Origin of the sequence: Microvirga makkahensis, assembly GCF_009830105.1 — a bacterium.
In the GTDB taxonomy this organism is placed as follows: Bacteria; Pseudomonadota; Alphaproteobacteria; order Rhizobiales; family Beijerinckiaceae; genus Microvirga; species Microvirga makkahensis.
In genome coordinates this window covers 1-106,867 of record NZ_WURB01000015.1, presented here as the reverse complement: position 1 = coordinate 106,867, position 106,867 = coordinate 1, and the positions used below count along the sequence as shown (strand labels likewise).

The following is a 106,867-nucleotide window of genomic DNA, read 5'->3' as shown; positions in this document are numbered from 1 at the left end:
ATCCGGCGCCGCGTCATCTAGATCAAGCCGGCGGAACCATCGATAGGCCAGATGACGCGAGACCTCCTCGCACAGCTTGCGCTCCGAGCGGATGCCGTAGCAGTAGCCGACGATCAGCATGCGCATCGGCCGTTTCTTCTTTGAGAAACTCACAACGCAGAGGTCCTGTGGAAGGGCATCTCCCATCTTGGATGATCGATGCGCATGGTTCGCCTTGCAGGAATGACCCGACTTGAAGACTTATCCGGTCAGCTTCACGGGTTTTGTAGCGAACATGAGGCGGAACAATTGTAGGATAGCGCTCACGAGCGGGATGCTCCACAGCAGCAATACGAACACGCCAAGGATGCCGGCAATCGGACGCTCAAAGAACGCGATCACGCTGCCGTCCGCAATCGTCATCGAGGTAAGGAAGTTCTGCTCCAGGAGCGGTCCGAGGACGATACCGAGGATGATGGGCGCGATGGGAATGCCGGCTTTGGACAGGGCGAAGGCGAGAACCCCGAAGACCAGCATGACGCCGATGTCGAAGACCGTGTTGTTGATCGCGAAAGAGCCGACGATGCAGAACAGCAGGAGGACTGCCATGAGTTGAGGGCGTGGAACGCTGAGGATCTTGCTGGCTGCGCGGATCGCGAACCAGCCGATCGGCAGCAGCGCGATATTGGCAATGAGGAAGATCATGAAGACTGCATAGAGCATCGCTCCCTGCGTCTCGAACAGGCGCGGACCGGGATTGATGCCCTTCATAAACAGCACGCCGACGGCGATGGCAGTTACCGCGTCTCCGGGGACCCCGAAGACCAGCGCCGGCACCCAGGCGCCGCTCAGGCCCGCATTGTTCGCCGCGCCTGCCTCGATGACGCCTTCGGGATGTCCCGTGCCGAATTTCTGCGGCTCCTTCGAGAACCGGCGCGCCGTGGTATAGGTGATCCAGGCCGCGATATCACCGCCTGCTCCCGGCAGAATGCCGATGATGGTCCCGATGATGGACCCACGGGCCACGTTCCTGCGGTATTTCGAGATGAGCGGAAGGATACCATGAAAAATGCCAGTGATCTTCTGGGGCTTCGCAAAACGCTGCCGAGCCGTTCCGTTCAGAAGGCTGTCAAGAAGCTCAGAGATGGCGAACATGCCGATCATGGCCGGCACGAAGCTAACGCCGCCCATGAGTTGCACGGACCCGAACGTGAAGCGGGGCGAGCCGCTGATCACATCCATGCCGACGCATGCGATCAGAAGGCCGATGAGCAAGGACAGCAATCCGGCGACAAGGCCCGACGCACTCACAAGCGCCGCGCAGGAAAGGCCTATGCATGCGAGCCAGAAATATTCGAAGCTCGAGAAGTTCAAGGCGACACGCGCCAGCGAGGGCGCTGCGACCATCAGGACGACGGCTCCGAACAGACCGCCAATGACGGAGGACACGAGACTGGAGCCCAGAGCCTGCGCGCCGAGCCCTTTCTTCGTCATCATGAACGTCTCGTCCGTATACGCCGCGGAAGCGGGCGTGCCGGGAATGCGCAGCAGACAGCCAGGAATATCGCCTGCGGTGATGGCCGTGGCGGTGCAGGCGACGATGGCGGCAATCGACGACAGCGGATCCATGAAAAAGGTCATCGGCACGAGAAGCGCCGTCGCCATGGTGGCTGTCAGCCCGGGAATGGCGCCGACGAAGAGCCCGAAAATGGAAGCCAGCAGGACGGTGACGACGACCTGAGGATCCGCGATGAGTCCGAAGGCCTCAAGAAGCGTTTGCATGTCTGCCTCACAAACCCAGCGGCGCGAGCAGGCCGGACGGAAGAGGAACCGTCAGGATTCTGATGAAGATCGCATAGACCATGATCGTGGACGCGACGGCGACGAGACCCGCAAGCCAGAGTCGCACGCCCAGCAGGATCATGAAGACCATCAGAACCACCGACATCAGCAGAACGAAGCCTGCGGTCTCCCACAGAAGGATCGTTCCCGCGAGCCCGGCAATGAGCCATGCAAGCGCCCCATAGAAGGGGCGCTCCGGAGCGCTCCCCTCCTCCGCGTCGGGCGCAGCCCACTCAGCTTCCGGAACGATCGCCGGCTCCGTCGGGCGCCGCGCGTTCAGGGCGTAGACGGCACCGAAAACCAGCAGCCCGATGCCGATCACCGTGGGGAAAAGACCCGGCCCATAGGTCTGGCCGGGGATCACCGGAAGGCGCATTGCTTCCATGATGACGCCTGCTCCCGCAAGAGACAGGATCACGCCTGCCAGAAACGGAGCTTTGCTCATGACGGACAGCTTCCGTTCGCGGTTTACTTCGCAAGTCCAGCGGCCTTGATGGCCGTACCGAAACGCTCGTCCGCATCCGCTAAAAATTTCGCGAATTTCTGTGCGTCCGCGTAGTCCATGCCGAACTTCCGGGCAGACATGAACGACTTGAACTCAGGTTTCTCAACGACTTTCGCCATGGCGTCCGAGAGCCGCTTCGCCACGTCGGCCGGCAGATCCTTCGGGCCCGCGATGCCGCGCCAGGACGACAGGTACCAGTCGACGCCAGCAGCCTCCTTGACGGTCGGCACATTCGGGAAGGAGGGATCGCGCTCCGCGCGCATGATGGCAAGCGTCCTCACTTCGCCTGCGTCGACCATCGCCTGCACTTCGGGAATCGTGGTTCCCACCACGGCGATTGCATTCGACGTGAGCAGCTGCAGCGCAGGCGTGATGCCGTCCGTTGGAACCCACGGAACCGTATCGACGGGCATCTGCGAGGCATTGAGAAGACCCGCCATCGCGAGATGAGGCGCGCCGCCGCGATTGGCGCCGGAAGCCTTCAGGGAGCCGGGCTTTTCCTTTGCCCTGGCCAGCAGCTCCTTCAGGTCCTTGGGCCCGTCGGGGCGCACGTTGATGCTCTGTGCGTCTGTATTATAGAGAGCGATCGGCGTGTAGTTCTTGTAGTCCAGCGGCGATGTCCCCAGCCAGTGATAAAGGGAGAGCTCGGTCGTGATCACGCCCAGGGTGTAGCCGTCAGGCTTTGCATTGGCGATTTCGGTATGCCCAATGATGCCGCCCCCGCCCGTGCGGTTGACCACGTTGATCGGTTTTCCAAGCTCCTGTTCGAGGAGCGACGCCACTGTGCGGGCCGTCGCGTCCGTTCCGCCGCCCGCCGCCCAGGGCACGATTAGCGTGATGGGCCGTTCGGGATATTGCGCCAGCACCGGAGTGCTGAGGGTGAACACCGCGGCAGCGGCAAGAACGAGGCGGCGGGTTAGCTTCATGGGATCCTCCAGTGACGTCGTTCGCCTTGCCACATTCGGTGGGAAGCGACCTCTTTAGTTTTCTGTCGGCCCGGTGCGCTGGGTTACAGCACCGGTTTGCTTATTGGCGCTTCGGCGCCATATATTCGGATCACCGTTCCGTATTTCGGACCGTACAAGTAAATAGCCACCGAATGGCGTTGTCAATTCCGCTGCGTCAGCCCTGGGAACAACACAGCCACGACTTTTGGATGAGATCACTTTAGGCTCGGGGCAATGAAGTTTCTCAATTCAGGGGTTTGCGGGTTGGCAAACAGCTCCTCCGAGGGTCCCTGCTCCCATACTTTTCCCTTGTGCATGAAGACGGTGCGGTCAGCGACTTGGCGGGCAAAGCCCATTTCATGTGTCACCAGCACCATGGTCATGCCCGCATCCGCGAGCTCTTCCATCGTCTTCAGAACCTCGCCGGTCAGTTCGGGATCGAGAGCGGACGTTACCTCGTCAAAGAGCATAACCTTGGGCTGCATGGCCAGGGAACGGGCAATAGCGACGCGCTGCTGTTGCCCTCCCGAGAGTTCGTCCGCATAGGCCCCGCTCTTCTCGGCCAGCCCGACGCGACGCAGCACGTCGTGTGCGATCGCCTCTGCCTCCTTGCGGTCGACTCCTTTGACCACCTTGGGCGCAAGGGTCACGTTTTCCATGACGGTGAGGTGCGGAAAGAGGTTGTAGCTTTGGAACACCATTCCGACTTCCTTGCGCAGACTGCGCAGGTCGCCGCCTTGCGGGCCGATCCGGTGTCCAGCCACTTCGATCAAGCCAGCCTGAATTTTCTCCAGACCGTTGATGCAGCGGAGCATGGTGCTCTTGCCCGATCCGCTGCGTCCGATCACCGCCACCACTTCGCTCGGTTCGATGTCGAGCGACACCCCGTCGAGAACCAGAAGCGCGCCGAAATATTTCTTGATTTCGCTAATGTGCAGGGCGGGCATGACGGTTCCCCTTCAAACGTTCGCTCAGGAAGGACAGCGGATAACAGATGGCGAAGTAAATCGCGGCAACCGTCAGGAAGACGTGGAAGGGCTGGAACGTCATGTTGTTGAGAAGTTGTCCGGCACGGGTGAGTTCCACGAAACCGATCAGTGCGACCACGGATGTATTCTTGACGATCTGCACCATGAAGCCGACTGTTGGGCCGAGCGAGATCTTGAACGCCTGCGGAAGAATGACGTAGCGCAGTTGCTGCGTTCGTGTCAGCGCAAGAGCGTCGGCCGCTTCCCATTGCTGTTTCGGAATCGCCTCGATGCAGCCGCGCCAGATATCGGCCAGAAAAGCCGTCGTATAAACCGCCAGCGAGACACCCGCTGCCACCATGGGCGGGAAATGAAGCCCCACGAAGCTCAGGCCATAGAAGGCCAGGAACACGATGATCAGCAGCGGCGTCGCCTGCACCAGCTGTATGAAGCCGGCGATCGCAAGACGCACGGGCCTGGGTCCCAACGTCCGCAGAAGCGCGAAGATCAGCGCGAAGAATCCGCCTATGACGAACGTCATGAGCGACAGAAGCAAGGTCCAGCCTGCGCCACGGATCAGGAACTCGACGCTCTCCCAACCGAATGATCTGATCATGCGCCAGCCCTCGAAACCTCGATGGCATCGGCAATAAGCGACGGCTTGGGCGGCGCCTTGCGCCGGAACAGCCACATGCCGATGCGCCAGTAGACGAACCTGAACGCGAAAGTCATTGCGATATAGATCACAGCGACGCACAGGAAGGTTTCGAGACTGCGAAACGTTGTCGACTCGATCCTGGCTCCTGCAGCCGTAAGCTCGGTGGCAGAGATTGCCGAGGCGATCGAGCTGCCCAACAGGGTAAGCGTGAGCTGCCCTGTCAGTGCGGGATAGATGATCTGGAGGGCAGGAATGATCACAACATAGCGCACCACCTGAAGGCGCGACAGGCCGAGCGCCAGACCGGCCTCGATCTGAGTTCGCGGAATGGCCTGCAAACCCGCCCGCAGAATCTCGGTTGAGTATGCACCGAGGTTCAGCGCGATGGCGATGATCGCCGCCATGTTCGCTGACAGCCGCACGCCGACATAAGGCAGCCCGAAGAAGATCAGGAAGAGCTGCACCAGCAGCGGCGTATTGCGAAAGAGTTCGACGTAAACGCCGACGGCACGGTCGAGCCAGCGGGGTCCTTCCGTGCGCGAGACAGCACCTACGACGCCGATCGCGAGACCTGCCACGATGGCCTGACCCGAAAGGATCAAAGTATTGAGCGCTCCTTCCACGAGTTGGGGCGCCAGCGCCATCACAGGCGTGAAATTCATCTGGTAGGCCATTCACATCGGCTCACGTTGGGCGCCTGCAACGCCGGACAGAGAAAGGTTGGCAACCGTGAGAATGCTCCCGCGAGATGCATCTGCGGGGAGCGGACGCGTCACGGGATGTCTCCCGTGACGCGAACCGATCAGAACGTGGGCAGCTTGCCACCGGGGATCGGAATGCCGACCCACTTCTGGTGCAGGTCCCCCAGAGAACCGCTGACTTCACTGTAGTAGATGTAGTTGTTGAGCCACCGGTGCAGTTCGTTGGCGTTCTTGCGCACGGCCATGGACCAGTAGAGCGTGAAGATCGGAACGTCGGACTTCACTTCGAGATCGGTTAGATTGTTCTTCTTGATCACGTCGTTGGCAACAGCGGCCACTGCCGCCGTCGCGTCGACCTGGCCAGAGATGAGGGCCTGCATCGCAAGCGCGTCGTCGTCAAAGCGAACGACCTCAAGACCTTTGATGCCGAAGCCGCTCACCGCCGCATCCTGCGTACTGCCCTTGGGAACTGAAACGCGCTTTCCGGCGAGGTCATCGAGCTTCTTCAGCGGCATGTCCTTGCGGGCAACGAAGCGCATTTCATACGCCCCGTAGGGATTGGTCATAAGAAACGTCCTGGCGCGCTCCGGCGTCGCTGTCATGTGGGCGATCAGCATGTCGACGCGGCCGGATTCGAGAGCCGCCGCGCGCGAGGCATTGTTCACGGGCACGATCTCGGCCTTCACGCCAAGGTTCTTGGCCACGTCATTGGCCAGATCGACCAGAAAGCCTGCGGTCTTTCCGCTGGCATCCACCGTGTCGTAGGGCGGGATGCCGGTGAGTACACCGATCGTCACGGTACCCTTCTGGGCAATCTCGCCTAGGGTCTGGGCCTTTGCCGGCACGGATGCAGCCGTTCCGGCGGCGACGGCAAAGGCCGTAGCGAGCGTGACGCTGCGGAGCTTCAAAAACAGGTTCACGATCTACCTCCCGTAATGTTCTTCTTGACCGCCAAAGCCCGGAATAGAGAACTCTGGACCGGAATGCGGAATGCAAAGATAATGCACCCCACATGTCAGATGTCAATTCCGTTTAGAACGATGGCCAAGCCTAGGGGGAGAGGAACCGAGCGGGAGACGGCAAAAGTCTCCTCTGGCATGCAGAAACTACAAGCCATCCTCCCGAGCTGCTTGCTTAGGAAGTGTAAAGGCCCGTACGTGTTTGGCAGCGGGATGGCCCGCTATCGCCGTGGCGGCCTGCCGGAATGGCTGGGCGCTCAAAGGAAGGGCGAGAGCGCTCGAGCGATGGCAGTCTGCTGGGTCTCGTTCGATGCCATCATGGGAGAGCGGGGAAAGCTGACGGGAACGCCCTGGAGGCTCTGAGCGGTCTTGACCTGAGCCGGCAGGTTCGGGGCCGAAACCGCCATCCAAATGTCAAGCAACTGCCTGTGCAGCAGAAGAGCCTGCTCCCGGTCGCCCTCTTGGACCGCATTCCACAAAGCCACGCAGGCGCGTGGGGCGGCGCTGGCTATGGCCGCGATGGACCCGATGGCTCCCACGTCGTAGCAGCTCATGAGGCCCCCATCGATAGCCGCGAACACACGTTCGGCTCCGACCTGTCGCACGAGATCCACATAGGTGCCGAAGTCCTTGTCGCTCTGCTTGACTGCCTGTACCTGCGGCACGGCCTCCATGATCCTCGCCGCCAAGGCTGGAGTCACGTTGGTCCAAGGAATGACGTTGTAGATGACCAGAGGCAGCTTCGTGACCTGCGCGACGGCAGCGTAGAACGACACGATCCCATCATCGGACGGCCGGAAGATATAGTGAGGTGGGGCGACCTGAATTCCCTGGATGGAAAACCTGTCAACGATTCTCGCCCTGTCGACCGCGGCCCGGGTGCTGTCGGCGATGATGCTGGCCAGGACCGGCAAGCGCCCGTTCAGGGTCTCCGTCGTCAGTTGAACAAGACGGGCGAGCTCATCCTCAGAGAGGGTATAGCCCTCCCCCGTGCTGCCGCCCACGACGACGCCGTGAACGCCCTGCCGCTCCATCCACTCGAGCTGCGCGATGTAGGCTCCTTCATCGATGTTTCCCTGGGCATCGAAGGAGGTCGTGACAGGCGCCAGCACACCACGGGGAAGCTGCAAGGCAGACATGAACAACTCCGGAAACTGAACCCTCAAGCCTTCTTATCGAAGCCAAGCTGACGGGAAATCTGATCGGCCGTCGCGACCACAAGCGCCGCTAGGGCGGGGAGCTTATCGTGCGTCACGCGCTCCTTGGGGCCGGACACGCTGATCGCCGCAAAGACACGGCCGGCCGAATTGTAGATCGGGGCTGCCACGCAGCGAATCCCCGGCTGATGCTCTCCCTCGTCGATGGAATAGCCGCGCTCGCGGGTGCGCGCGAGTTCCTCGCGGAGCTGGTCGGGATCCGTGATCGTGGTGGGTGTATAGGGCACAAGCCCAGTGCGAATGACTCTCTCCACCGCGAACGGATCCTGGTAAGCCAAAGCCGCCTTCCCAACCCCGGTGCAGTACGATGGCGAAATGGACAGGGTCGTAGTCCAGTTCACGCTGTTGCCGCCCGGCTCCAAGTGCTCGATGCTGACCATGTTGGTTCCGTCGAAAACGCATAGATGCGAATTCTCGCCGGTGGCGCTCATCAGCCGCTCAACGAAGTGCCGCGCCTCGCGATACACGTCAATGTTGCCCAGAACGATGCTGCCCAACTCGAAAAGGCGGATGCCCATCCGGTAACGGTCGCGCTCCTTGTCCTGTTCGAGGAGCTTTGCCTCCCTCAGGCTGCTGACGAGCCGGTGAACAGTGGTCTTCGGCATGCCGCATCGGGCCGAAATCTCGCTAAGCGTCAGAGAGCGGTCGTACCGGGAGAAGCAGTCCAGCACCGCCATGAGTTTGTGCATCGACTTCAGGGATCCCCGGTCGTTCACCTGAACTTCGGAAACCGCAGAACTCTTGTTTTGGTTAGTCTTGGCCATTGTTCCTCATGCAGACACAGCGTGTCGCAATCTTATGACGAGCTCCTATAGCGCGCCACATCCTGAACGGAAACATAATTCTGGGATTGACAACCGCAATACGGACCAATTAGTCATGAATTCCGAAATACGGAATTAAGGTCCGGCAATGAGAAAACCGACTGATCCAGCCCGTGTGCTTTGCGTGGGCGTGGCCGTTCTCGACAACATGTTTGCCATCGATCATTTCCCTGCCGAGCCCACCAAAGTTTTCGCGCAGGATTTCCGGCAGGTGGGCGGCGGCCCCGCTGCCAATGCAGCCGTTACCATCGCCCGTCTCGGAGGGGACGTTTCCCTTTGGGCCCGAGTCGGTGACGACGGGATTGGGGCCGGCGTTATCGCGGAGCTGGCCCAATACAACGTTGACACGTCCACGATCCGCCGCGTTCCGGGTCGTCGCACGGGCGTCTCCGCCGTCATGGTGGACGATAACGGCGAGCGTTTCATCATCGCCTTCGCGGACCGAGAGCTAGATACCGACCCGTCGTGGCTTCCCAGTGAGCTGCCCAGGAACATCGACACGGTGCTGTGTGACGTGCGCTGGCCCGCTGCATCGGAAAAGGTTCTGCGCATGGCGCTCGAAAGCGGCATTCCGAGCGTCCTCGACGCGGACCTGACCAACGACGATGCGGTCGAGCGGCTCATCGGTCTTGCTTCTCATGCAGTCTTCTCCGCTCCGGCCCTACGGCGCCTTGCGGGGACGGACGACATCGAAGGCGGCTTGCGCGCAGCTCAGAGCCGGACGAAAGGCATCGTCTCCGTCACCCTGGGAGCGGACGGGTTCGCATGGCTGGAGCATGGCGAAGTCCGCCGCGTGCGCGCCTTCCCGATCGAAGCCGTGGACACCCTCGCCGCAGGCGATGTCTTCCATGGCGCCTTCGCGCTCGCCTTAGCAGAGGGGCATCCCACCGAAGGTGCGGGCCGCTTCGCAGGAGCAGCGGCGGCCTTAAAATGCACGCGCTGGGGCGGCCGGGCCGGCATCCCGACCCGCGAGGAACTCGACGGATTCATGACCGAAAGGGCCTGACGTTCAGGCGCACGAACACATTTCTCCAACACTTCAAGACGAGAAAGAGAATGACCGAGAAGGAAACGCTCACAAAGAAACTCCGCTCCGGCAAGCCGACCTTCGGCATGACGATGTACAGCGGCTCGAACGCTGCCATCGAGATTGCCGGAAACTGGGGCCTTGACTTCGCCTTCATCGATGCCGAGCACACGGCTGTGAATGTCGACACCCATTTGGAGAAGCTCATCCTCGCAGCGAAACTCTCCGGCATCGCGCCGCTGATCCGCACGCGCGGCACGATCGAATGGGATATCCGCAAGTCTCTCGAACTCGGCGCGGCAGGCGTCATCATTCCACAGGTCAACACCGCCGAACAGGCCAAGTCCATTGTACGCGCCGCGAAGTTTCCACCCCTCGGTCGACGGGGCGGCGACGCCTCGGTGCGCGCGGCAGGCTTCGCAGGACCAGACTTCAAGTGGTCGACCTACACGCAGAGCGCCAATAAGGAGACTCTCGTGATCCCAATGGCGGAAAGCTTCGAGTTCTTCGACAACATCGACGCCATTCTCGATGTGGAGGGTATCGACGTCATCAATTTCGGACCCGCAGACTATTCTCTCTCTAGGCTCATCCCGATCGACTACTCCATGTCGAACCCGGAGGTGAACGAGAAACTCGACGAACTCATCGAGAAGTGCCACGCCCGCGGTATCAAGGTGATGGCGCCCTGCATTCCGCCAACACCCGAAAACGCAGTCAAGCTCGTTGAGAAGGGTGTCGACATGATCATCCTCGGCAACGACGTGATGTTCCTGAACCAAGGATGCCAGCGCGCCAGTGAGGCCATGAAGGTTGTCAACGGCTGACGCTGGAACGCTCGAATTATCTGCGGCACCCGCCAACCGCAACGGACGGCTGCCGTCTGCATGAAGGAACGGTTATGAAGATCTCAGCAGGGAAGCTCCGCGGTATGCGGAGGCTCGCCGACAATGATGGACGCTTCAAGATGGTCGCCGTCGACCAGCGTCCGCCAATGCTCAAAGCACTCGCCCCGAAACTGGCGCCGCGAGAGCCCGGATACGAGGATCTCGCGAAAGCGAAGGCGACGCTCGCCAAGAAGCTCCTGCCGCTCGGCTCGGCACTGCTGATCGACCCGGATTACGGGTTCAGCGAGGCGGAGGCCGTGATCCAGCCTAGCAAAGGCCTTCTGATCACGCTGGAGGATTTCAACTTCGCCGAGACATCGGAGGGCCGCAAGACCAGCCTCATGAAGAACTGGAGCGTCGGCAAGATCAAGCGCATGGGCGCCGACGGTGTGAAGCTTCTGCTCTGGTACCGGCCCGATGCCACGCAGGATGTCGTTGCGCATCAGAAGAGGCTCGTGCGCGAGGTTGGCGAAGCCTGCCGCAAGTACGACATTCCCTTCCTGCTCGAACTTCTCGTCTATCCGTTCAAGGGATCCCAGGGGCACACCACGGACTATACCGAGGACAAGGAGAAATATCCCGAACTCGTCTTGCAGAGCCTAAGGGATTTTGCGAGCCCGGAATTCGGCGTCGACATCTACAAGCTTGAGAGCCCGGTAGTCGCCTCGGCACTTCCCGATCCGGATGTGGACAGCCCGGAAACCCGTGAGGCGCAGGCTCAGTTCAACCAGATCTCCCAGATCATCGATAAGCCCTGGGTGATGCTGAGCGCCGGCGCAAGCATGGAAGTCTTCCGGCGCGTTTTGACCTTCGCCTATAGGGCTGGCGCGAACGGCTATCTCGCCGGCCGCGCCATCTGGTGGCCATCCTTCGGATACTACCCCGACATCGCCGCCATGGAGCGGCAACTCGACCACGAAGCGACCCGCTACATGAACGAAATTAATGCCCTAACGGTGTCCCTCGCCAAGCCTTGGAGCGAAGCGCCCGGCATCGCGGGCAACATCGAATTGGTAGCGGCTGGGCGTTCCTTTACGAGCGATTACGCCGCCTTTGAAGACACGCATCAATAAGGATTTCTGAAAAGATGCTTGAAGATTTAAAAGGCAAGCGCGTTCTTGTCACCGGATCGAGCACAGGTATGGGGGCGGCCGTTGCCAAGGCGTTCGCCGCGCACGGCGCGCGCGTCATCGTGCATTACAACGCAAGCGCAGGCGAAGCCGAAACCGTCGGGCGGGAGATCCGAGAGGCGGGCGGCGAGGCTTACGTCCTGCAGGCGGACGTGTCGCGCTCCGCTGCGGCGGCGCAGCTGGTGGAGGATACGGTCGGCAAACTCGGCGGTCTCGACATCCTGATCAACAATGCAGGCGCAATGATCAAGCGGTCGCCTCTGCAGGAGCTCGACGACGAGCTTTACGACCGAGTTCTCGACACTAACATCCGCTCGGTGGTGATGACCTCGAAAGCCGCCCTGCCCTATCTCGGCAGGGCGCAAGGCGGCGGCGTGATCATCAACATGAGCTCCATTGCGGCGCGCAACGGCGGCGGGCCGGGAGCAGGTCTCTATGCAGGTGCGAAAGCCTTCGTGCTCAACATCACGCGCAACATGGCCAAGGAGCTCGCGCCCAGCAACATCCGCGTGAACGGCGTTTCGCCCGGCGTCATCATGACCCCGTTTCATGAGCGCTTCTCAAGCCCGGAATGGATCGAGGCGCAACGCAAGACGATTCCCATGGCAAGGATCGGCACACCTGAAGATGCAGTCGGCGTGTTCCTGTTCCTCGCGAGCAACGCCATGAGCGGCTACATCAGCGGCCAGACCATCGAATTGAACGGCGGCCAGTACATGCCTTGAAGGTCGGTTCTCCAAAAGCCCGCCCTTAATCAGACGACGGGCCCGCCGCATGACCAGTGCGGTCGTGGCGCCAGCGGGTGCCAGCATCACGGCGCGAACTAGGTTGGACCGCAGAGAGAGGTGGTCCGAGGCCGCGGGTCCCTCAGCAAACGCCAATGCATTGGCGGGCTGCAGGAACCGCTCCCTATCACCCGATTCCTCGCCAGGGCATGGCCGTCACAATTGACCTCGGGAACAGCTGCGTGTCGCTGGTGCTGGCGTCGCCAACCTGGGTCGTGCGTGACGATAAAGGCCGCGTCGTCGACCTGCAAAGGATCGCCACCCGCACGATCGCTCGGGCTCCAAGAACCGGCCTGTTGTTTGCACTGCCCGCACCGGCAGCGCCTGGACCGGAGTTGGCGCCGTTGCTATGCTGGCAGGACGACCACCTTCGTCTTGACCGGCGTGCGTGAGTACAGGTGCATCATATCCTGAGTGAGCAGGCCGACGCAGCCGCTTGTGATGCCTGTACCGATCGATTCGGCGTCGAGGCTGGCGTAGATCGTGTAGAGCGTGTAAGCGCCGTTCTGGTAGAGATAAAGCGTGCGGGCGCCGAGCGGATTGTCGAGGCCACCGGGCATGCCGCGGGCCCATTTGGCCGCCTCGGGCTGGCGCCGGATCATCTCCTTGGGCGGGGTCCAGGTCGGCCATTCGGCCTTGCGCCCAACATAAGCGTCACCGCTCCACCGGAATCCGTCGCGGCCGACATTGGCACCATAGCGGGTGGCGGTTCCGTCGCCCTCGATGCGGTAGACGTAATAGTTGCCGGGATCGACGATAATCGTGCCGGGCGCCTCTTTGGTGTCGTAGCGGACTGTCCGGCGATAGTATTTCGGGTCGACCTTGCTGACATCGATCGCCGGGATCGGGAATTTCTCATCGGGCACCGGCCCGTAGACCCTCGCCGCCTCGGCGACGCTCATGCCGTCGGAGGTCACGCAACCGGCCAGCCCCAGCGCGCCGATGCCGACGGCCGAGCCGACCAGAAACGACCGGCGGCTGAGAAGCGCCGACCGACGCCCGAGCAAAGCCACCTCGTCTGTCTCGCCGACATCGGCGTTCCCACTGTCCATGATCATGATTTGGCCGTTTCCCATGTCCTGTTGCCCGCCGAGACAATGCTCCGGCAACCACCCGCTGAACGTCTCGTTGGGCTGAGATTGCCGTCACACGGATCACTTGGCAAGCCTGGGCCTTCGTTGCGCAGAGCCTGCCATGCACCAAAATCAGTAACATGCACGGAACCGTCGCAAACTCATCAGTAACTCAGTTCGGTCTATGCCTCCGGTGGCTCCGAAGGTGCGCGATATTCAAGGGCAGGCATTTTGATCGTTCGGTGATCCTGCTGTGTGTCCGGTGGTATCTCGCTTACGGACTGAGCCTGCGGAACTTGGAAGAAATGATGGCCGAGCGTGGCATCTCGGTCGATCACGCGACCATTCACAGATGGATCATTCGCTACTCGCCCGACCTGCTGGAGCGGTTCAATCGGCGCAAGCGCCCGGTCATGAACAGATGGCACATGGACGAGACGTATATCAAAGTCCGTGGGCGTTGGATGTATCTCTGCCGCGCCATCGACAGCAACGGCGATACGGTCGAGTTCCGGTTCAGCGAGAAGCGCAATCTTGCTGCGGCCAAACGCTTCCTGCGCAAGGCGCTGAAGCGCCACAGCCGTCCTGAGCGGATTGTGGTCGACGGCAGCCAGACGAACCGCGAGGCGATCCTGTCTTGCGATACTGCAGATCGACTTCAGAGCAGATCACAGCGTGATTTGGAATCCATTCGCATCCGCCAAAGTACCTACCTCAACGATCGCATCGAGCAGGATCATCGCGCTATCAAAAGGCGCATTCGTCCGATGCTCGGCTTCAAGTCGACTACCACGGCCCACGTGATCCTGGGTGGGATTGAGATGGTTCACATGATGCGCAAGGGACAGGCGAAGTACGCCTGCACTCATCAAACGTCGCTCGCTGAACAGTTCGATCGGCTTGCCGCATAAGCAAATCTGAGCCGCCCAAGGAGCTTTCCATCCGCATGCACAAATTGCGACAGAGCCCTCCTGTCGGCTCATGAGGCCTCGGACGGCGTCACGGCTGGCAGAGCCTCGTCCTCGTCCCTGGGCTTCGGCTGGCGCCATGCGATCAGGCGGTAGAACATCGGGATCAGGAAGGTCGCAATGAAGGTCGCCGCCAGCATCCCGCCGATGACGCCGGTCCCGATGGAATGGCGGCTGGCGGAGCCGGCACCAGTCGAGATGGCGAGCGGCACGACTCCCAGGATGAACGCCAGCGAGGTCATCACGATGGGGCGGAACCGCAGCCGTGCGGCGTCGATGGCAGCCTCGACCGCGCTCACCCCCTCCTGCCGCCGGAGCACCGCGAACTCCACGATCAGGATCGCGTTCTTGGCGGCCAGCCCGATGAGCGTGACCAAGCCGATCTGGAAATACACGTCGTTGGTCAACCCCCGCAGCCAGATCGCCACGAGAGCGCCGAACAGCGCGAACGGCACCGCCGTGATCACCGCCAGCGGCAGGCTCCACTTCTCGTACTGCGCCGCCAGGATCAGGAACACCATGACCAGGCCGAAGATCATCGCCTGGGATCCGGTGCCGCCCGTTTCCAGCTCCTGATAGGCCGAACCCGTCCAGGCGATCTGGAACCCCTCTGGAATCGCCTCCCGCGCCAACTCCTGCATGGCGGCGATTGCTTGCCCGGAGGTGTAGCCCGGGGCCGGATTCCCGGTCACCTTGGCGGCGTTGAAAGCGTTGAAGCGCTCCAGCTGATCGGGGCCGATGACGCGCTCGACGCTCACCAGTGTGCTGAGCGGGATCATGCTGCCAGACCCCGCCTTGACGAAGACGTGCCTGAGATCGTCCGGCGTCTGACGGAAGTTCGATTCCGACTGCAGCATGACGCGGTAGTTGCGCCCGAACAAGGTGAAGTCGTTTACGTAGAGGTTGCCGAACGTGCTCTGCATAGCCTCGAACACCGAGTTGATCGGTACGTTCAGAGCCTTCGCCTTCTCGCGATCGAGATCGATCTTGTACTGCGGGACGCTCGTATCGAACGTCGTGCGCACGCCGGTGAGTTCGGGGCGCTTGGAGGCGGCCTCGACCAGTTTCGCGGTCGCCGCCGCGAGATTGGCGACGCCGCTGCCTGTGCGGTCCTGGAGATAGAGCTCGAAGCCGCCCGTGGTGCTCAGGCCCATGATCGGGGGCGGATTGAAGGCGAGGACCATGCCGTCCTTGATGCCCGCATTCATGCCAATGAACGGCCCCGCCAGCCTACGGGCATCGAGTTCCGGCGCTCGGCGCTCGTCCCAATCCGTGAGCGACACGAAGGAGGTGCCGGCGCTGGTCTTCTGGCCGCCCGAGAGCAGATCGAAGCCCGACACTGCAAACACATTCTCCACCGCCGGATGGTTCCGGAAGTTGTCGCTGGCCGTGCCGACCACCGCCTGGGTGCGGCTCAGCGAGGCCGCCGGAGGCAGAATCGCGACGCTGAACAGAACGCCCTGGTCCTCGTCCGGCACGAGCGAACCCGGAATCGTCATGAACAGGTAGGCGGTCGCCCCGACCACGCCGGCCGAGATCATCAGGCCCACCGCCACGCGGCGGACCAGGAAGCGCACGCCGGCCGTATAGCCGGCGGTGAGCCGGTCGAAGGCGCGGTTGAACAGGCGGAACGGCAGGGCCGGCTGCTGATGACCGGGCTTCAGGATCAGCGCGCACAGGGCGGGCGTGAGGGTCAGCGCCACGATGCCGGAGATGGTCACCGAGATCGCGATCGTGACCGCGAACTGCTTGTACATCTCGCCGGCCAGGCCACCCATGAAGGTGACGGGCACGAACACGGCGCAGAGCACCAGCACGATGGCGATCACCGGGCCCGTGACCTCGCCCATGGCCTTGATGGCGGCCTGACGCGGGGGCAGATGCTCCGCGGTCATGATGCGCTCGACGTTCTCCAGCACCACGATGGCGTCGTCCACCACGATGCCGATGGCCAGCACCAGGCCGAACAGGGTCAGCAGGTTGATCGAGAAGCCGAACATGTACATGCCGGCGAAGGTGCCGATGATCGAGATCGGCACGGCGATCACCGGAATGAGCGTAGCACGCCAGTTCTGCAGGAACAGGAACACGACGGCGACGACGAGGATGATCGCCTCGATGAAGGTATGGATGACCTCCTCGACGGAGACCTTGATGAACTTGGTCGTGTCGAAGGGAATTTGATAGTCGATTCCTTCGGGAAAAGCCTGCTTCAGCTCCTCCATGCGGGCGGTCAGCGCCTCCATGGTGGCCAGCGCATTGGCGCCGGGCTGGAGGTAGACCGCGATCGGAACGGCCGGCGTGCCGTTGAGTTCGGCCGTGACCGTGTAGCTCTGGGCGCCGAGTTCGACCCGGGCGACATCCTTCAGGCGCAGCGCGGCGGCGTTCGCGTCGGAGCGCAGGATGATGTTCTCGAACGCCTCCTTGTCCGGCAGGCGGCCCATGGTCGTGGCCGAGTAGGTGAAGGCGACCGACTTGTCGGTGGGCTCGTCGCCGAAGCGGCCGGCGGCGAACTGGGCGTTCTGCTCGCGGATGGCGGCTGCGACGTCCGTCGGCGTCAGGTTGAACTGGGCGAGCTTGTCCGGCCGCAGCCAGATGCGCATGGAATAATCGAGAGAGCCGAGCGCCGAGGCGTCGCCCACGCCCGGGATGCGCTTGAGCTCGTCGATGACGTTGAGAAGCGCGTAATTGCCCACAAAGGTGCGATCGTAACGCGGGTCCGTCGAGAACATGGCGACCATGCCCAGGATCGACGTCGAGCGCTTGGCGACGGTGACGCCCTGGCGGGTCACCTCCGAGGGGAGGGTCGGAGTCGCGCGCTGGACACGATTGTTGACGTCGATGGTGGCCTGGTCCGGATCCGTGCCCAGGGCGAAGGTCACGGTCAGCTGCATCGTGCCGCTGCTGGAGTTGGAGGATTGCATGTAGAGCATGCCCTCCACGCCGTTGATCTGCTGCTCAAGGGGGGCCGCCACGGTCTGGGCGACCGTCTCGGCACTGGCGCCCGGATAGGTGGCGCTCACGACCACCTGCGGCGGCGTCAGTTCGGGATATTGGGCAATCGGCAATGCCCGGATCGCCAAGGCTCCCGCGAGAACGATGACGATCGAGATCACGGCCGCAAAGACCGGCCGGTCGATGAAAAAGCGGGAATTCATCACTTCACCGCGACATTCGTGTGGGTGGAGGCCGAGGCGGTCACAGGGGCTCCGGGACGCACCTTGATGACGCCTTCCGTGACGAGCCTGTCACCCGCCCGCAGGCCCGACGACACGACCCAGCCGCCCTCGGTCTGACGATCGAGCTGAACCGGGCGGACCTCGGCCTTGCCGCTCCCGTTGATCGTATAGACGAACTGCCCCTGCGGTCCCTGCATCACGGCAGCCTCGGGGATCACGATGGCCTCGTTCAGGGTCAGGCCGGTGACGGTCGCCCGCACGAACTGGCCCGGCACGAGGCGGTGATCGGGATTCTTCACCACGGCGCGCGCCTGCAGGGTTCCGGTTTCGGTGTCGATGCTGCTCGACGTGAAGTCGATGGTGCCCTCGTGCTCGTAGACTTCGCCATCCCCGAAGGCGATCTTCACCTTGAGGTCCTTCGCTGGAGCGCCCTCGTTCTGCGCCTTCAGGAGGCGCCGGATCTCTGCGCCTTCGCGATCGGCGAAGGCGAAATTCACATAGACGGGATCGAGCTGAGTGATCGAGGTCAGCAGGCCGCTGTCGCCGCTGGTCCCGATCAGGCTGCCCTCCGGTACCTGCTCCAGGCTGGTGATGCCGCCGATGGGGGCTCTCACATGCGTGTAGTCGAGGTTGAGCTGAGCGGTCTGGACCTGTGCCCGGGCTGCTGCGACGGACGCTTCCGCAAGTTCCTTCGCCGCGATGGCATCGTCCCGCGACTTCTCGCTGCCCGCGCCCCTTGCAAAGAGCTGCAAGGCGCGTTCGGCATCGCGCTTGGCCTGGCTGAGCTGCGCCTGAGCCTGCTGGAGCTGCGCCTTGGCCCGGGCCAGCTCCGCCTCGAAGGGTGCGGGATCGATCTCGAAGAGCACCTGATCGGCTTTGATCTGCGCGCCTTCGGTGAAGTTCCTCTTGAGCAGGATGCCGCCGACGCGGGCTCTCACCTGCACCTCGCGGAACGCCGAGATCCGGGCCGCGTACGAGTATGTGACGGGAACGCTCTTCGCCTCGATTCGGGTCACGGTCACCTGCGGCGGCGGAGCCTGGCCTCCTCCCGGTTGCTGGGCGTTCGCAGCCGCGACCGGACCGAGGAACAGAGCTGCAGACAGAGAGATAGCGGCTGCCGGGAAATTGGTTCGGATCATCGGTGGAATCGTCACGACTCTTGAGAATGGTGCAGCGCATATAATTATTGACTGACCGGTTAGTCAATATTAAATCAACGAATTGTCGGCTGTTCCGGTAGAGCTTGAGGGCGGCCGACCGAACTGCCTGACCGATCCCTGTTGACGCATCGACTGCGCCCGTAAGACCTTGGTGATCCCTGCCGGAAGAGGTGAAACACTAATGCCGACGCACCCGAGCGACGAAGAGCGGGAGACGAGGGATTCGGGTAAGGCCGGCGCTGTCAGGACCCGCCGCAAAGCCGAACGCCCGGGCGAGATCCTGGAGGCGGCCTTCGAGGAATTCGTTCAGAAGGGCTATGCCGCCACGCGCTTGGAGGACGTCGCCGCCCGGGCCGGCGTCACGAAGGGCACGATCTACGTCTACTTCGAGAACAAGGAGCAGGTCTTCGTGGCCATGGTCCGCGAACTCTCGCGGCCCGTTCACGTTCAGGCCGAAGAATTCGCCGAGAGCAGCGCCTCATCGACGGCGGAGTTCCTGCGCGCCTATCTTTGCTTTCTGTACCGGATCCTTGCGACGGACCCGCGAGGCCGGGAGATTTTCCGTCTGCTGATCGCCGAGGCGAACCGCTTCCCCGAACTGATCGACGAGCATCATCAGAACTTCATGGGCCCCGTGGTCAGACGCCTGCGTCAGAGCCTGGAGGACGGAGCCGAGAGAGGTGAGATCCGCCGCTCATCGATCCTGGAGTTTCCGGAGCTGCTCCTCTCGCCGGCCCTGTCCCTGAACATCTCGATGCTTCTGTTCTCGGATCGCCGGCCCATCGACATGGAAAGGCATTTCGAGATTGCAGTGGATCTGCTGCTCAATGGCCTCCTGCAGAGGCCGGCCGGGAAAGCCGATCAGCCCGGGCAATCCTCCTGAATCGGCTGCATTCTCAAGAAACCGATGGTCATCGGCCCCGTCCCGGCAACCGACCGCGGAAATCTGACAAGCGTGCCGGATCACGATTCCCGGCTTCCCTGATGTCAGGTCAGACGCCCTCGATCCGCGGCGTCGCCGGTCCAGCGCGAGCGGGCGCTTCTCCGCTGCTTTCGCGCGGGGCGGGTGCCTTCAAGGGAGCCTTGGGGTGGACGGGTGGCTGGCGGCCATGATCTTTGGTGACGCTCGGGCTTCCGCTGGCCGCCCCGTGGTCCATGCGCTGTGCGACAATCCGGCGCATTCGGGAAAGCGCCTCCTGAACCTCAGGGCGTTCGGAGACATCCTGGGCCGGGAACTCGTGTCGGCACAGGCGGCAGGTCAGCTCCGCCCCGAACTGGAGCTTCCGCAAGCGGACCTTGAACAGCTTCCGGCATTGCGGACAGACCAGATCGATCCGTGTGCTACCGTGATCCTCAAACAACCGCCATCCTCCCCTTCAGCCCCGTCCAATCTTCCTGAAGCATGGCAGTAAGGCGAGAGCGAGGCACTGCCAGTGCCGTCCGGCGACTTCTATACGACTTCTATACAATGCCCCAGGCACGATAACGGGTCCGGCCGGTGAGCTCGCGCGGCAGGGCACCACCCAGCTGCGCCAGCATCAGGTCGACGGCCTTGGGAGTGACCTTCAGGAGCTTGGCGCTCAGCGGCACCGTCACCAGAGGGCGGGAGAGGAACAGCTCGACGAGGTCCGGCAGCCTCGAATTCGAGCGGCACTTGGCGGTGACGCGCGACATCAGATCGCGGGCCAGGATCAGCCGGTCCAGATCCTTGTTGCCGATCGCGACGGCCTCCTCCACAACCGCACAGAAGCCCTCGACCTTCTCGAGCACCCCTTCCCTCCCCTGCGGCCGGAACCTGGACTGCTTGAATCCCGCGGCCAGCGGCAGCAGACGGCTGGTCAGACCCCGCGCGCGCAGGATCGCAGCCGCCACGATCAGGCCGAGCCACGGCAGGCGGGTGTAGAGGTTCAGGTCGAGCCAAGCGTTCCAGGCGACGGCGGCGGCCGCCACGGCCGGCCAGTGGGAAGTGCGCTTGACCACATCGAGCCAGAGATCCTCGTTTTCCGCCTCATCGTGATCCGGATCGTAAACGAAATGCGGGCGGCTCCTCGGCAGCGGGGTCTCGCCGGCCAATACCCGATCCGTGCGCTCGAGCAGGGCATCGATCTCGGCGAAATGCGCCTTCCACGGATCGGCATCGTTGGCAAAGGACAGGTCGTCGTCCTCGCTTTGCGGATCCGGTTTTCTCTTTCGCCGCCCCTGATCCACCTCCCCTCGCATGGGGCCGATCCCGCGCAGGGCGGCCAGGCCGTCGATCGACAGAGGCCAGGGTGTCGGCCGGGCCAGGGCGGTTCGCCTCGCCCGGAGAGCCGCGGCGGCGCGCGTGAGCTCATGCGTGGGGTGGCGCACGTCCATGCCGGCGTCGTGCAGCACGAGATCGCCGACGTCGACGAGATGTCCGTCCAGGATGATCGCCCGCACGGCCTCGGTCATGTCGCAGCGCGACTGCCAGCCATCCGACAGGCCGGACGCCTCCACCCGGGCGTCGAAGCGCAGGATGGCGATGGAAATCTCCTCCAGTCGGCCGGCGACCCTTTCCCACGGCAGATCCGGGAGATCGTAGGCGCGAAGCGACGGCCGCTCGTCGTCGAACTCCCCTCCCCTGCCTCCGAAATCCATGCGGCCCCTCATCGTCAAGTTCTTGACCGGCAAGGCATAGCTCGTCGAGGCGAAGCAAAGCAAGCCTTCCCTGCGACGAGGTCTGAAAGGGGGCCATTCGCGCCCCCTCTCCGCGCGGAGGAGTCCGTTCGCGGATCAGGCCATCTCTTCACTCCGCCGCCTTCGGCAAGGGTTCGACGGTCTGGATCACCTCGAAACCTTCGAACTCCGGGTGGCCCAGGGTCAGCGGCTTGTTGGAGCCGGTGCTGGCGCGGGTATGCGAGGCGCGGAACTGCTCCGAGCGGGTCCAGGCCTCGAAATGGGCCTTCGAAGCCCAGACGGTGTGCGAGGAATAGAGCACGTGATCCTCGCGCTCCGGCCCGCGCAGCATGTGGAATGCGACGAAGCCCTCGAGTTCGTGCAAATAGCTCTCTCGCGTGAGCCAGCGTTGCTCGAATTCCTGCGCGGCGTCCTTCAGGACCTTGAAGCGGTTCATGGCAATGAACATGGAAAGGATCTCCTTGGGATCGGTTGGGGAAGCGACAATCAACGGCTGGCGAACTTGACCGTCAGCCCGAACTTGGCCGTGAGGCCCGAACTCGGCTCGCTGTTCAGATACTGCGTGTATTGCCGGTCGAAGAGATTCTGGATGGTGATGTTGCCGCTGATGTTCTCATCGTAGCGGTAGGATGCGAACAGATCGACGAGGCCGTAGCCTGCCGCCGGGTTCGTGACGCTCTCCTTGCTGCCGTCGACGAGAGTCAGACGCGTGCCGACCGTGAGCCTGCTGTCGAACAACCTGAAGCCGAGCGTCGTGCTGACGCGGTTCGGGATGACGGAGTTCAAGGGATCGCCCGTGACGTCGTTCTCGCCGTCGATGATGGTTCCCGCGACGGTCACGAATCCTCCGCCCCAATCGTAGGCCGCTTCGAGTTCCGCTCCCTGGAGCCGGGCTCGCGCGATGTTCTGGTACTGCTGATCCTGAACACCAATGAGGCAAAGGTATGGAGCAAAGGCGCAGGCTTCGACCGGCATGCCCGGAACGACCGGCACGTTGTAGACCGGCCCTACCGCAACCGAATCGATGTAGTCGTCGATCCGGTTGTGGAATACCGAGACCTTTGCGCGGAAGCTGTCGCCGGCCGTCCAGACATCGTCATACTGCACGTTCACGCCGCCCTCCAGGTTGTGGGCGACCTCGGGCCGAAGCAGCGGGTTCGGCAGAATGTTGAAGACCGGGAACGGGTGGGAACCCTGGATCAGGGTCTCCGTGATCGACGGTGCGCGATAGCCTTCCGCATAAGTGCCGTAGAACTCGATGCCCTGGATCGGCTCCACGCCCACCGTGATTTTCGGAGAGACGCGGGAGCCGTCGGAGCTGATGCCGCCGCCATCCAGCTCATAGGTATCGAAGCGCAGGGCGCCAATGGCGCGCAGCCAGGGTGTCATCCGCACCTCGTCCTGAATGAAGCCGCCGATCAGGCTGCGCTCTCCGGAGGGCGTGAAGGCCGATCCGTATCCGCCCGCGCGATCGACCGTTGCGCCCTGGTCGCGGGCGCCATCGATGCCCAGGGTCAGAGCATGGGCGAGACCGAAGGCTTCGAACCGAGAGGTGTTGCTGATGTCGAAGCCGAGCGTCTCCTTGCTGTAGTCCAGGCGGTCGCCCGGACGGACTCCCAGGAAACCGTAGGTTCGGCTCGGCGTCACCACGCGCTTGCTGTTCTCCGTCGTGGTGTAATAGCCCTTCACGCTCAGATCGAGCCAGGGATTGTCGGGCCGGCTGAAACGATAGCCGAGGGTGTAGGTGTTGGCGGTGACGTCGTTGCCGAAACGGGTTCCTGCGCCGGTGTCGCCGTTGTTGGTGAAGGTATAGTTCTGCAGCAGGGCGGAGCCGCTCAAGGTGTGGCCGTCCGCCGGTGAGACGTTGAACTTGAACAGGCCGGACATGAGCTCGGAATCGGAATCCTTGATGCGGTTGCCGTCCCCGTCGCGGTAGGTGTCGGCATTGCGGTAAACGAACTGGCCGAACACGTCCGCGGCCGTGCCGATGCGCGCACCGACCATGCTGTTGGTGACGGCGCCTGCCCCATTCGTCCCGAATCCGAGTTTCTGCACCGCTCCGTATCTCTCGTCGGGAGCCAGGATGTCGTCGATGGTCCGCGTCCGGAAGGAAACGACGCCACCGATGGCGCCCGATCCATAAACGGTGGAAACGGGCCCACGCACCACGTCCACCTGCCCGATCAGCTCGGGATCCAGATAGAAAGTGCCATTCGCGCCGTGGCCGCTCACCTGATAATCCTGCCGGGCCCCATCGACGAGCACGTTCACGCGGCCGAAATCCTGCAGACCGCGAATGTTCACCGCCTGCCCGGGATCGGTGCCCGTCTCCTGCACGGCAACGCCGGGCACGCCCTGAAGAATGTCCGAGACGCGGGAAGACCGGAGCAGATCGATCTGCCGGCGCGTGACGACGCTCGATCCCGCCAGATCGTCGATCACCTTGTCCTCGGTCTTGCCGGAAGTCACCGTAATGGTGTCGAGCTCCAGCACGGTCTCCTCCTTCTGCGCGGGCTGCGCCTTCGAGAGCGAGGCACCCAGCAGAGGCGCCAGAACGAGGAGAGCAACGGGTGATGTAGACGCGCGAAGTCCTTCGCGCAGGAAGGTAATCATCCTGACGATTCCAGTCTTTCGTGATGCTTTTTCTTGATGACTGGCTGGCTCGCGTGGAAATCGATCTCACGCTGGCTGGCTGCTCCGCCCCTCCCCAAGAGAGGGGTTTACATCCGATAGCCAAATCAAGTAACTGCGTCAATACTGACTAGTTACAACGTAGTTTTACATGTTTCTAAACTGCGAATACATAGTCAGATTAGACTTGCTCCAACTTAGAACAAGTAAAGACTGGGAATGATCGTGCGCAGTCCACCGCAGCCTCCGGCTCCCAAGGCCGACAGGGCCGACTCCATAAAGGAGGTCGAAGTCGCGAGCCTGATCGGAACGGGGCGCGAGGTGGTGCTGCTCCACAGGGGCGAACGCTACCGCCTGCGCGTCACCGCGAATGGCAAGCTGATCCTCACAAAATAGAAGGTTGCCCCTTGATGCTGTCCCGTCGCGCGCTGCTTCTCGTTCCGCCGCTTTTTCTCTGCGCCTCCCGATTGCGGGCCAGCCCGGCGCTCCGCATCGTCAGCATCGGCGGAGCGGTGACGGAGATCCTCTACCGCCTCGGAAAGGCCGAGGAGATCGTGGGCGTGGATTCCACGAGCCTCTTTCCCCGCGAGGCCCTCCAGACGAAGGCCAATGTGGGCTATGTCCGTGCGCTCGGCGCGGAGGGTGTGCTCTCGCTCGACCCGACCCTCGTCATCGCCTCCGAGGGAGCAGGCCCGCCCGACACCCTGAAACTGATCGAACAGGCCGGCGTCCCGATCATCCGCGTGCCCGACGAGCCGAGCCCGGCCGGAATTGTGAGGCGGGTCGAGACGATCGCGCAGGCCGTGGGCGCAACCGAACAGGGAGCCGCCCTCGTGAAGGAAATCGAAGCGGGCTTTGCGCAACTCGCCGACGCCCGGGCGCGCGTGTCACGACCCGCGCGGGCTCTCTTCGTCCTGTCGCTCCAGAACGGGCGGCCGCTCGTCGGCGGAGTGGGAACCACCGCGGATGCCATGCTCTCGCTCGCCGGCGCGACCAACGCGGCCTCATCTCTCACGGGCTGGAAGCCCCTTTCGGACGAGGGCCTGATCGCCGCGGCGCCGGAAGCCATCGTCATGATGGATCGCGGTCCCGGAGGCGCAACCTCCGATCCCTTCGTGTTCCCGGCCTTCGCCATGACCCCGGCCGCAAACGGCAAGCGGCTCGTCGTTATGGACACGCTCTATCTCCTCGGCTTCGGCCCGCGCACGCCCGCGGCTGCGCGCGATCTCTTGGCGGCGCTCCATCCCGATCAGGCGGGTGAAGCAGAACGATGACCTCCGTTGCTCTGCATGCCCATCGGATGCGCTTCGGGCCGCATCCCGGCAAACCGCTCCTGCTGGCGGCCCTTGCGGCCCTGGTGCTGCTGGCGAGTTTCGTCGCCTTGGGCCTCGGCGCGACCGGTCTTCCTCCGGCGCGCGTTCTGCGTATCGTGACCGATGCTCTCGCCGACTCCGCGGCGCTGGGGAGCGGCGACGCCCTCATCATCCTGCAAATACGGCTGCCGCGTCTGTTGCTCGGCCTTCTCATCGGCGCGGCGCTCGCCTCCTCGGGCGCTCTGATGCAGGGCCTCTTCCGCAATCCGCTCGCCGATCCGAGCCTCATCGGCGTCTCGGCGGGAGCGGCTCTGGCGGCCGCGACAACCATCGTGCTCGGCGACGCGCTTCTGGCGCCCCTCACCGGTCCCCTGCCCTTCATGGCCCTGCCCGTCGGCGCCTTCGCAGGCGGCCTGCTGACGACGCTCGCGCTCTACGCGATTGCCACTCGCGACGGGCGTACATCCATCCCGACCATGCTGCTGGCCGGCGTCGCCTTCGGCGCGTTCTCGGGCGCGATCATGGGCCTGTTCTCGTATCTGAGCGACGACCGGCAATTGCGCGATCTCTCCTTCTGGTCCCTCGGCTCGCTGAGCGGCGCGACTTGGACGAAGGTCCTGACCGCAGCGCCTTTCATCCTGCCGACGCTCCTGGCCATGCCCGTTCTCGCGCGCGGTCTGAACGCACTTTCTCTCGGCGAGGCGGAGGCCTTTCATCTCGGCGTGTCGGTGCAACGGGTGAAGGCTCTGACGATCATGCTCGTGGCGGTTGCAGTGGGAGCCTCGGTCGCCGCCACCGGCATGATCGGCTTCGTCGGAATCATGGTGCCGCATGTGCTGCGCCTCATGGCCGGTGCCGACCACCGGATGCTGCTTCCGGCCTCCGCGCTGCTCGGTGCGGCCCTGCTCGTCGCCGCTGACACGGTGGCCCGAACCGTCGTCGCGCCGGCGGAACTGCCCATCGGCATTCTCACCGCCGCCATCGGCGCGCCGTTCTTCCTCTGGCTCCTGCTGCGCCGTCCGGGAGGCCTGGGACGATGACCGCACTCCTGGAGGCCGAAGCCATCTCCTACCGCAGCGGAGGCAGGATACTGGTCGACAATGTCGACCTCTCGTTCGCAAGCGGCTCCTTCAACATCGTCATCGGCCCCAACGGCGCCGGCAAATCCACGCTTTTGCGCATCCTCTGCGGCGAACTTCACCCGACCACTGGGTCGATCCGATGGAACGGAGAGCCTCTGCATTCCATCCCGGCATGGCGTCTCGCCCATCGCCGGGCCATGATGCCTCAGGCTTCCGATCTCAACTTTCCCTTCACCGTGTTTGAAGTGGCCAGCCTCGGCGTCGAGGGAACAGGCCGCGGATTGACGCGCGAAGACCGTCAGCGTCTCGCGCTCGACGCCCTCGAAGAGGCCGATGTGGCGCATCTTGCCCTGCGCAACTACCAGAGTCTTTCGGGCGGTGAGCGGCAGCGGGTGCATTTTGCCCGTGTTCTCGCGCAGCTGAAAGCCGGCCAGTCGCTCGAGAGACAACAGGTGCTCTTCCTCGATGAGCCGATCGCAAGTCTCGACCTGAAGCACCAGCTTTCACTTCTTCAGATATCCAGGCGGCTCGCCCAGGACGGGCTTACGGTCGTCGCCGTGCTGCATGACCTGCAGCTTGCCTGCGGCACGGCTGATGAACTGATCGTCATGCAGGCAGGCCGGCTCGTCGCACGGGGAAAACCCGACGCGGCGCTGACGCCGCAAAGAATGGCCGAGGTTTTCGGAGTGGAGTTCGTTGCGCCCGGACCAGCATCCAGCCCGTGGCGTCTGGTGCTGGAGGGGTCCCGTCGCCCGGCTCCGGCCTCCCCTACCGCCGGTTCGGGCCTTGCTGACAGGTGAGAATTCGCTCTGCCTGATCCAGTCCGATGCTCTAGGCACGCGGAAACGACACCACATTCGACGGCTTGCAATTGGGTGTGACCATCGATGCGATTGCGTTCTCCAACTCGTCGCGCTGGAACGGCTTCGTCAAACGGGGGATGGCAAGCCCGGCTCGCTCCGGCAGCTCGGCATGGCCGCTGGCCAGCAGAATCGGCATGCTTGGCCACTTCGTCCGAATTCGTTCCGCCAGCTCCAGCCCGGTCATGCCCGGCATGGCATGATCGGTCACTACGAGATCTATGGACACGTCGGTCCGCAGGATGCTGAGGGCTGCCTCTCCGGAGGATGCCTCTGCGACTGTGTGACCGAGATCCTCCAGCATGGCGGCCGTCCCCATCATCACCAGCGGGTCGTCCTCGACCAGAAGCACTGTGCAGGCGCGGCGGGCCGGGCGCTCCCGCTCATGGCACGGACGGATCTCGGAGACCGGCTCGCCCTGCGGCAGCCAGATCTCGGCGGTCGTCCCCTTCCCTACCTCGCTCTTCAGCCGCAACGTCCCGCCTGACTGGACCGCCAGACCATGGATCATCGAGAGCCCCAGCCCCGTACCCTTCCCGACTCCCTTTGTCGTGAAGAATGGTTCGATGGCGCGGGCAAGGGTTGCTGCATCCATGCCCATCCCGGTATCGCTCACGCAAACGCACACATAGGCTCCCGGACTCAGCACATTGTCCTGTTCGACGTCTTCTGCCCGGGCCGAAATCGTGATCTTGCCGCTGACCGTCATGGCGTCGCGGGCGTTCACCGCCAGGTTGAGCAGTGCCATTTCCAGTTGGTTCGGGTCGACCTTGACCGGCGGCAGGTCGGCAGGGAACCAGGTTGCGATCTTGATGCTCGGGCCGAGCGAACGCGACAGCAGGTCGGTCATGCCGGCGACAAGCCGCGGCACGTCGACGGCCTGCGGAGTGAGATCCTGGCGGCGGGAGAAGGCCAGCAGCCGCTGGGTCAGGGCGGCGCCGCGCTGTGCTCCCTGAATGGCTCCCTCGAGAAGCCGTTTGGCCCGCTCGTCCGTGATGCGTTTGCGCAGGAGATCCAGATTTCCAAGGATCACGGCCAGCAGGTTGTTGAAGTCGTGTGCGATGCCGCCGGTGAGCTGACCGATGCTCTCCATCTTCTGAGCCTGCAGCAGCCGTTGTTCCGCAGCGAGCCGCTGCTCGCTTTCGTGACGCAACTGGACGAGAGCCACCTGCTCGGCCTCGGCCCGCCGCAATGCCAGCCAGGAGACGAGCAGCAGGGTCAGTGCCGAGAGGCCCGCTACCGTGGCATAAACCGCCAGGTTCCGGTACCAGCGCCCGAACACCGCGTCGACGTCAACGCCGGAGATGACGTAAACGGGGTAGGGAGCGACGCGGCGATAGGCATAGAACCGGTCCTCTCCGTCGGTCGTCGAGATCCCTGAAAAGGTCCCTTCGTCCGGCTGGGTAGCGATACTGCGCATCAGGGGGCTCTCCGGCCCCAGGCGCATGTTGAGAGACGACATCGGAGATCGCGCCAGGATGGTGCCGTCCTGGCGAATCAGGCTTGCGGTGTGAGTACCTGGCGGAAATACTTCCTGGAAGAAACGGCTGAAATACTCGGGACTGAGTGCGATGTGGATCGTGCCGGCGAAATGCCCTTCAGGAGTCGATCGGCGGCGGCTGATGGCAAAGGAAAGGGTGCGGGTCGCCTTGCCCTCGAAGGCTGCGCTGATGTAGGTACCGGCATCCCGTTCGCGGTGAACTTCGAACCACTCGCGCCCTGCGATGGTGATGGCGGGGTCCCAATGCTGGCTGCCAGCGAGCACCCTCCCGGCAGCATCGGCGATCCAGATCGAGACTACCTGCTCTAGGGGAACCTTCAACCGTTGAAGGAAACCGCTTGTCTCGAGAGAGGCGATCTCCTCCAGTGTCATGTTCTGAATATGGTCCTCCACCCGCCCGAGAACGAGCTCCACCGTATCCAGGACCTTGCGGGCATGCTCATGCAGGATCGCCGTCGTGCGGGTGATCGTCTCCTCGTTGTCGCGCAGGACCTCCGCCCGGTTCCAGGCCGCCGCAGCCAGAAACACGACGGCCGGGACGAGCAGCGAGGCCACCAGCAGCAGCCGGTGCAGACGGACTGAGGACATCGACACGCAAGGCTCCGATCGGGATCGGGTGGGAATCGGACGGAAACGGGCAGAAATACGGCTGGCGCGTTCCGCCTGTTTAGATTGGAGCCGGGGCGGGGCAAAGCAAGGCCGTCACCCGGGCACTCGATCTTCCTGCCGGTTCGAACCCGAAATGACCGGGTCCATTGTGTCGCACGACGCGCTAGACCGGAGCGTGGTCAAGGCCGCGCGCTCTCAGACCCTCCGGGGAAGGGGCGAAGTTGTATGCGGCAAGGCGCACTCCGCGCGGTTGAGCCGATCGATCGACGTCGAAGATCGTGATGGCGGCAGGAGTGATCGGAGAAAGGCTGAGCGGCGTCAATCCGATCAGGACATTGCAGGCGGCCCGGACCACGCCCTCATGGGCGACGATGACCGCATCTCCCTGGGATCTGGCGAGAGCATCGTCGAGCGCCGCTCCGACGCGGACGCAAAAGTCCTTCCAGCTTTCTCCCATGGGCGGAGTGAAGGATCCGAGACGCCAGTTGCGATAGGCATCCTTGTCGGAGGCTTCGATCTGCTCGATCCAGCGTCCCGTCCAGTCGCCGAGGTCCATTTCGCGCAGGCGCGCGTCGAGATCGAAGCTGGAGAAGCCGAGCAGTTCAGCCGTCCGCTGCGCCCGGCTCAGGTCCGACGAAACGACGAGATCCGGAGGCGGACCGCTGGAGAAGAACTCGGCGGCGCGCTTGGCCTGTTCGATCCCGCGCGCGGACAGGGGAGCATCCGCATGCCCCTGCAGGCGGCGCTCGGCGTTCCACACGGTCTCGCCGTGACGGACCAGGATCAGCTTCATGGATCATGCTTCCGGGAAATGATACGTCATGCGGCAGTCGCGCCTTCGATGATGGGCAGAAGATCCGGCATCGTATCGATCAGACGATCGGCGCCGAGTTCCGCGTGGGGCTTGTGACTGTAGCCGTAGGTCACCGCACAGGCGCGAACGCCGGCGGCGCGGGCCGCCTGCACGTCGTGGTAGTTGTCCCCGATCATGAGCGCGGCCTCGGGTTCCACTCCCAAGCGTTGCAAGGCCATCAGGACAGGAGCCGGATGAGGCTTGCGCTCGGGCAGGGTATCGCCTCCGACCACCGTATCGAAGAAACCGCGCAGTCCGAGACTCTCGAGAATGTCGATCGTCGCCGCATAGGGCTTGTTGGTGACGACGGCCAGCGGCAGCCCGAGACGCTTCAGGCTCTCCAGCGTCTGCGGGACGCCGGGATAGGCCTCGGTGTGGCAGGAAGAGTTGGCTGCGTAGATCTTGAGGAAGCGGGCAACCAGTTCGGGCAGTCGCGCCGGATCTCCTCCGGTCGCGACGATGGCGCGCTCCACGAGCTTGGCGGCTCCGTCCCCGATCATGGATTTGACCTCGGCGAGACTGACCTGCCGAAGGCCTTCCTCAGCCAGCAGGGCGTTCGTCGCGTTCTGGAGATCACGCGCACTGTCGACGAGAGTTCCGTCGAGATCGAAGATGATGGCTTTCAAGGGAATCATGAATCGCTGCTGGAAAGGGAGGGAATCGAGCGTCCGCGGCGGGAGGAGCGGCAATTCCCGTCCTCCTGCCGAAAGAACATGTCATGCGGCTTGCGCCAAGTGCCACATCTCGCCTCAGGAAGCGAGCCAAAGGGCCGAGCGCAGCGAGAGGCCGAGCTCGACGGCGGAGCCCGGCTGGTAGAGGGCCTCGCCCGATTGGAACGGGGTATCGATGGAAACCTCCGCCGCTCCGACCTTCACCCCATAGCGAAGCGTCGAGCCGAGAAACTCGCTGTGTACGATGGTGCCCGGCAGCAGGACATCGTCCGCCCCGCCCTTGCCCAGAGACGCGTGCTGAGGCCTGAACACGAGCTTCGCACCCTCCGACAGGGCGACGTGAGCCGGAATCGGCAGACGTACGCCCCCTTCGATGTCGAAGAAGCGCGCGCCTCCCTCGGACACCACGCGGCCCGGAACGATGTTGGCCGTCCCGAGGAAGTTCGCCACGAAGAGATTGGCGGGTTTCTCGTAAAGCTCCATGGGCGTGCCGACCTGCTGGACAACACCGTCGTTCATCACCGCGATGCGGTCACAGATCGTGTTGGCCTCCTCCTGGTCGTGCGTGACGAAGATCGTCGTCAGCCCGAGCCGCTGCTGGAGATCGCGCAGTTCCCGCCGTACCTGGACGCGCATCTTGGCGTCGAGGTTGGAGAGGGGCTCATCGAGAAGGAGCACCTTCGGCTCGATCGCGATGGTGCGGGCAACGGCGACCCGCTGCTGCTGACCGCCGGAGAGCTGCGAGGGGCGGCGGTCGGCAAGGTGAGCGAGCCCCACGAGCTCGAGGGCAGCAGCCACGCGCCTGTCGATCTCTGCCTTCGGGACCTTCCGCTCCTCGAGGCCGAACGCCACATTGCGCCTCACCGTCATGTGCGGCCACAGGGCATAGGATTGGAACACCATGCCGACATCGCGCTTCCACGGCGGCAGATGCGATACGTTCCGCCCTCCGACCAGCACTTCGCCTCCATCGGCATGGTTGAAGCCTGCGATCAGGCGCAGCAGCGTCGTCTTTCCGCAGCCGGAAGGCCCGAGAAAGGCGAAGAATTCCCCCGGCCTGATATGGAGATTGATGCCCTTGAGGACGTGATTGGCGCCGTAGGACAGGTCGACGTTTCGGATGTCCACGTCGATGGCGTTGGCGCCGGATGATGCGACAGGAAAAGGCTGGTTCATGGATGTCGTTTCCTCAGGCTCGGGACGCGATCAGCGCCCGGCCGCTTTGGCCTTCTGGCTCTTTTCGATGATCAGGTGCGACGCGAAGGTGCACAAGGCGACGAGCAGCACGGCGATGACGCCAAGCGCCGCGCCCGGACCACGCCCCGCGGGAGACTGCATGAAGACGTAGAGGCCATAGGCGAGCGGCGCGTCCGCGTTCGACTGGACGAGCATCAGGGTCGCCGAAAGCTCGACGGCGGCCGTGGCGAAGCTCGTGACGAAACCCGCCAGGATGCCGCCCGCCATGAGCGGCAGGACGATCCGCCGGACCGTGCGCACCTTGGTGGCCCCGAGATTCTCCGCCGCCTCCTCAAGCGAGACCGAGATCTGCTGGAGAGCCGCATAGCAGGCTCTCAGAGCGTACGGCAGGCGCCGGATCGCAAGCGCCAGCACGATCGTGATCCACAGGGTAGCGAGCGGAGTGCCGTCGGGAAGCTGAACGCCGTAGAAGGTCCGCAGATACCCGATACCGAGCACGACACCCGGAATCGCCAGCGCGGCCGTGGCCGCCCAGTCGAGCCACTCCCGTCCGACGAGCCTCGTCCGCAGCACGAGATATGCGATGGCCGTGCCGAGAACGACGTCGATCAATCCGGCAATGGAGGCATAGACGAGCGTGTTCTTCACATAGACGAAGCTCTCGCCGAACACGCGGCCGTAATGAGCCAGCGTATAGGCATCCGGCAGAGGGCTGAAGGACCAGATCGTCGCGAAGGACAGCAGCAGCAATCCGATATGCGGCGCCAGCACCAGGAGGAGAATGAGCAGGACGGCCCCATAGGCGACAGCGCTCTCCCAGGGCCGCATCCGGCGCTTCGACAAGCCGCCGCCGCCGCGCTGCACGGTGGCGTAGTCCTTGCCCCGCATGGCGCGCGCCGAGATCCACATGGCCAGAATGGACATGCAGATGAGCACGACGGAGATCACGTATCCCATCGGATCCGCGATGCCGATGGACGTCACGCGCAGATAGGCCTGCGGCGCGAGCATGTCCTTGACGTTCAGGAGCAGTGGCGTCGCGAGATCGTCGAACACCTTCACGAACACCAGCGAGGCGCCCGCGATATAGCCCGGCATGGCCAGCGGGAAGACAATGCGGCGGAACAGGCGAAAGCCGGAGCTGCCGAGATTCTGCGCCGCCTCCTCCATGGACCGGTCGATATTGCGTAAAGCGGCCGAGAGATTGATCAGAATGAAGGGAAAATAGTGGACGGCCTGAACGAAGATCACCCCGTTCAATCCTTCCATGAACGGGATCCTGAAGCCGAACCAGTCGTTCAGGAGAAGGTTCACGGTGCCGTTGCGGCCGAACAGGAGCAGCATCGCGACCGCGCCGACGAAGGGCGGCATGATCAGCGGCAGAAATCCCAGCGTCTGGATCAGCATGGCGCCTCGGAACTCGAAGCGCGTGGTGATATAGGCGAGCGGCAGGGCGAAGATGGATGCGACGACCACCGACATCGCGGACACATAGACGGAGTTCCAGAAGGAACGGATGAAGAGATCCGTGCGCGCGAAGTCGAGGAAATTGACGAGGGTGAATGCGCCCGTCCCCTTTTCCGTGAAGGCGACGTAGATCACCGTCCCCACGGGAATGACAAGGAACAGGGCCAGAAAGACGGCTATTCCGAGGGCGAGAGCAAGCTGCCCCGGGGAAGCCGATATGGTGAGATGCCTGAGGGACCTGGACGGCGCATGCGCTCGCCCGGCGGTCGTGGCGCCGGCCATGGACGCTCTCCTGAATCCGATAATGGGCTTTAAGGGCGGCTCACCTTCACGAGCCGCCCGACGAGTGTCAGATCAGCGGGCGAGCTTCAGCGCCTGCTCGGACTTGGCAAGGGCCTGCTGATAACGCTCCTTGGCGAAGGCCGCCCATTGCTGCTCGAGCTCGGCTTGGCGTGCGCCCTTCTGCTTGCCGCCGGTAAAGGCACCGGCGATCTCGGGCGATGCGGCCTGCTCCTCCGTGATCGGCATGGCCGCCACCAGATCGCGGGCCTCCTTCACGAGGGCCTTGGCTTCCGCGTTGTCCTTCTTGGCGAGCGCGGCCTCGGCGTCGTGGATGGCCTTCGTCGCGGCCTTGAGCGCATCGAGCTGGAACGTGATGGTCTGATCGTAGAGAACGTCGACGACGTTGGAGCGCTTCTCAGACACGTCCACGTCGAACTTCACGCGCGCGCCGAGGGAGGGATCCTTGAAGGGATTCGGATAATCGGCCGGAGCCTTGGCGTAGACGGCCGGATTGACCGGCAGACGGCGAATGCTCGGCTCGAGCAGCACCTCCTGGCCCGCAGGCGAGACCAGGTAATCGACGAAAGCCTCCGCGCCGGCCTTGTTCGGGGCGTTGGCGACCACGGCGACATTCGCCGGCACGATCGTGGTGACGGTCGGATAGACGAACTTCACCGGGAAGCCCGAAGCCTGCGACGAAAAGGCGAAGAAGTCGATCACGATGCCGAAGCCGACCTGACCGGAATTCACGGCCTCGGGAACGCCGAAGGAGCGCTCCGTGATCTGCCGGAAATTGCCGGACATTTCCTTCAGGGTACGCCAGCCCTTGTCCCAGCCTTCGCCCTGGAGGATCGTCTCGATCGTCAGGTGGGTCGTGCCGGAGCGCGAGGGCGCCGCCATGGCGACGTGGTCGAAATAGACCGGCTTGGCGAGATCCTGCCAGTCCTTCGGCTCGGGCAGATCGTTCGCCTTGGCGTAACGGTCATTCCACATGATGCCGTAGCCCGATGCCGCGAAACCCGAGTAGAAGCCCTGCGGATCGTTGATCGGATAGGAGCCGATCTTTTCCGGAATGCCCTCGGCCTTCGGCTTGTACTGCTGCAGCAGGCCCTTGCCCTTGAGAACCTCGAATGCGTCCGGAGCCGAAGCCCAGAAGACATCGATCTGATTGTTGGCCTTCGTCTCTTCGACGAACTTCACGCCGGCGTTGGTGTTCCGGTTCTGCACGTCCAGGGTGACGCCCGGATGAGCCTTCTCGAAGGCCTGCTTGAAGGGATCGGTCACGTCCTTCGAGAACGAGGTCACGACGGTGACCTTACCGGACTGGGCGAAGGCTGCTCCCGTGAACAGGGCAGCACCGATCAGGGCCGCCGCGGCGGCAGAGTGGCGTAGCATCAGTTTCCTCCAACATGATGGCTCTATGGTTGGGTCCGCCCGAAGGCGTCCAGCCACCATTCATGCAATGGCCGTGCCAACCCCACTCCGGGCGATCGTCCGCTGCCGCGATACGGGCGAAACCGGAACGACGACGGCTCAGGCGCCTGAACGAGGGAAAGAAGGGTAACGGATCAGAGTGACCGATGGGTCAGCGCGGTAACATCAGCCGTCGGCGCCGTCGGCGCGGCCGAGATCGTATTTCTTCATCTTCAGGTAAAGCGTCTTTCTGGTGATCCCGAGCGCCTCGGCGGTGGCGCCGACGCGTCCGCCCATGAGGGCGAGGGTTTCCTCGATCACGCACCGCTCAGCCGCCTCCATCCGCTGTTCCAGGGTGAGAACGCCCTTGGGGCTCTGCTCCGTCTGTTGCGGATCGTCGTCATCCAGGCCGAGGAGATAGCGTTCGGCCGCGTTGCGCAGCTCGCGCACGTTACCGGGCCAGTCCTGCTGCCGAAGCTTTTCCTGGAAGGACGGGTCCAGCGCAGGCACCGCCCTCGCCTGGCGCGCGGCGGCGAGATTGAGGAAGTGGTTGAAGAGCACGGGCACGTCGTCCCGACGCTCGCGAAGGGGCGGCAGACGGATGGTGACGACGTTCAGCCGGTAGACCAGATCCTCGCGGAATGCGCCCTTGGCCGCGCGCTCGGTCAGGTCGGCCTTGGTGGCGGCAATGACGCGGATATCGACGGGAACTTCCTTGTTCGATCCGAGGCGCACGATGGTCCTCTCCTGAAGCACGCGCAGCAGCCGGATCTGCGCCGCCATGGGCATGGACTCGATTTCATCCAGGAAGAGCGTGCCGCCGCTCGCATGCTCGATCTTCCCGATCCGCCGTTCACGGGCGCCGGTGAAGGCGCCCGGCTCATGGCCGAACAACTCGCTCTCGATGATGGTCTCCGGCATCGCGCCGCAATTGACGGCCACGAACCTTCCCTTCCGCCTCAGCCCGAAATCATGAAGGGCACGTGCGGCGACCTCCTTGCCGGTGCCGGTCTCGCCGTGAAGCAGCACGTCGGCCTCGGCCTCGGCGAGCGTCCTCAGGGTTCGCCGCAGCCGTTCTATGGCCGCGGAGCGGCCGATCAGACGGCCGGAGAAGGGATCCTGATCGACCGACCCCGCCTTGAGGGCCCGGTTCTCGAGGATGAGGCTGCGATGCGCGACGGCTCGCCGCGCCGTTTCGACGAGCCTGATCGGATCCGCCGGTTTCTCGATGAAATCCCAGGCTCCCGCCCGGACCGCCTTGATCGCCATCGGCACGTCGCCATGCCCCGTCACGAGGATGACCGGAATCTCGGGATCGACCGCGCGGACGGCCTCGAGCAGCCCGAAACCGTCCAAATCCGGCATTCGCACGTCGCTCACGACGACGACCGGAAGATCGGGCGAGAGCCTGTCGAGGCCCGCCTTGGCGGAGCTGACCGCGGCGACTCCGAATCCGTCGAGCTCCAGCGTCTGCCGGTATGCGTCACGCACTTCCGGATCGTCGTCGACCAGAACGATCTTCGGCTCGGCGCTCATGCCTGCCCCGCCGCCAGATCGATCACGAAGGTTGTCCCCACGGGCCCGGTATTCGCCAACATCAAGTCTCCCCCGAAATCCTTGACGATGTTGTAGGACATCGAGAGGCCGAGTCCGAGCCCTAATCCCGCGGGCTTCGTGGTGAAGAAGGGATCGAAGACGGCCTCGCGGTGCTTCTCGTCGATGCCGGAACCGTTGTCGGTCACGGCAAGGCGAACCCGGTCGCCCCTGATTTCGGCGCGGATTTCGATCCGCCGGTCGCTTTGTCCGGCGAGTTCGTCGAGCGCGTTCGCGATCAAATTGACGATCACCTGCTCCAGCCGGACCTCCTCGGCTCGAACGGTCACGGAAGAACCGGGGAAGTCGATCCTCACGTCGACATTCTCCTCGTCGAGACGCTGTTCGAACAGGCTCAAAGCTCCCTCCACGACATCGCGCAGGTCCACCGCGTCGAGAGTGGCCGCCGGACGGCGTGCGAAGCGTTTGAGGTGTTTGATCAGCTCCGCCATCCGGGCGGTCAGGCCCTGAATCCGGTCCAGACTCGCCCTCGCCTCCTCCATGCGGCCGCGGTCGAGCAGAACGGCGCTATTATGGGCGTGCGAGCGGATCGCCGCGAGCGGCTGATTGAGTTCGTGGCTGATGCCCGCGGCCATCTGCCCGAGGGCAGCGAGCTTGGCGGCCTGGACGAGATCGTCCCGGGTCTGGCGGAACACCGCGAGCGCTCTGGCGAGATCACCCAGTTCGTCGTCCGTGGGAGGAGGCAGGACCGGCATCGTCGGACCGGTTGCAATCGTCGTCGCGGCGAGCGTCAACCCCTGAAGCCGCGCCACGAGGCTGCGGCGGACGTAGAACCAGCCGACCACGACGGTGATCGCCAGGGATGCGACTGCGATCGCCAGGAGAAGATTCCGCCCGACGACGATCGCATCCGCGGAGCGCTCCGCCGCCCGGCGTGCGATCGCCTCCGTGCGGCTGACCTCCTGGGAGACGAGCGTGCCGAGCTGGGTGACGAGCCGCCTGTTCTGGGCAAGGAGCGCCTGCGCGTCGGCGATCGCTTCGAGCTCGGCCTGCTTCACGGCGGCAAGACCGGCCTTCGGATCGGAGAGGGCCAACAGACGCGCGGCGATCTGGCTGATCGTGATCGTATCGGTCCAGCTGGCGAGGGCCTTGGTTTCCACCTCGAGCTGGTCCGCCATCTCGCCCAGGAAGTTGCTCGTATCCCGGAGATCCTCGATCGTGGGGACTGTTCCGAGCCGCCCCAGCAGGCCAACGATGAGGTTCGCGTGGGCGTTGATGGTGAGCAGGGCCTCGCTCTTGCGGCTCTCTTCCCGCAAGGTCCTTCGTCCGGCCTCCGCCGCCTCCCCCGGCGCGACCCTGCCGATGGCCGATTCGATGTTGAAGCGGGCGTCGTCGATCAGCGGCTCGACCTCCTCGATGAGGTCGGCCTGCAGCCATCGCAGCTCCTCGCTGATCTCCCGCGAGCGCTCATGCAGGGGAAAGCGCCTTTCCGCAACCTGATCGATGGCCCTCAGATTGGCCTCGATGCCGTCAGTCACGACGAGAAGCTCCGGCGACAGCGAGTGCTCGTCATTGCGCTCTTTGAGGACGAGGCGGAGAACAGACAGACGCTCGACGAGCGTTCCGCGAATGCGATCGTAGGCCTCGCGCCTCTCGGCGACCGCCAGATCAGGCGTGCTTGCGATCACGCCCGCCCCCGCTTCCGCGAGGCGCGCCGAGAACGCCAGGGCCGGCAGATGAGCCGTCGCGACGGAGTTCAGCTCCTCGCTGAGCCGGGCATAGGAGAGCCATCCGACGATGCATGCGCCGACCGCAAGCCCGCCGACGCCGAGGAACGCGGCAATGAGGCGCCCCCCGATTCCCAATCTCCTTCCCCGGATCATGGACGCCCGACCTTCGAGGCGTGGGGGCCCCGATCGGGCGTTGACCGTCCCAGTCTCGCGGCCGCATCCGCCAGAGCCTGCGCAGCACGCCGCATGTTCTCATCGATCTGCGCCTTGATGCGGGCCTCGAGACGGGCTTGCGGCTCGGGAGTGGGAAGCCCTCGCCGCACGCGAACCAAGCCTTTCCAGCGCTCGAGCTCCATGGCCTCCGCGCCGCTCAGGGGCGACCTGGTCAGCGCGTTCCGCGCATCGCTGACCAGTTTCGCAGCATCCGCCTCGGAGTGCCGGGACAGAGCCGCCTCCAGCTCCTGAACGGATCGCCACAGCCGTCCCAGCTCCGACCTGCGGAACGTGATCATTTCATCGAAGATGATGTTGACCAGTTCGTACCGTGCCGCCGATAGGCTCGCGTCGAACCGGCCCCTTGTGAAAAGCCCGTCACGCTCGAAGGGGCTGCCCTCTGCGGCCTCGCCGGCCGGGTACACGGTGGGGGAAATCGGCAGGCGGGCAACCGCGGGATCGAGAAGAATGGCCTGCCCCTCGGGCGACAGCACGAAATCGACGAATCGCTCGGCCCCCTCCCGGTTGCCGGCATCGGCCAGAATCGCGATGCTCGCGGGCACGAACAGCGTCTCGTCGGGAAGGGAAAACCGCGTCGATCCCTTCGGAACGCCTTCCGGATTCGCGAGAAAGTCGATCGTCGGGCCGATCCCGAAGCGCCCGCGGGCGACTCCCGCCGAGACGCCGAAGCTCCTGGCCGTCACCGTGGCGAGATTGCCGCCGATCTCCGACCAGATCCCCCACCCCCGGTCCCAGCCATAGACCTGCAGGATGGCCTCGACCATGAGGTGCATCGTGCCCGACCGCGACGGCGAGCTGATGCCGACATGCCCCGCATAGATCGGTGCCGCCAGATCGCTCCACGCCCTCGGCACGGGCAGCCCCCTCTCCTCGAGGTAGCGTGGATTGTAGACGAAGCCGTAGCCGGAGAGCGCGAAACCGAGATAGGTGAGATCCGGATCGTTCACCGGATACCCGGCAATGAGGGATGGCGCACCGGTCGGGCGGGGCTTCAAGGGGGCCAGCTGGCCGGCGCGCTTGAGGATCTCGAAAGCATCCGGCGCCGATGCCCAGAAGATGTCGGGCCCTCTTTCTCCCATGACACTTGCCACCGCCGCCGTCGTCTTGCGCTGCACGAACTCGACGGGGATGCCGGGATAGCGCTTTTCGAACGCGTCCTGAAACGGCTTGAAGAAATGAGGCGGAAACGACGTGAGGACACGGACCGGACGCACTTTCCCGCTTGCACCGGCAGCTCCCGCCGAGAGAGCCAGCAAAGCCATGAGGTGGATGAAGACAATACGAAACATCGATCAAGAGGCGCCCCGGAACCAAGCCGCATCATAGGCCTGAGACCGGTCGGGCGATCAAGTACCGCTTGAGCGACGTTGGGAGTGATGACGTGCCTCGTTCGGCGACACACCCAACGTCGAAGCTTCAACGTGTGTCGCCTGCCTGTCCGATCATGTCTGCTCCGGTTCCGGCGGGACCCCGACGCGGGATCGGTGCGGCGCGAACAGGCACGCAGATCCCAGGATCATGCCCGAGACCGTCGCGATCATCCCGGCGGCGCTCACGGCGTCATTGCCGCCGAACCAGAGGGGGCCGTAGCCGGCAAATACATAGCCCAGAACCGCCGAGACCGCTGCAAAGGCGATGCTCCATGCGACCTGCACCTCCAGCCGGTTGGTCATCAGCCGCGCCGCGGCAGGCGGGCAGATGAACATCGCGATCACGATGATCGACCCGACCGCATCGAAGGCGGCCACCGCCGCCAACGCGGCCGTCACCACGAGGCCAAGGCTCAAGGCCCCCGTCGGAATTCCGAGCGTCTTGGCGAAGCCCTCATCGAACGTGGAGAGCTTGAGCGGGCGCCAGAACACGGCCGTCAGGACGGCAATGAGCAGAGTCACCACGGCCATGCGTCCGAGTTCCGGCGGCAGATCGGCGAGCGCCTGCGGATCGAGGAGCGACCCCCATCCGTCCGCTGAGAGCCAGATCAGGCTCTCGAGATTGCCGTAGAGCGCGTGCTCCACGTCGAGATGCACACTGCTCGTATCGCTCTGCTCCAGCAGAAGCACCCCCGCCGCGAACAGGGACGTGAACGTCACACCCATCGCCGCCCCCGGCTCGATCCGTCCGAGCCGCCTGATCGCCTCGATCAGCACCACGGCCACGACCGCCGCTCCCGCTGCGCCGAGCATCATCGGCCAGGTGGAGATCGTGCCGGTGATCAGAAAGGCAACGACGATTCCGGGCAGGACGACGTGGCTGATCGCATCGCCGATCAGCGCCTGCCGTCGCAGGATCAGGAAATTGCCCGGCAGCGCACAGGCAACGGCGGCGAGAATGCCGATCGCCAGCGGCGTCAGGCTGAGTTGAACGAACTCGGCACCCATCAGGCCGCTCCTTCCGCCGGCACAGGCCTGCCGATCCGGCGATCGATCTCCGCAATCTCGTCCCTTGTCAGCACGGCCTCGATCGGCGTCAGTCCATCATAGCGGCCGGACACGGCCTCATTCTGGTGGATCTGACGCACGATCTCCCAGCGTCGTTCATCCCGAAGCACCTTGGCGCTCTGTGCGCGGCCTGCCTCAGTAGCGACGCCGTCATTGCGGATCAGGCCGGCCCGTCGCAGCACGGCAAGGGTCAGCGGATCAAGGATCGGCTCGCCGCGGGCCAGCGCCAGCAGACCCTGACGACGATGCACCCGGACCTGGAAGCGCCGGTGGCGGAGGATCGAGGCCAGCACGCCTCTGTTGGGCGCGAGCAGGAGCGAGGCGATGAAGAGGCCAAAGCAGACGAGCACGATGATCGGTCCGGTCGGCAGGTCCGGCGCGGAGGCGGAAATGGCCGCCCCGGCATAGCCGGAGGCACCGCCAACGAGCCCCGCGATACCCAGGAGCCGTTCGGTCCGGTCGGTCCAGAATCGGGCGGTCACGGAGGGGATGATGAGCATGGCGACGATCAGGATGAGGCCGACGATCTTCAAACCGATCACCGTGACGGCCAGGACGAGACCCATCATCGCCAGATCAACCGTTCGTACGGAAACGCCGGACGCCGCCGCAAACTCCGGATCGAAGGCCACCAGCGTCATCGGCCGGCGCAGCAGGACGAGGGCGGCGATGGTGCAGGCCCCCCCGACCGCGATGATGAGGGCATCCTCAAACACCATGCCCGCGGTCGAGCCGAGCAGAAACCCCTCAAGCCCCGCCTGTTTGCCGCGAGACATGGTCTGGATGATCGTCAGGAGCACGATCCCGAAGCCGAAGAACACCGACAGCACCGCGCCGATGGCGGCATCCTCGGCCAGGCGCGTCCGGCGGGTGATCCATTCGACGGCGAGCAGGCCGATGCCGGCCGAGAGCGCGGAGCCGAGAAGCAGCCCCAGGAGATTCCGGCCATCCGCCCCCAAGGTCACCATAACCATGAACGCGATCCCGACGCCTGGCAGCGTGGCATGCGCGACGGCATCGCTGACGAGCGCCCGCTTGCGCAGAAACATGAAGGCGCCGCCACTTCCGGCGGCGAACCCGAGCAGCGCCGCTCCGACGGCGACCAGCGCGGCGTTGTAGCCGGACTGCAGCAGGAGGGCGCTCGTGAAGGGCTTCAGCATCGCCTCAGGCCACCGGCAGCATGAGTTGATCGATATGCGTCGTCGCCAGGCGCCCCCCGTAGGTGGCCTGCAGGTTCTCGGCCGTGAAGGTCGTCGCCACCGGTCCTTCGGCGATCTTGCGCACGTTGATGAGCAGCACATGGTCGAAATAATCCACGACCGTCGCCAGGTCGTGGTGGACGCAGACCACGGTGCGCTTCTCCGCCTTCAGCGACTTGAGCACGTCGATGATGGCCTTTTCGGTTGCCGCATCGACGCCGGCGAAAGGCTCGTCGAGCAGGTAGAGATCGGCATTCTGGGCCAATGCGCGGGCGAGGAACACGCGCTGCTGCTGCCCGCCCGAGAGCTGGCCGATCTGACGCCCGGCGAAATCGGCCATGCCGACCCGCTCAAGGCAGGCGAGCGCCTTTTCGCGATGGTGCCGCCGGACCAGATGCAGGAGACCGAGCTCGCGGTAGAGCCCCATGAGAACCACGTCGATCACCCGCGTTGGGAAGTCCCAATCGACGCTGGCCCGCTGAGGCACATAGGCAATGCGGTGCCGGGCCCTGGCGAGAGGCGCGCCGAAGACGGCGACGGTCCCGGACAGCGCCGGGACAACGCCGAGAACCGCCTTGAGGAGCGTCGACTTGCCTGCGCCGTTCGGACCGATGATGGCTGCCATGCTCCCGGGCGGCACGGTCGCATCGATGGAGAACACGGCTGGCTTCTCGCCATAGGACACGGTCATTCCCTGAATGGCGAGCGGATTGTCTGTGGAGGCGGCCGGATGCAAGGCCCGGCCGTCGCTTGCAGCAAGTTGCACAGCGGCTGGCGTCATCGGGTCCTCCTCAGCGCCTGGCCGTAAGCGCGCCGCGCATGCCACGCTCCGGAGCTTCGCCACCGAGCGCCCGTGCGATGGTGGTGGCATTGTGGTCGATCATGCCGAGATAGGTGCCTTCGTAGGTGCCCTGCTCTCCCATGGCATCGGAGAAGAGCTCTCCACCGATGGTCACGGTATGACCTTTGGCGGCGGCCCCCTCAATCAGGGCACGGATGTTGCGGTCAGAGACGGAGGACTCGACGAAGACGGCGCGGATCCTGCGCGAGACCAGCATCTCCACCAGTTCTGAAACCCGATTCAGCCCCGCCTCGCTCTCCGTGGAGATGCCCTGAATCCCGAGCACCTCGAATCCATAGGCCACGCCGAAATAGTTGAAGGCGTCATGAGCCGTGAGAAGGACGCGGCTCTCTGCCGGAATCGTGGAGAGAATCCTGGTCGTGTAATCGGCGAGTTCCGTGAGATCCTTCAGGTGTGCCGCCGCGTTGGTCTCGAACGTGGCCTTCGCCTCCGGTCTGGCGGTGATCAGCGCGTCGCGAACGGCGCTCACCACATGCGACCACAGATTCGGGTTCATCCAGACGTGAGGGTCGAACTTGTCGGCATAATCGTCATGGGCGAGCAGCATATTCCTTGGCAGCGCCTCCGCCACGGCGACGACCTTCCGCCTCTTGGCGAGGTCATGCATGAAGCCCTCCATCTGGGCCTCCAGATAGAGGCCGTGCCAGAGGACGAGATCAGCCTGGGTCATGGCCACGATGTCGGTGCGCGTCTGGCGGTAGGCATGGGGATCGACGCCAGGTCCCATTAGCGCCTTCACTTCGACAAGGTCGCCCCCGATCTGGCGAGCCGCGTCGGCGATCATGCCAGTCGTAGCGACGACTTTGAGCGAGCCGCTCTGTGCGATGGCCGAGCCGGGTCCCATGAGGCCCACAAAGGCGGCGAGCACCGCGGCCAAGCCCAGAAAACGGCGCTTCGACGGAGGTGTTCGGAACATTCTGTTGCTCTCCAGCTGGTGAATCGCGAGGGGCGGCGTCGGCGTCGTGACTAAGGGATGCTATTGCAAATGATTTGCAAGAGTCAATGCAACTGAGAATGATTTGCAATTTCTCTCGAGCGAACGCAGGGCGGCCGGCTCATGTTCCCGCCCCGGGTGTGGGGAGCAGAAGGTGAGGAGCTCAATGGTACCTTGATGCGCTGGAACGGATCGCCCGGCGGCGTGCAGGGCTTCTAAGCCGCTGGAGACCGACGAGGCCTTGGGGTTTTCCCCTTCGGCAGGATCTTGGCTCATGCACCTTGCTCCTGGGCCCGCTCGCGCATGGCGTTCCTGTCGCAGGCCTCACCGGCTAGCAGGGTCGCGGCTCCGCCTGAGCCGTCCGGTGGGTTGGCACGCATGAATGGTCGATCATGATGGGTCCATCTCCCTGGAGATGCGGTTGCCCCCTCCTCCCCCGCTCTCGAACCGCTTTTCCAGTCGCTGCTGGAAGTCCTGGTGAACATGGATTTCGAGTACGAGCGGGAGCGGGACAGCCTCAGCGCGAGCCTTGAGGATCCGCACGAATGGGAAAAGGGCTCTGAGGAGGCTCGCGCAACGGCATCGCCAGCGGCGCGCCCCCTGTCTCGAGAAGCTCGTCAAGCGAGAGGATCGTCTCCGAAGCGGATGGCATTGAGGCTCGGGTATTTCCAGGAGGGGCTGCGCACGATGACGGACCAGGAAGTCGAGGTTGTTGCGGAGGAGCTGGCCAAAATCGGTCGATTGTCCTGGTATCCCGGACGCCAGGAAGGGCCTTTCGTGCGGGCGGTCACAACCGTTACCGCGACCGGGCCCGTGCCGCCATTGCGGCTCTTGATCGCTTCCGGGCGTCGCAGCGGCATTTTCGCGGCCGGGACATCCATCGGCGGGTGCCGCAAGGATCCTTTGCGACGCCGCCGTCCCACCAGCCGCCCAATCTCGTCCGAGCCGGAGCAACCGTGATCTGTCGCTCTCCCAGCGACCGAAGGGCCTATACCTGCCGCGTCGTGGAGATTCAGGGCAGCTGCGCTTGTCTGGAGCCGATCCTGAAGACCTGCACGGGATGGATATTCCATCGAATATCTTCAACCCGGTGACGAGCAGGTTTCGGACCAGGAAGACGATTCCCGCTGACAGCCGCTCGGTCTCGGCCGATTTGGTTTTTCACAAAGACGCCGTGCCCGATCCGGTATGATGTTGAATCGAGTGGTTCTCCGGAGCGGAAGTCCGCATCCCCTTGGTTCCTGCGCTCGCCCACTCCACCCTTGAGGTGTCTTGACCCGGTCTCAGAAGGACCAGGCTTTTCCTCCACTCATTGATGGCCGCCTTCCGTCTTTGCCTCCATCCTGCGCAGCATCGGACCAAAAGGGGGAACCCGCTTCCGGGATCGATCCGATGCGTTCTTCATTCCTTGGTGCATCGTCCCAAGCTCGGCCGCGGGCCGGGCTGGGAACGGGCTCTCCAAGCTCAAGACACGCGACGAAAAGCCGAATGCCGGAAGAACAGCATGGTCGGATGCGGGGGCAGGACGGGAAGTGTACATGGAAGGCTCCGGTCGGAATTGCTCGCCGCCCCTGCCAAAGCAGGCGAATGTCACAGCCGTGTGGCGCGTCTGTGTGATTGTTCGCAACGGATCGTAACGGCGACACAGGATCGTTGACCTGTCGATCCCGGTCTTTCGCCCCCTCCCCCACTCCATGGTGAATCCTGAAGATCAGCCTCCTGCCCCAAGCGCCATGTTCGCATCGTACGGCCAAGCCATTGTTTCATTGCAGCTCAGGTTCGCTCCATGTAGCGAAGTCGCTGTTCACTACGGTCTAGCAAACGACCGAGAACGGACAAACCATTCCGCAGACAGGCCCGATCTCGCCCGATCTCGTCTCCGCTCCGATCCTGCACATGCAGTCCCATGTGGATCAAAATTGAGTTGTTCCCGAAATCGGCATGTCTCAGCTCATTCTCTTCCGGCGCATGGTCCGGAGTTCCGCCACGAGATTGAGCCTGCCGGCTTTCACCATGCGGACGAGAGCCCGGAAGTAGCCGCCAGGGTTCCGAATACGGGATCCTCCGGCAGAGACATCGTCGTCGTAGAGCTGGAGGACATAGATGACCGCTGCCGCTGCGCCGACGGGTCCGATTTCCGCGACCGCTTCGCTCCAGGCACTCTCATGCGCCCCAAGAGATGCTCTCAGGTACCGTCCTGCCGCAACGACATCGGCGATGTCCCGGACAGGTCGCCCGTAATCATTGATCGCCGGGCAAGCCTCGACGATCAGAGCTGGCGATAGATGCCCGGCCGCAGGTTCTTTTGGAGGAACGGTTTCAGCTTTCCTGGGAAGGTCTTTTGTACAAGATTCCCTGGAAGATCCGGTATATGTTTCTATGTGGCGGTCAGAGAGTCCGCCATTGCCGGTCTCGTTGAACGCTGCTTCTGCAAGAGTTCTCAAATCCTGCCAATCGCCGAGCAGGCCAGCAGGAAGTCCGGCCGTCGATCGGGGCGGTGTGCGGCCCAGGAGCTCGTTATAGCGCTCCTCGAGGCCGGAACGATCCACCGCCGGGAAATGCTGGGCAAGGGCATTGAGGGCCTCCTCTGTGGCCCTCCGGGCTACGGTTACCTCGTCATAGGACCGCTTGCGGATCTCGCGCATGATCTTCTGTTCGGCCAGCATCGCGGTCCACTCCCCCCGCCTTGCGTAGATCGGCGTCAGATCGAAGCCATAGGCGTCGACGACGTCGCCGGCCGGATTTCGGATCGCGAACCGTTTCCCGTTGGGAGAGTCTTTGGCTATGATCAGCTTGAGATCCGTAAGCTGCGCCAGAATGCGCCGGATCGAGCGGTCCTTGAGCCCCGTACGGCTCGCCAGGTGGGCGTTTGACGGCCACACCAGCAGTTTCTCCCATTCCTGCTCGCCCCAGCAGGCGACGAGCTCTGACAGCACCAGGCGCTGGGCCGGGCGCAAGGCAAGCGCCTTTTCCGCGTCCCGGGCGGCGGCCGAGAGCTCTTTACGCGTGACCGTTCGCCCGGCCTCCAGGGCGAGCTTCTTCGCGGCCAGAGCGGCATGTCTCAGCCGCCGGCCTCCTGTCGATGCGATATGCACCATACCCTCCACTTCGAGGGCAAAGCGGGATCGTTCACCGAACTCGGTGTCTTGACACTCGATTCGTCTGGGTGGATAAGAATGGTGTGACTTATCCTTGCCACCCAGTGGTGAGATCCAAAGGCCTCGAGGTCGCCAAACCTCGGGGCCTTTTGCTTTGCCGCGGTTACATCACGACGTCCCCTCCCCTCTCGCCTTGGCATAGGCCTCGGCCAGAGCCGGAAGTTGTTCGACAAGGTATGCCGCAAAATCCGCGTCGAATCCCTTGTCGACACTGATCTTCAGATCGCGTCCGGTATGATTGACCCTGGCGATCTTCCGACCAGAAGCGGTTGAAATGGTCTGCGTCCCTCTCCGGCCGGATGGAGCGTTCTCGACGGGCGGCTTCCTCGTCGCGGCCGACAGCACGCGGGCGAACCGGCTGTCGCTGTCGAGGCCCGGGAAGTCCGGCTCGGAAATCACCGACTCGACCGCCCGCCTCGCCGGACCGCTGGTCAATGCGTCCGCGAGAGCTATCCAGCGGGCCCTGCCGGCTTTCGGGGCTGGGCCAATGACGCGCGCGATATTCTCGGGAATGGCCTTGGCGACGGCGATGTACCGGCTCAGATCGCCCTTGTCTGTCGACAGCGCCTGCATGATGACGGCGCGGTCGAAATTGAGGGCTTCGAGATGAAGCGCGAAAAAGGCCTTCTCGATGAAGGAGAGATCGCGCCGGTCCAGGTTCTCCTTGCCCTGCGCGACGACGAGTTCCTGATCGGAAAGGTCCCGCACGACGGCCCGGACCTTGATCCCCAGCCGGGTTGCCGCCCTCACGCGCCGGTGGCCGAAGGCGATCTGATAGCGCCCCTTGCCGTCCGGATGCGGGCGCACCAGGATCGGCACCTGCTGGCCGCTTTCCCGGATGCTCTCCGCCAAGGATTCGATGCTCGCATCCGTGGCGTCAGCCATGCGGTCCGATACGAAGGATCCATCGATCAGATCGGTATCGAGCTCGACGATCGCAGAGCCGGCTTCGACCTGATCGCGGATTTCCGTCAGCTGCTGGAGCGAGGCGCCCATGGCTGCAATCGCGCCGCTGCGAATGCGCGGCGGTGACGGCGCCTGAGAAGGCGCGTTGGGAGTTCCCAACTTCTCCGGAGCCTTTACGGGAGCCGAGAAAATGGCATCCATTGCTGTCTTACGGCTCATGCTGCACGCCCCCATGATTTACGGATCATCGCCTCGACCTCGCCATTGACCGCGTCAAGCGCCTCGACCGCCCGATCGTAGGTCTGCCGGTGCATGGATTCCCGTCCGACTTCGTAGAGGGTCTGTTTGGTGAGACCTGCATCCGACACCGCAGATGATTTCACCATCGGATTGGTGAGAACCGCTTCGCCGAAGAGGTTCCGCAACAGAGCGGCAATGCGCGTCTGCGGCCCGTCCTGGGGCTCATAGCGCGTGATCAGGTAGCGCAGCGCGTCGTAGCGGATCTGCCCGCCCGCTCCGCGCACCACCTCCAGAAGATCATCCGTCATGGCGAGGAACTGGGACATGGAGGCCACGTCGAGCATCTGCGGGTGAACCGTGATGAGCAGCGAGGTCGCCGCGCACAAGGCCGAAAGCGTCAGGAACCCGAGCTGCGGAGGGCAGTCGATCACGACCACATCATAGTTGTCGGCGACGGTATCGAGAGTCTTGGCGACGCGCTCGAAGAAGAGTTCATCGCGCTGGCGCGACGTGAGGGCCTTGGGCGTCTCGTGCTCGAACTCCATGAGCTCGAGGTTGCCGGGCACGATATCGAGACCGGTGAAGTAGGTCGGCCTGATGATCTCGGAGAGCGGACGCCGCTCCTCGCCGTAGCGGATCGCGCCATAGAGGGTTTCCCCGGGGCCGACATCGATTTCGGGCTGAACGCCATGCAGGGCCGACAGACTGGCCTGCGGATCGAGATCGACGGCCAGAACGCGGTAGCCCCGGAGAACGAGATACTGGGCGAGATGCGCCGAGGTCGTGGTCTTGCCCGATCCTCCCTTGAAATTGACGACGGAGATCACCTGAAGGTGCTCGCCGTTCTGGCGGCGCGGTGAGAACTTACGCCCCGATTTGGTGGTCTCGTCGAAGAACTCGCGCAACGCGTGAATGTCGGCGAGCGAATAGGATCGCCGCCCGTATTGCGTGACCTCGGGTTGCGGCCCCTGCCCCTCGATGGAGAGCTGGCGAAGCCTGCTGTCGGAGACGCCGAGGATCTTCGCGGCCTCACCGGAGGAAAACCGACGCAGAACTTTCTCGGCGCTGGGAGGGTAAAAGGCCGCTGCCATCGCTTGCAGTTGCGAGCGCAGGATCGCAGCGTGCTCGCCAATGGCTGAGCCCGGTTCGGAGGACGGCATTGCAGCGTCTAGTCGTGCAGCTTGCTGTTTCACGGCGGTCCTTTCGTTTACGGCAAATCGACAGATACAGGTCTATTACCGTAAAGGTAAATGGATTCTTCGATTCGGCCTGAGAGTCGAGTCGGTTGGGAGGTCCCAACTCTATTTATTTGTTGAGAACCAAGGCCCATCGACAGCTCGAAGCCGTTGCCGCTGTGCCGATTCCATCTTTGCATTGGATCAGATTCGCTGCGTGGGCGACATTGCCTGCTTGCTGGAACACGCAATCCGTCGCCTGATTCTCCATCAGCGGGGGGCGGCCGTGAACATGGTCCGGTTCTCCGCCCTGCCGATCGAGGAAAGCATTTCCGGCGACGTTGCGCTGGTCCATGAACGGGGCTGTGTCGGCGCGCCCGGCCGCCGGAAGATCGAGCTGCATGGGGGGCCCGGGCGCTGCGGATAACGGCCTGGAACGGGCAGTCGAATCGATTGGGGCGTTGGGAAATCCCAACCCGCAGGCGGCTGGGGAGGTCCTCGTCCTGATGCGGCGCATGGGCAGCCGACCACGTTGCGGTGAAGCGCACGGGAGCGCCCGCGACCGACGCCCAGACCGAACCATGACCAAGCTCGTGACAAGTGTGCCGGCTGCATCGCGCCGAGTGCCTTTGATCGCGCCGACTGCTGCAGATCCAAGCAGCCGTTGGCGGCTCGCGTCGATCGTGGCGAAAGAGGTTCAGGCCGGCGCTCGTCTCGGATCCTCCAGTGCGCAGGCACCCTGTCGCCGCAGGAGTGCCGGGGGCGGGGAGGCTGGCGATGAGGCCTGAGCAGGCCGCCCGCTTTTGCCCGCCGAGCCGGACGGATCGAAAAGGGGGTGCGCGCCTCCAATGACGTGGGCCGTAGCTGGAGTTGGCAGCTCCCAACTGGCGCAGTGCAGGGCGCCACCGGGTGGTCGCCCAGGCTTATCGAGTCTCCTTGCCGAAACCATTCTTCCTGTCCGCCCTCGGCGATGGTTGGACCCAAGCAGGTCCAGCGGATCGTACGATACGCGGCCTCATGAACCGGTGCGCCGTTCCAAGAGCCGGAAGCGCCAGGGGTGATCCCGGCCTGCGGATCCATAAACCGCTCAGCCACCGATCCAGAGTCCGGCCGATCTTCTTTGCGGTGGGGTTGCCAGCGCAGCCCGTATAAGCGCCCCTGCGCGATAGGAGCAGCCGTGCCAGCCTCGCTTTGCGCGGCGTGGGACGTTCGAGCCTTTGCCCTCTCGTGGCAGGCTTGCGAGCCGGGCGCCGCCTCTGCGCGGGGGGCTGAAGGCTGAGGTCTAAGATTCCAGCAGGTGTCTGCATCGTTCGATTCGTGCTGGACGGGAGCTTCGGTGGGTGCAGGATATCAGGATGCCTCGCCGCAGAGCCGGTGGGACGGCGGTGCAAGGTGTCGGAGCAGGGGGCTCGGGCCGATGATGGGCGCCGCTTTTCACGTGAGAAACGCTTGCCTCCGCGTGAGGGAGGTCCGGCCCAAGAAGGGCTCGATCATGAGCCGCCGAACTCCTGCATGGATCTGTGGCGCCACAATCACCGTGTGGCTCCGGATGAGGGGCGTCCCGTGTTCCCCCGCCTTCAACGAGGTCAGAAAGGGGCGGGGAGCAGGATTCCCGCCACACCAGGGCAAGTGGCCGCAAGCCGGCTGGCGCATGGCCGGATTCCATCTGTCATATAGCAGCCGAGGTGGGCCGGGGGCAGAGGTCTGGGCAAGGGGGCTATAGCGCATCGGCGCCGGGTTGCGGGAGCTTTCTGGGGGGCTAGGGATCAGATGCGCACTTGGCGCGCGGAGAGGCCAAGGCTAGGAGCGCCCTGCTCATGGCATGATCGCCGCCGCCGATGGGCTATAGAATGTCTCCCTGCCGTGCCCTGATCCTTTCGCGGTCGGCGATGCCGGCCGACAGGCGATAAGGCGAGTTTCTACGGGTGCGTCGACACGGTGCATCCGCATCCACATGTTCTGCCGAACTGCTTCGCGTCAGAAGAGGCGGGTATCGGCGGCATGATCCGGGCTTGCCGTCAGGGGGCAATCCTGCCGCGTCCTGACCGATGGGCCTCCGTCATGAGGACATCCCGGTCATTTGCCGGGGAGCCGGAAAGAAGCTGGTCCGCCATGGTCCGCCAAACGACATGGGCCACATCCCGCTCCAGCCCGTGACGTCCAGCGACTGTCCGCTCTCCCTTTTCGCGCAACGTTGTCCCGAGGTGGCTATCGTCGTATTCGGGGGCTGCCGGCATCCATCTGCCCGCGCCAGCCTTCATTCCATCAAGATTGGCCTTCTCGCGAGCACGATGGTCGTTGAGATGACATGCGCCCGGCGCTCACGCATTCCGGATCTCGCACGCTCCCTGCCTCAAGCCTCGGCGGCTCTCGATATCTGCTTCGTCAGGTGAGCGAGGCGCGCTCGAGCGGCATTCCGGCATAGGCGAGGCTGAAAAATGCTCTGCAGTATCGAAGCTCCGCTCGGGTCCTTCTGGGCCCGCAGCAATCTTTGACGTTTAACCATCCGTGAACGGATGACCCGCCGAACGAAGCAGCCGATCGAGACCTTCATAATCAGGACTTTTCCTCCCCAACCATCAAACATGTCGTGCAGGACTGAACAGGCTTGAGCCCGCTGGAGCCATGCTCCTGACGGAATTCGGCAGCGTCGACACCGCAGCCTTTCCCAATGTGGGCCTCCGCCTGGCTTGCTCCTGTACACACGGGCGCTGACGACCGGCATATTCACGTGGACGAGAGGGCATGACCACGCTCTCGAAGCCCGTGAGGATCCTTCGGCGACTTTCACGTCATGCGAGCAAACGGTCGTTTGCAAACAATCGGCAAGGGATTTTGTTAAGCACCCAAAGAAGGCAAGCCTCCCTCAGGCCCGCTGAAATGGTTTGAAACACAGGATTCTGAGGCCTTTCAGCCACCTGATGACCTGCCTGAGCGACCGTGATGGCACCTCAGATGAAGTGGCTCGTGCGGCAGCCCGGTAAAACAGCGTGCAAACGTCCGTCAGACCGTAGCCAGCCGCTATTTAGCTTCTTCTGTTTCAGTCCTGGCGGTCTACCTCAAGAACTTAGCAGTTCATCAAAGGGTAGCCTTTGGGGCAAGCAGGGCAGATGAGGGACAATTTGGATCACGAGGTTGGCGAGCGGCGGGATTTTCGGCTGACCCAGGTCAAGTCCAAGCCCCTGACTCACATCGCGGGATTTGGCTATCGCGCATTGGGCCGTGTCGGGCAGGCCTTGCTCGCGCTCAACCGGCGTTATCTGATTAACGAAAAGGGGACATTGATCGAAGCTGCCGAAATCCCCGACGCCGTTGATGGATTGGTGGACCGGACCGATACCGTTTGGGCGGCTCTCGGGAAATTTCGGGTTTGCAGCCGCCCTAGGGACCTTGAGCGCGCTCGACGGCGAATTGCGAACCTCGGTCCCGGCGAGCGGTTGAGGTGACCCAATGGCGAAACTAACGTTCACGATCTCTGCCCTGTACCTTGCCACCGTCGGCTTGGCGCTGATGTTCTTCCCGTTGCAATTCGGGACGGGCGCGGTGCCGAAGGATGCTGCGCCCGAGCTGCTTGCGCTCCTGCGTTTGCTAGGTGGACCGTTTCTCGGGATAGCCGTGCTGAACTGGCTGTCGAGGGATGTCGAGGCATCGGCGCACCGCCCGGTTGTGCTTGCGAATATTGTGGGATTCGGAACCGTGGCAGCCAATGACATCTGGGGCGTTGCGAGCGGCGAAGCGCGGGATATCGCTAAGATATTTCTGGTTGTCCATCTGCTTTTCACCTTCGCTTTCCTGGCGAGCGCCTGTTCCAGGCAGCACGTCCATCGGTAAGCAGACGTGCTGTAATGAGCGAACATGGGAGCACAAGGATCTGAGGGGCAGTCGGAAATGGAGCGGTGTTCAGAAGATGGCTCTCCCCACACGAGGACTGCCGACCCAGTGAGCGCTGCGCCGTCCCGCATCAGGGCCTCATGCGGCAGTCCGCGCTTGTCAAGCCGCCCCTCCAGCCCTGGCTCGACTTGATGTTTTGAAAGCGACGTTATCCCGGAAATGAAGAGCCGAGCTCTGCATTATGAGGGTGGCACGGAGAGTGTGCCGAACCTCATAAGGTTTCGCCATGACCATGCCGGAGATCACCAATAAGCTGAAATACAACCTCTCGGATGCGCTCAAGCGTGTGGCCGGCACGCTGTCGTTCCGCAGGGAAGGGCAGGGTGGCCCATCGTCCGCAGCGAGCAACCGATCCGGCTTGAAAAAGTAAGCCGGTACGGAGGCGCCCAAGCGAGCGCTCCACCGTTCTCAGGTCTCCGCAACGCAACGATGTGGGGAAGATTGTGCCGAAATCCTCGCGGCTGCACGTGACGCCCTGGCGCAACCTGCAGAGGTGACGGCTTTGCTTTAGAACAGATAGTAAGAATAAGATCCGACGGCAACGGCAGACCCCTTGATATTGGTGTCCGCCATCGACATATGAAATCAAGGAAAAACCTGACAGCTCAAGACATAAACCTCGAGATCCATGCTAGGTCAGGAGCGTTTCCGAAAGCTCCGGGCACCATCGCCCGACACTGCCCCCTGAAAAACAATTGCGCTCTTCCGGAGTTGAACTCCGGCATATGGCCGCTGCTGCGGTAGAAGGCGCCCGTTCAACGAGTGTGGAGCAACGGCAAACGTACTCTGCCCTGCGGAATTATGAATGTCCAAGAAATCGAAAGCCTTCGTCAGCATCAATCACCTGCCCGGAATCCTGCTTGCCAGCGCGGCCGAGTGCGAGCGCTGGATCGAGGCCGGGCTGATCCCTGTTGCCGAGTACAGGACGTTCCAGAAGCGCGGGCGCGTTGTTGAAGCTCCCATGTTCGATGCGGAAACCGTGGCTCAACTGGCGGCCGAGGTCCCGGCGTGGAGAATGCAGGGGGAGAGTGGCGATGCCGAGACACATGCGCGCTCCAATCCCAAGGGAGCCGATAACCCTACAGTTCAGCCGATTGATGATGCGGCCCATCGCCGGCGGCAGAGCATCCTCGCCCCTGTCCGGAAGAACACGGGCATCTATGTGGCGGAGGATATCCGCAAGATCGAAAGCGGCCGGTGGAAGCCAGAGCGCGTCTTTGCCGGTTACCGGGCGGTGTTCAGCCAGCCGATGCAGATCCTGCCGGACGGCGGCTCCACGGACATCGTCATCGAGTTCGCCTTTGCCGAGCCCCTGGACGTAGCGGCCGTTGTCCTGGATCCGGCCCGCGTCGAGCGGGCTGCGATTGCCGCTGCATCTGATACCCTCAAGGCTAGGCTGATCGAGCTGCGGGATGCCACCTTCGCAATCTGCGAGGCGGAGCTGGCAAGCTGGCGCGATGAGCTTGAGACCTATCTTGCCGCTTATGAAGATGCCGGAGAGCGTCAGGCCATCCTGGACGGCATCCAGGCTGCAATCGAGAAGCTCGACCGGATCCATGCCTCTGACAAGGGCGGCCCAGCCGGTGCCGGGCGCAGGCTTCGGCAGAAGCTCGATGATCTCCGCTCCAAGGCCGCCGCCAGACGGCTCCGGCACCTGCGCGAGGCGCAGATCCGCGAGGCCTCCGGCTATGAGCGCTATGCCGGGATCTTTCCCGTGGCTCGCTCCCTGGACCGCAGGTTTCTGTTCCTGGCCGGACCGACCAATTCCGGCAAGACCTATGAGGCCCTGAAATTCGCCGGCGGCGCCAAGACGGCCGAGATCCTGTCCCCCTTACGTCTCCTCGCGCTGGAGCATTACGAGCGCATGAGCGAGGAGGGCATGGCCGCCGGCATGGTGACAGGCGAGGAGCGAGTTCTGCCCGAAGGTGTGACGCATATCGCTCGCACCATCGAGACGCTGGATCTGCACCGGGTGGTTGATGTCTGCGTGATCGACGAGGTCCAGATGCTGGGCGACCCGAACCGGGGCTGGGCATGGACGCAGGCCATGATCGGAGCTCCCGCGCGCTTGGTAGTTCTGACCGGCGCACCGGAGGCGATCCCGCTGGTCGAGCACCTGCTCGCGATGACTGGTGAACCTCTGGAGGTGAAGATCCTTAAGCGAAAGGGCAAGCTGCGTGTCGAAGGCGTTCCGGCCAATCTCAAGAAGCTTTCCCGCGGCGATGCGGTTGTGGCCTTCACCCGCAAGAATGTTCACGATCTCCGGGCGCAACTGGTGCAGGCAGGGCGCACGGTTGCTACCGTTTATGGCGCCCTCGGACCGGAAGTCCGCAGAGCCGAAGCGGCGCGCTTCCGCAACGGCGAGGCTGAAATCCTCGTGGCGACGGATGCCATTGGCATGGGCCTGAACATCGGCCCGTTGCGCCGCGTCGTGTTCTCCACCTTGCGCAAGTTCGACGGCTTGCGCGAGCGGCAGCTCACGGCCATGGAGATCAAGCAGATCGCCGGCCGGGCAGGGCGCTTCGGTCACCATGACGAAGGGCTTGTGACGGCCCTGCCGGAAGCGGGAGGGTATGCGCAGGTCGAGACCATCATTGGAAACGCCCTGAAGGGCGATGCCGGCAAGCTGCGAGGCAAGGCCTATGTCCGCCCCAACCAGGAGACGGTTTTGTCCGCAAGCGAAGTGCTACAGACCGACCGGCTCGGTCGTGTTCTCCGGCACCTGAACGATACCCTGGTTGCCGGCCATCCGGATCTTCGCATGGCTGACATGGAGGAGATGATTGAACTGGCGACGCTCCTCGACACCGTGGATCTGCCGATCCTTGACCGCCTATCGTACTCAATGGCGCCCGTCGATGGACGGGAGCAAATGGCGGTCGAACTGCTGCTCGACTGGGCTCGGCAGCACGCGCGCGACGGGCGCGTCCAGGCGCCGGACTTCGGCGTCAACACCGACCTTCTGAAGCTGGAAGCACGGGTGAAGATCGCCACCAGTTGGCTCTGGCTGGCGCAGCGTCATCCGGGTGTGTTCGAGGATATGGGGGCAGTCGTGGACCTCCGGGCAAATCTCAATGCGAAAATCGAGGAGAAGCTCGTTGCCAGCTCTGTGTCCCAGCGCAGGAGCCCCGAAGAGAGGTCACGACGGGACAGAAGCGCGAAGCCGCAGCGGCCGGGGAAAAAGCGGCGGAGCTGGATGGATGCGGATGCAGGCAACGTGAAACAGCATCGTGTCCGCGGGCGGCCGTCCTAAGCTGCAAGCTCCTGCTCTACGAGTGCGGCCCAAAACGCGACGCCTGTGCGAATCGCATCTTGGTTGAAGGATCTCCGCTCCTTACCGTCCGCCTTAAACGGTGTTCATCATGGCATCGTCGGGAGCGGGAGCCATCCACCCCATCGTTGAGAGATCTTGTTCCGGTCCCTGTCCTGTAGCCGGAAAGCCCTGCCGGTCCGTTGGTTGGGCTGCTGATTCACTCCCGCGCCTCAGACCAGACCTGCAAGCTGCGGCCGCTGACCAGAGAGCCGAGAGAGCATATGCCTTTTATCAGAGGGTCCTGGGTTCGAGTCCCAGCGCGCTCACCAACAACATCAAAGGGTTACCGGCATCTGCCCTTCGTCTGACTCGCAGCGTAGCCGCAGTGCTGTCACAGAATGGCCCGTGAACTTCCCTTGGCATCTGTGGTCGGATAGGAGTGCATAATCCCGTTCAATCCTGATCAGGGGCGCCAAGTGGAAAGAGATGGCGATACGGCCGTGCCTCGTCCACAGCCCGTGCGAATGACGGCCGCACCAGCAATCGGCTGCGATAGGCCCGCACATTGCCAAACGCCCCGCTGACCGGGTGCACCCAGTCAGCGTAGAAGAGAGAGGGGGCTGCCGCACAATCGGCGAGGCTGAAAGCCTCACCTGTCGCCCATTCTCGGCCATCAACGACCTTATTCAGCCAGTCATAGGATCTATCGAGCATCTCCCGGGCCTCAGCCACGCCCTGTGGATCTCGCGCCTCCGCGGATCGCAGGCTGTCAGATACAACCTTCTGCACCGGTGCCATGATGTAGTTGTCGAAGAAGCGGTCCATCATTCGCACGTCGAGAGCGGCTCGGGCGTCCTCAGGAACGAGGCGCATCAATCCTGGGTGATGGAGGTCCAAATGCTCGATAATGATGCTCGTCTCGACGATTGTGCAGCCGTCGTCCACCAAGACCGGAAACCGCTTGATCGGCCAGAGCGCTGCCAATTCCGAGTTCGTCTGCTCGTCGTCGAGCATCCGGTATTCGAATGGGGTGCCATTCTCGTAGAGCGCAATCAGTGCCTTCTGACAGTAAGACGAAAAGGGGTGGGCATAGAGCGTCAATGTCATCGTCACCTCACGCGCGGAGTCTCTGGTTTCAAAATGCAACTGGTTGATTGGTAGCTCGACTGATCCTATTTTGCAAGCAGTCTCTGATGAGGACCTCGCCATGGACGATGCGCACCGCTCCAGTTGCCCGATCAACCTGACACTCGAGGTTCTGGGCGACCGATGGAGCCTGATCGTTATCCGAGACATCATGTTCGGGAATCGGCGCCATTTCCGCGAGTTGCTGAACCGCTCAGAGGAGGGAATCGCATCCAATATTCTGGCCGCTCGGCTCAAGCGGCTGATGGAGGCCGGACTGCTCACGAAAGGTGATGATCCCAGCCATCAGCAGAAGGCCATCTATAGCTTGACCGAGCCTGCCATTCAGCTCGTGCCCCTGCTCGTGCAGATGGGGACCTGGGGGCGGCGTCACAGGCCTGTCTCGGAGGAGCTGTCGATCCGCGCGCAGTTGCTGGAGGAAGGCGGTCCGTCGCTGTGGGATGCGTTCATGGCGGAGCTCCGTGCGCTGCATCTCGGCGCGCCTGCTCCGAAGCGCTCAGTGCTGTATGAGCTTCAGGCCGCATACGAGAAGGTCGCTGCGCAAAGGAAGGCTGCTCGCTAAGCGTTCGTCATCCTAAGCAGCCATGCCATATAGCCTTCTGCGAGATTCCACATCTGAGTCGGGAAGGTCTGTTAACGACACGATGGGGAGGTAAGCCGAGGAACCGCTTTCCTATGGCAGGCGGACCCTCAGACAGCTACACGTCAGGGCCCATCTTGACCGATGGCTGTGTCAAAACTCGAACAGGCTCGGCCGTGACGAATGATTTGTACAAGTTCGTGCACCTGTACCGGAGATTTCCCGGTCTTCCTGGGTTTACAGGAAATCAAGTTGCTCCACAGAGCAGCCCATTCGCGTTTTGACACAGGCTCGACCCAAAGATGACCTTCGTTGACGCGGGGGCACTCAGTCCCTCCCTTCTTGTTCCTCACGCAGCCGCGCTCCGGTGCGACTTCCAGGCCTCGTGCTGCTTCCCCCATTTCGACATCGCGGTTACCGCTTCGTTCAGGCTCAGGCCCAACGGCGTAATAGAATATTCCACTCGCGGGGGCACTTCCGCGTAATCATGACGGGCGATCAAGCCATCCGCCTCCATCTGGCGCAACTGTTGGGTGAGCACCTTCTCGCTGACGCCAGGCAAGAGCCGGCGCAACTCCGCGAACCGGTGCGGCCGCAGATGCAATTCCCATAGCAGTGAGATTTTCCACTTGCCCCCGATCGCCTGGAGAGCGGCCGCAAAACCGCAATTATCTGGCTCCTTGCTCCGCATGCGATAGCTCCTGTCTAAGTTCAGGGTAGCTTACCTGAAGGTGCGTACTTCAAAACAATCCGGGAACATATATCTTCGAATCCGGCCGGCCAAACCGAAACTGTTTCTGTCGAAGCGATCTTCAACAATCGGAGAAATTGCCATGAAAACGGCAGTCTGCGTTCTTGGCGCGGGCCGGATGGGCTCGTCTATTGCCCGGACTTTTCTGAGCCGCGGCTATGAGACATGGGTGTGGAACCGCACCCCGGCGAAGTGTGAGCCGCTGGCGCCGCAGGGGGCGCAGATAGCCCCTTCTGTGGCAGATGGAATCCAGGCGGCGGACGTCGTCATCATTAACGTCATTGATTATGCTGCCAGCGCGACATTGCTGAAGCACGATAGCCTCCACTCCGTTTTGCCTGGCAAAACGGTCGTGCAGCTCACCTCGGGTTCGCCGCGCCTAGCGAGGGAGGAGGCCGCCTGGGTGGAAGCGCATGGGGCCTCCTACTTGGATGGGGCGATCATGGCGACACCCGACTTTATCGGCAGGCCCGAGGCGGCTTTACTCTATTCAGGGCCACGAAAGGTGTTCGAGGAGCACAGGGGCCTGCTGTCTGCTCTCGGTGGAGGCACGACCTACGTTGGGGACGTTCCGGGCCAAGCCTCCGCGCTCGATACCGCTCTGCTGACCCAGATGTGGGGTGGGCTCTTCGGCGCCCTTCAAGGCATGGCTGTCGTTGAGGCGGAGAACCTCAATCTTGAGATATTCCGGAACCAACTTACCGCGTTCAAGCCGGTCGTCGATGCTGCGCTCTACAATCTGATCGATCGGACCAGAGCTCAGCGCTTTTCCGGTGACGAGACCACCCTGGCATCGCTGGGCGCCCACTACAGTGCTTTTCAACATCTGCTCGAAGCCTGTGAGGAGCAGGGCCTTGACGCGTCTCTCCCCCAGGCCATGGATAGGTTCTTCCGTCAGGGGCTCTCCCAAGGAGGCCCGGAGAGTGATCTTGCCGCGCTGGCCCCGTTGTTCCGGAAGGGCCACACCGTCGCTCTGCCCGCGGGACTCGCCAATGTATGACGCACGACAGACACGAGTGGCGGCCTGCTCCTGCCGGAGCGTCGAACTGGTCCTCGCGGGCGAGCCCCGGCGCGTCTATGCATGCAGTTGCCTGGAGTGCCAGCGCTGCACCGGATCGGCGTTCTCATACCGGGCGATCTATCCGGATGCAGCCATCCTCAGTCAAAAGGGAGAAGCGCGATCCTGGCGGCGAAGCGGCTCATCCGGAAAATGGCTTGAGCAACATTTCTGTCCCACGTGCGGATCGGTCGTGTTCATGCGGGCAGAAGCCCTGAAAGACGCGCTTTCCGTGTCGGCGGGCTGTCTGGAGGATGAGCAGCTTCCTGCACCACAAGTTCTCCACTGGCCCGAAAGGAAGCACCGGTGGCTGTGTCTGGAAGGCATCCCTGACGCCAGTTCTGCGTGAGAACCTATCAAAGTAGGCGTGTAATCTGAGAACTAACATTGCACATCCAACGCTGAGAAAGCCCGCCTCGCGCTCCGAGGCGGGCTTTAGATCTATCCGAGCTCGCTACGGGTGGTTTGTCGCCAACATTTGCACTAGCGGCCGCTTCGTCGCTGAACCGGGAACGCCTCATACAGGCACGGAGATGACCTTATCCTAGTTTCCGCGCTTGCAGGCTGAGCAGACCTGCATTCGATCTGCTCTACATTACATTTTGACCCTGAGCGAACCTTGAGCGGACTTACTTATCCGCTGACGACAGCAGTCGTGGTCGTAAGAACATTCCATCCTCGCCCGCTGCCCGTTCCGTCCGCCAAGCGGGGGGTGTTGACAGATTCCTGCGACTGGTACCTACTGAGCCCATGGGGGCTGCGATCCCCTCACGAGGCGCCATGCCCAAGAATCGCGTCCAGCTCTCCTTCAGCAAGGACGCATCCGCATGCCGTCAATCAACGCCATTTCCGTCGACAAGCTCGCCCGTCTGGTCGGCACGCCCAAGTGCCCGGTTCTCATCGACGTCCAGACCGACGAGGACTTCGCCGCCGACCCGCGCCTGATCCCCGGCGCGCTCCGCCGACCCTGGTCCCAGGTCCACGAATGGGCCAAAGAATTCGCGGGCCAGTCAGCCATCGTCATCTGCCAGAAGGGCCTGAAGATCAGCCAGGGCGTGGCCGCTTGGTTAAGGCACGCGGGCATTCCGGCGGACTCCCTCGAGGGCGGTGCCTTGGCTTGGGCGCAGACCGGCCTGCCGATGGTGCCCGAGGCCGTGCTGCCACCGCGGGACGGGCAGGGACGCACCGTCTGGGTGACCCGCGCCCGCCCCAAGGTCGACCGCATCGCCTGTCCCTGGCTCATCCGGCGCTTCGTCGACCCGCGCGCCGTGTTCCTGTTCGTGGCCGCATCCGAAGTCCCGGCCGTCGCGCAGCGCTTCGGGGCGGCTCCGTTCGACATCGAAGGCGAGGACGTCTTCTGGAGCCATCGCGGCGAGAGGTGCACGTTCGACACCATGGTCGAGGAGTTCGGCCTCGCGACGGAGCCGCTGCTGCGGCTGGCCACCATCGTGCGCGGTGCCGACACGGCCCGTCCCGACCTCACCCCCGAGGCCCCTGGCCTGCTCGCTGCCTCGCTCGGCCTCTCGCGGATGTATGCCGATGACCTCGAACAGCTCGAGGCCGGGATGGTCCTCTACGACGCCTTCTACCGTTGGTGCCGCGACGCCACCGATGAGATCCACAACTGGCCTGTAAGAAAGCAAGGGGCGTGACATGACCGAGACATCAACCGTTGCACAGGCGCCTGGACGCCATGAGGCGGCACGGCATGGCGTTAGCCTGGCTGAGGCCTTCAGGGTTTGGGCACGCGTCGCGATGCTCAGCTTCGGCGGGCCTGCCGGCCAGATCGCGGTCATGCACCGCATCATCGTCGAGGAGAAGCGCTGGATCGGCGAGAACCGCTTCCTGCACGCCCTGAACTACTGCATGCTGCTGCCGGGTCCCGAGGCGCAGCAGCTCGCCACCTACATAGGCTGGCTCATGCACCGCACCCTCGGCGGCGTCATCGCCGGCGTGCTGTTCGTCCTGCCAGGCGTGATCTCGATCATGGCACTCAGCATCGTCTACGCCCTGTTCGGCAAGGTCGGCATCGTCTCGGCCCTGTTCTTCGGCCTCAAGGCTGCGGTCCTTGCCGTCGTGCTCCAGGCGGTGGTGCGCATCGGCGGCAGGGCCCTGAAGAACCGGATCATGATCGGCCTCGCGGCCGCGGCGTTCGTCGCGATCTTCTTCTTCGGCGTGCCGTTCCCGATCATCGTCCTGACGGCCGGGATCATCGGGTTCTTCGGCGGCCGCGCGGGTGTGCCGGCCTTCCAAGTTGGAGGCGGGCACGGTGCGGCCAAGGGCGGCAAGCAGGTCGCCGACGCCGATGCCCTGCTCGGCGAGGAGCTGCCCGAGCACGCCCGCCCGACGGCCGCACGGGCCTTACACGTGTCGGCGATCTGTCTCGCGCTCTGGCTCGTGCCCGTCGGCGCCCTCCTCGTGACGCTCGGCTCCGGCAACGTGTTCAGCCGGATCGCCACGTTCTTCTCGACCATGGCGGTCGTGACCTTCGGCGGCGCCTACGCGGTGCTGGCCTACGTGGCCCAGCAGGCGGTCGAGAACTATGGCTGGCTGCAACCGGGTGAGATGCTCGACGGCCTCGGCATGGCCGAGACCACCCCGGGTCCCCTGATCATGGTCCTCCAGTTCGTGGGCTTCCTGGGCGCGTTCCGCGATCCCGGGGCGCTGTCGCCGCTCACAGCGGGCGTGCTCGGAGGACTGCTCGCCACCTGGGTCACCTTCGTCCCGTGCTTCCTGTTCATCTTCCTGGGCGCGCCCTTCATCGAGGTGCTGCGCGGCAACCAGGCCCTGCATGGTGCCCTGTCGGCCATCACGGCGGCCGTCGTCGGCGTGGTGCTGAACCTCGCGATCTGGTTCGCGATCCACACGGTGTTCCGCGAGACCTGGCCCGTGCGGAGCTTCGGCCTGTCCTTCGACGCACCCGTGCTGGCGAGCGCCGACGTCTGGGCGCTGCTGCTGTCGGCGGCCGCCGTCATCACCATGTTCCGCTTCAAGGCCGGCATGATCCCGACGCTCGCCGCCTGCTCGGCCGCAGGCATCGTCCGGTACGCTGTGGGGATGATCTGATGATCGCCGGAGGGAGTCCGGTGCTCCAGGGCCGAGGTGCGACAGGGACGATCGAGGAGACACGGGCGAAGAGCCTCCCACCCGCCGTCAGGCTCGTCCTCGTGGCTCGATCCCTGCGGCCTTCGGCGACGGCTACGTCGCAATCCTGCTGCCGCTCCATCTCTCGCGCCTCGGCTACGATGCCTTCGGTGTTGGGGTCATCTCGACCGCGACCCTGCTGGGTTCGGTCCTGCTGACGCTGGCCATCGGGCTGGTCGCCTACCGAGTTCCCCGGCGCCGCAGCCTGCTCGCCGCATGTCTCCTGATGGTCGCGACGGGGATCGGGTTCGCCGGGCTCGAAGGCTTCTGGCCGTTGCTCCTGATCGCCTTCGTCGGGACGCTCCTCGTGCCCTGGGAGCGCTCTCGGCGGGCTCTGTCGATTGGCTTGCCCCGGTCATGTCGCCTTCGACCATGGTGACCGCCCTGTTTGGTCTGTACGGGGGCATTGGGCTGCTCACGTTCCTGCTCTACCGTCGGCTGTCGCCGCAGGTCGAGGCTGGCCTCGACAGCCCGCCCGCACCACTCGGGCGGTCGCGCGGAATCGCTTACCGCCTCGCGGCCTTATTCTCGGTCGGCGCCTTCGGCGGCGGGTTGGTCATCAACGCGCTGCCGGCGCTCTGGCTCAGCGAGCGGTTCGGCATCGGCGTCGGCACCGTCGGAGCGATCTTCTTCGTCACCAGCCTGTGCTCTGCGGCTTCGTACTTTGCCGCCGTGCCGCTGGCCAAGCGGTTCGGGTTGATCAACACGATGGTGTTCACGCATCTGCCGTCGAGCATCTTCCTGATCCTGACGGCCTTCGCGCCGACGGTCTGGATCGCCTTGGACTCCTGATCCTCCGCAGCCTGCTGTCCCAGATGGACGTACCGACGCGATCCTCGTACGTCATGGCTGTGGTCCGTCCGGAGGAGAGGCCAGCGGCCGCGAGCGTCACCGCCTTACCCCGCAGCCGCGCGTCGGCCGGATCACACGCTTGAGCGCACCGTGATCCGCTTCAATGATATTGTTGAGAAATTGCGAGGTCCGATGCTCGACATCTTTCGACAGCAGCCCCTCGCATTGTAAGCGTCGGATAATTTTCGGATAAGAGGCCAGTCTATCGGTCGTAATTGGGAATGGCGGATAGTCGCTCATCAGCGAGAGGGCTTTGCACAAGAAGCGATAAGCGGCTTGGGTGTTCCGAGCGGTCGGAGAGCATGAAGTCGATCAGCTGCCTATACTTGTCGACCGCCCTGAACAGATACTTCCAGCGTCCTCCGACCCGCACGTACGTCCCATCCGCACGCCACGAGCCGGAACGGGAACCCTGAAACCCTGATGCCCATCGGACCCGATTCTCAATCTCCTGCGCGTAACGCTGAACCAACGAAGGATCGTGGATAGACCGCAACACCACGCTCCTGCATGATCTCGGCAAGATCACGGTAGCTGATGCCGTACTTGTAGTACCAGCGAACGCACAGCAGGATGATCTCGGCCGGAAAGCGACGGCGCTTGAACAAGGACAACAGAGCGGCTCCTTGACGAACCGCCCCTCGCTATACGGTCGAGGTGAATGCAACAGTTCCCCAAGGCTGCCTCAACTGCTGCCAGTTGCACGCTAGCGAGGGTGCGGGCAGGCTCACGCCATTCGCGACCGCCGGGCTCCACGGATATGCTGCCCCGATCGCCGAAATTTTCGATGGCCCAACCTATCGTGGCTGCGATTTCGTCCTTGGACGCTCGCCCGCTGGCAACCCTGCGGAGCGCCTCCTGATAAGCGGGCCTGGCAAGGATCTCGAAATCCGTAAGCAGGGGGATCCGTCCTCATCGGTGCCGTTTCGCACCAGCGAGTCGATCTCCAGCTCTCCTGAATAGTGCATCTTCGCCAATTATCGCACAGACGCGGTGCGCGAGCGGTCACGGGCGGACGAAAGCGGGACAACATCGGATTGCTTGAGCTTTGCACGAGCTTCGGCGAATTGGTCAAGAAAGCGCGCAACGGCGGCGTGAACCTTTCTTCCAGCCTCCAGCCAATCGCTCCCAGGGGCTTGCGCAACTCAGTTTTGCCAATAATCGGCCGGAGCTCGACGGGAACCACGATCCGCGCCCAAAAGCGCCCGCCAGGTTCAACGATATGACTAAGGCCTGCTAGCGCTTGAACTCATTGCGTCTGAGGGCGTTTTGCTCATCCTGATCTGAGGAGGAGTCATACTGACGGACGCACAATGGGCGATGCTGGAGTCTTTGGTGGAACAGTGCCGTCCCAAAGGCAAGACACCACCGCAGGTCCTGCGGCGGACGGTTGGGGCCATTCCCTGGCGGCATGAGAATGGTGCCAAATGGCGGGCTGTCCCCGCTGAACTGGGCCGTAGTGGCGCGCGGCCCAGACCTTCATTCGCTGGGCTCGCCTGCGTGTCTGGGAGCGTCTGCTCAACCTGGTGCAGGAGCATGCCATCCAACTCGGAATGACGTGCCTCGACGGCACCAGCGCGTGCGCATCAGAAGGCCGCTGGGGCTCGCCGAAAAGGGGCTCTCAAGCTCAACGAGACAATCGTGAAGCAATTGACCGGTTTCGTGGAGGGTTATGGCACCAAGGCTTGCGTGATCGCCGACGCGCTCGGACGGGCCACCACCTTCCGCATCGTGCCCGGTCAGGTGCACGAACTGCCGCAAACCGTTCCGTTGCTGGACAGCCTGCCCGGCGTACCCATGTGGGCGGTGGGGGATCGCGGCTACACCAGCCATGCCTTTCGCGAGCATGTTTGACGCATGGGAGCCCGACCGGCCATCCCGCCGCAGCGCCATGAGGCGCCGGTCGCCTGTCCGGACTGAATCTATAACAACCCCAACGTGGTCGAGCGGCTCTGGGCGAGGCTCAAGGAGTGGTGAGCTGTTGCAACCCGCTACGAGAAGACCGCCTCATCGTTCATGGGCGCCCTCTGCCTCGCCGCCACCCTCGACTGACTCAAGACCTAACAGGCCTTAATTGGGTCAATCGTGCAAGCCGAACCGTGCGCATCGATCATCCAGGATGGAAGATGCCTTTTCACAAGACCTTTGCGTTGTGAGTTTCTAATGGAAACCACGGCTTTCGCCTCTTCTCAGGCTGGCGCCGGATCGAGTCCGTTCTCATGGCCTCCTATGAAGGACAGTGACGGCAAATATCGCTGCGGGCAGTAAGTCTGGTTTTGGCACATCTCGGACGTGGGTCGAACTTCCGCATGGAACAGGAACACCGGACGTTTCCGTCAGTGAACGAATGTCACTGCCTGACCCCAAGCGGACATTCCCTGCATCCTGTGTGAACACAGGAATCAAAGGTAAGCATCGCAAGGGTGCTATCGCTCAGGCCGCACAACCAAACCTGAGGGCGATCGCCGCCATTCGCTTGGCGATGCCTGCATCATCCGAGTGAAGACACGGGTGAAGTGACTCTGGTCGGCGAACCCGCATTGGCTCGCGACCTCCTCGAGGGGAAGCGTCGTGGCCCTGAGCAGACCCTGCGCGACCTCAATGCGCCGCTGCAAGAGCCACTTGTGCGGTGGCATGCCAGTCGTCATGCGGAAAGCACGGGCGAAATGACTGCGGGAGAGGCCGCACTCGCTGGCGAGACGATCAAGCGCGATGTTGCCGTCCAAATGTGCCGTTAGGATTTCCTTGGCACGACGCTCCTGCCAAGGCGCGAGTCCACCGCGCTTGAACTGGATCCTGATCGGCGCGTTGCCGTACGTGCCTGCGAGGTGCGAGAGCAGGGCCAGCGCCACGTATTCCACGAACAGGGAGTTGGCTTGCTCAGGCCGCTCCAGCGCGGGCAGCAGGGATTCTCCCAGGCTCCGGACACTTGCGTCGTCGACGGGAACGCCGAGCGGCGTACTGATCGACTCGAACCGCGGCAGCCCGTGCTCGTCCGCAATCCCATCGAGGGCCTGGCGCGGCAGATACATCGCCACGCAGTCTATGGGATCGCGCAGGAACGAGGCGTGCCCGAGGTTCAGGTCAAGCAGCGTAAACTGTTCACCCCTGACCGGACTCATCGGCACCGGACGACCGTCCACCCAGTACGGATTCGTCGGGATATCGCGGCGCTGCAAACACACGAGATGCGCATCCTCCCGCGGGATCTGCGCTGCAACCCCGTCTCCCCTGTCGTCCCACTGGATGCGGGTGGCCGCGAAGGTCGCCCTTTGAAGGACTTGCACCGTCAAGGTCGGAGGGTCGTCGGCCCCAACGGACTTGCCCAAGCGCTGGCCATAGGCTCCGGTCGCCATTTGCGAGTTCCATTCACATCACATGCCCGTGAGGGCTGAGGCTGTGGGTCATGGGTGAGAGCCCAAAATCGAGCACTAACGTACAAAACGCAGCACTCCCGACACTGGCGAACTCGATCAGGGTCACGGAAGCTTAGCGCGTAGTTCCCCAGGTGTCGACACAGCGTCGGCCATGCACGGCCGGCATCCCGACCAGGAGCCACCATGACCAAAACCAATCATGATGCCCCCTCGGGCAACGAACGATCGTTGTCCGGACACGACGCGCCCCAGCGCGGACCTTCCCGCCGCTCGATCCTGCAAATGGCCGGAGGAGCGGCTTCCCTTGCCGCCGCCCCCGCAGCAATCGCGCAACCCGCTTCATCGGAGGGTCCGCCAACCGCGCCAACGACGCGCGTCCGCCTGGTCGTCAACGGCAGCGCACGGGATCTCAAGATCGATCCCCGTCAATCGATACTCGACGTCCTGCGTGAGACGCTCGACCTCACGGGAACGAAGAAGGGCTGCAACCAGGGTGCCTGCGGGGCCTGCACCGTACTCGTGAACGGACGGCGGGTGACCTCGTGCCTGACGCTGGCCGTCATGCATGATGGTGCCGAGATCACCACGATCGAGGGTCTGGCAAGGGGTGATGAGCTGCATCCGCTTCAGGCCGCCTTCATTGAGCACGATGGGTTCCAGTGCGGCTTCTGCACGCCCGGCCAGATCATGTCGGGCGTCGCGTGCATCGCCGAGGGCCACGCCACCTCGCCCGAGCAGATCCAGTTCTGGATGAGCGGCAACATCTGCCGCTGCGCCGCCTATCCCGGGATTGTCGCGGCGGTGGCCGATGCGGCAGGGAGGACCTGAAGATGCTTCCATTCAGCTTCGAGAAGGTGCGGACCGAGCAGGACGCGATCCGCGCGGCCGCGGCGGGCGCCCGCTACATCGCAGGCGGTACCACGCTCATCGACCTCATGCGTGACGAGGTCGAGCGTCCCGAGCGTCTGGTCGACATCAATGCCCTGCCGATGGCCGACATCCGCGCGGATGGGGCCGATCTCGTGATCGGCGCTCTCGCCCGCATGAGCGATGTCGCGGCCCATCGGGAAACAAAACGCCTTCAGCCCCTGATCGCCGAGTCCCTGATCGAGGGGGCATCGCCGCAACTGCGCAACATGGCCTCGATGGGCGGCAACCTGTTGCAGCGCGTGCGCTGCCCGTACTTCCGGATGCTGGACGCGGCCTGCAACAAGCGCGATCCTGGCTCGGGCTGTTCGGCCATCGATGGCCTCAATGCTGGACATGCCATTCTCGGGACCAGCAATCACTGCGTCGCTACGCATCCATCGGATGTTGCCGTCGCTCTTGTCGCCCTCGGCGCCACGATGCGGGTGCGAGGTCCCCAAGGCGAGCGCGCCTTCCCGGTCGAGGAACTCTTCCGGCTTCCTGGCGACACGCCGCATCTCGAGCACACCCTGCATCCAGGCGAGCTGATTGTCGAGATCCGGGTGCCGGGCGGCCCCTATGCCAGGCAGGCCCGCTACCTCAAGGTGCGCGACCGTGCCTCCTATGAGTTCGCGCTCGTTTCCGCCGCCGTGGCCCTGGAGACGGAAGGCGACACCATCCGCCAAGCCCGCGTCGCGGTCGGCGGCGTCGGCACGCGCCCGTGGCGCATGCGGGCAGTGGAGGAGGCACTCAGGGGTAAGCCGGTAGGCCGCGATACCTTCACGGCGGCCGCTCACCTCGCACTGGAGGGAACGCGCCCGCTGTCGCACAACCACTACAAGGTCGAACTGCTGCCGCGGACCATCGTCCGGGCGCTTGAGATGGCGGGAGGGACGGCATGACCACTACGTTGATTGGAAAACCGGTCACCCGCGTCGACGGGCGGGCCAAGGTCACGGGCGCTGCACGCTATGCAGCCGACTTCAACCAGCACGCCCAGCTTTATGCTGTGATCGTCAGTGCCACCACCGGCCTCGGCCGGGTGACAGCGTTGGACGAGGCCCCGGTGCGGGCCATGCCGGGTGTCGTGGAGATCATCAGTCATCTCAATGCTCCACGCCTGGCCTATGGCCCGCACAAGGCGTTCATCGACCCGGAGGTCGGGGAGCGGCTGCATGTGCTCCAGGACGCTCAGGTCCGGTTCTACGGCCAGCCCGTTGCGGTTGTCGTGGCCGACACGCTTGACCGCGCGGAGCGTGCCGCCAACGCGTTGCGCATCAGCTATGCGGCCGAGCGGCCCGTCGTCGACCCCCGCGATCCGAAGGCGCAGGCGGTCGAACCCTCGGGCTCCAGGGGCCATTCCCACGCGGCCCGCGGAGACGCGGATCGGGCGCTGGCGGATGCCCCCGTGAAGGTCGACGTGACCTATGACATGGCACGCGAGAACCACAACCCCATGGAGCCGCACGCGGTCGTCGCCGCCTGGGATGGCGACAGGCTGACCCTGTGGAGCAAGAGTCAGTTCGTCGTGAACGAGCAGGCTGAGATTGCGGCCATCTTCGGCCTGCCGCTTCAGAACGTGCGGGTGATCTGCCCGTTCATCGGCGGAGCCTTCGGGACATCCCTGCGGACATGGCCGCACGTGACGCTCGCGGCCATCGCGGCCCGTCAGGTCGGGCGGCCCATCAAGCTTGTCCTGAACCGCAGGCAGATGTTCTTCACCACCGGACATCGGCCGCGCACCCTGCAACGCGTCGCCATCGGGGCGACCCGGGATGGCAGGATCACGAGCATCATCCACGAGGGCAACGGCGAGACGAGCCGCTACGAGGAGTTCACCGAGGCACTGCTCTCCGCCACGAGCTACATGTACTCGTGCCCCAACGTGCGGACGAGCTACCGGTTGACGCCGCTCGATATCGGCACCCCCAACCACATGCGGGGGCCGGGTGAGTCAAGCGGGATGTTCGCCCTCGAGTCCGCACTCGACGAACTCTCCTACGCGCTGGGCATCGACCCGATCGAGCTGCGCCGCCGCAACGAGCCGACCATCGACGAGGGCGAGAACAAGCCGTTCTCCAGCCGCTCCCTGGTGCAGTGCTACGAACGTGGAGCCGAGCGCTTCGGCTGGTCCAGGCGCACTCCGGCGCCCCGCTCCATGCGGGACGGCCGGCTGCTGGTCGGCATGGGGGTTGCCTCCGCCACCTACCCGGTCTGGTACCTTCCTACGAGCGCACGCGTCCGGCTGCATCCAGACGGCACCGCCGCGGTCGAGGTCGCCGCAAGCGACATGGGGCCGGGCACCTACACCTCGATGACGCAGGTGGCGGCCGAGACGCTCGGCATCCCGGTCGAGCAGGTCCGCGTCAGCATCGGGCGCTCGGACTTCCCGCCAGCGCCCCCGCATGGCGGCTCCATGACGATGGCCTCGGTCGGCTCGGCGGTCCGCGCCGCCTGCCTGGCGGCACGGGATGAGGTCACGCGGCGTGCGATCGCCGACCAGCGCTCACCTGTGTTCGGCGCAGCCCTGGAGGGGGTCGAGTGGATCGGCGGAAACGTACGCCGGCTTGGGGACGCCTCCGCGGGACAGCCCTATCGCGACATCCTCGCTAGCAGCGGACAGCCGATCGAAGCCCATGCCTCCAACTTCCGTGACCCCGAAGCCGCCCAGCGCTACTCCATGCATTCGTTTGGGGCCGTGTTCGCCGAGGTGGCGATCGACCCGGACGTCAGTACGATCCGGGTGCGGCGGGCCCTCGGCGCCTATGGGGCGGGCCGCATCGTCAATCCGCTCCTGGCCTCAAGCCAGTGCACCGGCGGCATGATCGGCGGCATCGGGATGGCCCTGATGGAGCAGACGGCCCTCGACGCGCGTGATGGACGTCCGGTCAATGCCCACATGGCCGATTACCTCATGCCGGTGAACCTCGACATCGGGCAGCTCGAGGCGCTGTTCGTCGACGAGGATGATCCGCACGTCAACGCGCTCGGGGTGAAGGGCTTGGGCGAGATCGCCCTCGTCGGAATGGCCCCGGCGATCGCCAATGCGATCCACCATGCGACGGGCAAGCGTGTGCGTCACCTGCCGATCCGCATCGAGGACGTCCTGACCGCTTGAGGCGGGACCGCCGCGGTGGGTGGTCGATGGGTCTAGGGTACAGCCGACCTGCTCATGGGATTGGGATGAACGATGCTGCACTGCGCTCCTGCCATCTGGGTCGATGACCAGCCCGACGGACTCCCCGGACTACTGGCGGCTGCCGACGCCGCTACCCCGCTCGATGTCCTGCGGTTCGTCGTCCCGCCCGATCGGGGCGTTGATGGGCGTGACGGACAAGCGAGCCGCCGTTTGTCCCTTTGCCATGGCAAGGCCTGGCGGTTTCGGAACCCGTTTCCGGGTTCCCGCTGGAGCTGCCGGCTTCCTCTACGGTGAGGCTTCGGAGAGCGTTGCCGGCCGGATCTGCCAGGGTCCGGGTCCGCGCCGATCCGGTGACCGAGCGAAGGGCAGAAAGGATGTCCGCCGCGTCCGGCTCCCTCAGAACGATGTCGTCCCGCGCCGAGAACCGGGCCTCGCGCACGCCGATGATCGCAGGCCGGTCCGGATGGTTGTCACGATGCTGGTCAGCCAGGCGCAGCCGTCAATCAGGCCAGGCAGGGCAGCTCGGGTGTAGAGCCAGCCGGTCAGGTGCTGCCAGTCGCGCAGAAGGCGAAACGCCTGTTCGCCTGCGGTGGCGGTCAGCACGTCGTGTCCGGCTCGGCGGAGCGCCTGAGCGAGGCTGTCCGCAAGCCCCTCGTCGGTCTCGACGATCAGGATGCATCCGCGCCCGGTGCCGGGTGCCGGATGCGGCCCTTCCGCTCACGTTGGAGCCTCTGATGCCCGACTCGTACGCCCTGGCTGCCTCATCCTGCCCGTCCGCGAGAGCGTGATCGATTGCTACGTTGCTCATCGGGGGTGTCCCGTCGATGCACTCGGCACCTCGAAATGGCAGCACGGCTCCGTGCGGTTGAGGGCACCGGACAAGGCCGTGCTGCTGAGCATGCCCCCAGGGGCGGTCTCGTGTTCTGCCCCTACGGCCGAGGTTGTCCGCCCGGGATGCATGCTCGATCCAGGTCGGGCGCGATCCCGCGTGGAAAGCGGCGGACGCGCCGGTGTGAAGGATTATCGAAGACCCCGTCAGAAGGGCAGCTTCGTCCCTTGGCGACATCCCGGATCAGCCATGAGTGTCTGCTGGTCGCCTAGCGGTGTCATCGGGAAGGGAATACGTCTGGGTCTTCGAGCGACGGAGTATGACCGTATCTCACTTCGGAGCCGAACGGCGGCTAGGCCGCCTTGCGGCAGGCCTCACCGACCGTTTCCGCAATCTGCCGGCGTACGGTCGCGATGGCCCGATCGCGGGCTTCCGGTCCGAAAGCCAGCTTCTCCGCCCGGAGGAAGGTCACGTCGGTGATGCCCATGAAGCCGAGAAGATTGCGAAGATGGGGCTCCTGCGAATCCATTGCCTGCGCGGTTCCCTCGCTGTAGAGGCCGCCGCGGCTTTCGATGACAAGGGCGCGCTTGCCTTTGAGAAGGCCCTCGGGGCCACTCTCGTTGTAGCTGAAGGTGATGCCGGCCCGCAGCACGTAATCGAACCAGGCTTTCAGGGTCGATGGCATGCCGAAGTTGTACATGGGCGCTCCGATGACGATCGTATCGGCGGACTTGAGCTCGGCGATCAGCCCGTCCGACAGGGTACGGGCGGCTGCCTGGGCCTCGTTGCCGGGCTCCCCGCCGCGCAGCGCCGTGGCCGAGTCGGTGGTCAGGTGCGGAACGGGATCGCGTCCGAGATCCCGGGCGATGACCCGCAGGGCAGGATCGTGGGAGCGCAGGCGGGCGACGGTTTCCTCGACGAGTTGGCTGGACACGGAGGCCTCGCCGAGCGCGCTGCTGGTGATCACGAGAGCTGTGGACATACGACAATCCCTCCAGGGGTTTTGGTCATTGCGGTGCGTCCGATTTAGTGGTTCATGACATGCTGCATAAGACGCATATTCCGCACCATGCTGTTGCCTGGGAAGGAACACCGCCTTGACCGAGCTGGAAGACCTGAGGAGCTTCGTGGAGGTCGTCGACAGTGGCGGCCTCAACCGTGCCGCGGCCCGCCTGGGGGTCTCCAAGTCGATCGTCAGCCGGCGGATCACCCGCCTGGAGGCGGAGCTCGGCACGCGCCTGCTCACCCGAACCACGCGCGGCATCAGTCCGACGGAGGCCGGTGCCGAGTTCAAGGCGCGATGTGATCGGATCCTGAGTGAGATCGAGGAAGCGCGCGACGCCGTCGCGCAGCAAGGGCGGTCGGTGCGCGGGCGCCTTCGCCTCTCCGCCCCGTTGGTGTTCGGCGTGCGGCACTTGGTGCCGGTCCTGGGGGATCTGGCGCGGCTCCATCCCGCTCTCGAGCTGGACGTTTCGTACACCGACCGGGTTGTGGACCTGCTCGGGGAGCGATTCGACGCCGCGATCCGGATCGGCTCCCTCAGCGACTCCAGCCTCGTCGTTCGCCGGATCGCGCCTGTCCATGCGGTACTGGTCGCAAGTCCCGACTACCTGTCCCGTCACGGGCGACCAAGCACGCCGCGGGATCTCACTGCGCACGAATGCCTGATCTACACGGGTAGCCTCGTTCCGGAGTGGCAGTTCGAGACCGGCAGGCGCCGGGTGTCGATCCGGCCCGAGGGCCGCCTGAGGTCGGACAGCGGGGAAGCCATTCTTCAATGGGCAATCGCAGGGCTGGGGATCGCCGACCTTCCATCGTTCCTGGTCTCCGACGCCATTGCGAGCGGCGCCCTCGAACCCCTCCTGCCGGATCATCCGAGGCCCGAATACGGTATCCACGTCGTGCGGCCGCCGGGCTCCCATGTCCCGGGCAAGGTCCGGGTCCTGATCGACACCCTTGTCGAGCGCTTCGGAGGCACACCCGAATGAGTTCGGTGCTTGACAGGACTCAGCGGGCAGTAGGCCTTCGACGGGATACGTCCTTCATTTGCCCGTACTACAAGCGAAGGCGTCGCCAGTCGCCGGGCGATGCGTGCATGAGCCTCGAGAATACGCGGGTGAAGTGACTCTGGTCGGTGAAGCCGCAGCGGATTGCGATCTCCTTAAGGGACAGCTTCGGGTTCCGGAGCAGTTCCTGCGCAAGTTCGATGCGCCGCGCCAGGAGCCACTTGTGCGGCGGCAGTCCCGTCGCCGTCCGGAACGCCCGTGCGAAGTGGCTGCGGGAGAGGCCGCACTCCCGTGCAAGTTCGACGAGGCCGACCTTTCCATCGATATGGGTCAGCAGGATGTCCTTGGCCCGGCGCTCCTGCCAGGGCGACAATCCTCCCCTGAATGGCCGCAGGACGGCAGGCTGCTCGCCGTAGAGCCCGGTAAGATGTGCGAGCAGGGCCAGCGCGACATGATCGACGAAGAGCTGGTTCGCGGTCTCGGGCCACTCGAAGGCCGGCACTAGGCACTCTCCCAGATTACGGATGACATCGTCCTCGAATGCGATGCCTCGCGCGGATCGAAGCTGTCCGATCGGAGGCAACTCATGCTCTTCCTGGAACCGATTCAACGCATCTCGCGAGCAGTAGATGGAGACGCAGTCGACGGAGGCATAGTTCAGGGATGCGTGCTCCTCGTTGAGGTCGAGCAACAGGAACTGGCCACTGCTGATCGGCATCCGGGGCGTGGGCCGGCCATCGATCCAGTAAGGGCCGGCAGGCAGATCACGCCGCTGCAAGCACACCAGATAGCCGTTGTTGCAATCGAGCCGGCTTGGCGTACCGGACCCCGAATCTCTCCAGCGGACGCGAGCGGCCATGAGTTCCGCCAGCGGCAGGGCGCGGGCAATGAGGGTGGGGGGCTGATCGAGCCCCGCGAACTTGCCCAGGCGTCGTCCGGATACGTCAGCCACGTCCCGTTCCTCGGAATCGATTCGGCGACTGAATGGAAGCGCGCCTTTACAGCAAGATTGTGACACTGGCAGACTAGGCGAAGCGGGCACTTTCATACAAAACGCAGCACTCGCACCGCTTGCGAACAAGCGTGGCGAGGCGAACACTGCACACCGTCTCTCGTATCCGTCTGAAGGATGTTCATGAGCGCTATGCCGGCGGGCTCCGAGACGCTTCACCATCATGCCCGGCCGATGGCCAGGCGTGACCCGCGCGAGGCCCATCGCGGGGCGACTCCGCTCGAACTGCTGTTCGACCTGATGTTCGTCGTCAGCTTCGGGCTCGCGGCTTCCCAGCTTGCCCATGCTCTGGCGGAGGGCCACTACGCTACCGCCCTGAACGGCTTCGCCTTCGCGAGCTTCTGTATCTGCTAGGCCTGGGTCAACTTCTCTTGGTTCGCGTGGGCCTATGACACGGACGACTGGATCTTCCGTCTTGTCACGATGGTCCAGATGATCGGCGTGCTGGTCCTGGCATTCGCCGTCCTCCTCGCGTTCGTCGAACTGGCAGGCCCCGTCCCGGCGAATGTTGCAGCAACCGCGAGTACGACGACACCAACCGTCCCAACCAGCAACCAAACGTGGAAGGGATCGAAGCGGCCGACGAGATACGTGTAAAGTGCATAAGTCCCGCCGAGAAAGATGCCGACCGGAATAGCGACGCACAGCACCGTGGTGAGCGCGCCGATATGGGCCTCGTGCTCGATGACGTACGCCGCAACGTGCAGACCGGCCCCCGTTGCCACGATCGAAGCGACGATCACCATCTGACCGTAACCCCACACCAAGGCCCGGTTGCGGTGGGCATGGAGCACCTGCGCAGATGGCAAGATGTAATAGATCCACCACATGCCGAAGGTGAGACCGACGCCCGCGAGACAGACCAGCGTGGCGTCCATGGTCCAGCCCTGCTCCTCGGTCACGGCCGACAGGGTTGCCAGCGTGCCCACGAGCCCTCGCCGAGCGCGATGATCGCGAACAGGCCGTGGCGTTCGACAATATGATGGGCGTGCCTCCACTCCTGTGCTCGGCGATCATGAACATCGCGATTTGCCTGATCATCCTCATGCTCGCGCCGACGGTCACAATCCTCGGATACGAAGTGTCGGGACGCAGACAACGGAACCGCTGATCGGCCGGATGCGGAGAGTAATGCTCTGAAGCACTGTGAACGGGTTGGCGGTCGACAATGCGCTGTCGTGATTACGCTTCATAACGACCGTCATTGGGATGACAACGACGCCACAGGCTCCCCATATGATCACTGTGGTGCCCTTGCAGTGGGAAAGAGCCGGTCTCCTGGGGCTGCCCGGTGGGGAGCGGTGTCTGCAAAGACCAGAAATGACACCGAGGATCTTGCCCTAACGGCGTGCATATCCGGCAACGAGCAATGCGAAGTGCGTGAATGGGTTTGCACCTAAACGACCGGTCTTGGAGAGCATAAGGCAGTGTGTTGGGTTGGTATGCGCGTCGCGGGATTCTGTTGCAACCAAGAGCTTCAGCGCCTTGGCTCCGGTCGTGGCCAATGCGGGCACAGAAGTTATCCTGTTCGACACCGGCATCTCGGCTGACGGCCTGATCCCAGCGCTGGAAGCGGCAGGATTGAAAGCGAAGCAGGTGGTTGCTCTTGTAGTGCTGACCCGCCTCCGTTAGGATCACATTGGTGGTCTCAGACGAGGTGACGCGCCTACGTTCCCGAATGCCAATATCATGTTGGGCCGTCGAATTCGACGACTGGGAGCCTTTCAACAACGCACAGGTTAAAGCCAATGTGACCCCGCTGATCGGCAGGGCCACGTTTCTCAAGGTCGTCATCAGCATCGGGGGCCGGAAGCTCTGGCTCTGACGCGCCGTGGACCAACACGGGACCGTGCTCGACATCTTGGTCCAGAGCCGGCGCAATGCCAAAGCCACCAAGCGACTGATGCGCAAGCTGCTCAAGAAGCAGGGCATCGCCCCTCGCGTGATGATAACGGATAAACTGGCCAGCTATGCCGGTGCAAAGAGGGCTGTGATGCCCGGCCTTGAGCATCGGCAGCATCGGGCCTTGAACAACAGAGCGGAAAACAGCCATCAGCCAACTCGACGACGGGAGCGCATCAAATCAGCAGGGCAGGCGCAACGTTTCCTCTTGGTTCATGATCATGTCGCAGACCCTTTCCGCCGCCCCGCGAACACCAACCTGCTGATTATCGAACGGCGCGAGCCGGTGCTCTCATAACCTGGGCGAACATCACAGGTGCTGCGGCTGAACCCTGATCCGACCGTCCAGGGCGGCCGGTCCCGACCCAGTCAGTTAAGTTGACGATGCTCCCCGAATACTCTGCACTTCGAAAAATGGACGCACAGCATCAGACTGATGATGAGCTCAGTATCTTGATCAATTGATCCTTTGCAATATCGATTGGGCCGGAGTTGTCGATCCGCACGTAACTGCATGCGGCATGTGGTAGTTGGAAATTCACCGATCGCGCGATGCGCCTTCTTGCTTCTTCTGCATTCTCTCGACCGCGAGCCATGATTCTCTCGAGCAGGATCTCCGGGGCCGCCGTGATCTCGACGACAGCAACCCGGCCGAAGGTTCTCACCGCATCGGTAAGAACAGCGCGGGAAACATTAGCCACGACTATCTTGCCTCGATTAACTGCATCAAGTGCTGACTGAGGAAGACCATAGAAGAGACCGTGTGCCCCCCAACTCAAACAGAACATGCCGGCAGCACGTCCTGCTTCAAACGCTTCCGGAGTCATCGTATCATGATCTTCGGTGACGCCGTCTGACAAACGGGTAATGACTCGGCGCACGAAAACGATGTCAGGCTGATCGCGCACCGCTTGCGCAGCGGCCCCGATAACCGAATCCTTGCCTGCCCCACTGGGGCCGACGATCGCAACGAGCGCTCCCTTATGCAACGCGAAACCCTTCCCGCCAGACCGAGCAAACACGGGGTGGCCGACCGCTGGTGGCTTGGACTCGCACCAAATCGGCACGCCTCCCAATTTCGATACGGCCGCGGTCAGTCAGGCCCGCGGCATCGGCCGGATTGGCTGAAATCAGGCTTATCGCGCGGGGCAAGTCGATGTCGGCTCGATCGGCGAGAAGAAACGCCGCTTGGACGAGACTGAACGGCACATAATCCGAGGACAGGATATCAAGTGCCCCGGCATGCAGCAGATCAATGGCCGAAACATTGCCCGAGTGAGAGCCACCGCGCACGACATTGGGCGCGCCCATGAGTACATGCAAGCCTGCATCTCGTGACAACGTTGCAGCCTCGACCGTGGTCGGGAATTCTGCCAGGGCAACTCCAAGCGAAACGCTCTCTTCCACATGCTCGCGCGTCGCATCGTCATGCGACGCTATCGAAATACCGCTCGTGCGGCAGCGATCGGCAAGAAGTCGGCGGTTGCGCTGGGAATTTGCAGCCGATTCCGCAATACGTCGCTCACTATAGGCGGCGAACTCGATATCGCTGAGCTTCTTCTTGCCCTGATAATAGATGCGATAGGCTTCCAGGCTGACAAACTGCCTCTGACCGGGTGCGTGATCCATCAGCGAGGCCAGACGAACCCGTTCGTTCCCTCGAAGCTCGTCGAAATGTTCCACCACGTCAGACACAGAAACCTCACAACGCAGGTGGATGAAGTGCTCTGCACGCAGGCGCCCATCGGTACTCGCCGACGCGATGGCGTCTGCCATGGCCGACATCTCCTGCGAGCCGAACTCGGTGTCGCCCTCCAAGCCAACCCGAAGCGCGTCAAAAACCGTCGTTATACCTGACGTTGCGATTTGCGCGTCATGCGCCTGGAGTGCCGCGTCCATGTTCCAGCGAACCTTTGGGCGTGGCTGCAGATGGGTCTCAAGGTGATCAGTGTGCAGCTCGACGCAGCCTGGGATCAACACATCTCCAGCACAGTCCTCGCCGGTCCTCGAGTTTCCGCTCGAGATATCGGCAATATTGCCGTCTTGGATCTTAAGGGTGCCTTCAACGATCTCGTCGGCAAGTACGATGCGTGCATTGGTGAATACGAGTTCTGGGGTCATGGCTCTAGGCCTTGGGATGGCATGCCGCTTTGAAGCGGATGGCGCGAATGAACATAGAAGGGTGCGCGCGGTTCCAACTCGACGAACAATGCGAGCGCATCAATGACAACAGGGGTCTCAAGAATGGGGTTGAACTGGGAATGCAGCCTCTTCGCGACCTGGGCTGCCTCATCCTCGTCAACAATCGAGTTAGTCAGCGTCATGTGAAAGCGAAAGTCCTGACCCACATACGGATAGCCCCAGCGCGACAGGTTCGCTTTCTGGCGCTCCGACAGATTTTGTGGATTGCGCCGAGCCGCCTCCTGCTCGGTCAGTGGAGCACGGAATGGTTCAAAGGTAATCCGAATTGCCTCCTCGAATTGCAGCAATCGCGGATGCGCAGTCTGAACCGTGAGCGCGAAAAAGCTGTCCAGACGTGTGACTGCGAGCGTTCCGAGAGCGACAGCCTGAGTCCTTTGCGCGAAAGCGGCCAGTTCACGATCCAGATCGTTGAGCGTCGTGCCATCGGCGAGCCGAAATGGTGCCTTAAGTGTGGCATGAAACCCGTAGCGAACTGGCTCGGATACGAGCACATCTATCTTTGGATCGGGATCACGCACGATGCGATCGTCGAATGCGTCGCGCCCGAGCCACTCGGCTGCTCGTAAGGTCAGCGGATCGTTCTTGGACGGAGTGAAGTAGATTGCTGCCCGCATCAGATCACCAGCCGGCGGAGAAGCTGTGAGATCAGGTCCATGATCGTGACCGTGATCACGACGATGATCAGGATTGCGGAGGCTTCGGGGTAATAGAAGGCACGTATCGACTCGAAGAGTACCTGGCCAATGCCACCGGCCCCGATGATGCCGAGAACGGTCGCGGACCGAACGTTCGATTCAAGGCGATAGAGAGAATACGAAATCCAAAGTGGCAGGACCTGCGGGATCACGCCATAAATTATCTGTTGGACACGTGATGCGCCCGTTGTGCGGATCGCCTCCACGGGGCGCGGATCAATCGCCTCGACCGCCTCGGAAAACAGTTTCGCCAGAATCCCGGTCGTGTGAATGAACAAAGCCATGACACCGGCAAAGGGGCCAAGCCCGACCGCCACGACGAACAGGACAGCAAATACAACCTCATGAATGGCTCGAAAAAGATCCATGAGTCGGCGCACAGGCTGCAGGACCCACCAAGGGACCATATTGTGCGAGGACAGGATTCCGAAAGGAACCGAAAGGGCCACGGCCAGAAAGGTTCCCCAGAGCGCAATTTGAATCGTGACCAGCATCTCCGCGAGATAATGGCGCCAGTCGCTGAAATCGGGACGCAGGAACCCGGCCGCATATTCAGCCATGTTTCCGGAATCAGTAAAAAGATAGGTCCAGCGGCTTATTTCGGCCGGTCCCCAGCTCCAGGAGAGCGCTGCCACAAGCAGAGCCAATAGAAATAGGTTACGGCGCCCGCCAGATCTGTGCCCAGCTTCCGGCGCTAAAGTGGAGCGACCCCCGATTGCCTTTACAAACCTGAGGGCCGTAGTTCCGGGAGTCGATGCTGTCTGATTCATGGAGTACAACAAGGTTCTATGATCACCGGTTGGGAGAGTGGCCTGGAACAGACCACTCCCTTTGCATTGGCTCAGCCGGCGGCAGCCAGTTCGGCCTCGTACTTGGCCTTCTGCGCCTTCAACTGGTCGAGCTTGGCTTTCTTTGCATCGGCAGCAAGCGAAGCGTCGGCCTCGATCTGGGCGATCGACTTGGTGAGTTCCATGATGCGGATCGGCAGCAGCTGCCTGTCGGACGAGGCGCGGAACGGCGCCCATTTCAGGCCGGCCAGAACTTTCTTCTCGGCGGCGATGTCTCCCGTCGACTTGTCGGTGCCGTAGGTGAGGAAGAACTCGCGGATCTTGGTTTTCTGTGCTGCCGGAAGATCCTTACGCCACACGATCGGGTCTGACGGGATCAGGGGCGAGCGCCAGATTTCGCGGATATTCTCGAATGCCTTGGGTTGATTCTTCTGAATTAGCGCCATGTTCTCGGTATTGTTGGTCGCCGCGTCGACCTGCTTGTTGGCAACCACCATCGCATTGGTCTCGTGGTTGGCGTTGGTGACGTTCTTGAAGCAGGCCTTTGGATCGATGCCCTTGGCGCTGAACACGAAGGTCATCGGGACAAGGTAGCCCGAAGTCGAGTTCGGATCGCCGAGGCCGAAGTTGAGAGACTTGTCGCACTTCAGGACATCATCGATTGACTTGATTGGGGAGTCCTTAGGTACGATCACAACGGACCAGTAGCCTGGCTCGCCGCCGACCGGCACGCTCTGGACGAACACTTCACCATTGGCGCGATCCACAGCTTCCATGGCGGATTTGTTGCCATACCAAGCTAACTGCACCTTACCGAAGCGCATGCCTTCGATGACGCCGGCATAGTCGGAGGCAAAGAACGGCTTCACGTCAAGGCCGGTCTTCTTCTTCAGGTCTGCGAGCAGCGGCTCCCAACTGGTCTTCAGGTTCTGCTGAGACTCCGTCGAGATGATGCCGAAGTTGATGACCCCCTGGGCCACGGCTGCCGTAGACATCGTGCAGGCGAGCGACACCGTCGCTGCCCACTTGAGCATCGTGTTCATTCCATATTCTCCGCTTATTTTCCTGGACTTAGTTAGGCTAACATATGCACTGGTTCGTTACCGCTCGGCCGGACCGGCAAAGCTCGCACCAGTTCTGCCGTGCTTTCCGGCAGAACCAGTTCTTCCGAAGCGTCGCCGTAGAGCTCCGCGAGGAAACCGTTGGAGAGGGCTGTCGAAGGCCCGTCATAAACAATGCGCCCATCGCGCATGGCGATCGTGCGCTTGCAGTAGCGTCGCGCGTACTCAACCTGGTGCAGTGACACGAGTACAGTGATGTTGTCTTGGGTGTTGATCGTGGCCAGCACGTCCATCACGCGCCGTGCGGAGGACGGGTCGAGCGCGGAAATCGGCTCGTCGGCGATCAAGATTTCGGCTTCCTGAACAAGAGTGCGCGCGATGGCAGCGCGCTGTTGCTGGCCGCCAGAAAGGGTCGACGAGCGCTGGGTAGCCACGTGGGGGATGCCGACGCGGGCCAGGGCGCTTTCAGCCCTTTCTTTCTCGGACCGGCTGAACAGGCCGAGCGTGCCGCGCCAGCGGGGAACCCGGCCTAGATTGCCGATGAGCACATTGGTCAGGACGGAAAGACGTCCAACGAGATTGAATTGCTGGAAGATGACCGCCACGCGACCGGCCGCGCGCCCACGCAACAGCCGTCCCGCCGTCTGCGAGACCTCCCCGAGAACCACGACTTTCCCCGTCTCTCCATCGCCTGCCTCAAGCCCTGCGATATGACGGATGAGTGTGCTCTTGCCGGAACCTGATGCGCCGATCAGAGCGACCATCTCGCCACGTCGGACATCAATGCTGACATTTTCGAGAGCTCGGGTTTGCCCGTAACGCTTCGAGAGGTTAGAAACGCTGATTGCTATCATCTGCATCATCCCCGTTCGTCCAAACCTACTGATCGAGGATAACTTGCTGGCGACGGTTCGATGTCAGTTCGATGACGGTTTGGAGTCAGCGCTTCATAGCGCTCAACGAAAGCCTCGGCCGTAAGCGTCCGGAAGTCCTCCAGTGCCGCGAAAAGTTTGTCATGCGGCCACTCCCACCATGCCAGGCGATCCATCCGCCCTCCGATCTCAGGAGGGAATCGCTCTCGGATGAGGCGGGCTGGAACTCCGCCGACGATGGTGTAGGGCGCGACATCGTGTGAGACGACGGCTCCAGCTCCAACAACAGCGCCATTGCCGATACTGATGCCGGGCAGGATAGTCGCTCCATGGCCGATCCAGACATCATGGCCAATCGTAACCGGTTGGGAGCGGCGCCATCCGAAGAACTCCTCTTCATCTGCGGCACCGTCGAAATAATCGCCTGCGCGATAGGTGAAGTGATGCAGCGTAGCGCGCCATATGGGATGATTGGTGGCATTGATCCGCACGGCGGCCGCGATGTTGGCAAATTTGCCTATCCTGGCACACCAAATTGAGCAATCCTGCATGATATAAGAGTAATCTCCCAGTGCCGTCTCGCTCACGCGCGAACGTGCTTCGATCTCGACAAAGCGACCGAGCGTGCACCGCTCAACATCGGCCGTCGCGTGGATAAGCGCCTTATGTTCGTTGAGCTTGGGCATCACGCGGCCTCCCGCGTCGAGAAGGCGGCGACGTCGAGGATACTCGTCGCAACCGCCTCGCGGACCGGAATGTCGTGGAAGATCCCGAGGATAGCTGTTCCAGCAGCTAGCTTCTCCCGGATCATGCCGACGACGACATCTCGGTTGGTCTCGTCGAGCGACGCTGTCGGTTCATCGAGCAGAAGGATTGGGTGATCAATCATGAAGCCACGGGCGATATTCACCCGCTGCTTCTCACCGCCAGAGAACGTTGCCGGAGGGAGATTGAAGAGGGCTGATGGCAGGTTCAGCCGCTCGAGCATGGCGGCGGCACGGTTTGACGCTGCCTTGCGCTCCACTCCACGCGTGAGAAGCGGCTCGGCCACGACATCGAGAGCCGAAACCCGCGGGATCGTCCGGAGGAATTGGCTGACATAGCCTATGTGATCGCGCCGGAGACTGAGTACCAGGCGGGGATCGCCCGATGCGAGGTCTGCGACGTCTCCGGTGCTGCGGTCCCGCACAAGGATCCGGCCGGTATCGACAGCATAGTTGCCGAAGATCATGCGCAAGATGGACGACTTACCGATACCTGACGGGCCGCCCAGTACTAGGCATTCGCCGGGAGAGACCTCAAACGTGACATTGGCCACGACGGGAAGACGGACACCGCCGCGAAGGTGAATCGTGAATGATTTGGATACATCCTCGACTGAAAGCAGCGGAGCGCCAGCCATAACAGATGGATTGTCGGTCACCATCTCAGTTCTCCAGGATCGAGGCGACGAGAAGCTGGGTGTAGGGATGGCTTGGATCGTCCATCACGCGATCAGTCAGTCCCTGCTCGACAATTCTTCCGCTCTTCATGACGATCATGCGCTGTGAGAGGAGTCGGGCGACACCGAGATCATGGGTGACGATGATCACCGACAGACCAAGATCCGAGACCAGCATTCGCAGCAGGTCGAGGACACGCGCCTGGACCGATACATCGAGGCCGCCGGTCGGCTCATCCATGAAGATCAAGCGGGGATGAGTAACGAGATTGCGCGCAATCTGTAGACGCTGCCGCATGCCGCCCGAGAAGGACACCGGCATATCGTCGATGCGGGAGGCTGCGATCTCGACGCGTTCCAACCAGTCGCTCGCCCGGCTCCGGATGTCGCCGTAGTTGCGGTCACCAATCGCCATCAGCCGTTCACCGACGTTAGCGCCTGCCGATACGCGCATCCGCAATCCATCTGCCGGGTTTTGATGGACGAAACCCCAATCCGTCCGCATGAGGAAGCGGAGCTCGGCCTCGCCCAGCTCCGCGAGATCCGGGAACCGCTGGTCACGCATCCGATAGCGGATTTCGCCGCTGCTCCGCTCCATGCGAGTGGAAATGCAGTTGAGCAGCGTGGTTTTGCCGGAGCCGGACTCACCGACGATCGCGACGACCTCGCCCGGCCATACATCAAAGGAGACGTCGGTACAGCCAATGAAGTTGCCGTAGCGCTTTTCCAGCTTGCGGACGGAAAGGATGGGTTCGCTGTTCATTCTGCGGCCTCCCAATCAGCCTTCGCAGCGCCATGCTGCGGCAGGCCTCCTACCTGAGACCCCTTTGACCGGCGGGTTTCGCAATAGTCTGTATCGGAGCAAACAAACATGCGCCCGCCGCGGTCATCCGTGATGACTTCGTCCAAATAAACCTCCTGGGCGTTACAAAGTGCGCAGCGGGCCTCGAAGCGCTGAACCGTGAATGGGTGGTCCTCGAAATCGAGACTGACCACATCGGTGAAGGGCGGCAGCGCGTAGATCCGCTTCTCGCGGCCGGCGCCAAAAAGCTGCAGCGCGGGCGAGCGGTGCATTTTGGGATTATCAAACTTGGGGATTGGCGACGGGTCCATGACATACCGGCCTTCGACCTTAACGGGATAGGCATAGGTCGTGGCGATATGGCCGTGCTGCGCAATATCCTCGTAGAGCTTGACATGTACCAGGCCGTATTCTTCCAGCGCATGCATCACACGCGTTTCCGTCTCACGTGGCTCGAGGAAGCGAAGCGGCTCAGGGATTGGCACCTGATAGACAATGATCTGGCCGTGGGCGAGAGGAGTCTCAGGAATGCGGTGGCGGGTCTGGATGATCGTTGCATCGGCTGTCCGGGTCGTCGTTGCCACATTCGCAACCTTGGCGAAGAAGGCCCGGATCGACACCGCATTGGTGGTATCGTCGGCACCCTGATCGATGACTTTGAGCACATCATCCGGACCTAAGATCGATGCGGTGACCTGCACTCCGCCCGTGCCCCAGCCATAAGGCATGGGCATTTCACGGGAGGCAAACGGCACCTGGTACCCAGGGATCGCGATCGCCTTCAGGATTGCGCGCCGGATCATCCGCTTGGTCTGTTCGTCGAGATATGCAAAGTTATAGGCGGGCAGGGAGGGGTTTCTCATTCTGCTGGCTCGTTCATTGGTGTGTCAGCACTCGCCATCTCGGCCTCGCGACGTAGCGTTCGCAGCAATTCGAGCTCTGCTTGAAAGTCGACATAATGAGGCAGCTTCAGGTGCTCGACGAAGCCGGTGGCCTGCACGTTGTCGCAGTGCTCCAGCACGAATTCCTCATCTTGCGCCGGAGCTAGCCGTTGCTCATTGAACTCGTCGGCCCTCATTGCGCGGTCAACGAGACTCATGGCCATTGCCTTACGCTCGGATTGCCCGAAGACCAGTCCATAACCGCGTGTGAAACGCGGGGGCTTATCCGCACTTCCCTTGAACTGCGATACCATCTGGCATTCCGTGACCCGAATCGCGCCGATGCATACAGCAAAGCCGAGTTCCGGCACGTCCACTTCGACATCAACCATGCCGATGCGGATCTCACCGACGAAGGGGTGAGTTCGACCGTAGCCACGCTGCGTCGAGTAGCCGAGGGCGAGCAGGAAGCCCTCGTCGCCGCGCGTCAACGCCTGCAGGCGGACTTCGCGTCCAACAGGATAGGCAATCGCCTCACGCGTCAGATCACCCGGTTTATCGTTGCTTGGGACATCAGCCTCGATCAGCCCTTGGCCATCGAGAAGATCAGTCACGCGCGGGCAGCTCTCCTCCGTGGGGCGCTCCCGCTTGACGGGGGGCGTGACAGCTTCGTCACCGGCCATGGACGGGTCGATCAGGCGGTGCGTGTAGTCGAAGGTCGGTCCCAAGAGCTGGCCGCCCGGGATGTCCTTGAAGGTCGCGGAGACACGGCGCTCAATGCGCATCCTGCTCGTGTTGATGGGGCATGCGTTACTGAACCGCGGCAGCGTGGTGCGATAGGCACGCAGGAGAAAGATCGCTTCGATCAGATCGCCACGTGCCTGACGCACGGCCATGGCCGCGAGTTCGGGATCATAAAGAGAGCCCTCAGCCATCACGCGATCCACACCAAGGGATAATTGGTTGACGATCTGCTCGACGGAGAGGGCGGGCACATTGCGATCTCCACGCCGGCGATCGGCCATGAGACGATGTGCATTTGAGATTGCCGCCTCTCCACCTTTAACTGCGACATACATGGCTCAGGTCTCCACAAGACGGGTGGTGCGCGGCAGCGCGAGGAGTTCGCTGCCACAGGTCATCAGCAGGTCGAAGCCCTGCGGAAAGCGGGCAACATTGATCGCCATTGTCTCGGTGAATCCGTCCGGCAGCCCACGTGGAGAAATAACGGCAACAGTCTCGATACCTGGGCCACGCACGGTCAGCGGCGTGCCGTCTCGCAGGCTTTCCACCGGCAAAAGCAACGTCGCGGACCGGTCGGGATAGGAGAGTGAGCCCATTGCGAAGTTCCGCCAACTACTGACCGGGCTGTTCTGGGACAGAACCGCATAGCTGGCCATCGAAGGGTCTCTGGTGACTGCGGCTCCCGTATGGAAGGTCAGCCACGATGCGGCTGTGTCCGCACCGCTGTCTTCAAACCACACCAGGGTGTCATAATCGGCGAGCGTTGCCAGGAAGGCCGCTGCCGCAGGCTCGAGCGGCGCGGGCGGCTGGACCGCATGGCCCAAATCGACGATGCGGCCCGGTTGTGCCATCGCATCCATCACCAGCCGGAATGCGGCCTGCGATTGAAAGACGGGAGCAGTGAACCCGCCGTCCAACAGAGTTGTACCAGCCATCAGTCTTCTCCGCGAACCATGGTGAAGAAGTCGACGCGCGTGGCTTCCGTCTCTTCAGCCTGCCGTATCCGCGCTGCGTCTTGTTCCGCCAGCGCGGGCGTCACGAAACCGGTTTCGATCACTTGGACCCAGTCTGGAAGTTGGGCCAGCGCATCGAGGTGCGCGACGATGCCCGCCTTCTGCAGGTGACGGCCGAGAACAATCGCGTGACCGACCTCGCCAGTTGCGAGCTTCACGGTGGCACGGGTCACCGTGGCCTCGCCGAGATTGAAGACCGCGCCACCGCCGCCGGCCCGGCCGCGAAGCATGACCATGCCGATTTCGGGACCACGAATGGGTGTTGCCGCAGGGGCAGAAGGCTCCAGTGCAGCATATCGTTCGGCGAGAGTCGTCGGGTCGCCGGAGGCCAGAGCATCTAGCCTCCTCTTACGAGCTTCATCGGGAGAGTGCATTCGGTAACTCACATGTCTACCTGTCTAGACAACTGACCATGACTGTGATTTACCGTACCGGCCGTGACAACCTGATGACGTTTTGCGAGAGACAGTGCTGATGAGTCCAGACGGAGATGGCGTCACACTCTGGCGGCGGGTAGCCGACGACATCCGCAGCAATATCGGTGACGGAACCATTTCGGATGCCCTGCCATCCGAGCTCGAATTGGCAGCGCGTTATGGTGTCAATCGCCATACAGTCCGTCGTGCCATCGCGGCTTTGACGGCGGATGGATTGTTACGCGTAGAGCGTGGGCGCGGCACCTTCGTGAACAACAAGCCGCAGCGGATCGTCTATCCTATCGGCTCACGGACACGTTTTTCCGAAAACATGCTGAAGCAATCGCTGGAGCCCTCAGGTCGGCTCATCAAATCCGACTATGTTTTGTCCGATTCGGTGATGGCGGCCTTGCTAAAGTGCCGCGTCGGCACACGACTTCACCGTCTCGACAGCCTCGCGGTAGCCGATGGCATTCCGCTGTCACGCTCGACCTCATACTTTTCGGCAGAGCGGTTTCCTGGGATCATTGAGGCCTATGCCGAAACCGGCTCCATCACCGAAGCGCTGCGGCGCGAAGGAGTTGTCGACTATCGCCGCCGGGAGACCCGCCTGACAGCAGAGCGCGTTTCCGCTAGGGACGCCGAGCTAATGAGCTGCGCAGCCGATGCAGTCGTCCTGATCAGTAGGGCGATCGATGTGGATCTTGAAGGACAGCCGGTGCAGTTTATCAGAACCAAGTTCTTGGCGGATCGGGTGGAACTCGTGATGCTCCAGAGCTGACACTCAGCGGACCTTGGCGGGAGGCTTTCGGATAGTTCCATCGGACCTGGCGTCGCCACATCAGTGGGGACGGACGGAATTCAGGCCGGAAGAGATTGGTTTCAGGCGCCGAGCGCCATAGAGGTGACGTCCGCCCATGTCTCAAAGGTTGCGGTTCGCGCTCTACGGTAGTCAGCCGTAGTCAAGCGATGGCGCCGCAGGTGAAACAGGTTGCTGATCGGATCATGGATCGAGAGAATGCGCTGCGCCTGCCGCGGCACCGTCAGGAAAGCAGCACATGACGTCTGGCTCCTTGGTTCCAGCGCACGGGAGTTAGTCGCCGATGATGGACGTCACAGGAAATATTTTTGAGCACGTATCCAGTGGGGCACTGGATGAGGAGTTCACAAATCTCTTGGCAGTGGAGGGACTCATGATCGAGCGCATTGTCTCCACCGGGCAAGCAAGCCCGCCTGGGTTCTGGTACGATCAGGCCTGGTCGGAGTGGGTGTTGGTGCTCTCCGGATCGGCGGGCCTCCTGCTTGAGGATGAACCGACGCCCCGAGAGCTGAAGAGAGGGGATTACCTGCTGATCCCGGCAGGCAGACGCCACCGCGTCGAATGGACAGATGCGACCGAGCCGACGCTCTGGCTCGCGGTTCATTTCGTTCCCCAGCCTCCAGCGAGAAACCAAGGCTGAGCGCGCATAGCCCGAACCCGTTCTTAGGTTTGTTTCCTCATCGTGGGGCCTGAGGCCGAAACATCCAAAGTATCACGGAGCATCGACTGACACTGGAATCAACCCGTCCGCTGTCTCTTTGCATCTGTTGTCCGGTTTATCGACTCGGGTGAGCAGGGCGTGCTCGTGTACGGCCGCGGGCCGATCCCGCCTTGGCTTCGACGGATTGCTTGGGTGCAGGGGTGCTAGCGCGGTCCTTGCTCGGGTTACCATTCGCGGCGGCAGGTGAACGGTCCTTGCGGATTGCAGCCCTGTTTATGACTTCAGGCTGCACGGCCCTGCGTGTTGCGTGTTCGTCGAGGAAAGCCCTGCAGGCTGCAAAGTCCGTCGCGATCTCCGGGGGGCACGCCACTCCATGCTCTTCGGCCAGCGCGCGTGCATAGCGCACCATCGCCTCACTTGGAGGGCGGGGACCACTCCGGGGCCTGTGTTCTCCTGATCCAGATGATCGTGCCGGCGCATGCTGGTCCAGGAAAACCCGGCAGATGGCACCATTGCTCTTCAGACCACGCGGCAGCTTCACCCCTTTCCGTGCTGCAAGTGAGGTAGCGAAGGCAATCATCGCCTTGGTCGGCGGTCTCCCGGGCGCGGCAGGACTCGCTGAAACCGTCGTTGGATCGACGGCAACAGTCTGCGATTGGGCGATGGCCCCGATCAGCTCCTGCACGCGGGTGCGAGTCCGCTCCTGATAGGCTGCGGCTCGACGGACCGCCTCATCCCGTGTGGCGGCGCGCCCGATCTCGGCCAAATCGGCCTCAAACATGGCCCGGCCGACAGGATCACCATAGCTGGGAAAAACACGGCGCACGGCTGCAATGAACGCCAGCCCGACCTCGGTCACCTGGATCGTGGGATCCTTGCCCTTCAGCAGTTCAACATACTGGCTCTTCTGGAGCTTCGGCAGGATCGTGTCACGGGTTGCGGCAGTTCCGAGGCCCTTGGGCTCATTCGGGCTCACCGGATTTTCCAGAGCTGCCTTGAGGGCAGGGTCCTCCACCTGATCGATGAGCCTCCCCATAACGACCGGCAACTCACCGCGGGTGATCCGGCGCGGCGGCTCGGTCTTGGACGTCTCGATCCGGGCGTCGGTTGCTGTCCCAGGCTCGTTGTCCTGGACGGGCGGCAGGCGTCCGGTGGTGGGCTCCTCGTCCGGCTTGGCCTTGCCTGGAACAGCCTCGTTCTCCTCGTCAGCCTCAGCTCCATAGACAGCGCGCCAACCTGGGGACTTGATCACGCTGCCGCTGACTGCAAAGCGTTTCGCGCCAAGCGGCGTCGGTACCTGCACGGCGACCGTTGTGCGAGCATCGATGCCGTCGGGCAGGTGGGCTGCCAGGAAGCTCTTGGCGACCAGTTCCCAGAGGCGCCGGTGATCCCCGCTGATGTTGTCCGGCTGGGGCACCTTGCGCAGCGGCACAATGGCGTGGTGCTCACCCGGATCCTTGACGTAGTGCCCCTTGCTGCCCTTGCGGAACACGAGGTCACCCGCGGCTGGCACGAGACTCGCAAGATCGGTAAGGACCTCGATGACGCTCCCGATCACTGCGCTGGCGTCGCCTGTCTGACTCTCGGGCAGGTGCTCGGACTCGGTGCGGGGGTAAGTCAGATATCCTTGGTCGTAGAGATCCTGGGCGAGCTTCGCCGTGTGCTGCGGATCCCAGCCGAACCGCTTTGCGCAGCGGCGGGCGAGGGTATCTTTCGAGAACAAGCGAGGGGGTGAGCGGCGCACATCCTTCTGCTCGACACCGAGCCGTCCCGACCAGGAGGCGGCGGCTTGCTGGATCGTCTCGGCAACCTTTTTGTTGAGGATTCTATCCTTGGGGGTATGCCAGAGAGTGATCTCCGCTCTCCTGTCCGTCGCAATCGTCAGAGCGATCTTGAAATAGTCCTGCGGGACGAAGTCGCGTATGCGCTGTTCGAGGTCAGCCAGGATGGCGAGAGTAGGGGTCTGCACCCCGCCAAAGCGCCAGGGCTCCCGGCACGCAGGTGGGCGAAGCCGTAGGGAGATGGCGCGGGTGCCGTTGAGACCCAGGTGATAATCCTCATACTGGCGGCAGAGGGCCTCAAGGTAGGCAGCATAGTCCCGCTCGCCGGAATCTGGCTCCTTGGCGAGCGCGGCAAAAGCCCGGCGGACCGAGACTTCATCGAGAGCACCCAGCTTCAGACGATCGACGCGACCCTCATATCCGAGATGCTCAAGCACCTCCCAGGCAATCATTGAGCCCTCTCGACCCGGATCGGTGGCAATGATGACCCTGTCCACGCCCTGGAGCGCCTGCTTGATCGCCTCGATCTTGGGCTTGTGCGACTGGCCCGAGCGGCTGGTGGCGTATGTGACAGGAATACGATCGAGGACGATGGGGAGCGTGTCGAAGCGCCAGGGCCTCCATTCGTCCCGCAGATTGCCGGGCTCCTCAGCAGTCAGGAGGTGGCCCTCGGCCGAGACACAGAGGGTGCTGGGCGATTTGAAAAACCGCTGCAGCTGGCGCATGGCCGAAGGCTTCTCGAAGAAGAACAGCGTGCGCGAGGCGGATTGAGCGGTCATAACCTAAGCGGCTTCAATTAGAACATAAAGGGAACATTATCTCTGGGGCCAAAGTCGGTCAATAGCTGAAGGAGCTGTGGCGAAATGGCCCACCGGAGATCCGACCCGACCGGAAATTTGAACCAGGCGAGTTGCGAGCCTACTGCATGATTGCGGATGTCGGCAGCTGCTGTGCGATCACCTCCCGTGTAGCGGGTGCGGGTGGCCGGTAGCCCAATGATGGGTGAGGCCGCACGCGATTGTAGTGGTCCTTTCAGACGCCAATGATGACCTGAGCCTCCTTGAGGCTGTAGAGGATGTCCAGCTTGAGGCACTCATCCCTGAGCGCTGCTCCGAGATGGCGCCCTCCTTGAAGGCGAGCGTGATGCTCTTGCCTTGGGCCAGTCGCACCCAATCCGGTGCAGCTTCGTGATGATCTGCTCCGAACTGAACCTCTTCTTCGACATGGACGTCTCCTTGGCTCCAGGTCGATTCCCTCAATCAACCTGGTCCAATTCCACCCAGTCAGGTCACTCCGGTACATGGCCTCCACATCAGCCCGTTCACCACCTGTCGGTGTCCCGCCAGCGCCCGCCGCCGTGGCGGCTGGGCTTGGGCATGAGATCGACAATCAGCCCCCATTGAGCATCGCTCAGGTCGTGCCGCTTCACAGGCCCTCGGACAGGATCTAGATGCTGGTGTAACCCGCGTCCGCCGTGACAATCGATCCCGTCATGAGGCTCGACGCGTCGGAGGCCAGAAACTGGACGATGGAGGCGATCTCCTCGGGCTTGCCCATGCGACCGGCCGGCGTCAGATCGAGCCAGCGATCTTTGAGGTGAGGTTGGCTCTCCAGTCCCTGCAGAAGCGGCGTTTCGATGTAGGTCGGCGCTACCGCGTTGACCCGCACACCTCTCGTGGCCCATTCGACCGCGAGCGAGCGGGTCAGATGATGGACGCCCGCTTTCGAGGCATTGTAGTGGCATTGAGGCTGCGGGACGTTGACGATATGGGCCGACATCGAGCCGATATTGATGATGGATCCCTTGCCCCGTTCCAGCATGCGCCGTCCGAATGTACGGCAGGTCCGGAACACTCCGGTCAGATTCACTTCGATGACCCGGTCCCATTGTTCGTCGGTCATGTCTTCCGCTGGAACATTGCTGACAATGCCCGCATTGCAAACGAGGATGTCCAGAGCCGGCAATCTTTCCGCCAAGGCGCTGAGCTGCGGGCTGTCCGTCACGTCAAGTCGCACCGCCTGCGCCGAGCCGCCGATGGATTTCGCGATATCTTGCGCGCGCGCGAGATCGATGTCGGTGCAGATGACGGTCGCTCCGGTCTCGGCGAGAGCCTGCGCACAGGCCGCTCCAATTCCCTGACCGGCGCCCGTCACGAGGGCGAGGCGTCCGCTCAAATCTAGTTTCCCGCGATAGGACATGACTTACTCCAGATCTGGATAAGGGGGGGAGGACAGGTCGAGCATCGGCTTGGTATCTCGCGCTCCGCGCCTCATGGGGCTCGGTGCGAGCATAGCCGACGCGGCAACCGGTCAGGAAGGCGGCGTGCCTGTGAGAGCTATGGCGGGCCGTGCAGGCGACGACAGCCCGCCCGGCCCCTCCCGCTCACAGCAGCCCTCGCCGGGCCATGTCGCGAACGAGAGCCCGAATGCCGTAATCCCACGGGCGGGCCTTGTCGGAGGTCGTCACCGTATTGCGCAGCGTGCCCAGCAGGGGCGTGGAGATTTCCACGACGTCCCCTTCCTTGTGCGTGAAGCCGCTGCCCTTCTCCGCGCGGTCCTTTGTGGGAGCGAACATGGTGCCGAGGAACAGCATGAAACCGTCGGGGTACTGGTGGGAGGCGTTGATCGTCTGATCGACGAGCTCGGTCGGCTTGCGGCTGATATCCGCCATGTTCGAGGTGCTGGACATCTCGAAGCCATCCGTGCCCGTGACGGACATGGTCAGCGTGGCATTCTCGATGTCCTCGATTGTGAAATCCGTATCGAACAGGCGAATGAACGGACCGATGGCGCAGGAGGCATTGTTGTCCTTGGCTTTGCCGAGGAGCAGGGCGGAGCGGCCTTCAACGTCCCTCAGGTTGACGTCGTTTCCGAGCGTCGCGCCGCGGATATTGCCCCGGCTGTCGACCGCGAGCACCACTTCAGGTTCGGGGTTGTTCCATCGCGAGATCCGGTTCACCCCGACCTGCGCGCCGTGGCCGACAGCCGACATCGGCTGCGACTTGGTGAAAACCTCTGCGTCCGGTCCGATCCCGACCTCAAGATACTGCGACCACAGGCCTTCGGCCTCGAGCGCCGCCTTCACGCGCGCTGCCTCCTCCGAGCCGGCCCGGATATTGGACAGGCTGCCGCCGATCAGGTCGCCGATCCGCCGGCGGATTTCATCGGCTCTGGCCGGATCTCCCAGGGTGCGCTCATCGATCACGCGCTCGATCATGCTCTGCGCGAATGTGACGCCGCAGGCCTTGAGAGCCTGGAAATCGCATGGAGCGAGCAGGCAGTGACGCGCGGCGCGGGTCCCCATCTCCTCAGGCGCAAGAACGAGATCATCAGGTATGCCGAGAACCTCGCCCTCGAGCGTATCGAAGCGGCCCGCCGGATCCTCGTCGAGGAAATCGGCCATCGAGGAAACCGAGGGCGTGACATCGATCACCTGGGCGTCGCGAACAATCACCACCGATGGAGCTGAAATGTCTGAGCGCCATACGCGGCCAACGAGCCGGGCGCGTTCGTAGCGTGCGGGAAGCATTCATATTATTCCTGTGTACGTAGCAAAACTACGCAGCCGGTTTCCGTTTCGTCAAGACACAAAGCCAAGCCGCGGTGGAATAGAGCCTATGATCGATCAATCTGGCCTGTGCTTCTGACAAGGGAGACGCCAATCGACGAGGCTAAAACACTAGCCGGGAAGGGGATTTTGGTTCAACAGGTCCGCGGAGTCGGTTCTTTCTGAGCTTCCCTTCTGCGAGCTTGCACTTATGTAGTATTGCTATATTCTCCCGGCCGTGGCCGTAGAGGCGAATGTACGATTTGGAAATGATGCGGAGAGCCAATGTCTGAAGCGATAGTGTCCCGATTCAACGGAGCTCTGTTTATTGCAGGACGCTTTGTCGAAGGTTCCGGGGCGCGCATGAGCGTCAAGAATCCCGCGCGCGACCAAGTCATCGGCGAGATCGCCGGCGCGACCCCGGATGAGATCGAGCAGGCCGTGGCGGCCGCGCGCAAGGCGTTCCGGTCCTGGTCGCGTGTCCCGGCGAAAGTCCGCGCGCAGGCTCTGCACAAGCTGGGCGACCTGATCGCGGCGGACGCGGGCCGCATGGCCGAAATCATGACGATGGAGCAGGGAAAGCCGCTCAACGAGGCCAAGGGCGAAATTCTGAAGCTTGCCGAAGCCTGCCATTTCTACGGCGAGGAAGCGGTTCGCATTCTCGGGGAGATCGTGCCGAACGATCAGAACGGCTTCCAGAGTCAGGTCGTCCGCGAGCCGATCGGGGTCGTGGGCGCGATCACGCCGTGGAACTACCCTGCGGAACTGATCGGCTGGAAGCTTTGCGCCAGCCTTGCCGCAGGTTGTGCGATCATCATCAAGCCAGCCGAGCTCACGCCGTTCACCGCGCTTGCAATTGCCGAAAAGGTCGCCGAGGCAGGAATCGCGGCCGGTGTCGTCAACGTTCTGACCGGCAAGGGTTCGATCGTCGGCCAAGCCCTGGTGGAGCACCCGGGCGTGGACAAGATTGCCTTCACGGGTTCCAGCGCGGTGGGATTGCAGATCCAGCGCTCGTGCCCAAGCATCAAGCGTTTGTCGCTCGAGCTGGGTGGCAACTGCCCGCTGATCATAACGGCAAGCGCCGATCTGGATGCCGCCGTCAAAGGTGCTACTCGCCGCTCGTTCCGCAATATGGGGCAGATCTGCATCGCCATTAACCGCATCTATGTGGCCCGCCCGATCTATGAAGTCTTCCTCGAAAACTTCGCCAAGGCCACAGACGCACTGAGCGTCGGCGACGGGCTGTTGCGTCCGGATGCCGATGTGGGCTCGATGGCCTCGGCCGAGCCGCTGGCCAAGATGCGCGAGCATCTTGCCGATGCGCTTGACAAGGGCGCGCGCCTCGTCGCCGGGGGTGGGGCGCCAAAAGGTGAGGAATTTGCGAGCGGCTTCTTCTTCCGCCCGACCATCGTTGCCGATTGCACTCACGCCATGAAGGTGATGACGGAGGAAACGTTCGGTCCGCTGGTCGGCGTGGCGCCGTTCGATGATCTTGCGGAGGCCGTCTCGCTGGCGAATGACACGCCCTACGGCTTGGCATCTTATGTTTACGCACGCGATGTGCAGGAGATCTATCGGCTCTCGGCGGACCTCGACTTCGGCAATGTGGCCATCAACAATGTCGACGCAGGTATCATGAATGCCCCGTATGGCGGCCGCAAGCAGAGCGGAATCGGGTACGAGCACGGCCGCGAGGGACTGCTGGAATACTTCAATCTCAAGCATGTCCGGCTCTATCACGGGGTCGGAGCCTAGCCATGACGTCCGCGCTTCTTGGCATCGATATCGGAACATCCGGCTGCAAGGCCCTGCTGATCGGCACGGATGGAGAGGTTCTGGCGGCTCACACGGCGCATTATGGCCTGTCGCAGCCCCGCCCTGGCTGGACGGAACAGGATCCGCAATCCTGGGTCGACGGCGCTCGCGAGGCGGTGGCGGCGGTGATGCGGAAGTGCCCGGATACCGAGCTCCTCTGCATCGGGCTGTCCGGACAGATGCACGGGCTGACGCCGCTGGACTCGGGCAAGCAGGTGCTGCGACCGGCCATCCTGTGGAATGACCAGCGAAATGCTGCCGAGGCGGCCGACCTTACGGAGCAGGCAGGAGGGTTGGAAGCACTTCTGGCGCAGACCGGCAACCGCATGCTCGTCGGATACACTGGCGGTAAAATCCTCTGGATGCAAAGGCGCGAGCCCGATCTTTACCGGCGCCTACGCTACGTTCTCAATCCCAAGGACTATCTTCGGCTTGTTCTGACCGGAGAGGTGGCGACGGAGGTATCAGATGCATCCGGCACGGGTCTCTTCAATGTCATGGAGCGCGGCTGGGCCTCAAGCCTGATTGAACGGGTGGGGATCGATCCGGCGCTGCTGCCCCCCTGTTTCGAGTCCCACGAGATCAGTGGGCGTGTGAGCGCTTCCGGTGCAGCGCTGTTTGGGCTTCAGCCCGGAATTCCCGTTGCTGGCGGAGGCGGCGACAGTGTGATTCAGACGATCGGCTCTGGCGTGATCTCACCGGGGGAACTGCAAACGACCATCGGCACTGCGGGGATCCTTGCTGCGGCGTTGGACGGGCCGTCGCCGAGCCCTGACGGGCGCATTCAACTGTTCTGCAATGTCGGCCCATCCAAATGGCACGCGATGGGCGTGTCGCTGAACGCGGGCGGCGCGATGAGCTGGTTCCGAACCGTCATGCGGGGGTTGGGACATGACACGCTCGACTTCGACACAGTCGTCGCTGCCGCCGAGACTAGCCAGCCTGGCGCTCGAGGGTTGCTGTTCCTCCCCTATTTGAATGGCGAGCGCTGCCCGCACCCCGATACGGACGCGCGCGGCGCCTTCGTCGGGCTGACAGCGCGCCACACAGCAGGTGATCTGGCCCGCAGCGTCATGGAGGGCGTGATACACGCCTTCTACGATATGCGCACGCTGATGCAGCCGATGGGCATCTCGGGAAAGTTGATCAAAGCCTCAGGCGGCGGTGCCAGATCCGCGCTTTGGCGCCAGATCCAGGCCGACCTGTTCGACTGCGACGTCGTAACGACGGAGGGAGCCGCTGAGGGTGCCGCCTTCGGGGCCGCCCTCGTCGCCGGAGTGGGCGTCGGCGTGTGGAAGGATGTCGTTGAGGCGGCGGCCACGATCCGCGAGCTCACCCGCGAGCATCCCGATGCGGCAGTCGGCACGGTCTATCGGAAAGCTCACACGATCTATCGTGGTCTCTACCCAGCATTGAGCGAGAGCTTCTGTGCGCTGAGTGACCCCGTCTTTGCCGATCGATGACCTGTCGAAAGGCTTGCCGCTGCGGGACCTATTTCAAGCCCACGAACGATATCAGTTGAACAAAGGAACGGCGCTTCGCATGAACCGGTATTCGGCTCTCATCTTTGATCTGGACGGTACGTTGATCGATAGCGCGCCCGACATCGCGGCCGCGGTCAACGTCTGCATGGCTGAGCGCGGCTGGCCCGAACTGGACGTTGACTATGTCGAGCAGTTTATCGGCAACGGGCCGCGCCGGCTGTTGCTCGACATCTTCATCGACAAGGGGCTTCCCGCCGACGACGCAGCCGTCGAAGAGGCTGTCCAGCGATACATCGAGAGCTATCGCCGTAACCCAGCCGGCAAGACGCGCTTCTTCAACCATGTCGAGGAGGACCTGTACAGGCTGCATGAAGCTGGATTTCGCCTCGGAATCTGCACGAATAAGCCCCATAGCCTGACCCAGGACATTCTGAGAATTCTCAAGCTCGACAGTATCATCGACGTGGCCATGGGGGCCGATGCCGTGCCGGCTTGCAAGCCTGATCCCGGGCATCTGCTGGCCGTGGTCGAAAAAATGGAGCTTGAGCCGGGCGCCTGGGCCTATATCGGCGACACCAAGGTCGACAAAAGGACGGCGGAGGCGGCCAATGCGCCTTTTTATGTGGTGCCTTGGGGGGGTGGGGGAGATGTTCCCGTTGAACCGCATCAGAGGCTTGAACGGCTGACGGACCTCCTAGGTCATCGGCGGTGACAACGGCGGTCAGGGATCGGGAGGAGTTTAACTCATGGCGGTGAGTCTGCTGCAGCGTATTCTGCAGGACATGGGTGAAATGGGAGCCGCCGAGCAACGCATCGGCGCCTTTGTGAACTCGTCACCGGGCGAAGTCATCCATATGAGTATGGCGAAGTTGGCGGAACGCTGCTCCGTCAGCGATCCTACGATCATGCGGTTCTGCCGCAGGTTTGGCTTCGACGGCTATCAGGATTTCAAGCTGCATCTGGCGCAAAGCCTAGTCCCGTCCGCGCCCTTCGCATATGAGCAGATTGTGTCGAGCGACAGCGTCGAGAATATCGTGCGTAAGACTTGCCGCAACTCGCTGAACGCCATCCAGCGGGCACTGGAGGATCTCGTTCCCAAACAGATCGAAGCCGCAGCGCAGCTTCTGCGTGGCGCAACATGGATCGGAATCTACGCCAGCGGCATCTCGGAGATCACGGCCATTGATGCGGAACACAAGTTTCAGCGTCTCGGGATGCGCTGCGCGGCGGTCATAGGACGGCAGAAGCAGTGGATGCACGCCGAAAGCTCACGGCCCAACGAAGTTGCTCTGATTTTCTCTCAGTCCGGGCACACGAAGCAGATGGTGGAACTGGCGATCGCAGCCCGCTCAGGCGGCGCGCGTGTCGTATCGGTAACTGCTGCTGAAAGCCCCCTTGCGCGTGTGACCGATGTCCTAGTCGCTGTGTTGCCATATGACCGCACAGAGCTGATGACGCCACTTGCCTCGCGCCTCAACCACCACCTCGTCATCAACATGCTTGTGACGGCCATCGCGGTTTCAAGCGGAAGCGAGTTTCCGGATCAGCTGCCAGCACTGGACTCCTGGCTGACGGACAAAATCTGAGATCGTCCATCAAGACGATCTCAGTCGGCGCACGGCTCCCGAGGCGCCGGCGCCCATTCAGGCAAAGTAAGGATTGAAGATGTCGACGAAGCAGGATGAAGCAAAGAAAGTTGCAGGGCGCCGCGTGATTCAGGAGTTTGTCCGGGACGGCATGAAACTAGGTCTTGGTTCCGGCACGACTTCGCATTTCTTCGTCCGGGAGCTCGGAAAGTACGTCGCCGATGGAATGAGGCTCACCTGCACCACGACGTCGCGGTCGACCATTGATGTGGCTCGCGAGGTCGGCATCGCCATTACGGATCCCAATGAGATTGGCGAGATCGACCTCACGATCGACGGTCCCGACGAGATCGACCGCAATTTCCACATGATCAAAGGCGGAGGCGCGTGCCTGCTATGGGAAAAGATCATCGCGCACGCGTCCAAGGAAATGGTCACGATCTGCGACGAAACCAAGATCGTGAATGCGCTCGGCGCTTTTCCTCTCCCGGTCGAGGTTGTGCAGTTTGCATGGAAGCAGACCGAGCGGATGGTGGACCGCGTGCTGAAAGAGCATGGAATCCAGGCCGAGATCTACCGCCGCATGCGGGACGGCCAGCCCGTAGTAACGGACAGCGGAAACTTCATTCTCGACTGCAAATGCGGCGTCATTGAAAATCCTGTGTCGCTTGAGATCGAGCTCAACCGCATTCCGGGCGTTGTGGAGAACGGGCTTTTCACGCGTGAGTCCGTCGGCATGGTCGTGGGCTGCTTCGACGGAACATCCCAGGTGCACATGCGCTGACGTAGTAAAACTTACATCCGTGTGCCTCCCGCTGTATCACGCCTTCGAACTGAAGGTGCGATACTGAGGTTCGCTGTTGCCGGACGTGTGCCGACATCGAAGAATAAGTATTTGATAATGCTAAAGTATACCTGTCTCTCAGGCGTCCGGTGATCTTGGGCTTGACAATCCGCCAACCCATGTAGTGAAACTATCTCAACCAAATCTGTAAGGGAGGAAAGAATGACCATCAATCCGAGAATGAATCGCCGGCAGGTTCTCGCAGGCGGGTTGGCGCTAGGAGCAAGCACACTTGCCGGGCCCGCGGCATTCGCCCAGGACCGTGTGTTCGTGCCATTCAGCAACAAAAGCCTGGATTACTATTTCTTCGTCATCGAGGAGCAGGCCGTAAAGCGGGCTGTCGAAGCCAACAAGTGGTCGTTCCAGGCTACAAATGCTAATTTCGACAACACCAAACAGCTTGAGCAGTGGCAAAGCCTGATGCTCTCGAAGCCGGCAGCGCTCGTCTCAGACCCAATCGACAGCCAGGCGATCGTCAGCGCGATCCGCCGCTACAATCAGCAGAAGATCCCGGTCGCGATCATTGATACGCCCGCAGACGGCGGCAAGGTGGCGATTACCGTCAGCTTCGACAACCGCGAGGGCGGCGTCATGGCGGCCCGCGAGATCATCGATCGCCTGACCAAGAAATACGGCAGTCCGCGCGGCAAGGTCCTGAACTGCTACGGCGCCTTGGCCAGCGTGGCATGGCGCCAGCGCAAGGAGGGCATGGATGCCGAATTCGCCAAGTATCCGGAAATCACCTATATCGCCCGTCCCAGCGAAGGCCAACTCGAGCAGATGCTCTCGGTAACGCTGGGAACCCTGTCCGAGCATCCGGACCTCGACGCGGTCCACGCGCCGAGTGATTCTCCAGCTCGTGGCATCGCAACTGCTCTGCAGCAGAAGGGCCGCTGGAAAAAGGCCGGTGAGGATGGCCACGTGATTTTTGTCACGATCGACGGTGAACCGGTGGCTCTGAAGTGGATCCAGGATGGCTACATGGACGCCTGTGTGTCGCAGGATCCGATTGCCTACGGCGAAATCGCAGTGGAAATGCTCGCCAAGCATTCCCTGAAGGGCAACGACGTTCCTCTCGGCACCTATAAGAATGCAAAGTACTTCTGGGAAAAGGGCGAGATCGTCGACGGCAAGACCGGGCCTACACTGATCATCCCGCCCTTCGTCATCAACGGAGAGAACGCATCCGACAAGCGCCATTGGGGTCATGTGGCCGAAAAGGAATGGGGCGTACCTTACACCTGATCCGAGGCAAGCCCGGTTGCGCTCTCTCCCGCGCAACCGGGTGCCATTTCACGCACGCCCGTCCGAAGGGCCCGGGCGGGATCCAAGAGGTCGTTGCGAGGACTCAGTGTTATGCCTGTTCAGATGAATGCCTCAGCAGATAACCGGCGTGAAGCGGCGGACATCGTGCTGCGCGTGGAAAACATTCGCAAGACGTATGGTTCACTCGTCGCACTTCGCAACGTCACCATCGATATCCGCCGCGGCACCATCCACGGTCTCCTCGGCGAGAACGGAGCAGGCAAGAGTACCCTCGTCGGCATCATTTCCGGTCAGAAGAGCCCGACCAGCGGCACAATCCGTCTTGACGGCCATGAAATTTTCCATGCGGACGTGCGTTCCATGGAAGAAGCCGGCGTGTTTCTCGTCACGCAGGAGCCGATGATCATCGATCACATCTCGGCAGCCGAGAACCTGATGCTGGGCATCTGGCCCTCACGCCGTGGCTTCGTACGCTGGAAGAAGCTGAAAGCCGACGCTGCCCGCATGCTGGAGGGATCAAACATCAATCCCGAAGCGAGGGCCGGATCCCTCGACGCCGTTGCGCGGCGCAAGTTGAACATCCTGCGCGCCATGTTCTCGGGTGGCAAAGTCATTATTCTCGATGAGCCGACGGCCGCTTTGACGGTACCGGACCGGCGTCAGCTGTTCGAATTCATGCGCCAGCTGAAGCAGAAGGGCGTGACCTTCATCTTCATCTCGCACTACAATGAGGAAATTCTCGAGATCTGCGATGCGGTTTCGGTGCTGCGGGACGGATCGCTGGCGGGCGGCACGGACGACGTTAGGTCATTGACATCAGAGCAATTGTCCGAGCTTGTGCTCGGGCGTGGGCTGGACCTGTTCCAGCGCGACCGCCGCGCCGCCGAGGGGCCGGTTGCCATCCAGTTGCGGAACGTCATAGCACCCCATGTCCAGGTCGACAGCCTCGAATTGCGTGCTGGCGACGTGGTTGGTTTCACAGGCCTTCCAGGTGCTGGAGCAAAGGAGCTTGCTCGCACGATCTTCGGGCTCCACCCCGCCAGGGAAGGGACGATTTCGTTCGATGGCGGACCCGGGGAAAGGCTGCCGACTCATCCGCGCGATGCACTGGACCGCGGCATTGCCTATCTGTCCGACGACCGGCGGAAGGACGGGGTTGTCGGGCACCTGTCGATCGCCGCGAATATAGCCTTGTCGTCGCTGGATGAAAGATCGTGGATGGGCTTCATCGATTCCAAACGCGAAGCGCGCTTGTGCGACGATTACTTCGCCAGCATGGGTATCAAGGCGCCCAGCCCGTTGGTTGCGGTAGATACATTGAGCGGCGGCAATCAACAGAAGGTCTGTCTCGGTCGCGTTCTGGCGACCAGACCACGTCTCTTGATCCTGGACGAGCCAACCCGCGGCATCGACATAGGAGTTAAGCAGGACGTGTTGCGCATCATCGATCAACTCAGCAGAACCGGCGTTTGCGTGATTATCGTTTCGACCGATACGGACGAACTGGTTCGTGCCGTCGATCGGGTCCTCGTGTTTCGCAGCGGGTCGGTTCAGGAAGTCGTCACGGGCGGCGATATTACGACAGGCAATCTGCGTAACCTGTCACAGGCCTGAGGCGCATTGCCTGTATTAGGGATAAGACAATGACTGCAATCGTTTCGACCGCCAAAGGATCGGCAGCCCCGAAAGGCGATAAATTGCACCAGACGATCCGCTGGGTTCTTCATAACGTCGTGTGGATCTGGCTCTTTGCACTTGTCGTGGGGTTCGGGCTCTTCAACGAGTTCTTTCTTACTGTCATGAACATGCAGAACATTATGGTGCAGGCGACCGTACTCGGCATGTTGGGCCTGGCCGTGGCGCTGCCGCTCCTCGTCGCGGAGATCGACCTATCGATCCCCGCCAATCTCGGATTTTCGTCGGCGATCGGCGCTCTCGCCTATTCGGATCTGGGGATGCCGTGGTTTCCCGCCATGATGGTCGGGGTTGCCGTCGCCACACTGATTGGATTCTTCAATGGGCTTTGCATTACGAAGCTGCGCATGGTTTCATTGATCCAGACCCTTTCGATGATGATCATCCTGCAGGGCGCCCTTTTGGCCCTGACCCAAGGAAAGACGCTCACCAACCTGTCCGACGGCTACGTCTGGATCGGTCAGGCCTCCGTCGCTGGGTGGCCGGTGATGCCCCTGATCTTTATCCTCTCTCTCGTCCTGATCGGCATTATGTTGCGCATGACCGTTTTCGGGCGCTCTATCTATGCGGTCGGCGGAAACCCCGCTGCATCGAACTCCGCGGGTATCCGGGTCGATCGGATCAAGATCATCACCTACACGGTCTCCGGATTTCTTGCCGGCGTCGCGGGCTTCCTGCTGGCCTCGTGGCAGATGGCGATCACATCGAACCAGGGATCGAGCTACCTGCTCTATGCCATCGCGGCTCCAATCATTGGTGGCGTCAGCGTGTTCGGCGGCCGCGGAAATGTGACCGGAATTCTCGGCGGCGTCCTGCTTCTGACGGTGATTCAGGTGGGGCTTGCCATTACGAATGTTCCCTCCTTCTACGTCGGGATGATCGGCGGTTTCATGATCTTCATCGCCGTGGCCATCGATGCGATCCGGGTTCGCTATTTCGCATAGAGCTTGAAGGGGAGCTCAAGGCTCCCCTCATGGCACTGCCAGGCGCCGCTTTGAGGTTCGGCCGGCGTCGGGATGTCCATCCTCACGGGAACGAATGATCATGCGGATCGAGCCTGCGTGCGTCTCGGCGACCTGCCGGCCGAGGTGCGACGGTGCGCGGCGTGCTGACCCGCCCAAAGCCTCACTGGCCGGCTTCGCGACGACAATCCTCGACGGAAAGTGGAAAGGGTACGATGAAGAAGATGGGGCAGGATACGATCTCACGCCTCGGAGAGGTGCTCGGGCCCTCCGGTCTGCTGGTTGGTACCGACATCACGGAGCGTTACTCCCGCGACTGGAGCGGTGATTATCATTGCGCTCCGTCTGCGGTATTGCGCCCATCCACCGTTGACGAGGTGGCGGGCGCGCTCCGCATCTGTCGCGATGCGGGATTGTCCGTCATCCCTCAGGGAGGGCACACCGGCCTGGTCGGGGGCGGGACACCGGATTGCGCGGCTCAGCTTGTGCTGAGCCTGGAGCGATTGAACCGGATCCGGGCGATCGATCCTCTCGGCATGACCATGACCGTAGAGGCAGGCTGCATCCTCCAGGATGTCAAGGACGCCGCAGCGGCGCAGGGGGTGCTGTTTCCGCTCGCTCTCGGTGCGCAAGGAAGCTGCCAGATCGGCGGCAACATCGCGACGAATGCGGGAGGCCTCAACGTGCTACGCTATGGCATGATGCGACGATCCGTCTTGGGCCTCGAGGTGGTTCTGCCCGACGGTCGCATCCTGTCGGATCTGCGCGCCCTTCATAAGAACAATACCGGTCTCGACCTCAAGCAGCTCTTCGTGGGAACCGAGGGCACCCTAGGGGTCATCACGGCTGCGACGCTTCGGCTTTATCCGCAGCCGAAACATATCGAGACTGTCTGGCTGTGCTGCAACAGCGTGGACCGGGTCATGGATCTCTACGCCTTGTTCCAGCACGAGGCGGGCGACTTTCTATCGGCTTTCGAGTTGATCACCGCTCCCTGCCTCGAGCTGGCCTTCGAGCTCGACGATCACCAGAGCATCTCAAAGGAGACGGCGCAGTACCCGGCTCATGCCCTGGTGGAGATTTCGTCAAGCGGCGGCCCGGATCTGAAGGAATGGGTGGAGGATCTGATAGCCGTAGCCTTCGAGCGCGATCTGGCGGCAGACGGGTTCATGGCTCAAAGCGATACGCAGGCGAAGTCGTTCTGGCGGATTCGGGAGCTGATGGTCGAGGCGCAGCAAAGGCGCGGACTTCATCTCCGGTCCGATGTTTCGGTTCCGATTTCCTCCATGGCTCCCTTCATCGCCAAGGTTACCGAGGTTCTCTCCGCAGAGCTGCCGGGACTCAATGTGCTGAGCTACGGCCATGTGGGCGACGGCAACGTCCATGTGAATGCGCTGCCGCCGGAAGGCCTCACTGGATCATCCTTCCAGCCGTACCTGCCCCTGCTTGTCGAGAAATTGAACGAGGTCGTGGATTCATTCGATGGCAGCATCAGTGCAGAACATGGGATCGGCCTGTCGAAGCGTGCCGCTCTCGATAGCCGACTGCAGGGGCCGCAACGGGAGCTGGTAAGGGCCGTCAAGCAGCTTCTCGATCCCACGGACTGCCTCGCTCCCGGACGAATCCTGGTGCCCTGACGGTGCCGGATTCCATATCGGAGTCTGGCGCGTCCCTGCTCCCCGTACCGTGTTCGGGATCAAGGCTGTTTGTGAGTGATGATGACCCAAACCAATATTCTCCCACCCGATTTTCCCGCCCGTGAATCGATGGAGTTCGACGTCGTGATTGTGGGCGCTGGCCCTGCGGGCCTGGCGACGGCGATCCGTCTCAAGCAGCAGGCGGTCGAGAAGGGCGCGGACATCTCCGTCGT

99 protein-coding genes and 5 pseudogenes are annotated in these 106,867 nt (G+C 62.9%); 44 read left to right on the top strand and 60 right to left on the bottom strand.

The window, feature by feature from the left end; genetic code table 11:
• The 10 genes and pseudogenes from GR328_RS18380 to GR328_RS18335 all read right to left on the bottom strand — a co-directional run.
• Positions 1 to 126, bottom strand: a pseudogene (locus GR328_RS18380) (transposase); the annotation flags it as partial.
• A 114-nt stretch (positions 127 to 240) separates the two neighbouring features.
• Positions 241 to 1,761 carry a tripartite tricarboxylate transporter permease gene (locus GR328_RS18375; RefSeq protein ID WP_160886323.1) on the bottom strand — a complete coding sequence of 507 codons (1,521 nt, stop codon included), beginning with the start codon at positions 1,759 to 1,761 and terminating at the stop codon, positions 241 to 243.
• 7 nt (positions 1,762 to 1,768) lie between these two features.
• Complete coding sequence (locus tag GR328_RS18370; RefSeq protein ID WP_160886321.1) at positions 1,769 to 2,266, bottom strand: tripartite tricarboxylate transporter TctB family protein; 498 nt, start codon at positions 2,264 to 2,266, stop codon at positions 1,769 to 1,771.
• 23 nt (positions 2,267 to 2,289) lie between these two features.
• A complete protein-coding gene (locus tag GR328_RS18365) occupies positions 2,290 to 3,252 on the bottom strand; it encodes a Bug family tripartite tricarboxylate transporter substrate binding protein (protein WP_160886319.1) in 963 nt (320 codons plus the stop codon).
• Positions 3,253 to 3,488: 236 nt separating this feature from the next.
• Entirely contained in the window at positions 3,489 to 4,220 is a 732-nt protein-coding gene (locus tag GR328_RS18360; RefSeq protein WP_160886317.1) for an amino acid ABC transporter ATP-binding protein, read from the bottom strand.
• Entirely contained in the window at positions 4,201 to 4,857 is a 657-nt protein-coding gene (locus GR328_RS18355; protein WP_160886315.1) for an amino acid ABC transporter permease, read from the bottom strand. The genes GR328_RS18360 and GR328_RS18355 overlap by 20 nt, the downstream gene beginning before the upstream one ends.
• The gene (locus GR328_RS18350) at positions 4,854 to 5,573 is read right to left on the bottom strand and encodes an amino acid ABC transporter permease (RefSeq protein WP_160886313.1); all 720 of its coding nucleotides are present in this window, start codon (positions 5,571 to 5,573) and stop codon (positions 4,854 to 4,856) included. Before GR328_RS18350 ends, GR328_RS18355 begins: the two co-directional genes overlap by 4 nt.
• A 128-nt stretch (positions 5,574 to 5,701) precedes the next feature.
• Positions 5,702 to 6,520: a transporter substrate-binding domain-containing protein gene (locus tag GR328_RS18345; protein WP_160886311.1), complete on the bottom strand. Its 819-nt coding sequence runs from the start codon at positions 6,518 to 6,520 to the stop codon at positions 5,702 to 5,704.
• Positions 6,521 to 6,816: 296 nt separating this feature from the next.
• A complete protein-coding gene (locus GR328_RS18340; protein ID WP_160886309.1) occupies positions 6,817 to 7,698 on the bottom strand; it encodes a dihydrodipicolinate synthase family protein in 882 nt (293 codons plus the stop codon).
• Positions 7,699 to 7,721: 23 nt separating this feature from the next.
• Positions 7,722 to 8,540: an IclR family transcriptional regulator gene (locus GR328_RS18335; protein WP_160886307.1), complete on the bottom strand. Its 819-nt coding sequence runs from the start codon at positions 8,538 to 8,540 to the stop codon at positions 7,722 to 7,724.
• 148 nt (positions 8,541 to 8,688) lie between these two features.
• Here GR328_RS18335 and GR328_RS18330 point away from each other — a divergent pair, with 148 nt between their 5' ends.
• The 4 genes from GR328_RS18330 to GR328_RS18315 all read left to right on the top strand — a co-directional run bounded on the left by GR328_RS18330 (position 8,689) and on the right by GR328_RS18315 (position 12,369).
• Positions 8,689 to 9,606: a PfkB family carbohydrate kinase gene (locus GR328_RS18330; RefSeq protein WP_160886305.1), complete on the top strand. Its 918-nt coding sequence runs from the start codon at positions 8,689 to 8,691 to the stop codon at positions 9,604 to 9,606.
• 50 nt (positions 9,607 to 9,656) lie between these two features.
• Positions 9,657 to 10,454 (top strand): HpcH/HpaI aldolase family protein, encoded by a 798-nt coding sequence (locus tag GR328_RS18325; RefSeq protein ID WP_160886303.1) that lies wholly within the window; start codon positions 9,657 to 9,659, stop codon positions 10,452 to 10,454.
• Between the two features lie 74 nt (positions 10,455 to 10,528).
• Positions 10,529 to 11,587 carry a tagatose 1,6-diphosphate aldolase gene (locus GR328_RS18320; RefSeq protein ID WP_160886301.1) on the top strand — a complete coding sequence of 353 codons (1,059 nt, stop codon included), beginning with the start codon at positions 10,529 to 10,531 and terminating at the stop codon, positions 11,585 to 11,587.
• A gap of 14 nt (positions 11,588 to 11,601) precedes the next feature.
• On the top strand, positions 11,602 to 12,369 hold the full coding sequence (locus GR328_RS18315) for an SDR family NAD(P)-dependent oxidoreductase (protein WP_160886299.1): 768 nt from the start codon (positions 11,602 to 11,604) through the stop codon (positions 12,367 to 12,369).
• Between the two features lie 407 nt (positions 12,370 to 12,776).
• Here GR328_RS18315 and GR328_RS18310 read toward each other — a convergent pair whose 3' ends face one another.
• Positions 12,777 to 13,487 carry a L,D-transpeptidase family protein gene (locus tag GR328_RS18310; protein ID WP_160886297.1) on the bottom strand — a complete coding sequence of 237 codons (711 nt, stop codon included), beginning with the start codon at positions 13,485 to 13,487 and terminating at the stop codon, positions 12,777 to 12,779.
• 227 nt (positions 13,488 to 13,714) lie between these two features.
• Here GR328_RS18310 and GR328_RS18305 point away from each other — a divergent pair, with 227 nt between their 5' ends.
• A complete protein-coding gene (locus GR328_RS18305; RefSeq protein WP_160886341.1) occupies positions 13,715 to 14,413 on the top strand; it encodes an IS6 family transposase in 699 nt (232 codons plus the stop codon).
• 68 nt (positions 14,414 to 14,481) lie between these two features.
• Here GR328_RS18305 and GR328_RS18300 read toward each other — a convergent pair whose 3' ends face one another.
• Positions 14,482 to 17,628: an efflux RND transporter permease subunit gene (locus GR328_RS18300; protein ID WP_160886295.1), complete on the bottom strand. Its 3,147-nt coding sequence runs from the start codon at positions 17,626 to 17,628 to the stop codon at positions 14,482 to 14,484.
• Positions 17,628 to 18,788 (bottom strand): efflux RND transporter periplasmic adaptor subunit, encoded by a 1,161-nt coding sequence (locus GR328_RS18295; RefSeq protein ID WP_160886293.1) that lies wholly within the window; start codon positions 18,786 to 18,788, stop codon positions 17,628 to 17,630. The genes GR328_RS18300 and GR328_RS18295 overlap by 1 nt, the downstream gene beginning before the upstream one ends.
• 202 nt (positions 18,789 to 18,990) lie before the next feature.
• On the opposite strand from GR328_RS18295, the gene GR328_RS18290 reads away from it, so the two are divergent.
• Complete coding sequence (locus GR328_RS18290) at positions 18,991 to 19,692, top strand: TetR/AcrR family transcriptional regulator (protein ID WP_160886291.1); 702 nt, start codon at positions 18,991 to 18,993, stop codon at positions 19,690 to 19,692.
• A 109-nt stretch (positions 19,693 to 19,801) separates the two neighbouring features.
• Here the strand turns inward: GR328_RS18290 and GR328_RS18285 are convergent, their stop codons facing one another.
• The 4 genes from GR328_RS18285 to GR328_RS18270 form a co-directional block, all read right to left on the bottom strand.
• Positions 19,802 to 20,170 carry a hypothetical protein gene (locus GR328_RS18285; RefSeq protein WP_160886289.1) on the bottom strand — a complete coding sequence of 123 codons (369 nt, stop codon included), beginning with the start codon at positions 20,168 to 20,170 and terminating at the stop codon, positions 19,802 to 19,804.
• Positions 20,171 to 20,270: 100 nt separating this feature from the next.
• A complete protein-coding gene (locus GR328_RS18280; protein ID WP_246215954.1) occupies positions 20,271 to 21,428 on the bottom strand; it encodes an RHE_PE00001 family protein in 1,158 nt (385 codons plus the stop codon).
• A gap of 148 nt (positions 21,429 to 21,576) precedes the next feature.
• Positions 21,577 to 21,915: a heme-degrading protein HmuQ gene (hmuQ, locus tag GR328_RS18275; protein WP_160886287.1), complete on the bottom strand. Its 339-nt coding sequence runs from the start codon at positions 21,913 to 21,915 to the stop codon at positions 21,577 to 21,579.
• 38 nt (positions 21,916 to 21,953) lie between these two features.
• The gene (locus GR328_RS18270; RefSeq protein WP_160886285.1) at positions 21,954 to 24,080 is read right to left on the bottom strand and encodes a TonB-dependent hemoglobin/transferrin/lactoferrin family receptor; all 2,127 of its coding nucleotides are present in this window, start codon (positions 24,078 to 24,080) and stop codon (positions 21,954 to 21,956) included.
• A gap of 237 nt (positions 24,081 to 24,317) precedes the next feature.
• Between GR328_RS18270 and hemP the strand changes: the two genes are divergently transcribed.
• Genes hemP through GR328_RS18250 form a run of 4 tightly spaced genes read left to right on the top strand, consistent with a single transcriptional unit; the run spans position 24,318 to position 27,293 of the window.
• On the top strand, positions 24,318 to 24,494 hold the full coding sequence (hemP, locus tag GR328_RS18265; protein ID WP_160886283.1) for a hemin uptake protein HemP: 177 nt from the start codon (positions 24,318 to 24,320) through the stop codon (positions 24,492 to 24,494).
• 14 nt (positions 24,495 to 24,508) lie between these two features.
• Positions 24,509 to 25,372: a heme/hemin ABC transporter substrate-binding protein gene (locus GR328_RS18260; protein WP_160886281.1), complete on the top strand. Its 864-nt coding sequence runs from the start codon at positions 24,509 to 24,511 to the stop codon at positions 25,370 to 25,372.
• Positions 25,369 to 26,451, top strand: a complete 1,083-nt coding sequence (locus GR328_RS18255) for a FecCD family ABC transporter permease (protein ID WP_160886279.1) — start codon at positions 25,369 to 25,371, stop codon at positions 26,449 to 26,451. Before GR328_RS18260 ends, GR328_RS18255 begins: the two co-directional genes overlap by 4 nt.
• Positions 26,448 to 27,293, top strand: coding sequence for a heme ABC transporter ATP-binding protein (locus GR328_RS18250; protein WP_160886277.1), 846 nt, complete (start codon positions 26,448 to 26,450; stop codon positions 27,291 to 27,293). Before GR328_RS18255 ends, GR328_RS18250 begins: the two co-directional genes overlap by 4 nt.
• 31 nt (positions 27,294 to 27,324) lie before the next feature.
• Here the strand turns inward: GR328_RS18250 and GR328_RS18245 are convergent, their stop codons facing one another.
• The 13 genes from GR328_RS18245 to GR328_RS18185 all read right to left on the bottom strand — a co-directional run bounded on the left by GR328_RS18245 (position 27,325) and on the right by GR328_RS18185 (position 44,279).
• On the bottom strand, positions 27,325 to 29,442 hold the full coding sequence (locus GR328_RS18245; protein ID WP_160886337.1) for a hybrid sensor histidine kinase/response regulator: 2,118 nt from the start codon (positions 29,440 to 29,442) through the stop codon (positions 27,325 to 27,327).
• Between the two features lie 184 nt (positions 29,443 to 29,626).
• Complete coding sequence (locus tag GR328_RS18240) at positions 29,627 to 30,256, bottom strand: histidine phosphatase family protein (RefSeq protein WP_160886275.1); 630 nt, start codon at positions 30,254 to 30,256, stop codon at positions 29,627 to 29,629.
• Positions 30,257 to 30,282: 26 nt separating this feature from the next.
• The gene (gene gph / locus GR328_RS18235) at positions 30,283 to 30,951 is read right to left on the bottom strand and encodes a phosphoglycolate phosphatase (protein ID WP_160886273.1); all 669 of its coding nucleotides are present in this window, start codon (positions 30,949 to 30,951) and stop codon (positions 30,283 to 30,285) included.
• Positions 30,952 to 31,065: 114 nt separating this feature from the next.
• Positions 31,066 to 32,163, bottom strand: coding sequence for an ABC transporter ATP-binding protein (locus GR328_RS18230; protein WP_160886271.1), 1,098 nt, complete (start codon positions 32,161 to 32,163; stop codon positions 31,066 to 31,068).
• A gap of 30 nt (positions 32,164 to 32,193) precedes the next feature.
• On the bottom strand, positions 32,194 to 33,933 hold the full coding sequence (locus tag GR328_RS18225; RefSeq protein ID WP_205790111.1) for an ABC transporter permease: 1,740 nt from the start codon (positions 33,931 to 33,933) through the stop codon (positions 32,194 to 32,196).
• Between the two features lie 72 nt (positions 33,934 to 34,005).
• Positions 34,006 to 35,328, bottom strand: a complete 1,323-nt coding sequence (locus tag GR328_RS18220; RefSeq protein WP_160886269.1) for an ABC transporter substrate-binding protein — start codon at positions 35,326 to 35,328, stop codon at positions 34,006 to 34,008.
• Between the two features lie 204 nt (positions 35,329 to 35,532).
• Positions 35,533 to 36,882 carry a sigma-54-dependent transcriptional regulator gene (locus tag GR328_RS18215; RefSeq protein WP_160886267.1) on the bottom strand — a complete coding sequence of 450 codons (1,350 nt, stop codon included), beginning with the start codon at positions 36,880 to 36,882 and terminating at the stop codon, positions 35,533 to 35,535.
• Positions 36,879 to 38,783: an ATP-binding protein gene (locus tag GR328_RS18210; RefSeq protein ID WP_160886265.1), complete on the bottom strand. Its 1,905-nt coding sequence runs from the start codon at positions 38,781 to 38,783 to the stop codon at positions 36,879 to 36,881. The genes GR328_RS18215 and GR328_RS18210 overlap by 4 nt, the downstream gene beginning before the upstream one ends.
• On the bottom strand, positions 38,780 to 40,153 hold the full coding sequence (locus GR328_RS18205) for an ABC transporter substrate-binding protein (RefSeq protein ID WP_160886263.1): 1,374 nt from the start codon (positions 40,151 to 40,153) through the stop codon (positions 38,780 to 38,782). The genes GR328_RS18210 and GR328_RS18205 overlap by 4 nt, the downstream gene beginning before the upstream one ends.
• A gap of 153 nt (positions 40,154 to 40,306) precedes the next feature.
• Complete coding sequence (locus GR328_RS18200) at positions 40,307 to 41,242, bottom strand: metal ABC transporter permease (protein ID WP_160886261.1); 936 nt, start codon at positions 41,240 to 41,242, stop codon at positions 40,307 to 40,309.
• Positions 41,242 to 42,462, bottom strand: coding sequence for a metal ABC transporter permease (locus GR328_RS18195; RefSeq protein ID WP_160886259.1), 1,221 nt, complete (start codon positions 42,460 to 42,462; stop codon positions 41,242 to 41,244). Before GR328_RS18195 ends, GR328_RS18200 begins: the two co-directional genes overlap by 1 nt.
• A 4-nt stretch (positions 42,463 to 42,466) precedes the next feature.
• On the bottom strand, positions 42,467 to 43,282 hold the full coding sequence (locus GR328_RS18190) for a metal ABC transporter ATP-binding protein (RefSeq protein ID WP_160886257.1): 816 nt from the start codon (positions 43,280 to 43,282) through the stop codon (positions 42,467 to 42,469).
• A 10-nt stretch (positions 43,283 to 43,292) separates the two neighbouring features.
• Entirely contained in the window at positions 43,293 to 44,279 is a 987-nt protein-coding gene (locus tag GR328_RS18185; protein WP_160886255.1) for a metal ABC transporter solute-binding protein, Zn/Mn family, read from the bottom strand.
• Between the two features lie 495 nt (positions 44,280 to 44,774).
• Here GR328_RS18185 and GR328_RS18180 point away from each other — a divergent pair, with 495 nt between their 5' ends.
• Positions 44,775 to 45,257 (top strand): hypothetical protein, encoded by a 483-nt coding sequence (locus GR328_RS18180; RefSeq protein WP_160886253.1) that lies wholly within the window; start codon positions 44,775 to 44,777, stop codon positions 45,255 to 45,257.
• Positions 45,258 to 46,243: 986 nt separating this feature from the next.
• Here GR328_RS18180 and repC read toward each other — a convergent pair.
• The 4 genes from repC to GR328_RS18160 form a co-directional block, all read right to left on the bottom strand.
• Positions 46,244 to 47,395, bottom strand: a complete 1,152-nt coding sequence (repC, locus tag GR328_RS18175) for a plasmid replication protein RepC (protein ID WP_170304139.1) — start codon at positions 47,393 to 47,395, stop codon at positions 46,244 to 46,246.
• A 168-nt stretch (positions 47,396 to 47,563) separates the two neighbouring features.
• A complete protein-coding gene (repB, locus tag GR328_RS18170) occupies positions 47,564 to 48,580 on the bottom strand; it encodes a plasmid partitioning protein RepB (protein WP_160886250.1) in 1,017 nt (338 codons plus the stop codon).
• The gene (gene repA, locus GR328_RS18165) at positions 48,577 to 49,761 is read right to left on the bottom strand and encodes a plasmid partitioning protein RepA (protein ID WP_160886248.1); all 1,185 of its coding nucleotides are present in this window, start codon (positions 49,759 to 49,761) and stop codon (positions 48,577 to 48,579) included. Before repA ends, repB begins: the two co-directional genes overlap by 4 nt.
• A gap of 145 nt (positions 49,762 to 49,906) precedes the next feature.
• Entirely contained in the window at positions 49,907 to 50,179 is a 273-nt protein-coding gene (locus tag GR328_RS18160) for a hypothetical protein (protein ID WP_160886246.1), read from the bottom strand.
• 2,707 nt (positions 50,180 to 52,886) lie between these two features.
• Between GR328_RS18160 and GR328_RS18155 the strand changes: the two genes are divergently transcribed.
• The 4 genes from GR328_RS18155 (at position 52,887) to GR328_RS18140 (ending at position 56,920) form a co-directional block, all read left to right on the top strand.
• Positions 52,887 to 53,222, top strand: coding sequence for a hypothetical protein (locus tag GR328_RS18155; protein ID WP_160886244.1), 336 nt, complete (start codon positions 52,887 to 52,889; stop codon positions 53,220 to 53,222).
• A 4-nt stretch (positions 53,223 to 53,226) separates the two neighbouring features.
• A complete protein-coding gene (locus GR328_RS18150) occupies positions 53,227 to 53,607 on the top strand; it encodes a hypothetical protein (protein ID WP_160886242.1) in 381 nt (126 codons plus the stop codon).
• Positions 53,608 to 53,893: 286 nt separating this feature from the next.
• On the top strand, positions 53,894 to 54,037 hold the full coding sequence (locus GR328_RS18145) for a hypothetical protein (protein ID WP_160886240.1): 144 nt from the start codon (positions 53,894 to 53,896) through the stop codon (positions 54,035 to 54,037).
• A gap of 435 nt (positions 54,038 to 54,472) precedes the next feature.
• Positions 54,473 to 56,920: a helicase-related protein gene (locus GR328_RS18140; RefSeq protein ID WP_160886239.1), complete on the top strand. Its 2,448-nt coding sequence runs from the start codon at positions 54,473 to 54,475 to the stop codon at positions 56,918 to 56,920.
• Positions 56,921 to 57,373: 453 nt separating this feature from the next.
• On the opposite strand, the gene GR328_RS18135 is transcribed toward GR328_RS18140, so the two are convergent.
• Positions 57,374 to 58,027, bottom strand: coding sequence for a glutathione S-transferase family protein (locus GR328_RS18135; protein WP_160886238.1), 654 nt, complete (start codon positions 58,025 to 58,027; stop codon positions 57,374 to 57,376).
• A gap of 100 nt (positions 58,028 to 58,127) precedes the next feature.
• On the opposite strand from GR328_RS18135, the gene GR328_RS18130 reads away from it, so the two are divergent.
• Entirely contained in the window at positions 58,128 to 58,628 is a 501-nt protein-coding gene (locus GR328_RS18130) for a winged helix-turn-helix transcriptional regulator (RefSeq protein WP_160886236.1), read from the top strand.
• 367 nt (positions 58,629 to 58,995) lie between these two features.
• Here the strand turns inward: GR328_RS18130 and GR328_RS18125 are convergent, their stop codons facing one another.
• Positions 58,996 to 59,337 carry a winged helix-turn-helix transcriptional regulator gene (locus GR328_RS18125; protein ID WP_160886234.1) on the bottom strand — a complete coding sequence of 114 codons (342 nt, stop codon included), beginning with the start codon at positions 59,335 to 59,337 and terminating at the stop codon, positions 58,996 to 58,998.
• Positions 59,338 to 59,377: 40 nt separating this feature from the next.
• On the opposite strand from GR328_RS18125, the gene GR328_RS18120 reads away from it, so the two are divergent.
• From GR328_RS18120 to GR328_RS18100, 5 genes are all read left to right on the top strand, one after another.
• A complete protein-coding gene (locus GR328_RS18120) occupies positions 59,378 to 60,397 on the top strand; it encodes an NAD(P)-dependent oxidoreductase (RefSeq protein ID WP_343039420.1) in 1,020 nt (339 codons plus the stop codon).
• Positions 60,390 to 60,803 (top strand): GFA family protein, encoded by a 414-nt coding sequence (locus tag GR328_RS18115; protein WP_160886230.1) that lies wholly within the window; start codon positions 60,390 to 60,392, stop codon positions 60,801 to 60,803. The genes GR328_RS18120 and GR328_RS18115 overlap by 8 nt, the downstream gene beginning before the upstream one ends.
• A 478-nt stretch (positions 60,804 to 61,281) precedes the next feature.
• Positions 61,282 to 62,106, top strand: a complete 825-nt coding sequence (locus GR328_RS18110; protein WP_160886228.1) for a chromate resistance protein ChrB domain-containing protein — start codon at positions 61,282 to 61,284, stop codon at positions 62,104 to 62,106.
• 1 nt (position 62,107) lies between these two features.
• Positions 62,108 to 63,520, top strand: a complete 1,413-nt coding sequence (gene chrA / locus GR328_RS18105) for a chromate efflux transporter (RefSeq protein WP_160886226.1) — start codon at positions 62,108 to 62,110, stop codon at positions 63,518 to 63,520.
• 294 nt (positions 63,521 to 63,814) lie between these two features.
• Positions 63,815 to 64,390: an MFS transporter gene (locus GR328_RS18100; RefSeq protein WP_160886224.1), complete on the top strand. Its 576-nt coding sequence runs from the start codon at positions 63,815 to 63,817 to the stop codon at positions 64,388 to 64,390.
• A 96-nt stretch (positions 64,391 to 64,486) separates the two neighbouring features.
• Here the strand turns inward: GR328_RS18100 and GR328_RS28605 are convergent, their stop codons facing one another.
• From GR328_RS28605 to GR328_RS26905, 3 genes are read right to left on the bottom strand one after another with little or no spacing between them, the layout of a single operon-like run.
• Complete coding sequence (locus GR328_RS28605; protein ID WP_425487050.1) at positions 64,487 to 64,690, bottom strand: DDE-type integrase/transposase/recombinase; 204 nt, start codon at positions 64,688 to 64,690, stop codon at positions 64,487 to 64,489.
• The gene (locus tag GR328_RS28600; RefSeq protein ID WP_425487049.1) at positions 64,653 to 64,949 is read right to left on the bottom strand and encodes a DDE-type integrase/transposase/recombinase; all 297 of its coding nucleotides are present in this window, start codon (positions 64,947 to 64,949) and stop codon (positions 64,653 to 64,655) included. The genes GR328_RS28605 and GR328_RS28600 overlap by 38 nt, the downstream gene beginning before the upstream one ends.
• The gene (locus GR328_RS26905) at positions 64,894 to 65,064 is read right to left on the bottom strand and encodes an IS6 family transposase (RefSeq protein ID WP_205790110.1); all 171 of its coding nucleotides are present in this window, start codon (positions 65,062 to 65,064) and stop codon (positions 64,894 to 64,896) included. The genes GR328_RS28600 and GR328_RS26905 overlap by 56 nt, the downstream gene beginning before the upstream one ends.
• A 682-nt stretch (positions 65,065 to 65,746) precedes the next feature.
• Between GR328_RS26905 and GR328_RS18080 the strand changes: the two are divergent.
• Positions 65,747 to 66,502: pseudogene (locus tag GR328_RS18080) on the top strand (IS5 family transposase).
• A 374-nt stretch (positions 66,503 to 66,876) separates the two neighbouring features.
• On the opposite strand, the gene GR328_RS18075 reads toward GR328_RS18080, so the two are convergent.
• Positions 66,877 to 67,806 (bottom strand): AraC family transcriptional regulator, encoded by a 930-nt coding sequence (locus tag GR328_RS18075; RefSeq protein WP_160886218.1) that lies wholly within the window; start codon positions 67,804 to 67,806, stop codon positions 66,877 to 66,879.
• Between the two features lie 303 nt (positions 67,807 to 68,109).
• On the opposite strand from GR328_RS18075, the gene GR328_RS18070 reads away from it, so the two are divergent.
• The 4 genes from GR328_RS18070 (at position 68,110) to GR328_RS18055 (ending at position 72,607) form a co-directional block, all read left to right on the top strand.
• Positions 68,110 to 68,655 carry a (2Fe-2S)-binding protein gene (locus GR328_RS18070; protein ID WP_160886333.1) on the top strand — a complete coding sequence of 182 codons (546 nt, stop codon included), beginning with the start codon at positions 68,110 to 68,112 and terminating at the stop codon, positions 68,653 to 68,655.
• Positions 68,656 to 68,657: 2 nt separating this feature from the next.
• Positions 68,658 to 69,635: an FAD binding domain-containing protein gene (locus tag GR328_RS18065; protein ID WP_160886216.1), complete on the top strand. Its 978-nt coding sequence runs from the start codon at positions 68,658 to 68,660 to the stop codon at positions 69,633 to 69,635.
• Positions 69,632 to 71,851 carry a xanthine dehydrogenase family protein molybdopterin-binding subunit gene (locus GR328_RS18060; RefSeq protein WP_160886214.1) on the top strand — a complete coding sequence of 740 codons (2,220 nt, stop codon included), beginning with the start codon at positions 69,632 to 69,634 and terminating at the stop codon, positions 71,849 to 71,851. Before GR328_RS18065 ends, GR328_RS18060 begins: the two co-directional genes overlap by 4 nt.
• 567 nt (positions 71,852 to 72,418) lie before the next feature.
• Positions 72,419 to 72,607, top strand: coding sequence for a hypothetical protein (locus tag GR328_RS18055; RefSeq protein ID WP_160886212.1), 189 nt, complete (start codon positions 72,419 to 72,421; stop codon positions 72,605 to 72,607).
• Positions 72,608 to 73,053: 446 nt separating this feature from the next.
• On the opposite strand, the gene GR328_RS18050 is transcribed toward GR328_RS18055, so the two are convergent.
• A complete protein-coding gene (locus GR328_RS18050; protein ID WP_160886210.1) occupies positions 73,054 to 73,683 on the bottom strand; it encodes an FMN-dependent NADH-azoreductase in 630 nt (209 codons plus the stop codon).
• Between the two features lie 115 nt (positions 73,684 to 73,798).
• Here GR328_RS18050 and GR328_RS18045 point away from each other — a divergent pair, with 115 nt between their 5' ends.
• A complete protein-coding gene (locus tag GR328_RS18045; protein ID WP_160886208.1) occupies positions 73,799 to 74,689 on the top strand; it encodes a LysR family transcriptional regulator in 891 nt (296 codons plus the stop codon).
• A 67-nt stretch (positions 74,690 to 74,756) separates the two neighbouring features.
• Here GR328_RS18045 and GR328_RS18040 read toward each other — a convergent pair whose 3' ends face one another.
• Positions 74,757 to 75,659 (bottom strand): helix-turn-helix domain-containing protein, encoded by a 903-nt coding sequence (locus tag GR328_RS18040; protein ID WP_343039419.1) that lies wholly within the window; start codon positions 75,657 to 75,659, stop codon positions 74,757 to 74,759.
• A gap of 177 nt (positions 75,660 to 75,836) precedes the next feature.
• Between GR328_RS18040 and GR328_RS26700 the strand changes: the two are divergent.
• Positions 75,837 to 76,148 (top strand): annotated as a pseudogene (locus GR328_RS26700) (low temperature requirement protein A); the annotation flags it as partial.
• Here the strand turns inward: GR328_RS26700 and GR328_RS28310 are convergent.
• Positions 76,106 to 76,597, bottom strand: a complete 492-nt coding sequence (locus tag GR328_RS28310) for a low temperature requirement protein A (protein WP_343039421.1) — start codon at positions 76,595 to 76,597, stop codon at positions 76,106 to 76,108. The pseudogene GR328_RS26700 and the gene GR328_RS28310 overlap by 43 nt on opposite strands.
• 86 nt (positions 76,598 to 76,683) lie before the next feature.
• Between GR328_RS28310 and GR328_RS27505 the strand changes: the two genes are divergently transcribed.
• The 4 genes and pseudogenes from GR328_RS27505 to GR328_RS18015 form a co-directional block, all read left to right on the top strand.
• The gene (locus GR328_RS27505) at positions 76,684 to 76,830 is read left to right on the top strand and encodes a hypothetical protein (RefSeq protein ID WP_246215953.1); all 147 of its coding nucleotides are present in this window, start codon (positions 76,684 to 76,686) and stop codon (positions 76,828 to 76,830) included.
• Positions 76,831 to 76,897: 67 nt separating this feature from the next.
• Positions 76,898 to 77,119: a DUF4189 domain-containing protein gene (locus GR328_RS18025; protein WP_343039418.1), complete on the top strand. Its 222-nt coding sequence runs from the start codon at positions 76,898 to 76,900 to the stop codon at positions 77,117 to 77,119.
• A gap of 85 nt (positions 77,120 to 77,204) precedes the next feature.
• Entirely contained in the window at positions 77,205 to 77,351 is a 147-nt protein-coding gene (locus GR328_RS18020; protein WP_160886206.1) for a hypothetical protein, read from the top strand.
• Between the two features lie 151 nt (positions 77,352 to 77,502).
• Positions 77,503 to 77,957 (top strand): annotated as a pseudogene (locus GR328_RS18015) (IS6 family transposase); the annotation flags it as partial.
• Between the two features lie 92 nt (positions 77,958 to 78,049).
• Here the strand turns inward: GR328_RS18015 and phnN are convergent.
• The 13 genes from phnN to phnG form a co-directional block, all read right to left on the bottom strand.
• On the bottom strand, positions 78,050 to 78,610 hold the full coding sequence (gene phnN, locus GR328_RS18010; protein ID WP_205790109.1) for a phosphonate metabolism protein/1,5-bisphosphokinase (PRPP-forming) PhnN: 561 nt from the start codon (positions 78,608 to 78,610) through the stop codon (positions 78,050 to 78,052).
• Positions 78,603 to 79,742 (bottom strand): alpha-D-ribose 1-methylphosphonate 5-triphosphate diphosphatase, encoded by a 1,140-nt coding sequence (locus tag GR328_RS18005; protein ID WP_160886202.1) that lies wholly within the window; start codon positions 79,740 to 79,742, stop codon positions 78,603 to 78,605. The genes phnN and GR328_RS18005 overlap by 8 nt, the downstream gene beginning before the upstream one ends.
• The gene (locus tag GR328_RS18000) at positions 79,739 to 80,437 is read right to left on the bottom strand and encodes a DUF1045 domain-containing protein (protein WP_160886200.1); all 699 of its coding nucleotides are present in this window, start codon (positions 80,435 to 80,437) and stop codon (positions 79,739 to 79,741) included. The genes GR328_RS18005 and GR328_RS18000 overlap by 4 nt, the downstream gene beginning before the upstream one ends.
• Positions 80,437 to 81,288: a phosphonate ABC transporter, permease protein PhnE gene (gene phnE / locus GR328_RS17995; RefSeq protein ID WP_160886198.1), complete on the bottom strand. Its 852-nt coding sequence runs from the start codon at positions 81,286 to 81,288 to the stop codon at positions 80,437 to 80,439. The genes GR328_RS18000 and phnE overlap by 1 nt, the downstream gene beginning before the upstream one ends.
• A 71-nt stretch (positions 81,289 to 81,359) precedes the next feature.
• Positions 81,360 to 82,349, bottom strand: a complete 990-nt coding sequence (gene phnD, locus GR328_RS17990; protein ID WP_160886196.1) for a phosphonate ABC transporter substrate-binding protein — start codon at positions 82,347 to 82,349, stop codon at positions 81,360 to 81,362.
• Positions 82,350 to 82,381: 32 nt separating this feature from the next.
• Positions 82,382 to 83,221: a phosphonate ABC transporter ATP-binding protein gene (gene phnC / locus GR328_RS17985; protein WP_160886194.1), complete on the bottom strand. Its 840-nt coding sequence runs from the start codon at positions 83,219 to 83,221 to the stop codon at positions 82,382 to 82,384.
• 5 nt (positions 83,222 to 83,226) lie between these two features.
• Positions 83,227 to 83,925: a DapH/DapD/GlmU-related protein gene (locus GR328_RS17980; protein WP_160886192.1), complete on the bottom strand. Its 699-nt coding sequence runs from the start codon at positions 83,923 to 83,925 to the stop codon at positions 83,227 to 83,229.
• Positions 83,925 to 84,665, bottom strand: a complete 741-nt coding sequence (phnL, locus tag GR328_RS17975) for a phosphonate C-P lyase system protein PhnL (protein WP_160886190.1) — start codon at positions 84,663 to 84,665, stop codon at positions 83,925 to 83,927. The genes GR328_RS17980 and phnL overlap by 1 nt, the downstream gene beginning before the upstream one ends.
• Before the next feature lies 1 nt (position 84,666).
• Positions 84,667 to 85,443: a phosphonate C-P lyase system protein PhnK gene (gene phnK / locus GR328_RS17970; RefSeq protein WP_160886188.1), complete on the bottom strand. Its 777-nt coding sequence runs from the start codon at positions 85,441 to 85,443 to the stop codon at positions 84,667 to 84,669.
• The gene (locus GR328_RS17965) at positions 85,440 to 86,345 is read right to left on the bottom strand and encodes an alpha-D-ribose 1-methylphosphonate 5-phosphate C-P-lyase PhnJ (RefSeq protein WP_160886186.1); all 906 of its coding nucleotides are present in this window, start codon (positions 86,343 to 86,345) and stop codon (positions 85,440 to 85,442) included. The genes phnK and GR328_RS17965 overlap by 4 nt, the downstream gene beginning before the upstream one ends.
• Positions 86,342 to 87,442, bottom strand: coding sequence for a carbon-phosphorus lyase complex subunit (locus GR328_RS17960; protein WP_160886184.1), 1,101 nt, complete (start codon positions 87,440 to 87,442; stop codon positions 86,342 to 86,344). The genes GR328_RS17965 and GR328_RS17960 overlap by 4 nt, the downstream gene beginning before the upstream one ends.
• A 3-nt stretch (positions 87,443 to 87,445) precedes the next feature.
• The gene (gene phnH, locus GR328_RS17955; protein ID WP_160886182.1) at positions 87,446 to 88,042 is read right to left on the bottom strand and encodes a phosphonate C-P lyase system protein PhnH; all 597 of its coding nucleotides are present in this window, start codon (positions 88,040 to 88,042) and stop codon (positions 87,446 to 87,448) included.
• A complete protein-coding gene (phnG, locus tag GR328_RS17950) occupies positions 88,042 to 88,494 on the bottom strand; it encodes a phosphonate C-P lyase system protein PhnG (RefSeq protein WP_160886180.1) in 453 nt (150 codons plus the stop codon). The genes phnH and phnG overlap by 1 nt, the downstream gene beginning before the upstream one ends.
• A gap of 100 nt (positions 88,495 to 88,594) precedes the next feature.
• Between phnG and phnF the strand changes: the two genes are divergently transcribed.
• Both phnF and GR328_RS17940 read left to right on the top strand, forming a co-directional pair.
• Positions 88,595 to 89,317 (top strand): phosphonate metabolism transcriptional regulator PhnF, encoded by a 723-nt coding sequence (gene phnF, locus GR328_RS17945; protein ID WP_160886178.1) that lies wholly within the window; start codon positions 88,595 to 88,597, stop codon positions 89,315 to 89,317.
• A 412-nt stretch (positions 89,318 to 89,729) separates the two neighbouring features.
• Positions 89,730 to 89,996 (top strand): cupin domain-containing protein, encoded by a 267-nt coding sequence (locus GR328_RS17940; protein WP_425487048.1) that lies wholly within the window; start codon positions 89,730 to 89,732, stop codon positions 89,994 to 89,996.
• A gap of 136 nt (positions 89,997 to 90,132) precedes the next feature.
• Here the strand turns inward: GR328_RS17940 and GR328_RS17935 are convergent, their stop codons facing one another.
• The 4 genes and pseudogenes from GR328_RS17935 to GR328_RS17925 all read right to left on the bottom strand — a co-directional run bounded on the left by GR328_RS17935 (position 90,133) and on the right by GR328_RS17925 (position 95,327).
• Complete coding sequence (locus GR328_RS17935) at positions 90,133 to 92,577, bottom strand: type IA DNA topoisomerase (protein ID WP_160886174.1); 2,445 nt, start codon at positions 92,575 to 92,577, stop codon at positions 90,133 to 90,135.
• Positions 92,578 to 92,770: 193 nt separating this feature from the next.
• A pseudogene (locus GR328_RS27495) lies at positions 92,771 to 92,905 on the bottom strand (integrase core domain-containing protein); the annotation flags it as partial.
• Between the two features lie 339 nt (positions 92,906 to 93,244).
• Positions 93,245 to 93,997: an SDR family NAD(P)-dependent oxidoreductase gene (locus tag GR328_RS17930; RefSeq protein WP_160886172.1), complete on the bottom strand. Its 753-nt coding sequence runs from the start codon at positions 93,995 to 93,997 to the stop codon at positions 93,245 to 93,247.
• A gap of 184 nt (positions 93,998 to 94,181) precedes the next feature.
• Positions 94,182 to 95,327: a fumarylacetoacetate hydrolase family protein gene (locus tag GR328_RS17925; RefSeq protein ID WP_160886170.1), complete on the bottom strand. Its 1,146-nt coding sequence runs from the start codon at positions 95,325 to 95,327 to the stop codon at positions 94,182 to 94,184.
• Positions 95,328 to 95,630: 303 nt separating this feature from the next.
• On the opposite strand from GR328_RS17925, the gene GR328_RS17920 reads away from it, so the two are divergent.
• The 10 genes from GR328_RS17920 to GR328_RS27490 form a co-directional block, all read left to right on the top strand.
• Positions 95,631 to 97,100 (top strand): aldehyde dehydrogenase family protein, encoded by a 1,470-nt coding sequence (locus GR328_RS17920; RefSeq protein WP_160886168.1) that lies wholly within the window; start codon positions 95,631 to 95,633, stop codon positions 97,098 to 97,100.
• A 2-nt stretch (positions 97,101 to 97,102) separates the two neighbouring features.
• Entirely contained in the window at positions 97,103 to 98,623 is a 1,521-nt protein-coding gene (gene xylB / locus GR328_RS17915; protein WP_160886166.1) for a xylulokinase, read from the top strand.
• Positions 98,610 to 99,356, top strand: a complete 747-nt coding sequence (locus GR328_RS17910) for an HAD-IA family hydrolase (protein WP_246215952.1) — start codon at positions 98,610 to 98,612, stop codon at positions 99,354 to 99,356. Before xylB ends, GR328_RS17910 begins: the two co-directional genes overlap by 14 nt.
• Positions 99,357 to 99,390: 34 nt before the next feature.
• Positions 99,391 to 100,230: a MurR/RpiR family transcriptional regulator gene (locus tag GR328_RS17905; protein WP_160886164.1), complete on the top strand. Its 840-nt coding sequence runs from the start codon at positions 99,391 to 99,393 to the stop codon at positions 100,228 to 100,230.
• A 79-nt stretch (positions 100,231 to 100,309) separates the two neighbouring features.
• Positions 100,310 to 101,014, top strand: a complete 705-nt coding sequence (gene rpiA, locus GR328_RS17900) for a ribose 5-phosphate isomerase A (RefSeq protein WP_160886162.1) — start codon at positions 100,310 to 100,312, stop codon at positions 101,012 to 101,014.
• 222 nt (positions 101,015 to 101,236) lie between these two features.
• A complete protein-coding gene (locus tag GR328_RS17895) occupies positions 101,237 to 102,319 on the top strand; it encodes a sugar ABC transporter substrate-binding protein (RefSeq protein ID WP_160886161.1) in 1,083 nt (360 codons plus the stop codon).
• Positions 102,320 to 102,430: 111 nt separating this feature from the next.
• Complete coding sequence (locus GR328_RS17890) at positions 102,431 to 103,954, top strand: sugar ABC transporter ATP-binding protein (protein WP_160886159.1); 1,524 nt, start codon at positions 102,431 to 102,433, stop codon at positions 103,952 to 103,954.
• Positions 103,955 to 103,983: 29 nt separating this feature from the next.
• A complete protein-coding gene (locus tag GR328_RS17885) occupies positions 103,984 to 104,979 on the top strand; it encodes an ABC transporter permease (protein ID WP_160886157.1) in 996 nt (331 codons plus the stop codon).
• Between the two features lie 233 nt (positions 104,980 to 105,212).
• Entirely contained in the window at positions 105,213 to 106,634 is a 1,422-nt protein-coding gene (locus GR328_RS17880) for an FAD-binding oxidoreductase (RefSeq protein ID WP_205790108.1), read from the top strand.
• Between the two features lie 81 nt (positions 106,635 to 106,715).
• A partial coding sequence (locus GR328_RS27490; protein WP_160886155.1) for an FAD-dependent oxidoreductase occupies positions 106,716 to 106,867 on the top strand: 152 nt, incomplete at its 3' end.

Bases quoted from the DNA above. Each gene is read 5' to 3' on its own strand.
- phnF (WP_160886178.1), top strand. From the start codon at position 88,595: ATGAGTCCAGACGGAGATGGCGTCACACTCTGGCGGCGGGTAGCCGAC.
- GR328_RS17965 (WP_160886186.1), bottom strand. From the start codon at position 86,345: ATGAGAAACCCCTCCCTGCCCGCCTATAACTTTGCATATCTCGACGAA.
- GR328_RS18215 (WP_160886267.1), bottom strand. From the start codon at position 36,882: ATGAGCGCCGAGCCGAAGATCGTTCTGGTCGACGACGATCCGGAAGTG.
- GR328_RS17925 (WP_160886170.1), bottom strand. From the start codon at position 95,327: ATGCTTCCCGCACGCTACGAACGCGCCCGGCTCGTTGGCCGCGTATGG.
- GR328_RS18140 (WP_160886239.1), top strand. From the start codon at position 54,473: ATGTCCAAGAAATCGAAAGCCTTCGTCAGCATCAATCACCTGCCCGGA.
- phnD (WP_160886196.1), bottom strand. From the start codon at position 82,349: ATGAACACGATGCTCAAGTGGGCAGCGACGGTGTCGCTCGCCTGCACG.
- GR328_RS18355 (WP_160886315.1), bottom strand. From the start codon at position 4,857: ATGATCAGATCATTCGGTTGGGAGAGCGTCGAGTTCCTGATCCGTGGC.
- GR328_RS18100 (WP_160886224.1), top strand. From the start codon at position 63,815: ATGTCTCCTGATGGTCGCGACGGGGATCGGGTTCGCCGGGCTCGAAGG.
- GR328_RS18320 (WP_160886301.1), top strand. From the start codon at position 10,529: ATGAAGATCTCAGCAGGGAAGCTCCGCGGTATGCGGAGGCTCGCCGAC.
- chrA (WP_160886226.1), top strand. From the start codon at position 62,108: ATGACCGAGACATCAACCGTTGCACAGGCGCCTGGACGCCATGAGGCG.
- GR328_RS18330 (WP_160886305.1), top strand. From the start codon at position 8,689: ATGAGAAAACCGACTGATCCAGCCCGTGTGCTTTGCGTGGGCGTGGCC.
- rpiA (WP_160886162.1), top strand. From the start codon at position 100,310: ATGTCGACGAAGCAGGATGAAGCAAAGAAAGTTGCAGGGCGCCGCGTG.
- GR328_RS18200 (WP_160886261.1), bottom strand. From the start codon at position 41,242: ATGGGTGCCGAGTTCGTTCAACTCAGCCTGACGCCGCTGGCGATCGGC.
- phnE (WP_160886198.1), bottom strand. From the start codon at position 81,288: ATGAATCAGACAGCATCGACTCCCGGAACTACGGCCCTCAGGTTTGTA.
- GR328_RS17885 (WP_160886157.1), top strand. From the start codon at position 103,984: ATGACTGCAATCGTTTCGACCGCCAAAGGATCGGCAGCCCCGAAAGGC.
- GR328_RS28310 (WP_343039421.1), bottom strand. From the start codon at position 76,597: ATGGACGCCACGCTGGTCTGTCTCGCGGGCGTCGGTCTCACCTTCGGC.
- GR328_RS18205 (WP_160886263.1), bottom strand. From the start codon at position 40,153: ATGTTTCGTATTGTCTTCATCCACCTCATGGCTTTGCTGGCTCTCTCG.
- GR328_RS18160 (WP_160886246.1), bottom strand. From the start codon at position 50,179: ATGCAGCTCGATCTTCCGGCGGCCGGGCGCGCCGACACAGCCCCGTTC.
- GR328_RS28605 (WP_425487050.1), bottom strand. From the start codon at position 64,690: ATGAGCGACTATCCGCCATTCCCAATTACGACCGATAGACTGGCCTCT.
- GR328_RS18005 (WP_160886202.1), bottom strand. From the start codon at position 79,742: ATGACCCCAGAACTCGTATTCACCAATGCACGCATCGTACTTGCCGAC.
- GR328_RS18340 (WP_160886309.1), bottom strand. From the start codon at position 7,698: ATGTCTGCCTTGCAGCTTCCCCGTGGTGTGCTGGCGCCTGTCACGACC.
- GR328_RS18370 (WP_160886321.1), bottom strand. From the start codon at position 2,266: ATGAGCAAAGCTCCGTTTCTGGCAGGCGTGATCCTGTCTCTTGCGGGA.
- phnK (WP_160886188.1), bottom strand. From the start codon at position 85,443: ATGAACAGCGAACCCATCCTTTCCGTCCGCAAGCTGGAAAAGCGCTAC.
- GR328_RS18150 (WP_160886242.1), top strand. From the start codon at position 53,227: ATGGCGAAACTAACGTTCACGATCTCTGCCCTGTACCTTGCCACCGTC.
- GR328_RS18260 (WP_160886281.1), top strand. From the start codon at position 24,509: ATGCTGTCCCGTCGCGCGCTGCTTCTCGTTCCGCCGCTTTTTCTCTGC.
- GR328_RS18250 (WP_160886277.1), top strand. From the start codon at position 26,448: ATGACCGCACTCCTGGAGGCCGAAGCCATCTCCTACCGCAGCGGAGGC.
- GR328_RS18365 (WP_160886319.1), bottom strand. From the start codon at position 3,252: ATGAAGCTAACCCGCCGCCTCGTTCTTGCCGCTGCCGCGGTGTTCACC.
- GR328_RS18185 (WP_160886255.1), bottom strand. From the start codon at position 44,279: ATGTTCCGAACACCTCCGTCGAAGCGCCGTTTTCTGGGCTTGGCCGCG.
- GR328_RS18110 (WP_160886228.1), top strand. From the start codon at position 61,282: ATGCCGTCAATCAACGCCATTTCCGTCGACAAGCTCGCCCGTCTGGTC.
- phnL (WP_160886190.1), bottom strand. From the start codon at position 84,665: ATGGTGACCGACAATCCATCTGTTATGGCTGGCGCTCCGCTGCTTTCA.
- hmuQ (WP_160886287.1), bottom strand. From the start codon at position 21,915: ATGTTCATTGCCATGAACCGCTTCAAGGTCCTGAAGGACGCCGCGCAG.
- GR328_RS18190 (WP_160886257.1), bottom strand. From the start codon at position 43,282: ATGACGCCAGCCGCTGTGCAACTTGCTGCAAGCGACGGCCGGGCCTTG.
- phnG (WP_160886180.1), bottom strand. From the start codon at position 88,494: ATGCACTCTCCCGATGAAGCTCGTAAGAGGAGGCTAGATGCTCTGGCC.
- phnH (WP_160886182.1), bottom strand. From the start codon at position 88,042: ATGGCTGGTACAACTCTGTTGGACGGCGGGTTCACTGCTCCCGTCTTT.
- phnC (WP_160886194.1), bottom strand. From the start codon at position 83,221: ATGATAGCAATCAGCGTTTCTAACCTCTCGAAGCGTTACGGGCAAACC.
- GR328_RS18375 (WP_160886323.1), bottom strand. From the start codon at position 1,761: ATGCAAACGCTTCTTGAGGCCTTCGGACTCATCGCGGATCCTCAGGTC.
- GR328_RS18310 (WP_160886297.1), bottom strand. From the start codon at position 13,487: ATGATCATGGACAGTGGGAACGCCGATGTCGGCGAGACAGACGAGGTG.
- GR328_RS18280 (WP_246215954.1), bottom strand. From the start codon at position 21,428: ATGGATTTCGGAGGCAGGGGAGGGGAGTTCGACGACGAGCGGCCGTCG.
- GR328_RS18000 (WP_160886200.1), bottom strand. From the start codon at position 80,437: ATGCGGGCAGCAATCTACTTCACTCCGTCCAAGAACGATCCGCTGACC.
- GR328_RS18240 (WP_160886275.1), bottom strand. From the start codon at position 30,256: ATGAAGCTGATCCTGGTCCGTCACGGCGAGACCGTGTGGAACGCCGAG.
- repB (WP_160886250.1), bottom strand. From the start codon at position 48,580: ATGAGCCGTAAGACAGCAATGGATGCCATTTTCTCGGCTCCCGTAAAG.
- xylB (WP_160886166.1), top strand. From the start codon at position 97,103: ATGACGTCCGCGCTTCTTGGCATCGATATCGGAACATCCGGCTGCAAG.
- GR328_RS18295 (WP_160886293.1), bottom strand. From the start codon at position 18,788: ATGATCCGAACCAATTTCCCGGCAGCCGCTATCTCTCTGTCTGCAGCT.
- GR328_RS18335 (WP_160886307.1), bottom strand. From the start codon at position 8,540: ATGGCCAAGACTAACCAAAACAAGAGTTCTGCGGTTTCCGAAGTTCAG.
- GR328_RS18220 (WP_160886269.1), bottom strand. From the start codon at position 35,328: ATGCTACGCCACTCTGCCGCCGCGGCGGCCCTGATCGGTGCTGCCCTG.
- GR328_RS18255 (WP_160886279.1), top strand. From the start codon at position 25,369: ATGACCTCCGTTGCTCTGCATGCCCATCGGATGCGCTTCGGGCCGCAT.
- GR328_RS17980 (WP_160886192.1), bottom strand. From the start codon at position 83,925: ATGCCCAAGCTCAACGAACATAAGGCGCTTATCCACGCGACGGCCGAT.
- GR328_RS18315 (WP_160886299.1), top strand. From the start codon at position 11,602: ATGCTTGAAGATTTAAAAGGCAAGCGCGTTCTTGTCACCGGATCGAGC.
- GR328_RS18210 (WP_160886265.1), bottom strand. From the start codon at position 38,783: ATGATCCGGGGAAGGAGATTGGGAATCGGGGGGCGCCTCATTGCCGCG.
- GR328_RS18195 (WP_160886259.1), bottom strand. From the start codon at position 42,462: ATGCTGAAGCCCTTCACGAGCGCCCTCCTGCTGCAGTCCGGCTACAAC.
- GR328_RS18060 (WP_160886214.1), top strand. From the start codon at position 69,632: ATGACCACTACGTTGATTGGAAAACCGGTCACCCGCGTCGACGGGCGG.
- hemP (WP_160886283.1), top strand. From the start codon at position 24,318: ATGATCGTGCGCAGTCCACCGCAGCCTCCGGCTCCCAAGGCCGACAGG.
- GR328_RS18135 (WP_160886238.1), bottom strand. From the start codon at position 58,027: ATGACATTGACGCTCTATGCCCACCCCTTTTCGTCTTACTGTCAGAAG.
- GR328_RS18245 (WP_160886337.1), bottom strand. From the start codon at position 29,442: ATGTCCTCAGTCCGTCTGCACCGGCTGCTGCTGGTGGCCTCGCTGCTC.
- gph (WP_160886273.1), bottom strand. From the start codon at position 30,951: ATGATTCCCTTGAAAGCCATCATCTTCGATCTCGACGGAACTCTCGTC.
- GR328_RS18290 (WP_160886291.1), top strand. From the start codon at position 18,991: ATGCCGACGCACCCGAGCGACGAAGAGCGGGAGACGAGGGATTCGGGT.
- GR328_RS17890 (WP_160886159.1), top strand. From the start codon at position 102,431: ATGCCTGTTCAGATGAATGCCTCAGCAGATAACCGGCGTGAAGCGGCG.
- repA (WP_160886248.1), bottom strand. From the start codon at position 49,761: ATGCCGTCCTCCGAACCGGGCTCAGCCATTGGCGAGCACGCTGCGATC.
- GR328_RS18360 (WP_160886317.1), bottom strand. From the start codon at position 4,220: ATGCCCGCCCTGCACATTAGCGAAATCAAGAAATATTTCGGCGCGCTT.
- repC (WP_170304139.1), bottom strand. From the start codon at position 47,395: ATGGTGCATATCGCATCGACAGGAGGCCGGCGGCTGAGACATGCCGCT.
- GR328_RS18300 (WP_160886295.1), bottom strand. From the start codon at position 17,628: ATGAATTCCCGCTTTTTCATCGACCGGCCGGTCTTTGCGGCCGTGATC.
- GR328_RS18145 (WP_160886240.1), top strand. From the start codon at position 53,894: ATGACCATGCCGGAGATCACCAATAAGCTGAAATACAACCTCTCGGAT.
- GR328_RS18155 (WP_160886244.1), top strand. From the start codon at position 52,887: ATGAGGGACAATTTGGATCACGAGGTTGGCGAGCGGCGGGATTTTCGG.
- GR328_RS18050 (WP_160886210.1), bottom strand. From the start codon at position 73,683: ATGTCCACAGCTCTCGTGATCACCAGCAGCGCGCTCGGCGAGGCCTCC.
- GR328_RS17905 (WP_160886164.1), top strand. From the start codon at position 99,391: ATGGCGGTGAGTCTGCTGCAGCGTATTCTGCAGGACATGGGTGAAATG.
- GR328_RS18115 (WP_160886230.1), top strand. From the start codon at position 60,390: ATGTATGACGCACGACAGACACGAGTGGCGGCCTGCTCCTGCCGGAGC.
- GR328_RS18075 (WP_160886218.1), bottom strand. From the start codon at position 67,806: ATGGCGACCGGAGCCTATGGCCAGCGCTTGGGCAAGTCCGTTGGGGCC.
- GR328_RS18070 (WP_160886333.1), top strand. From the start codon at position 68,110: ATGGCCGGAGGAGCGGCTTCCCTTGCCGCCGCCCCCGCAGCAATCGCG.
- GR328_RS17895 (WP_160886161.1), top strand. From the start codon at position 101,237: ATGACCATCAATCCGAGAATGAATCGCCGGCAGGTTCTCGCAGGCGGG.
- GR328_RS17920 (WP_160886168.1), top strand. From the start codon at position 95,631: ATGTCTGAAGCGATAGTGTCCCGATTCAACGGAGCTCTGTTTATTGCA.
- GR328_RS18350 (WP_160886313.1), bottom strand. From the start codon at position 5,573: ATGGCCTACCAGATGAATTTCACGCCTGTGATGGCGCTGGCGCCCCAA.
- GR328_RS18325 (WP_160886303.1), top strand. From the start codon at position 9,657: ATGACCGAGAAGGAAACGCTCACAAAGAAACTCCGCTCCGGCAAGCCG.
- GR328_RS18130 (WP_160886236.1), top strand. From the start codon at position 58,128: ATGGACGATGCGCACCGCTCCAGTTGCCCGATCAACCTGACACTCGAG.
- GR328_RS17880 (WP_205790108.1), top strand. From the start codon at position 105,213: ATGAAGAAGATGGGGCAGGATACGATCTCACGCCTCGGAGAGGTGCTC.
- GR328_RS17930 (WP_160886172.1), bottom strand. From the start codon at position 93,997: ATGTCCTATCGCGGGAAACTAGATTTGAGCGGACGCCTCGCCCTCGTG.
- GR328_RS17935 (WP_160886174.1), bottom strand. From the start codon at position 92,577: ATGACCGCTCAATCCGCCTCGCGCACGCTGTTCTTCTTCGAGAAGCCT.
- GR328_RS18065 (WP_160886216.1), top strand. From the start codon at position 68,658: ATGCTTCCATTCAGCTTCGAGAAGGTGCGGACCGAGCAGGACGCGATC.
- GR328_RS18125 (WP_160886234.1), bottom strand. From the start codon at position 59,337: ATGCGGAGCAAGGAGCCAGATAATTGCGGTTTTGCGGCCGCTCTCCAG.
- GR328_RS18225 (WP_205790111.1), bottom strand. From the start codon at position 33,933: ATGGCCGGCGCCACGACCGCCGGGCGAGCGCATGCGCCGTCCAGGTCC.
- GR328_RS18230 (WP_160886271.1), bottom strand. From the start codon at position 32,163: ATGAACCAGCCTTTTCCTGTCGCATCATCCGGCGCCAACGCCATCGAC.
- GR328_RS17960 (WP_160886184.1), bottom strand. From the start codon at position 87,442: ATGTATGTCGCAGTTAAAGGTGGAGAGGCGGCAATCTCAAATGCACAT.
- GR328_RS18270 (WP_160886285.1), bottom strand. From the start codon at position 24,080: ATGATTACCTTCCTGCGCGAAGGACTTCGCGCGTCTACATCACCCGTT.
- GR328_RS17940 (WP_425487048.1), top strand. From the start codon at position 89,730: ATGATCGAGCGCATTGTCTCCACCGGGCAAGCAAGCCCGCCTGGGTTC.